Origin of the sequence: Microbacterium ginsengisoli (assembly GCF_000956535.1) — a bacterium.
GTDB classification, from domain to species: Bacteria; Actinomycetota; Actinomycetes; order Actinomycetales; family Microbacteriaceae; genus Microbacterium; species Microbacterium ginsengisoli.
Genome location: NZ_JYIY01000075.1, coordinates 1 through 111,880 on the forward strand (window position 1 = coordinate 1; position 111,880 = coordinate 111,880).

The 111,880-nt window shown below is 71.0% G+C and carries 111 protein-coding genes and 3 tRNA genes (1 of these 114 cut by a window edge); 67 read left to right on the plus strand and 47 right to left on the minus strand.

Translation table 11 applies throughout. From position 1 onward, the window contains the following. Positions 1-986, plus strand: a 986-nt coding sequence (locus RR49_RS08835) for an SbcC/MukB-like Walker B domain-containing protein (protein WP_045247722.1), incomplete at its 5' end; no start/stop codon positions are given. Between the two features lie 495 nt (positions 987-1,481). On the opposite strand, the gene RR49_RS08840 is transcribed toward RR49_RS08835, so the two are convergent. Together RR49_RS08840 and RR49_RS08845 are read right to left on the minus strand one after the other, a co-directional pair. After that, positions 1,482-2,039, minus strand: a complete 558-nt coding sequence (locus tag RR49_RS08840; RefSeq protein WP_045247723.1) for a phosphorylase family protein — start codon at positions 2,037-2,039, stop codon at positions 1,482-1,484. A gap of 1 nt (position 2,040) precedes the next feature. Beyond that, the gene (locus RR49_RS08845; protein WP_045247724.1) at positions 2,041-4,113 is read right to left on the minus strand and encodes an NAD(+) synthase; all 2,073 of its coding nucleotides are present in this window, start codon (positions 4,111-4,113) and stop codon (positions 2,041-2,043) included. Between the two features lie 119 nt (positions 4,114-4,232). Here RR49_RS08845 and RR49_RS08850 point away from each other — a divergent pair, with 119 nt between their 5' ends. Both RR49_RS08850 and corA read left to right on the plus strand, forming a co-directional pair. Beyond that, positions 4,233-7,766: a TM0106 family RecB-like putative nuclease gene (locus tag RR49_RS08850; RefSeq protein WP_045247725.1), complete on the plus strand. Its 3,534-nt coding sequence runs from the start codon at positions 4,233-4,235 to the stop codon at positions 7,764-7,766. A 222-nt stretch (positions 7,767-7,988) separates the two neighbouring features. Next, complete coding sequence (corA, locus tag RR49_RS08855; RefSeq protein ID WP_045247726.1) at positions 7,989-8,990, plus strand: magnesium/cobalt transporter CorA; 1,002 nt, start codon at positions 7,989-7,991, stop codon at positions 8,988-8,990. Between the two features lie 88 nt (positions 8,991-9,078). Here the strand turns inward: corA and upp are convergent, their stop codons facing one another. After that, on the minus strand, positions 9,079-9,711 hold the full coding sequence (gene upp, locus RR49_RS08860; RefSeq protein WP_045247839.1) for a uracil phosphoribosyltransferase: 633 nt from the start codon (positions 9,709-9,711) through the stop codon (positions 9,079-9,081). A gap of 61 nt (positions 9,712-9,772) precedes the next feature. On the opposite strand from upp, the gene tadA reads away from it, so the two are divergent. Then, complete coding sequence (gene tadA / locus RR49_RS08865) at positions 9,773-10,216, plus strand: tRNA adenosine(34) deaminase TadA (protein ID WP_045247840.1); 444 nt, start codon at positions 9,773-9,775, stop codon at positions 10,214-10,216. Positions 10,217-10,320: 104 nt separating this feature from the next. On the opposite strand, the gene RR49_RS08870 is transcribed toward tadA, so the two are convergent. The 3 genes from RR49_RS08870 to RR49_RS08880 form a co-directional block, all read right to left on the minus strand. Further along, positions 10,321-11,244 carry an LLM class F420-dependent oxidoreductase gene (locus RR49_RS08870; RefSeq protein ID WP_045247727.1) on the minus strand — a complete coding sequence of 308 codons (924 nt, stop codon included), beginning with the start codon at positions 11,242-11,244 and terminating at the stop codon, positions 10,321-10,323. A gap of 41 nt (positions 11,245-11,285) precedes the next feature. After that, on the minus strand, positions 11,286-12,281 hold the full coding sequence (locus RR49_RS08875; protein ID WP_045247728.1) for a cation diffusion facilitator family transporter: 996 nt from the start codon (positions 12,279-12,281) through the stop codon (positions 11,286-11,288). A gap of 70 nt (positions 12,282-12,351) precedes the next feature. Then, positions 12,352-13,476 carry an alpha/beta hydrolase gene (locus RR49_RS08880; RefSeq protein ID WP_045247729.1) on the minus strand — a complete coding sequence of 375 codons (1,125 nt, stop codon included), beginning with the start codon at positions 13,474-13,476 and terminating at the stop codon, positions 12,352-12,354. Positions 13,477-13,607: 131 nt separating this feature from the next. Between RR49_RS08880 and proC the strand changes: the two genes are divergently transcribed. After that, positions 13,608-14,444 (plus strand): pyrroline-5-carboxylate reductase, encoded by an 837-nt coding sequence (gene proC, locus RR49_RS08885; RefSeq protein ID WP_045247730.1) that lies wholly within the window; start codon positions 13,608-13,610, stop codon positions 14,442-14,444. Positions 14,445-14,467: 23 nt separating this feature from the next. Here proC and RR49_RS08890 read toward each other — a convergent pair whose 3' ends face one another. Together RR49_RS08890 and RR49_RS08895 are read right to left on the minus strand one after the other, a co-directional pair. After that, a complete protein-coding gene (locus tag RR49_RS08890) occupies positions 14,468-15,139 on the minus strand; it encodes a potassium channel family protein (RefSeq protein ID WP_045247731.1) in 672 nt (223 codons plus the stop codon). Beyond that, a complete protein-coding gene (locus tag RR49_RS08895) occupies positions 15,132-16,523 on the minus strand; it encodes a TrkH family potassium uptake protein (RefSeq protein WP_045247841.1) in 1,392 nt (463 codons plus the stop codon). The genes RR49_RS08890 and RR49_RS08895 overlap by 8 nt, the downstream gene beginning before the upstream one ends. Positions 16,524-16,638: 115 nt before the next feature. Between RR49_RS08895 and RR49_RS08900 the strand changes: the two genes are divergently transcribed. Continuing rightward, the gene (locus RR49_RS08900; protein ID WP_045247732.1) at positions 16,639-17,040 is read left to right on the plus strand and encodes an ArsR/SmtB family transcription factor; all 402 of its coding nucleotides are present in this window, start codon (positions 16,639-16,641) and stop codon (positions 17,038-17,040) included. 10 nt (positions 17,041-17,050) lie between these two features. Here the strand turns inward: RR49_RS08900 and RR49_RS08905 are convergent, their stop codons facing one another. After that, positions 17,051-17,488, minus strand: a complete 438-nt coding sequence (locus tag RR49_RS08905) for a hypothetical protein (RefSeq protein ID WP_045247733.1) — start codon at positions 17,486-17,488, stop codon at positions 17,051-17,053. A 153-nt stretch (positions 17,489-17,641) separates the two neighbouring features. Here RR49_RS08905 and RR49_RS08910 point away from each other — a divergent pair, with 153 nt between their 5' ends. The 5 genes from RR49_RS08910 (at position 17,642) to RR49_RS08925 (ending at position 19,031) form a co-directional block, all read left to right on the plus strand. Then, positions 17,642-17,833 (plus strand): helix-turn-helix domain-containing protein, encoded by a 192-nt coding sequence (locus tag RR49_RS08910; protein ID WP_045247734.1) that lies wholly within the window; start codon positions 17,642-17,644, stop codon positions 17,831-17,833. An 81-nt stretch (positions 17,834-17,914) separates the two neighbouring features. Continuing rightward, positions 17,915-18,013, plus strand: coding sequence for a 30S ribosomal protein bS22 (locus tag RR49_RS15465; RefSeq protein ID WP_003792170.1), 99 nt, complete (start codon positions 17,915-17,917; stop codon positions 18,011-18,013). Between the two features lie 110 nt (positions 18,014-18,123). Further along, complete coding sequence (locus RR49_RS08915) at positions 18,124-18,417, plus strand: rhodanese-like domain-containing protein (RefSeq protein ID WP_045247735.1); 294 nt, start codon at positions 18,124-18,126, stop codon at positions 18,415-18,417. Between the two features lie 36 nt (positions 18,418-18,453). Continuing rightward, positions 18,454-18,732 carry a glutaredoxin family protein gene (locus RR49_RS08920; RefSeq protein WP_045247736.1) on the plus strand — a complete coding sequence of 93 codons (279 nt, stop codon included), beginning with the start codon at positions 18,454-18,456 and terminating at the stop codon, positions 18,730-18,732. Further along, entirely contained in the window at positions 18,729-19,031 is a 303-nt protein-coding gene (locus RR49_RS08925; protein WP_045247737.1) for a Dabb family protein, read from the plus strand. The genes RR49_RS08920 and RR49_RS08925 overlap by 4 nt, the downstream gene beginning before the upstream one ends. A 58-nt stretch (positions 19,032-19,089) precedes the next feature. Here RR49_RS08925 and RR49_RS08930 read toward each other — a convergent pair whose 3' ends face one another. The 5 genes from RR49_RS08930 to aspS form a co-directional block, all read right to left on the minus strand. Then, a complete protein-coding gene (locus RR49_RS08930; RefSeq protein ID WP_045247738.1) occupies positions 19,090-20,196 on the minus strand; it encodes an ABC transporter ATP-binding protein in 1,107 nt (368 codons plus the stop codon). After that, the gene (locus RR49_RS08935; RefSeq protein ID WP_045247739.1) at positions 20,193-20,987 is read right to left on the minus strand and encodes an ABC transporter permease; all 795 of its coding nucleotides are present in this window, start codon (positions 20,985-20,987) and stop codon (positions 20,193-20,195) included. Before RR49_RS08935 ends, RR49_RS08930 begins: the two co-directional genes overlap by 4 nt. Then, entirely contained in the window at positions 20,984-21,895 is a 912-nt protein-coding gene (locus RR49_RS08940; RefSeq protein WP_045247740.1) for an ABC transporter permease, read from the minus strand. Before RR49_RS08940 ends, RR49_RS08935 begins: the two co-directional genes overlap by 4 nt. Further along, positions 21,892-23,031 carry an ABC transporter substrate-binding protein gene (locus tag RR49_RS08945; RefSeq protein WP_045247741.1) on the minus strand — a complete coding sequence of 380 codons (1,140 nt, stop codon included), beginning with the start codon at positions 23,029-23,031 and terminating at the stop codon, positions 21,892-21,894. The genes RR49_RS08940 and RR49_RS08945 overlap by 4 nt, the downstream gene beginning before the upstream one ends. Before the next feature lie 167 nt (positions 23,032-23,198). Continuing rightward, positions 23,199-24,542: an aspartate--tRNA(Asn) ligase gene (aspS, locus tag RR49_RS08950; protein ID WP_045247742.1), complete on the minus strand. Its 1,344-nt coding sequence runs from the start codon at positions 24,540-24,542 to the stop codon at positions 23,199-23,201. A gap of 41 nt (positions 24,543-24,583) precedes the next feature. Between aspS and RR49_RS08955 the strand changes: the two genes are divergently transcribed. The 7 genes from RR49_RS08955 to ccsB all read left to right on the plus strand — a co-directional run bounded on the left by RR49_RS08955 (position 24,584) and on the right by ccsB (position 30,854). Beyond that, on the plus strand, positions 24,584-25,006 hold the full coding sequence (locus RR49_RS08955; protein WP_048808993.1) for a DUF6264 family protein: 423 nt from the start codon (positions 24,584-24,586) through the stop codon (positions 25,004-25,006). 120 nt (positions 25,007-25,126) lie between these two features. Beyond that, positions 25,127-25,846, plus strand: a complete 720-nt coding sequence (locus RR49_RS08960) for a DedA family protein (protein WP_045247743.1) — start codon at positions 25,127-25,129, stop codon at positions 25,844-25,846. Between the two features lie 50 nt (positions 25,847-25,896). Continuing rightward, positions 25,897-26,526, plus strand: a complete 630-nt coding sequence (locus tag RR49_RS08965) for a histidine phosphatase family protein (RefSeq protein WP_045247744.1) — start codon at positions 25,897-25,899, stop codon at positions 26,524-26,526. 2 nt (positions 26,527-26,528) lie between these two features. After that, positions 26,529-27,137, plus strand: a complete 609-nt coding sequence (locus RR49_RS08970) for a TlpA family protein disulfide reductase (protein WP_045247745.1) — start codon at positions 26,529-26,531, stop codon at positions 27,135-27,137. A 28-nt stretch (positions 27,138-27,165) separates the two neighbouring features. Next, positions 27,166-27,906, plus strand: coding sequence for a cytochrome c biogenesis CcdA family protein (locus tag RR49_RS08975; protein WP_045247746.1), 741 nt, complete (start codon positions 27,166-27,168; stop codon positions 27,904-27,906). Continuing rightward, positions 27,887-29,755 (plus strand): cytochrome c biogenesis protein ResB, encoded by a 1,869-nt coding sequence (gene resB / locus RR49_RS08980; RefSeq protein WP_045247747.1) that lies wholly within the window; start codon positions 27,887-27,889, stop codon positions 29,753-29,755. Before RR49_RS08975 ends, resB begins: the two co-directional genes overlap by 20 nt. 10 nt (positions 29,756-29,765) lie before the next feature. Continuing rightward, positions 29,766-30,854: a c-type cytochrome biogenesis protein CcsB gene (ccsB, locus tag RR49_RS08985; protein ID WP_045247748.1), complete on the plus strand. Its 1,089-nt coding sequence runs from the start codon at positions 29,766-29,768 to the stop codon at positions 30,852-30,854. 70 nt (positions 30,855-30,924) lie between these two features. Here ccsB and RR49_RS08990 read toward each other — a convergent pair whose 3' ends face one another. Continuing rightward, positions 30,925-32,841, minus strand: a complete 1,917-nt coding sequence (locus tag RR49_RS08990; protein ID WP_045247749.1) for a YhgE/Pip domain-containing protein — start codon at positions 32,839-32,841, stop codon at positions 30,925-30,927. Continuing rightward, positions 32,838-35,612, minus strand: a complete 2,775-nt coding sequence (locus tag RR49_RS08995; RefSeq protein WP_045247750.1) for an MMPL family transporter — start codon at positions 35,610-35,612, stop codon at positions 32,838-32,840. Before RR49_RS08995 ends, RR49_RS08990 begins: the two co-directional genes overlap by 4 nt. 129 nt (positions 35,613-35,741) lie before the next feature. Here RR49_RS08995 and RR49_RS09000 point away from each other — a divergent pair, with 129 nt between their 5' ends. Continuing rightward, positions 35,742-36,359 carry a TetR family transcriptional regulator gene (locus RR49_RS09000; RefSeq protein ID WP_048808995.1) on the plus strand — a complete coding sequence of 206 codons (618 nt, stop codon included), beginning with the start codon at positions 35,742-35,744 and terminating at the stop codon, positions 36,357-36,359. An 84-nt stretch (positions 36,360-36,443) separates the two neighbouring features. Next, the gene (locus tag RR49_RS09005) at positions 36,444-37,061 is read left to right on the plus strand and encodes a vitamin K epoxide reductase family protein (protein WP_048808996.1); all 618 of its coding nucleotides are present in this window, start codon (positions 36,444-36,446) and stop codon (positions 37,059-37,061) included. A 12-nt stretch (positions 37,062-37,073) separates the two neighbouring features. On the opposite strand, the gene RR49_RS09010 is transcribed toward RR49_RS09005, so the two are convergent. Further along, entirely contained in the window at positions 37,074-38,060 is a 987-nt protein-coding gene (locus RR49_RS09010) for an o-succinylbenzoate synthase (protein ID WP_045247752.1), read from the minus strand. Between the two features lie 54 nt (positions 38,061-38,114). Between RR49_RS09010 and RR49_RS09015 the strand changes: the two genes are divergently transcribed. The 5 genes from RR49_RS09015 (at position 38,115) to RR49_RS09035 (ending at position 42,995) form a co-directional block, all read left to right on the plus strand. After that, positions 38,115-39,035, plus strand: a complete 921-nt coding sequence (locus RR49_RS09015) for an undecaprenyl-diphosphate phosphatase (RefSeq protein WP_045247753.1) — start codon at positions 38,115-38,117, stop codon at positions 39,033-39,035. Positions 39,036-39,107: 72 nt separating this feature from the next. Next, complete coding sequence (locus RR49_RS09020; protein ID WP_045247754.1) at positions 39,108-39,899, plus strand: LLM class F420-dependent oxidoreductase; 792 nt, start codon at positions 39,108-39,110, stop codon at positions 39,897-39,899. Between the two features lie 7 nt (positions 39,900-39,906). Next, positions 39,907-40,806, plus strand: a complete 900-nt coding sequence (locus tag RR49_RS09025) for a 1,4-dihydroxy-2-naphthoyl-CoA synthase (RefSeq protein WP_045247755.1) — start codon at positions 39,907-39,909, stop codon at positions 40,804-40,806. Position 40,807: 1 nt separating this feature from the next. Further along, positions 40,808-41,998 carry an AMP-binding protein gene (locus RR49_RS09030; protein WP_045247756.1) on the plus strand — a complete coding sequence of 397 codons (1,191 nt, stop codon included), beginning with the start codon at positions 40,808-40,810 and terminating at the stop codon, positions 41,996-41,998. A gap of 25 nt (positions 41,999-42,023) precedes the next feature. Beyond that, entirely contained in the window at positions 42,024-42,995 is a 972-nt protein-coding gene (locus tag RR49_RS09035) for a 1,4-dihydroxy-2-naphthoate polyprenyltransferase (RefSeq protein ID WP_045247757.1), read from the plus strand. A 33-nt stretch (positions 42,996-43,028) separates the two neighbouring features. On the opposite strand, the gene RR49_RS09040 is transcribed toward RR49_RS09035, so the two are convergent. Further along, entirely contained in the window at positions 43,029-43,343 is a 315-nt protein-coding gene (locus RR49_RS09040) for a DUF4229 domain-containing protein (RefSeq protein ID WP_045247758.1), read from the minus strand. 105 nt (positions 43,344-43,448) lie between these two features. Here RR49_RS09040 and RR49_RS09045 point away from each other — a divergent pair, with 105 nt between their 5' ends. Both RR49_RS09045 and menD read left to right on the plus strand, forming a co-directional pair. Next, positions 43,449-43,814 carry a PLDc N-terminal domain-containing protein gene (locus RR49_RS09045; protein WP_045247759.1) on the plus strand — a complete coding sequence of 122 codons (366 nt, stop codon included), beginning with the start codon at positions 43,449-43,451 and terminating at the stop codon, positions 43,812-43,814. Continuing rightward, positions 43,705-45,594 (plus strand): 2-succinyl-5-enolpyruvyl-6-hydroxy-3-cyclohexene-1-carboxylic-acid synthase, encoded by a 1,890-nt coding sequence (menD, locus tag RR49_RS09050; RefSeq protein ID WP_084603858.1) that lies wholly within the window; start codon positions 43,705-43,707, stop codon positions 45,592-45,594. The genes RR49_RS09045 and menD overlap by 110 nt, the downstream gene beginning before the upstream one ends. Before the next feature lie 18 nt (positions 45,595-45,612). On the opposite strand, the gene RR49_RS09055 is transcribed toward menD, so the two are convergent. Then, positions 45,613-46,899 carry an isochorismate synthase gene (locus tag RR49_RS09055; protein WP_425411865.1) on the minus strand — a complete coding sequence of 429 codons (1,287 nt, stop codon included), beginning with the start codon at positions 46,897-46,899 and terminating at the stop codon, positions 45,613-45,615. A 48-nt stretch (positions 46,900-46,947) separates the two neighbouring features. Here RR49_RS09055 and RR49_RS09060 point away from each other — a divergent pair, with 48 nt between their 5' ends. From RR49_RS09060 to RR49_RS09075, 4 genes are all read left to right on the plus strand, one after another. Continuing rightward, positions 46,948-47,667 (plus strand): demethylmenaquinone methyltransferase, encoded by a 720-nt coding sequence (locus tag RR49_RS09060; protein WP_048809000.1) that lies wholly within the window; start codon positions 46,948-46,950, stop codon positions 47,665-47,667. An 87-nt stretch (positions 47,668-47,754) separates the two neighbouring features. Further along, complete coding sequence (locus RR49_RS09065) at positions 47,755-48,816, plus strand: polyprenyl synthetase family protein (protein WP_045247761.1); 1,062 nt, start codon at positions 47,755-47,757, stop codon at positions 48,814-48,816. Between the two features lie 62 nt (positions 48,817-48,878). Then, positions 48,879-50,252, plus strand: coding sequence for an FAD-dependent oxidoreductase (locus RR49_RS09070; protein ID WP_045247762.1), 1,374 nt, complete (start codon positions 48,879-48,881; stop codon positions 50,250-50,252). Beyond that, positions 50,249-51,448 carry a multidrug effflux MFS transporter gene (locus tag RR49_RS09075; RefSeq protein ID WP_045247763.1) on the plus strand — a complete coding sequence of 400 codons (1,200 nt, stop codon included), beginning with the start codon at positions 50,249-50,251 and terminating at the stop codon, positions 51,446-51,448. The genes RR49_RS09070 and RR49_RS09075 overlap by 4 nt, the downstream gene beginning before the upstream one ends. Here RR49_RS09075 and RR49_RS09080 read toward each other — a convergent pair. Beyond that, the gene (locus tag RR49_RS09080; RefSeq protein WP_045247764.1) at positions 51,445-52,719 is read right to left on the minus strand and encodes a low temperature requirement protein A; all 1,275 of its coding nucleotides are present in this window, start codon (positions 52,717-52,719) and stop codon (positions 51,445-51,447) included. The two genes, RR49_RS09075 and RR49_RS09080, sit on opposite strands and share 4 nt — an antisense overlap. A gap of 48 nt (positions 52,720-52,767) precedes the next feature. Between RR49_RS09080 and RR49_RS09085 the strand changes: the two genes are divergently transcribed. Further along, positions 52,768-53,772 (plus strand): alpha/beta hydrolase, encoded by a 1,005-nt coding sequence (locus RR49_RS09085; RefSeq protein WP_045247765.1) that lies wholly within the window; start codon positions 52,768-52,770, stop codon positions 53,770-53,772. Positions 53,773-53,811: 39 nt separating this feature from the next. Here RR49_RS09085 and RR49_RS09090 read toward each other — a convergent pair whose 3' ends face one another. Further along, positions 53,812-54,720, minus strand: a complete 909-nt coding sequence (locus RR49_RS09090; protein WP_045247766.1) for an FAD:protein FMN transferase — start codon at positions 54,718-54,720, stop codon at positions 53,812-53,814. On the opposite strand from RR49_RS09090, the gene RR49_RS09095 reads away from it, so the two are divergent. Then, a complete protein-coding gene (locus RR49_RS09095) occupies positions 54,706-55,197 on the plus strand; it encodes a hypothetical protein (protein ID WP_045247767.1) in 492 nt (163 codons plus the stop codon). The genes RR49_RS09090 and RR49_RS09095 overlap by 15 nt on opposite strands. Here the strand turns inward: RR49_RS09095 and RR49_RS09100 are convergent. After that, positions 55,188-55,676, minus strand: coding sequence for a YajQ family cyclic di-GMP-binding protein (locus RR49_RS09100; protein ID WP_045247768.1), 489 nt, complete (start codon positions 55,674-55,676; stop codon positions 55,188-55,190). The two genes, RR49_RS09095 and RR49_RS09100, sit on opposite strands and share 10 nt — an antisense overlap. Before the next feature lie 72 nt (positions 55,677-55,748). Between RR49_RS09100 and RR49_RS09105 the strand changes: the two genes are divergently transcribed. The 5 genes from RR49_RS09105 to RR49_RS09125 all read left to right on the plus strand — a co-directional run bounded on the left by RR49_RS09105 (position 55,749) and on the right by RR49_RS09125 (position 59,155). Continuing rightward, a complete protein-coding gene (locus RR49_RS09105) occupies positions 55,749-56,228 on the plus strand; it encodes an FBP domain-containing protein (protein WP_045247769.1) in 480 nt (159 codons plus the stop codon). Positions 56,229-56,297: 69 nt separating this feature from the next. Further along, entirely contained in the window at positions 56,298-57,218 is a 921-nt protein-coding gene (locus RR49_RS09110) for a PfkB family carbohydrate kinase (protein ID WP_045247770.1), read from the plus strand. Between the two features lie 95 nt (positions 57,219-57,313). Further along, positions 57,314-57,395 (plus strand) — tRNA-Tyr (locus tag RR49_RS09115). Positions 57,396-57,502: 107 nt separating this feature from the next. Further along, a complete protein-coding gene (locus RR49_RS09120) occupies positions 57,503-58,084 on the plus strand; it encodes a YdeI/OmpD-associated family protein (protein WP_045247771.1) in 582 nt (193 codons plus the stop codon). A 120-nt stretch (positions 58,085-58,204) separates the two neighbouring features. Continuing rightward, entirely contained in the window at positions 58,205-59,155 is a 951-nt protein-coding gene (locus tag RR49_RS09125; RefSeq protein ID WP_045247772.1) for a hypothetical protein, read from the plus strand. Positions 59,156-59,262: 107 nt separating this feature from the next. Here the strand turns inward: RR49_RS09125 and RR49_RS09130 are convergent, their stop codons facing one another. Continuing rightward, positions 59,263-60,828, minus strand: a complete 1,566-nt coding sequence (locus tag RR49_RS09130; RefSeq protein WP_045247773.1) for a phytoene desaturase family protein — start codon at positions 60,826-60,828, stop codon at positions 59,263-59,265. 75 nt (positions 60,829-60,903) lie between these two features. Between RR49_RS09130 and RR49_RS09135 the strand changes: the two genes are divergently transcribed. The 4 genes from RR49_RS09135 to RR49_RS09150 all read left to right on the plus strand — a co-directional run bounded on the left by RR49_RS09135 (position 60,904) and on the right by RR49_RS09150 (position 63,525). Then, positions 60,904-61,704 (plus strand): inositol monophosphatase family protein, encoded by an 801-nt coding sequence (locus RR49_RS09135; protein WP_045247774.1) that lies wholly within the window; start codon positions 60,904-60,906, stop codon positions 61,702-61,704. A gap of 232 nt (positions 61,705-61,936) precedes the next feature. Then, positions 61,937-63,274 carry a M23 family metallopeptidase gene (locus RR49_RS09140; protein ID WP_157013185.1) on the plus strand — a complete coding sequence of 446 codons (1,338 nt, stop codon included), beginning with the start codon at positions 61,937-61,939 and terminating at the stop codon, positions 63,272-63,274. Between the two features lie 81 nt (positions 63,275-63,355). Next, positions 63,356-63,427: transfer RNA gene (locus RR49_RS09145), tRNA-Thr, on the plus strand. A gap of 24 nt (positions 63,428-63,451) precedes the next feature. Next, positions 63,452-63,525, plus strand: a tRNA-Met gene (locus tag RR49_RS09150). A 62-nt stretch (positions 63,526-63,587) separates the two neighbouring features. Here RR49_RS09150 and RR49_RS09155 read toward each other — a convergent pair. Next, positions 63,588-63,872: a hypothetical protein gene (locus RR49_RS09155; RefSeq protein ID WP_157013186.1), complete on the minus strand. Its 285-nt coding sequence runs from the start codon at positions 63,870-63,872 to the stop codon at positions 63,588-63,590. A 65-nt stretch (positions 63,873-63,937) separates the two neighbouring features. Between RR49_RS09155 and RR49_RS09160 the strand changes: the two genes are divergently transcribed. Beyond that, entirely contained in the window at positions 63,938-64,543 is a 606-nt protein-coding gene (locus tag RR49_RS09160) for a dihydrofolate reductase family protein (RefSeq protein ID WP_045247777.1), read from the plus strand. 15 nt (positions 64,544-64,558) lie between these two features. Here RR49_RS09160 and RR49_RS09165 read toward each other — a convergent pair whose 3' ends face one another. The 3 genes from RR49_RS09165 to RR49_RS09175 all read right to left on the minus strand — a co-directional run bounded on the left by RR49_RS09165 (position 64,559) and on the right by RR49_RS09175 (position 67,680). Continuing rightward, positions 64,559-65,809 (minus strand): calcium:cation antiporter family protein, encoded by a 1,251-nt coding sequence (locus tag RR49_RS09165; protein WP_045247778.1) that lies wholly within the window; start codon positions 65,807-65,809, stop codon positions 64,559-64,561. A 324-nt stretch (positions 65,810-66,133) separates the two neighbouring features. Continuing rightward, positions 66,134-66,790, minus strand: a complete 657-nt coding sequence (locus tag RR49_RS09170) for a pentapeptide repeat-containing protein (protein WP_045247779.1) — start codon at positions 66,788-66,790, stop codon at positions 66,134-66,136. A gap of 62 nt (positions 66,791-66,852) precedes the next feature. Further along, positions 66,853-67,680, minus strand: a complete 828-nt coding sequence (locus RR49_RS09175) for a helix-turn-helix transcriptional regulator (RefSeq protein ID WP_045247780.1) — start codon at positions 67,678-67,680, stop codon at positions 66,853-66,855. A gap of 101 nt (positions 67,681-67,781) precedes the next feature. Between RR49_RS09175 and RR49_RS09180 the strand changes: the two genes are divergently transcribed. Next, a complete protein-coding gene (locus RR49_RS09180; RefSeq protein ID WP_045247846.1) occupies positions 67,782-68,819 on the plus strand; it encodes an NAD-dependent epimerase/dehydratase family protein in 1,038 nt (345 codons plus the stop codon). Here the strand turns inward: RR49_RS09180 and RR49_RS09185 are convergent. From RR49_RS09185 to RR49_RS09200, 4 genes are all read right to left on the minus strand, one after another. Beyond that, positions 68,813-70,138 (minus strand): alpha/beta hydrolase, encoded by a 1,326-nt coding sequence (locus RR49_RS09185; RefSeq protein WP_052672034.1) that lies wholly within the window; start codon positions 70,136-70,138, stop codon positions 68,813-68,815. The two genes, RR49_RS09180 and RR49_RS09185, sit on opposite strands and share 7 nt — an antisense overlap. Positions 70,139-70,273: 135 nt before the next feature. Beyond that, a complete protein-coding gene (locus RR49_RS09190) occupies positions 70,274-71,545 on the minus strand; it encodes a sugar ABC transporter permease (protein WP_045247781.1) in 1,272 nt (423 codons plus the stop codon). Next, complete coding sequence (locus tag RR49_RS09195; protein ID WP_045247782.1) at positions 71,542-72,327, minus strand: ATP-binding cassette domain-containing protein; 786 nt, start codon at positions 72,325-72,327, stop codon at positions 71,542-71,544. Before RR49_RS09195 ends, RR49_RS09190 begins: the two co-directional genes overlap by 4 nt. Before the next feature lie 77 nt (positions 72,328-72,404). Further along, positions 72,405-73,349 (minus strand): sugar ABC transporter substrate-binding protein, encoded by a 945-nt coding sequence (locus RR49_RS09200; RefSeq protein ID WP_235559331.1) that lies wholly within the window; start codon positions 73,347-73,349, stop codon positions 72,405-72,407. Positions 73,350-73,359: 10 nt separating this feature from the next. Here RR49_RS09200 and RR49_RS16120 point away from each other — a divergent pair, with 10 nt between their 5' ends. Next, a complete protein-coding gene (locus tag RR49_RS16120) occupies positions 73,360-73,572 on the plus strand; it encodes a hypothetical protein (RefSeq protein ID WP_235559329.1) in 213 nt (70 codons plus the stop codon). 177 nt (positions 73,573-73,749) lie between these two features. On the opposite strand, the gene RR49_RS09205 is transcribed toward RR49_RS16120, so the two are convergent. The 5 genes from RR49_RS09205 to RR49_RS09225 all read right to left on the minus strand — a co-directional run bounded on the left by RR49_RS09205 (position 73,750) and on the right by RR49_RS09225 (position 79,139). Beyond that, positions 73,750-74,979: a sugar ABC transporter permease gene (locus RR49_RS09205; RefSeq protein ID WP_048809004.1), complete on the minus strand. Its 1,230-nt coding sequence runs from the start codon at positions 74,977-74,979 to the stop codon at positions 73,750-73,752. Next, positions 74,976-75,836, minus strand: a complete 861-nt coding sequence (locus tag RR49_RS09210; protein ID WP_082483095.1) for an ATP-binding cassette domain-containing protein — start codon at positions 75,834-75,836, stop codon at positions 74,976-74,978. The genes RR49_RS09205 and RR49_RS09210 overlap by 4 nt, the downstream gene beginning before the upstream one ends. 17 nt (positions 75,837-75,853) lie before the next feature. Beyond that, the gene (locus RR49_RS09215) at positions 75,854-76,918 is read right to left on the minus strand and encodes a sugar ABC transporter substrate-binding protein (RefSeq protein WP_048809006.1); all 1,065 of its coding nucleotides are present in this window, start codon (positions 76,916-76,918) and stop codon (positions 75,854-75,856) included. A gap of 37 nt (positions 76,919-76,955) precedes the next feature. Continuing rightward, positions 76,956-78,143 carry an ROK family transcriptional regulator gene (locus RR49_RS09220; RefSeq protein WP_235557439.1) on the minus strand — a complete coding sequence of 396 codons (1,188 nt, stop codon included), beginning with the start codon at positions 78,141-78,143 and terminating at the stop codon, positions 76,956-76,958. Positions 78,144-78,245: 102 nt separating this feature from the next. Then, positions 78,246-79,139, minus strand: coding sequence for an aldo/keto reductase (locus RR49_RS09225; protein ID WP_045247783.1), 894 nt, complete (start codon positions 79,137-79,139; stop codon positions 78,246-78,248). A 140-nt stretch (positions 79,140-79,279) separates the two neighbouring features. Here RR49_RS09225 and RR49_RS09230 point away from each other — a divergent pair, with 140 nt between their 5' ends. Genes RR49_RS09230 through RR49_RS09245 form a run of 4 tightly spaced genes read left to right on the plus strand, consistent with a single transcriptional unit; the run spans position 79,280 to position 82,569 of the window. Next, on the plus strand, positions 79,280-80,329 hold the full coding sequence (locus RR49_RS09230) for a zinc-binding dehydrogenase (RefSeq protein WP_048809009.1): 1,050 nt from the start codon (positions 79,280-79,282) through the stop codon (positions 80,327-80,329). Further along, complete coding sequence (locus RR49_RS09235; protein WP_045247784.1) at positions 80,329-81,771, plus strand: MFS transporter; 1,443 nt, start codon at positions 80,329-80,331, stop codon at positions 81,769-81,771. The genes RR49_RS09230 and RR49_RS09235 overlap by 1 nt, the downstream gene beginning before the upstream one ends. Beyond that, complete coding sequence (locus tag RR49_RS09240) at positions 81,768-82,172, plus strand: (R)-mandelonitrile lyase (RefSeq protein WP_045247785.1); 405 nt, start codon at positions 81,768-81,770, stop codon at positions 82,170-82,172. The genes RR49_RS09235 and RR49_RS09240 overlap by 4 nt, the downstream gene beginning before the upstream one ends. A 22-nt stretch (positions 82,173-82,194) precedes the next feature. After that, positions 82,195-82,569, plus strand: a complete 375-nt coding sequence (locus RR49_RS09245; protein ID WP_045247786.1) for a DUF2255 family protein — start codon at positions 82,195-82,197, stop codon at positions 82,567-82,569. 27 nt (positions 82,570-82,596) lie between these two features. Here the strand turns inward: RR49_RS09245 and RR49_RS09250 are convergent, their stop codons facing one another. Together RR49_RS09250 and RR49_RS09255 are read right to left on the minus strand one after the other, a co-directional pair. Further along, on the minus strand, positions 82,597-83,478 hold the full coding sequence (locus RR49_RS09250; protein ID WP_045247787.1) for a helix-turn-helix transcriptional regulator: 882 nt from the start codon (positions 83,476-83,478) through the stop codon (positions 82,597-82,599). A gap of 54 nt (positions 83,479-83,532) precedes the next feature. Continuing rightward, positions 83,533-84,294: a GntR family transcriptional regulator gene (locus RR49_RS09255; protein WP_045247788.1), complete on the minus strand. Its 762-nt coding sequence runs from the start codon at positions 84,292-84,294 to the stop codon at positions 83,533-83,535. A 202-nt stretch (positions 84,295-84,496) separates the two neighbouring features. Between RR49_RS09255 and iolC the strand changes: the two genes are divergently transcribed. The 9 genes from iolC (at position 84,497) to RR49_RS09300 (ending at position 94,649) form a co-directional block, all read left to right on the plus strand. Continuing rightward, the gene (gene iolC / locus RR49_RS09260) at positions 84,497-85,450 is read left to right on the plus strand and encodes a 5-dehydro-2-deoxygluconokinase (RefSeq protein WP_045247789.1); all 954 of its coding nucleotides are present in this window, start codon (positions 84,497-84,499) and stop codon (positions 85,448-85,450) included. A gap of 1 nt (position 85,451) precedes the next feature. Next, a complete protein-coding gene (locus RR49_RS09265) occupies positions 85,452-86,351 on the plus strand; it encodes a Cgl0159 family (beta/alpha)8-fold protein (protein WP_045247790.1) in 900 nt (299 codons plus the stop codon). Positions 86,352-86,374: 23 nt separating this feature from the next. Then, on the plus strand, positions 86,375-87,928 hold the full coding sequence (locus RR49_RS09270) for a CoA-acylating methylmalonate-semialdehyde dehydrogenase (RefSeq protein ID WP_045247791.1): 1,554 nt from the start codon (positions 86,375-86,377) through the stop codon (positions 87,926-87,928). 78 nt (positions 87,929-88,006) lie between these two features. Then, complete coding sequence (gene iolB, locus RR49_RS09275; RefSeq protein WP_045247792.1) at positions 88,007-88,918, plus strand: 5-deoxy-glucuronate isomerase; 912 nt, start codon at positions 88,007-88,009, stop codon at positions 88,916-88,918. Further along, positions 88,915-90,843: a 3D-(3,5/4)-trihydroxycyclohexane-1,2-dione acylhydrolase (decyclizing) gene (gene iolD, locus RR49_RS09280; protein WP_045247793.1), complete on the plus strand. Its 1,929-nt coding sequence runs from the start codon at positions 88,915-88,917 to the stop codon at positions 90,841-90,843. The genes iolB and iolD overlap by 4 nt, the downstream gene beginning before the upstream one ends. Continuing rightward, positions 90,840-91,757, plus strand: a complete 918-nt coding sequence (locus RR49_RS09285; RefSeq protein ID WP_045247794.1) for a sugar phosphate isomerase/epimerase family protein — start codon at positions 90,840-90,842, stop codon at positions 91,755-91,757. The genes iolD and RR49_RS09285 overlap by 4 nt, the downstream gene beginning before the upstream one ends. 19 nt (positions 91,758-91,776) lie before the next feature. Beyond that, positions 91,777-92,784, plus strand: a complete 1,008-nt coding sequence (gene iolG / locus RR49_RS09290; RefSeq protein WP_045247795.1) for an inositol 2-dehydrogenase — start codon at positions 91,777-91,779, stop codon at positions 92,782-92,784. A gap of 16 nt (positions 92,785-92,800) precedes the next feature. Then, positions 92,801-93,874, plus strand: a complete 1,074-nt coding sequence (locus tag RR49_RS09295) for a transaldolase family protein (protein WP_045247796.1) — start codon at positions 92,801-92,803, stop codon at positions 93,872-93,874. 31 nt (positions 93,875-93,905) lie between these two features. Beyond that, positions 93,906-94,649 (plus strand): TIM barrel protein, encoded by a 744-nt coding sequence (locus RR49_RS09300; RefSeq protein WP_211255157.1) that lies wholly within the window; start codon positions 93,906-93,908, stop codon positions 94,647-94,649. A gap of 56 nt (positions 94,650-94,705) precedes the next feature. Here the strand turns inward: RR49_RS09300 and RR49_RS09305 are convergent, their stop codons facing one another. Continuing rightward, the gene (locus tag RR49_RS09305) at positions 94,706-95,887 is read right to left on the minus strand and encodes a Gfo/Idh/MocA family protein (protein WP_045247798.1); all 1,182 of its coding nucleotides are present in this window, start codon (positions 95,885-95,887) and stop codon (positions 94,706-94,708) included. Between the two features lie 203 nt (positions 95,888-96,090). Here RR49_RS09305 and RR49_RS09310 point away from each other — a divergent pair, with 203 nt between their 5' ends. The 3 genes from RR49_RS09310 (at position 96,091) to RR49_RS09320 (ending at position 99,086) form a co-directional block, all read left to right on the plus strand. Then, positions 96,091-97,071: a substrate-binding domain-containing protein gene (locus tag RR49_RS09310; RefSeq protein WP_048809011.1), complete on the plus strand. Its 981-nt coding sequence runs from the start codon at positions 96,091-96,093 to the stop codon at positions 97,069-97,071. Between the two features lie 66 nt (positions 97,072-97,137). After that, complete coding sequence (locus RR49_RS09315) at positions 97,138-98,199, plus strand: ABC transporter permease (protein ID WP_045247799.1); 1,062 nt, start codon at positions 97,138-97,140, stop codon at positions 98,197-98,199. Further along, entirely contained in the window at positions 98,196-99,086 is an 891-nt protein-coding gene (locus RR49_RS09320) for an ATP-binding cassette domain-containing protein (RefSeq protein ID WP_048809012.1), read from the plus strand. Before RR49_RS09315 ends, RR49_RS09320 begins: the two co-directional genes overlap by 4 nt. A gap of 69 nt (positions 99,087-99,155) precedes the next feature. Here the strand turns inward: RR49_RS09320 and RR49_RS09325 are convergent, their stop codons facing one another. Both RR49_RS09325 and RR49_RS09330 read right to left on the minus strand, forming a co-directional pair. Beyond that, positions 99,156-100,319: a Gfo/Idh/MocA family protein gene (locus tag RR49_RS09325; protein WP_045247800.1), complete on the minus strand. Its 1,164-nt coding sequence runs from the start codon at positions 100,317-100,319 to the stop codon at positions 99,156-99,158. Between the two features lie 37 nt (positions 100,320-100,356). Next, positions 100,357-101,286 carry a sugar phosphate isomerase/epimerase family protein gene (locus RR49_RS09330; RefSeq protein ID WP_045247801.1) on the minus strand — a complete coding sequence of 310 codons (930 nt, stop codon included), beginning with the start codon at positions 101,284-101,286 and terminating at the stop codon, positions 100,357-100,359. A 107-nt stretch (positions 101,287-101,393) separates the two neighbouring features. Here RR49_RS09330 and RR49_RS09335 point away from each other — a divergent pair, with 107 nt between their 5' ends. Further along, a complete protein-coding gene (locus tag RR49_RS09335) occupies positions 101,394-102,515 on the plus strand; it encodes a Gfo/Idh/MocA family protein (RefSeq protein ID WP_048809013.1) in 1,122 nt (373 codons plus the stop codon). A 22-nt stretch (positions 102,516-102,537) separates the two neighbouring features. Continuing rightward, complete coding sequence (locus tag RR49_RS09340; RefSeq protein WP_045247857.1) at positions 102,538-103,527, plus strand: LacI family DNA-binding transcriptional regulator; 990 nt, start codon at positions 102,538-102,540, stop codon at positions 103,525-103,527. Positions 103,528-103,546: 19 nt separating this feature from the next. Here RR49_RS09340 and RR49_RS09345 read toward each other — a convergent pair whose 3' ends face one another. From RR49_RS09345 to RR49_RS09365, 5 genes are read right to left on the minus strand one after another with little or no spacing between them, the layout of a single operon-like run. Beyond that, positions 103,547-104,335: an SDR family NAD(P)-dependent oxidoreductase gene (locus RR49_RS09345; protein WP_045247802.1), complete on the minus strand. Its 789-nt coding sequence runs from the start codon at positions 104,333-104,335 to the stop codon at positions 103,547-103,549. 32 nt (positions 104,336-104,367) lie between these two features. After that, on the minus strand, positions 104,368-105,312 hold the full coding sequence (locus tag RR49_RS09350; RefSeq protein WP_045247803.1) for a sugar kinase: 945 nt from the start codon (positions 105,310-105,312) through the stop codon (positions 104,368-104,370). Next, a complete protein-coding gene (locus RR49_RS09355) occupies positions 105,309-105,938 on the minus strand; it encodes a bifunctional 4-hydroxy-2-oxoglutarate aldolase/2-dehydro-3-deoxy-phosphogluconate aldolase (protein WP_048809015.1) in 630 nt (209 codons plus the stop codon). Before RR49_RS09355 ends, RR49_RS09350 begins: the two co-directional genes overlap by 4 nt. Next, the gene (locus RR49_RS09360) at positions 105,935-106,693 is read right to left on the minus strand and encodes an SDR family oxidoreductase (protein ID WP_045247805.1); all 759 of its coding nucleotides are present in this window, start codon (positions 106,691-106,693) and stop codon (positions 105,935-105,937) included. The genes RR49_RS09355 and RR49_RS09360 overlap by 4 nt, the downstream gene beginning before the upstream one ends. Beyond that, entirely contained in the window at positions 106,690-107,712 is a 1,023-nt protein-coding gene (locus tag RR49_RS09365; protein ID WP_045247806.1) for a (R,R)-butanediol dehydrogenase, read from the minus strand. Before RR49_RS09365 ends, RR49_RS09360 begins: the two co-directional genes overlap by 4 nt. Positions 107,713-107,869: 157 nt before the next feature. Here RR49_RS09365 and RR49_RS09370 point away from each other — a divergent pair, with 157 nt between their 5' ends. From RR49_RS09370 to RR49_RS09385, 4 genes are read left to right on the plus strand one after another with little or no spacing between them, the layout of a single operon-like run. Then, positions 107,870-109,243 carry an ABC transporter substrate-binding protein gene (locus RR49_RS09370; protein WP_045247807.1) on the plus strand — a complete coding sequence of 458 codons (1,374 nt, stop codon included), beginning with the start codon at positions 107,870-107,872 and terminating at the stop codon, positions 109,241-109,243. 46 nt (positions 109,244-109,289) lie between these two features. Then, positions 109,290-110,216 (plus strand): carbohydrate ABC transporter permease, encoded by a 927-nt coding sequence (locus RR49_RS09375; RefSeq protein WP_045247808.1) that lies wholly within the window; start codon positions 109,290-109,292, stop codon positions 110,214-110,216. Further along, the gene (locus tag RR49_RS09380; RefSeq protein WP_048809017.1) at positions 110,209-111,144 is read left to right on the plus strand and encodes a carbohydrate ABC transporter permease; all 936 of its coding nucleotides are present in this window, start codon (positions 110,209-110,211) and stop codon (positions 111,142-111,144) included. The genes RR49_RS09375 and RR49_RS09380 overlap by 8 nt, the downstream gene beginning before the upstream one ends. Before the next feature lie 2 nt (positions 111,145-111,146). Further along, on the plus strand, positions 111,147-111,470 hold the full coding sequence (locus RR49_RS09385; RefSeq protein WP_048809018.1) for an L-rhamnose mutarotase: 324 nt from the start codon (positions 111,147-111,149) through the stop codon (positions 111,468-111,470). Positions 111,471-111,476: 6 nt separating this feature from the next. On the opposite strand, the gene RR49_RS09390 is transcribed toward RR49_RS09385, so the two are convergent. Next, positions 111,477-111,880: the 3' portion of a FadR/GntR family transcriptional regulator gene (locus tag RR49_RS09390; RefSeq protein WP_048809019.1), read on the minus strand. The gene runs 367 nt beyond the window's last position; only the last 404 of its 771 coding nucleotides appear in the window; its start codon lies beyond the right edge, outside the window; it ends in the stop codon at positions 111,477-111,479.

Consider the following 111,880-nt stretch of genomic DNA (forward strand, 5'->3'; position numbering starts at 1 on the left):
CCGCAGATGAGGCCGAGCTCGCCGTCGCCGCGGCGGTCGTCGCCGCGGTGGCCGCGCAGACGGCGTCCGACGTGGCCGCGCGGGAGGCGTCCGAGCGCTGCGCCGACGCGCTCGGCGGTTCCCCGTTCGCCGACGCCGACGCCGTGCGTGCGGCGGTCCGCGACGCGGTCCAGCGCGACCGCCTCGATGCGCGGGTGCGGGGGCACGAGGCATCCGTCGCCACCGTCACCGCGCGTCGGGCGGAACTCGAGGCGCTCGGGCTCCCCGAGGAGCCGGTCGACGTCGCGGCCGCGCAGGAGGCACTGCGGGTCGCGCGCGATGCCGTGCGGTCCGCGACCGACGCCCTCTCCCGGCACGATCAGGCCGCTGCCGCCCTCAGTGACCTGCGCGACCGGGCCGCCGCCGTCGACGAGGGCCGCGCCGAGCTCGAGCGGACGCATCAGATTGTCGCCCGCCTCGCCGACACCCTCGCGGGTCGTGCCCCGAACGACTACCGCATGCCGCTCGAGACCTACGTACTCGCCGCCGAGCTCGAGGAGATCGTGACTGCCGCCAACGTGCGGCTCGACGAGATGTCGAGCGGGCGGTACCGCCTGCAGCACACCGATGCGCGTGCCTCACGCGGGGCGCAGAGCGGTCTCGGGCTCGAGATCGTCGACGCGTTCACCGCGGTCGCGCGCCCCGCGCACTCGCTGTCCGGCGGGGAGACCTTTCTGGCCTCGCTCGCCCTCGCGCTCGGGCTCGCCGAGGTCGTGACGGCGCGGGCCGGCGGCATCCGTCTCGACACGCTCTTCATCGACGAAGGATTCGGCTCGCTCGATGCCGAGACCCTCGACCTCGCGATGCGCACCCTCGACGAGCTGCGCAGCGGCGGACGCACGGTCGGCGTCATCAGCCACGTCGAGGCGATGAAGGAGCAGATCCCCGCCCAGCTCGTCGTCGAGGCGACCGGCCGGGGGCCCAGCATCATCCGGCAGTCGGACTGATCAGCCGGCGGGGCCGGGTGAGTGCCGGCTCCGCAGGGCACCGCTCAGCCCGACGCGGGCGCGCGGCGCCCCGGCCATGCGGCTGTGCCGACCCACGGCGCTCGCGCAGCCCGATGCCGCCCATGCGGCTGTGCAGGCCTGCCGCCGATCGCGCGGAAACAGGCGAACGCGCGAGAACAGGCGACATCCTCGCGATTGGTCCTGCGTCCGCGTGTGTTCCTGTTTTCCGTACCTGCCCGGCACGGCCCGGTGCCGGTGCCCGCCGTGCGCTCCCGCCCGCGCGGAAACAGGCGAACGCGCGAGGACAGGCGACATCCTCGCGATTCGTCCTGCGTCCGCCAGGTCTCCTGCGCTCGGCACCTGCTTGGCACGACCCCGCGGCGGTGCCCGGCGCGACCCCGCACCGGAGCCCCGACCCCGCAGCCCGCTTCGCGCGACCCCGTGGCGGTACGCGGCCCGCGCAAGCCTCGGCACACGGCCCGGCGGGGCCCGCCCTCAGGCCCCGTAGAGCCCGGCGAGGTGGGTGTAGAGCTGGGCGCTGCAGTGGGCGACGGTCTCGTCCCACAGCTGGGTGGCGCCGTCCTGCGCGCTGTCGGAGATCGCCTTGAACACGCGGATCGGCACCGCGTACTCGTGCGCGACCCAGATGTAGGCGAACGTCTCCATGTCGACCAGCTGCGCGCCGAGCTCGCGGATCGCGACCACGGCGTCGGCGTCGTCGATGAACCGGTCGCCGGTGGCGATGACGACACCCGGATGCCCCGTCTCGACGGTCGACGGAAGCGAGACGTGCTGCCCCACGATGCCGTCGAGGTCGGTCACGTCGTGCTGCAGCGCGGCGGAGATCTCGTGCACACCGGCGGCGAGGCCGGCGTCGAGCTGCCCCGCGGTGCCGACGACGACGATCTCGTCGACCTCGCCGCGCTCGAGGGCCCGGGTCAACTCGACCGCGGCCTTGAGCTTGCCGGGTCCGGTGACCAGGCGCGAGAAGCCGGGCAGCTCCAGCGGGAACCCGACGAGCTCGGAGTTCAGGGCGGCGACCAGCAGGCGCATGTCAGTTGTCTCCCGGGGCGGTGGTGTCGAGGGCGGCATCGAGTTCGGCGATCCAGGCGCGGGCGTTGCCGTCGCTCGGCGCCCGCCAGTCGCCGCGCGGCGACAGTGATCCGGCGGGCGACACCTTCGGGCCGTTGGGGATGGCCGTGCGCTTGAACTGCGCGAACCCGAAGTAGCGCGACAGGAACACGCGCAGCCACCGGACGATCTCGGCCCGGTCGTAGCTCGGCCGCTCGCCCTCGGGGAACCCGGCGGGCCAGGAGCCGGCTGCGGCATCCGCCCAGGCGCGCTCGGCGAGGAACGCGATCTTCGAGGGCCGCAGCCCGTGGCGCAGCACGTGGAACAGGGCGAAGTCGTGCAGGGCGTACGGCCCGATGGTGTCCTCGGTGGACTGCACGTTGCCGTCGGCATCGGCCGGCACGAGCTCGGGGCTGATCTCGGTGTCGAGCACCGACTGCAGCACAGCGGCGGTCGCGGCATCCACCCCTTCGCCCTCGGCGATGACCCAGCGGATGAGGTGCTGGATGAGCGTCTTCGGCACGCCGGCGTTGACGGCGTAGTGGCTCATCTGGTCGCCGACGCCGTACGTCGCCCAGCCGAGGCCGAGCTCGGACAGGTCGGAGGTGCCGATGACGATGCCGCCGTGACGGTTCGCGAGGCGGAAGAGCACGTCGGTGCGGGCGCCCGCCTGCACGTTCTCGAACGTCACGTCGTAGACGGGCTCGCCGCTCGCGTAGGGGTGCCCGATCGCGCCGAGGAGGTCGTGGGCGACCGGGGTGATGTCGATCGTCTCGACCGTCGCACCGATCGCCTTGGCGAGCGCGACGGCGTTCGAGCGGGTGTGGTCGCTGGTCGCGAACCCCGGCAGCGTGTAGGCGAGGATGTCGCTGCGCGGCCGCCCGGCGCGGTCCATGGCCCGTGCGACGACGAGCAGTGCATGCGTCGAGTCGAGGCCGCCGGAGACACCGATCACCGGCTTCGGGTGGCCGATGGCGGCGAGGCGCTGCTCGAGACCGGCGACCTGGATGTGGAAGGCCTCGTAGCAGTCCTGCGCGAGACGGGCCGGATCCGCGGGCACGAACGGGAACCGCGCGACATCCCGTCGCAGGCCCACATCGCTCAGGGGCGGGTCGAGCCGCCACGGCACGACCACCGGGGCGCCGGGCACGAGTGCGGCGCGGTTGTCGTCGAACGTTCCCTGTCGCTGGCGGTCCTGGCGGATGCGGTCGAGGTCGACGTCGACGATGCTCGCGCGCGCCCCCTCGGGGAAGCGCTCGGTGCGCGCCAGCACGGTGCCGAGCTCGGCGATGAGGGTCTGCCCGTCCCACGCGACGTCGTTGGTCGATTCGCCCATGCCGGCGGCGGCATATGCGTACGCCGCCAGGCCGCGGAGCGACTGCGAGCGCACGAGCAGCTCGCGGTCGTCGGCGCGCGCGATGGTGATGGGGCTGCCCGACAGGTTCAGCAGCACGGTCGCGCCCTGCAGGGCGGCCGTCGACGACGGGGGCACGGGCACCCACAGGTCCTCGCAGATCTCGGCGTGCACGACGAGGCCGGGCACATCGGATGCCGCGAAGTGCAGCTGCGTGCCGAACGGCACCGTTCCGAGCGGCCCGAGGTCGGCGACATCCGTGTCGGCGTCGGCTCCGGAGGCGTACCAGCGCCGCTCGTAGAACTCCCGGTAGGTCGGCAGCGAGGTCTTCGGCACGACGCCGAGCACACGCCCGCGGTGGATGGCGACCGCGCAGTTGTAGAGGCGGCTGCCGATCCGCAGCGGCGCGCCGACGAACAGCAGCGGCAGCAGATCGGCGGATGCCGCGGCCACCGCGTCGATCGCATCGATCACGGCGTCGAGCAGCGGGTCCTGCAGCACGAGGTCGTCGATCGCGTATCCGCTGAGACCGAGCTCGGGGAAGACGGCGACGGCGACGGCGTCGTCGTGCAGCCGACGGGCCTCCGCGATCGTCGCCGCGGCGTTGCGCGCGGGGTCGGCGATCGCGAGCGGAAGGGTCACCGCGGCGACACGGGCGAACCCGTGGCGATAGGCGCTCGCGAACGGCAGGGCGGTGGTCACGCGTCCAGTCTGGCACTGCGGGCCGTCGGCCCGCGCGCCGGCGACGGGGCACGGCGGCCACGGCGGCGCAGCGGCGGTGTCGGCGGCGGCCGTTAGGGTCGAGCGGGAGAGGACGTCCCATGCGCTACATCGAGGCCGCAGGCCCACAGCCCGCCCGCATCGTGTGGAGCGCGAGCGACCTCAAGGCCGCCGCCGAGTGCGAATTCGCCTGGCTGCGCGCCATCGACGCGAAGCTCGGCCGCGTGCCCGCGGTCGACGAGCCCGACGACCCCACCCTCGAGCGCGCCGGCCGCCTCGGCACGCAGCACGAGCTGCGCGTGCTCGAGCGCTACCGCGAGACGCATCCGGGAACCGTCGTCGAGATCCCCGAGACGCGCTCGGCCGATGCGACGGCGATGGATGCCGCGGTCACCGCGACCGTGCGGGCGCTCGGCGACCCGGCGGCATCCGTCGTCTACCAGGCCGCGTTCGCGACCGGCGAGTTCGTCGGGTTCGCCGACTTCCTGCTGCGCGGCGACGACGGGCGCTGGATCGTGCAGGACACCAAGCTCGCCCGCCACGCCCGTGTCACCGCGCTCATGCAGCTCGCCGCCTACGTCGACCAGCTCGACCGGCTGGGCATCGCCCGCGCCGACGAGGTCGAGCTGCTGCTCGGCGACGGCACGACGAGTGTGCACCGGGTCGCCGACCTGATGCCCGTGTTCACGCTGCGGCGGGAGCGCCTGCGCGCCCTGATCGCCGACCGTGACCTCGCCGCCGGGGCGTCCGGCACGCCGATCGCCTGGGGAGACGACCGCGGCGCCCTGCACGTCGTGGCGTGCGGCCGGTGCGCGACGTGCGACCTCGAGGTGGTCGGCCAACGCGACCTGCTGCTCGTCGCCGGCATGCGCCCGGTGCAGCGCGAGCGGATGCGCGCCGGGGGTGTCGACACGATCGACGCGCTGGCCGCGGCATCCGCCCCGCCCGAGGGGCTCGGCGCCGAGGTGTGGGAATCGCTGCGCACGCAGGCGCGGCTGCAGCTGGCGAGCGAGCAGCAGCAGACGGATGGCGCGTCCCGCCCGCCCGCGCCCGCCTACGAGGTGGTGTCGGCGGCCGCGCTCGGTGCGCTGCCGCGGCCCGATCACGGCGACCTGTTCTTCGACTTCGAGGGCGACCCGCTCTACACCGAGCACGCCGGCGGTGCGAACGTGTGGGGCATCGACTACCTGTTCGGGTGGGTCGACACCCGCGAGCAGTACAGCGCCCTGTGGGCGCACACCTTCGCCGACGAGAAGCGCGCGCTCGAGCAGTTCGTCGATCTGATCGAGCTGCGCCGGCGCACCCATTCGGGCCTGCACATCTACCACTACGCGCCGTACGAGCCGACGCATCTGCTGCAGATGGCCGCGCGGCACGGCACCCGCGAGGCCGAGGTTGATCGGCTGCTGCGCGAGGGTGTGTTCGTCGATCTCTACCCGATCGTGCGGCGGGCGCTGCGGGTGGGGTCCCGCTCCTACTCGATCAAGAAGCTCGAGCCGCTCTACATGGGCGACGACCTGCGCACGAGCGACGTGCAGCGCGGCGACGACTCGATCGTGCGCTACGTCGAGGCGCGGGCGGCCGCAGACGACGGCGACGACGCGGCCGCGGCGGCGATCCTCGACGACCTGGCCGAGTACAACCGCGACGACTGCGTCTCCACTCTGCGGCTGCGCGACTGGCTGGTCGCCCGCGCGCGCGACGCCGGGCTCTATCCCGCCCGCGATGTCACCCCCGAGGAGACGCCCTACGAGCCGTCGCCGACATCGGTCGCCCTCAGCCGACGGGCGACGGATGCCGCGGCCCTCACGTCGCCCGACGACCCCGACGTGCGTGCGCTGGCGCTCGCCGCGGCCGCCATCGACTACTACCCGCGCGAGGCGAAGACGTTCTGGGCGGGTCACTTCCTGCGGCTGCGCGAGCCGGTGTCGCTCTGGGAGCAGACCCGTGACGTGGTGGTCGTCGACGCGGCCCGCAGTCGGGTCGTGACCGACTGGCACCGCGGCGACGGGCAGCGGGTCGACCGCCGCATCATCGAGCTGCACGGCGACGTCGCGCCCGGCACCCGGCTGAGCGAGGGCTCCGATCCGTTCGCGCTCTACCCCATGCCTGCGCCCTACCCGATCGCCCAGCCGTCGCCGCGGTGGATCCACGCCGGCCGCACCGTTCAGGTGCTCGAGGTGCTCGACGACGGCGCGGTGATCGCCGAGTTCGCCGTCGACGGCGAGACGTGGGACACGCTGCCGATCGCGCTGACTCCGCCGCGGCCCCCGCAGGCCGCCGGGCAGCAGACCGCGATCGACGCATGGGCCGAGGGGCTGCTCGACGCCGCCCCCGGGTTCCCCGACGACCCCGCGACCGATCTGCTGCGCCGCCGTCCGCCGCGTCTGCGCGGGCGTCAGCTCACCTCGAGCCCGCACGGGCGCGCGGCGGGCGAGCTGGCGGCGACGATCGCGGCATCCGTCGCCGACCTCGACCGCAGCTACCTGGCCGTGCAGGGTCCTCCGGGCACCGGCAAGACCTACATCGGTGCCCGGGTGATCGCGAGCCTCGTGCGCGACCGCGGGTTCCGGGTCGGTGTGGTCGCGCAGTCCCATGCCGTCGTCGAGCACATGCTCGAAGGGGTCATCGCCGCCGGGGTGCCCGCCGTGCAGGTGGCGAAGGCGCCGAAGGATCCGGCATCGACCGGTCACGCGTTCACGGCGATCCGCAAGAACGGGATGGCCGGGTTCATCGCCGACCAGTCGGGCGGGTTCGTCGTCGGCGGCACCGCCTGGGACTTCGCGAACACCAACCGCGTTGCGCGCGGCGGGCTCGACCTGCTCGTGATCGACGAGGCGGGGCAGTTCTCCCTCGCCTCGACCATCGCCGTCTCGCTCGCCGCCCCGCGTCTGCTGCTGCTCGGCGACCCGCAGCAGCTGCCGCAGGTCAGTCAGGGAACGCATCCCGAGCCGGTCGACACGTCCGCGCTCGGGTGGGTGATGGCGGATGCCGCGGTGCTCCCGCCGACCCACGGCTACTTCCTCTCGCGCACCTGGCGCATGCATCCGCGTGTCGCCGCCCCGGTCTCGACCCTGTCCTACGACGGTGCGCTCGCCTCCGCCCCCGACGCCGGGCTCCGCTCGCTCGCCGGCATCGAGCCGGGCCTGCATCCGCTGCCCCTCGCCCACGAGGGTAACGCCGTGCAGTCGCCCGAAGAGGCCGCCGAGGTCGTGCGACTCGCCCGCGACCTGGTGGGTCGCACGTACACCGACCCGGGCGATCCCGACGCCGCGGGCGGACGGGCGCTCGCGGCATCCGATCTGATCGTGGTCACCCCGTACAACGCGCAGCAGGTGCTCGTCGAGGAGGCGCTCGCCGGCGCCGGTCTCGCCGACGTGCGGGTGGGCACGGTGGACCGCTTTCAGGGGCAGGAGGCGGCGGTCGCGATCGTGAGCCTCGCCGCGTCGTCCGGGCGGGCGGCGCCGCGCGGACTCGAGTTCCTGCTGCTGCAGAACCGGCTCAACGTCGCGGTCTCGCGGGCGAAGGTCGCAGCCTACGTGATCTATTCGCCCGCTCTGCTCGACGACCTGCCGTACACCCCGGCCGGCGTCGCGCGCCTGAGCGCGTTCGCTCGGCTCGTCGGCGTCGCCTGACCCCAGGCCCGCGGCGCGCTCGACGACGCCGGCCGCGTCGCGGCACCCCTCGCGCACGCCCACGGGCAGGTGCCGCGACGCCGAGCGACGTGCCGCCGTGAGGATCTCGTCAGGATGCCCCGAACAGGTCATGTCGGTCGGCTACCATCGAGCGGCTTCGCCGCGCTCCACCCGCTGTCCCGAGTCGGAGCGGCGCGACCGCCCCGAGAGAGGAGCCCGCCCATGCCCTTGGTCGACAACGCCATCTACGTCGACGGTCGCCGCGCCGAGACACCCGGCACGCTCGATGAGACCTACCGGCTGCACGACGATCGCGGAGGGCTCGCCTGGATCGGGCTCTACCGTCCGAGCGCCGAAGAGGTCGCCTCGGTCGCCGCCGAGTTCGACCTGCACCCGCTCGCCGTTGAGGACGCACTCACCGGGCACCAGCGCTCGAAGATCGAACGCTACGGCGACGTCCTGTTCGTCGTGCTGCGACCCGCCCGTTACGACGACGAGCGCGAGGAGGTCGAGCTCGGCGAAGTGCACGTGTTCGTCGGCCCCGACTTCGTCATCACGATCCGTCACGCGGAATCCCCGAACCTCGCGGCGGTGCGCTCGCGACTCGAGCACCAGCCCGACCTGCTCGCGCTGGGTCCGGAGGCGATCCTCTACGCGATCCTCGACCGGGTGGTCGACGAGTACGAGCCCGTCGTCGCCGGAATCGAGAACGATCTCGACGAGATCGAGGATCAGCTCTTCGGTGACAGCGACGACGACGCCCTGTCGCGACGTATCTACGAGCTGTACGGCGAGGTGCTCAGCATCGGTCGGGCCGTGCACCCCCTCGCGGCCATGATCGACAAGCTCCAGCGCGGTTTCGAGAAGTACGACGTCGACCTCGAGCTGCGCCGCAGCCTGCGCGACGTGCTCGACCACGTCGAGAAGATCGACGCCCAGGTCGACGGCTACCGTACGCTGCTCGACAAGGCGCTCACGGTGCACTCCGCGCTCGTCGCGCGGCGACAGACCGAGGCGAACCTGGCTCAGAACGACGAGATCAAGAAGATCTCATCCTGGGCGGCGATCATCTTCGCGCCGACACTCATCGGAACGATCTACGGCATGAACTTCGAGGACATGCCCGAGCTGCACTGGCAGTACGGCTACCCGCTGGCGATCGGCGTGATGCTCGCGTTCCCCACGACGCTCTACTTCATCTTCAAGCGCAAGCACTGGCTGTGAGCGCGGTCCGTCGACGCATCGCGGGGCGACGGAGGCCGCGCGTGCCGGGCCCACACATGGGGGTCGCCGCCGGCCCGAGCGACCGCGGTCAGACGGTGCCGTAGAGGCGGTCGCCCGCGTCTCCGAGCCCGGGCACGATGTAGCCGTGCTCGTTGAGCCGCTCATCGAGCGCGCCCAGCACCAGGGTCACGTCGCGTCCCGCGACCTGCTTCTCGATCGCCGCGACGCCTTCCGGGGCGCCGAGCAGGCAGATCGCCGTGACATCCTGCGCGCCCCGCGTGAAGAGGAACTCGATCGCGGCACCCAGTGACCCGCCGGTGGCGAGCATCGGGTCGAGCACGAAGCACTGACGGTCGCTCAGATCGTCGGGGAGGCGCTCGGCGTACGTCGACGGCTCCAGCGTCTCCTCGTTGCGCACCATTCCGAGGAATCCCACCTCGGCGGTCGGCAGCAGCGTCACCATGCCCTCGAGCATGCCGAGACCGGCGCGCAGGATCGGCACCACGAGCGGGCGCGGGTCGCTGATCGCGACGCCGGTCGTGGTGGTCACGGGCGTGGAGATCTCGATGTCCTTCACCCGCACGTTGCGGGTCGCCTCGTAGGCGAGCAGCGTCACGAGCTCGGAGGTGAGCTGGCGGAAGATCGGCGACGGCGTGCGCTGGTCGCGCAGAACCGTGAGCTTGTGGGTGACGAGCGGGTGGTCGGCGACGTGCAAGCGCATGATCACAGGCTAGAGCACCGCCTACGCTGTCACCGTGACGACCCCCGCCGACCTCGCCGCCATGCGCCGGGCGCTTGCGCTCGCCGAGGTGGCGGGCACGGAGGGCGATGTTCCCGTGGGTGCGGTCGTGGTGGATGCCGCGGGCACCCCGATCGGCGAAGGGCGCAATCTGCGCGAGGCGACGGGGGATCCCACGGCGCACGCCGAGGTCGTCGCCCTGCGGCAGGCCGCGGCATCCATCGGGTCGTGGAATCTCGAGGGGTGCACGCTCGTCGTCACCCTGGAGCCCTGCCTGATGTGCGCGGGGGCGCTGCTGCAAGCGCGTGTGTCGCGGGTCGTGTTCGGCGCGTGGGACGACAAGGCGGGTGCAGCGGGGTCGATGTACGACGTGGTGCGCGACCGCCGTCTGCCCTACCGCGCAGAGGTCGTGGGCGGGGTGCTCGCCGCCGAGGCGCAGGCGCAGCTTCGGAACTTCTTCGAGGCGCGCCGACCCGACGCCCTCTGACACGGCGTGTCGGGAAAGGGTTCCGACGTTGCGCGGCGGGCGGGCCGGCGGCGGGCGCGCCGCCCGGACGCCGGGCCGCAGCGCCCGCCGCCGCGACGAGAGCCTCAGCGGGGCAGGCGGGGGAGCACCGTCGAGCCGAGGTACTCGACCTGCTCGATGTCGCGCAGGTCCATGAGCTGGAAATACACGCGCGTGGCGCCGAGGGCCTGCAGGCGCTCGACCTTCGCCACGATCTCATCCGGCCCACCGACGATGTTGGTGTCGCCGCGCACGCTGTCGAGGTCGCGGCCGATGGCCGCCGCACGGCGCTCGAGCTGCGCCTCGGTGGGGGCGGCGAGTGTCGGGAGTGCCACCGACAGCTTGAGCGTGCTCGGGTCGCGGCCGATCTCGGCGCACGCGGCGCGCACGCCCGCGAACTTCTCGGCGATGACCTGTTCGGGCTGGAACCCGATGTTGAACTCGGTCGCGAACCGCGCCGCGATCGCGGGGGTACGCTGAGGTCCGCCGCCGCCGACGATCACCGGCACTCGGCCTTGCACGGGCTTCGGCAGGGCGGGTGCGTTCTCGAGGCGGTAGTGGGCGCCGTCGAACGAGAACGATTCGGATGCCTCCCACAGCCCAGTGATCACGGCGAGCTGCTCCTCGAGCAGGTCGAAGCGGCGGGGCGGGAACGGGATGCCGTAGGCGGTGTGCTCGGCCTCGAACCAGCCCGTGCCGAGCCCGAGCTCGACCCGGCCGCCGCTCATCGCGTCGACCTGCGCGACCTGCATGGCGAGGATCGCGGGAACCCGGTAGGTCACCGAGGAGACCAGGGTGCCGAGCCGGATGCGCGAGGTCTCGCGGGCGAGGCCGGCGAGGGTCGTCCACGCGTCGGTCGGACCGGGCAGCGGGTCGCCCTCGCCCATGCGCAGGTAGTGGTCCGAGCGGAAGAACCCGTCGAACCCGAGCCGCTCACCGGCCTGGGCGAATTCGAGCTGGTCGGCGTACGACGCCCCCTGCTGGGGCTCGGTGAACAGGCAGTACTCCATGTCCCCAGTCTGCCGCTCCGGCCCGCGGTGGGCGAGAGCGGTCAGTCGGACGAGGCGACGATGACCTCGGCGGTCGGCGGTGGCGGGGTGATCTGCCGTCGAGCGGATGCCTCGGGCTCGCCGTGCGCCCGGTAGAGGTCGGGCTCGAGGTAGATGACCCGCGCGATCGGCACGGCGGCGCGGATGCGCGCCTCGATCGCGTCGATGTCGCTGGCGACGCGGGCGAGCGGCAGGTCAGCGGCGAAGCCGAGTTTCGCCGCAACCAGCAGCTCGTCGGGTCCGAGATAGAGGGTCTTGATGTGGATGAGGTGCGAGATCTCGCCGCCGCCGGTGATCGCCGCTTCGATCGCCCGCTGGTCGGCGGGGCGCGCGCCCTCGCCGACGAGCAGGCTCTTCGTCTCGATGCCGAGCACGATCGCGACCGCGATCAGCAGCAGGCCGATCAACAGGGTGCCGAGGGCGTCGAACACCGGGTTGCCGGTGAGTCCCGACAGCCCGACGCCGAACAGGGCGAACACGAGACCGGTGAGGGCCGCGACATCCTCGAGCAGCACGACGGGCAGCTCGGGCGCCTTCGCGTGCCGGATGAACCCGAACCACGATTCCCCGGCGGCGCGGTGGTGGTTCGACTCGCGGATGGCGGTGCGCAGCGAGAAGGACTCCAGACCGATGGCGAGCAGCAGCACGACGAGCGGCAGCCACAGGTTCTCGAGCTCGTGCGGATGCTGCAACTTGTCGATGCCCTCGATGACCGAGAACACCCCGCCGATCGAGAACAGGATGATCGCGACGACGAACGCGTAGACGTACCGTTCACGGCCGTAGCCGAACGGATGCTCAGCGTCGGCGCGGCGCCGGGCCTGGCGGCCGCCGAAGAGCAGCAGCAGCTGATTTCCCGAGTCGGCGAGCGAGTGGATCGCCTCGGCGAGCATCGACGCCGACCCCGAGAAGGCCCACGCGAGGAACTTGGTGAGGGCGATGCCGAGGTTCGCGAGAAGTGCCGCGATGACCGCCCTGTTGCCGCCGGATGCGCTCATGGCGTCAGTCTAGGGATGCCCCGTCCCGGGCCGGAGGCATCCCTCGCCGTTCCGGGCGCCCCGGGCCCGGTCAGTCGGCCGAGCGCAGCACGATCGTCTCGGTGGGCGGCGCAGGGTCGACGGGTCGGCCCACGTAGCCGATGTGACTGAGGAGTGCGCGCCGCACCTCGGCGGGGCGCTCGAGGTGCGGCGAGTGGCCGACGCCGGGCAGCAGCAGCTCGGTGACCTCGCCGCCGCCGGCGGCGTAGGCCTCGAGCACGTCACGGGTCTGGGAGACCATCTCCTGGGCGGGCGCGGCGTCCGCCCCGGGCCAGCCGGGGATGATGCCGAGCGCCCCGAGGTGGTTGAGGTCGAAGAACGACGCGTCGGACACGATGGCGTCGGCGTCGCCGTGCACCCACAGCACCGGGGGCTTGACGGCGAGACCGACGATGCCGGACGTGTTGAAGTAGCCCGGCGCCATGGTGTTCAGCACGCCGATGCGGCCGGCCCCGAATCCGGGCCAGTTCTCGCTCGCCACGGCATCGCCGGGGTAGTTGCCCGTGGCGGTGGAGGTCGTGAGCATCGAGGCGACCCAGGCGTCCTCGTGCTCGCTCTCGAAGCCCGGGGCGACGTATCCGGATCGGAAGACGCTGCGCGGCGACGTCTGGGCGTCGGCGCTGGTGTCGTGGTCGGTGAGGCGCTGCACGAAGTCCGGGTTCGCTCCGCCGCCGCCGGTGCCGGCGTCGTCGTCGGTCAGGCGGCTGCCGTCGCGGCGGGTGCCGCCGAAGCCGTAGGGAGAGACCGGTGCCTGCAGAGTGAGGGATGCCACGGGGTGGTCGATCGCGTACTGCATCACGACGCCGCCTCCCATCGACCAGCCGACGAGGTGGGGCGCGGCGACCCCGAGGGCCTCGAGCGTCGCATGCACGTCGTCGCTGAAGTCGCGCACCCCGCGGGTCGCGTCGATGGGCAGGCTCTCGCTCCCGCCGAACCCGCGCAGGTCGACGGCGATCACCCGCACGTCCCCGGGGAGGTCCTGCATGATCTCCTGCCAGAACAGCGCGGACGACACGTTGCCGTGCACCAGCACGACGGTGCGATCGGCGGGAGTGGTCGGGTCGTCGTCCTCGCGCAGGAGCACGTTGACCGCGAGGCGGTCGGTCGCGACGGTGCGGGCGACGATTCCGTCGAACAGATCGGGCTGGGTGGTCATCGGGCGTCCCTCCGCGGCTCAGCCGAGGCGGCACCGCCCCGACACTGCCGATGATAGTCGCGCCGTGCCGCCATGTGAATGAACTTTCAGGTCGATCATCGGTCCTGCCGCGTGAACTTTAGGATGGCGACATGGTCGACGCGCAGCTTCCCCCCATCGCCATCCTCGGAGCAGGCTCGATGGGGGGTGCGATCGCCCGCGGAGTCGCGGCATCCGGATCCTCCCGTGGCATCGTCGTCACGAACCGCTCGGCGGCGAAGGCCGCGACGCTCGACGGCATCGCGGGGCTCGCATCGATCGCCCTCGAGGCGCATCCCGACGCCAACCTCACCGCGGCCGCCGGCGCCGACATCGTGCTGATCGGCGTGAAGCCCGCGATGGTGCCAGACCTGCTCGAGGCCGTCGCCCCCGTGCTGCGCCCCGGCACGATCGTCGTGAGCCTCGCGGCGGGCGTGACTGTGGCCACGTTCGAGCGCATCCTCGGTGACGGCGTCGTGGTGCTGCGCTCGATGCCGAACACCCCGGCGACCGTCGGGCGGGCGGTGACCGGACTCGCCGCGGGCACGACGGCGGATGCCGCGCACGTCGCGCTCGTGCGACGGCTCTTCGAGACCGTGGGGGCCGTCGTCGAGGTGCCCGAGGACAAGATCGACGCACTGTCGACGATCTCGGGCTCCGGGCCCGCCTACCTCTTCCTCTTCGTCGAGGAGCTCACCAAGGCCGCGCTCGCCAAGGGATTCTCGCCCGCGGATGCGCGGCTCATGGCCGAGCAGACGGTGATCGGTGCTGCGGCGCTGCTCGCGGCGACCGGCGAGGATCCGGCCGAGCTGCGCCGCCAGGTGACGAGCCCGAAGGGCACGACCGAGCGGGCGATCGCGGTGCTGCAGGACGCCCATCTCGACGAGCTGCTCGGTCGCGCGACCGATGCGGCCCTCGCCCGTGCTCGGGAGCTCGCCGCCGGCGCCTGAGAGAGCGGATGCCGCGGCATCCGTCAACGCTCGAGCGCCGCGAACCTCTCGACGTCGCCGTTCGTGCCCGACACGATCACCAGGTCGTGCGCGGTGACGACGGTGTCGGCCTCGGCGTAGCGGAACGGCTTGCCGGGCGACTTCACGCCCACGACGGTGACGTTGAACTTCGTGCGCACGCCCGAGGCGCTCAGGGCGACTCCCCGCAGGAACTTCGGCGGGTAGAGCTTGGCGAGCACGAAGTCGTCGTCGAAGCGGATGAAGTCGAGCATGCGGCCGCTGACGAGGTGCGCGACGCGCTCGCCGGCCTCTCGCTCGGGGTAGATGACGTGGTTCGCCCCGACGCGGGCGAGGATCTTGCCGTGGGACTGGCTCACCGCCTTCGCCCAGATCTGCGGCACCTTCAGATCGACCAGGTTCGCGGTGATGAGCACGGACGCCTCGATGAGAGAACCGACGGCGACGACGGCCACCTGGAAGTCCTGCGCCCCGATCTGCCGCAGGGCGTCGATGTTGCGGGCGTCGGCCTGCACGGTGTGGGTGACCCGGTCCGACCACTTCTGCACGAGTTCCGCGCTGTCGTCGATCGCGAGCACCTCGCGGTCGAGACGGTCGAGCTCACCCGCGCATGCGGCCCCGAACCGGCCCAGCCCGATGACGAGCACCGGGGCATCGCTGCGCACCTTTTCAACCAACGATCGGCCTCTCGGTGGGGAACGTGTAGAGCTGCGAGCGCGACGACGCCGCCACGGCCGCGGCCAGTGTGACTGTACCAATGCGGCCCATGAAGATCGTGACCGCCATCACGTAGGCGGCCGGGTCGGGGAGCTCGGCAGTGAGCCCCGTCGAGAGCCCCACGGTGCCGAATGCGGAGATCACGTCGAAGAGCACATCGGCGATCGGGGCCTGCGTGATCTGCGCGATCGTGATCGTCGAGGCGGCGACGATCGTCGCGCCCCAGGCGACGACCGAGAGCGCGACCCGCTGCACGTCGCTCGGGATACGGCGGCCGAACGCGTTCACTGACGGGCGTCCGCGTGCCTCCGACCACACCGCGAGGGCGAGCACGGCGAGCGTCGTGACCTTGATGCCGCCGGCGGTCGAGGCCGAGCCGCCGCCCACGAACATCAGCATCGACCCGACCACGAGCGACGACCCGTTGAGATCCCCGATGTTCACCACGGAGAAGCCGCCGGAGCGGGTCATGGCGGAGAGGAAGAACGACTGGAAGGTGGTGTCGAAGGCGTCCATGCTGCCGAACGTCTTCGGGTTGGCGTACTCGAGCGTGAGGAAGACCACCGCGCCGGCGAGGAAGAGCACCACGGTCGTGATGAGGGTGAGCTTCGCGTGGAGCGACCATCGGCGCACGTGCCAGCGGTGCCGGGCCAGCGTGTAGATCACGGGGAAGCCGATGCTGCCGAGGAACACGCTCACCATGAGGGTCGTGAGGAAGACGTAGTCGTGTGCGAACGGGGCGAGTCCGCCCGGGTTCGGGGTGAAGCCGGTGTTCGTGAACGACATGGCCGCGTAGTAGGGCGCCTGCCACAACGCGGTGAGCGGGTCGATGCCCGCGAGCAGGATCGACGGGTAGAGCAGCACCGAGATGACCGCCTCGATCACCAGCGTCGACAGTGCGACGGTGCGCAGCAGCTGGCCCACCTCGCCCAGCCGCACGGTCTGGCCCTCGTTGACGGGGCCGGCGTGGGCTCGGAGCGGATTGGTGTCGCTCGCGGCGATGAGCTTGGCTCGCAGACCCAGGCGCTTCGAGATCACGAGCCCCATGATCGAGGCGAGAGTCAGCACACCCATCCCGCCGACGTTGACGCCGACGTAGATGATGACGTGGCCGAACGCCGACCAGTGCGCGGCCATGTCGACGGTGGCGAGCCCCGTGACGCACACTGTCGAGACGGCGGTGAACAGCGCGTCGACGAACGGGGTCGCGCGTCCGTCGGCCGCTGCGGCCGGGAGCGACAGCAGACCCGTGAACACGAGGATCAGGGCGGTGAACACCAGCACCGCGAAACGGGCGGGAGAGGCGGTCGACAGATCGCGGATGTCGCGGGCGAACCGGGCGATCCAGGTGCCGAGGGCGCGTGCGGGGCCGGGTGTGGACACCTCGCCTGCCACCGCTGCCCCTCTCGTCGCCGCGCCTGTCATGGTAGCGGCCACGAGCCCCGGCTAACCTAGGCACATGGCGGACATCTTCGGCGTGATCGCGGACGCGACCCGGCGCGACATCCTCTCGTTCCTTCTCGAGCGGTCGCGCACCGCCGAGACCGGAACGAGTGTCTCGCTGATCGTGCAGGAGCTCGGGGTGAGCCAGCCGACGGTGTCCAAGCACCTGAAGGTGTTGCGCGAGGCCGAGCTCGTCTCGGTGCGTGAAGACGGCCAGCACCGCTACTACAGCCTGTCGGCGTCACCCCTCGACGAGGTCGACGACTGGCTGCTGCCGTTCTTCGATCTGCCCGAGGGTGAGGCGTTGAGCGCCGTGCTGCCCGAGCCCGCCGCGCACGCGGCGGAGGTCGTGGGGCGCGCCGCGGCATCCGTCGGTCACGTCGTGACCACGGCGCTGAAGAAGCTCCCCGGCCGCTGAGCCGCTCGGCTCAGCCGTTGCTCGAGCCGTTGCCGTTGCTTGAGTTGGACCCGTTGCCGCGCTGGTGGCCGAACGGGCCGTAGCCGCCCTGGCCGCCGCTCCCGTTGCCGTAGCCGGGCATCATCCCGCCTTGACCGCCGCGCGTGTGCATCGAGTTCGACACGGCGACCTGGATGTGTGCTCCGACCCATCCGACCGCGACGCCGCCGCCGAAGGTCAGGGCGAGCAGGATCAGGCCGCCCGCGATCGAGCCTCCGATGATCCACCCGCGGCGGCTGCGGGCGGGTGGCGGCGTGGCCGCCGAACCCGTCGCCGCGGGCGGTGCGGGCGGTGCGGATGCCGCGGCATCCGCTGCATACGAGGGGGTGAGCTCGCCGGCGGCACCGCCGGCGTGGTGGTTCGCGGGCAGCGGCACGGTGGGCTGATCGGGGGTCGTCGAGTCGGACATGGCGGCATGATGCGCGCCGGAGGTGGATGCCGCTCATCATGCGTCGATGAAGTCGCTGGGGATCCGCCGTCTCCCGTGTTTACACGGAAGTCGCGCGACCCCTACGATGTGCGTTACGCGTGTGACGCGTGTTGCTGGGGGGAAGGGAAAACCATGACGGGGCTGCCCGACGTGCAGTTCTTGACGGTCGCCGAGGTCGCCGACGTGATGCGGGTCTCGAAGATGACGGTCTATCGCCTCGTGCACTCCGGGGAGCTTCCCGCGGTGCGCTTCGGGCGCAGCTTCCGCGTGCCCGCGAGCGCCGTCGACGAGGTCGTGACGCGTCCCGCGGCCGACGTCGGCTAGACTGATCCGAGGCATTTTTTCGATTGCCCGTTCCCGGGTGCGCATCGGGCGCACCCAAACCGCCGACCAGTGAGGTTTTCCGTGGGTTCTGTCATCAAGAAGCGCCGCAAGCGCATGGCGAAGAAGAAGCACCGCAAGCTGCTTCGCAAGACTCGCCACCAGCGCCGCAACAAGAAGTGAGCGGCCGCCGCACCAGCGGTACTGACACAAGCGCCTGTCCGTGAGGATGGGCGCTTCGTGTTTGCTCCGGGCGGCCTTCCCGGGCGCACACGCCCAGTACGCTTCAGAGCATGAAGTCCATCACCGTGCAGCAGCTCCACGAGCAGTCCGACGTGCCCCTCGTCGACGTGCGTGAGGTCGACGAGTTCACCGCCGGCCACGTGCCCGGCGCCGTGAACATCCCCCTGTCCACGCTCGGCGACAACCTCGACGCGCTGCCCGACGGTGCGTTCAACGTCATCTGCCAGCTCGGCGGCCGATCCGCCCGCGCGGTGCAGGCGCTCGAGGCACGCGGCTACGATGCCACCAACGTCGAGGGCGGCACGGGCGAGTGGGTCTCGGCCGGCTTCGCCGTGGAGCAGTGACCGGGCACTGTCCGCCCCTCTTCCTAGGATGACCCCGTGACCGAGATCACCCTCATCGGCAAAGACGGATGCCACCTCTGCGACGTCGCTCGCGGCGTCATCGAGCAGGTCGTCGCCGACTTGCCCGACGCCGACGCCGACCGTGTCGTGGTGGCCGAGGCATCCATTCTCGAGAATCCCGAGCTGTTCGACCTCTGGTGGGAGAAGATCCCGGTCGTGCTGATCGACGGCCGCGTGCACGCCCATTGGCGGGTCGCGCCGGAGCGGCTGCGCGACGCGGTGACCGAGTCGCTCCACGCGGTGAGCGCCTCGTGACGCTGCGGCATGTCGTCGCCTGGACGCTCGCGGCGACAGATCCCGCCGAGCGTGCGGAGCAGGCCGCCGAGGTCGCGCGTCGCCTGCTCGCCCTCGACGGGGTGGTTCCCTCGATCCGGGCGATCTCTGCCGGACCGAACGTGGCCTACGCCGATGTGAACGCCGATGTCGCCGTCGTCATCGACGTCGACGATCTCGCCGGACTCGAGGCGTATCAGACGCACCCCGCCCACCAGGAGGCCGCGGGCTACATCCGCAGCGTCGTGGCCTCCCGGCTCTCGGTCGACTTCGAGGTCTGACCCGCGCGTACCGCGCCCGCCGCCGCGCCGTGCACCCGACGCGGCGACGGACGGCGTCTCACGCGTCGGGGGCCGCCGGACGCACCGACACCGGGACGGCGTCGATCGTCAGATGCACCGCTTCGTCGAACTCCACGCGGTCGCCGGCGGAATGCTGCAGGCGCACGAGGGAGCCGTCGGCCGTGCGCACGAGGGTGCGGCGGAAGCTCCCGAGGAACGTGCTCTCCTGCACGATCGCCGGCACCGCATGGTCGCCGGGGGCGACGAGCCGCACGTTCTCGGGGCGCACGAACACGTCGACCTCGCCGACGACGGGCTCGCCCTGTACCGGAAGCTGTATGCCCCACACATCGACGCTCGTGCCGGTCGCGCGGCCCGGAACGGCGCTCGACAGGCCGACGAAGCCGGCGACATACGCGCTCGCCGGGCGCAGATAGAGCTCCTCAGGCGTGCCCACCTGCTCGATGCGACCCGCGTTCATCACGGCGATGCGATCGGAGACGGCGAGCGCCTCCTCCTGATCGTGCGTCACGAACAGCGTCGTGATGCCCAGGCGCAACTGGATGCGGCGGATCTCGTCGCGCAGCTGCACGCGCACCTTCGCATCGAGCGCCGACAGCGGCTCGTCGAGCAGGAGCACGCGCGGCTCGGTGACCAGCGCGCGGGCGAGCGCGACGCGCTGCTGCTGACCGCCCGACAGCTGGTGCGGGAAGCGATCGGCGAGGTGGTCGAGCCCGACGAGCGCGAGCGCGTCGGTCGCGCGTCGCGTCGCCTCGGCCTTGCCCACGCCGCGGCGGCGCAGGCCGAAGGCCGTGTTCTCGACGACCCGCAGGTGCGGGAAGAGACTGTAGGCCTGGAACACCATGCCGATGTCGCGCTTGTTGGTCGGCACCGACGAGACATCCTTCTCGCCCAGCAGAACCGCCCCCGAGGTCTCACGCTCGAGGCCGGCGAGCACCCGCAGGGCCGTCGTCTTGCCGCATCCCGAGGGACCCAGCAGGGAGACGAACTCGCCCGGCGCGATGTCGAGGTCGACCCCGTGCAGTACGCGCGTCGTGCCGTAGTCCTTCGTGACGCCGCGGAACTCGACGCGGGTGCCATCGCCCTGAGCGGCGAGGAGCAGATTGTCGCCGGTGCGCGGCAGTGCTCGCAGATCGGAGGTCATGAGCGGGTCCTTTCGGAACGGTCGCGTCCGACGCGGCCGATGACGAGCAGCAGCACGAACACGGCTGCGAGCGAGAGCAGGGTGAAGATCGCCGGCAGATAGGCGTCGGTCTTTCCGACCACGAGGAGCGCGGTCTGGAGCACCTGGCGGTTCAGGATCGACGCGATCGTGAACTCGCCCAGCACGACGGCGACGGTGAGAAGGGATGCCGCGAGCAGCCCCGGACGCAGGTTCGGCGCGAGCACGCGAAGGAGCACGGTGAGCCACCCCGACCCGAGCGTGCGCGCGGCCTCGGTCAGGGTGCGCAGGTCGATCGCGTCGACCGACGCCTGGATCGAGCGGAACGCGAACGGCAGCGCCGTGATGCCGTAGGCGAACGCGAGCGTCCACGGGGCCGTGCCGATGGTGCGTCCGATCTGCAGGTAGACCGGCACGAGCCCCACCACGAGCACGATCGCGGGGATCGAGATCGGCAGCAGCGCGACGAACTCGAACACTCGGCGCAGGCGGGGGAACTTCAGGTTCACGAGCACGATCGTGGGTGCGAGCAACACGAGCACGATCACCACCGTGACGACCGCGATGATGAGCGAGTTGCCGATCGCGAGCCACAACGGGCGCAGCAGGTATGCGCTCGCGGGATCGAAGAGGGTCGCCCAGTGCACGAGTGAATAGCCGTCGCCGTCGCGCAGCGTGTAGAGCAGAGTCGCGACCATGGGGATGGCGAAGAACAGCCCCACGAGGATGCCGATGACCCAGCGGGTGACGGGGTGCGGAGCGAGGCCCTTCATCGCTGCCACCTCGCTGCCCGCCGCTGCACCGCGTTGTAGACGGCCATCGCGACGCCCACGACGACGATCATGCCGAGCGCGAGCGCACCCGCGAGGTTCTCGCGGCCGAGCACGGTCTCGCTCGTGAGCGCCGCGCGGATCTGCAGCGGCACGATCTGCGAGCCCTGGCTGGCGAGGGCCGCGGCCGTCGCATACGACGAGAACGCGTTCGCGAACAGGAGCAGGAGGCTGGCGAGGAAGCTCGGGGCCAGCACCGGGAAGCCCACGTGCAGCCAGAAACCGGCACGGGTGCCCCCGAGGGTGAGGTTCGCCTCGACCCACTGCGGCCGCAGTGCCGACAGGGCGGGCATGAACGTGATGACCATGAGCGGGATCTGGAAGTAGAGGTAGGCGGGGATGAGGCCGGGCAGGCCGTAGATCCAGGCGCCGCCGGCGTAGAGATCGATGCCGAAGGTCGTCGCGAGGAACTTCGTGACGACTCCCTGCAGACCGATCGTCGCGATCATCGCGAACGCGAGCGTGACGCCGCCGAACTGTGCGAACGTGCCCGACACCGCGTTCACGGAGGTGCGGACCACACCCGACTCCGACAGGCCGAGCATCGCGTAGCAGGCGAGTGCGCCGACGATCGCTCCGACCAGCGCGGTGAGCACCGAGACCCACGTGGAGTTCCAGAACGTCGCGAGGATGACCGGGTCGCCGAGTGCGGCGATGTTGTCGAGGGTGAACGCGCCCTTCTTCGTGAAGAAGCCGGAGCCGATGGCGAGCACCGTCGGCAGCGCGAGGAAGATCAGCACATATGCGGCGAACGGGACCAGGCCGATCCAGGCCCAGTCCCGACGGGGCCGCCGGGCCGGCGCGAGTGCGCCGGGCCCGGCGGTCCGTGTCGCCGAAGCGACTGACGTCACTGAACGGCCGCCGCCCACTTGGCGCCGAGCAGGGTGCCCGCAGCCGTGCTCTGGGCCGCGGTCGGCACGACGCTCTGGGTGGGCGCGGTCGGCAGCTCCGCCGCGAGGGTCGCGTCGATCGTGCCGGCCGTGGTCATGGCCGCCATGCGGGCCGGGCGGGCGCCGCCGGCGAGCCAAAGGTTCTGCGCCTCGTCGCTGTAGAGGAACTCCTCCCACAGGCGCGCAGCCGCCGGGTGCGGGGCATCCTTGTTGATCGCCTGGTTGTAGTAGCCGGCGTAGCCGGTGCCGGGAAGGATCGCGACCTTCCAGTTCGCGTTGTCCTTCTTGTGGGCGAGGTTCAGGTAGTCCCAGTCGAAGACGACGGGGGTCTCGCCGCTGGCGACCGTGGAGCTGGTCACGTCGACCTTGAGCAGGTTGCCGGCCTTGTTGAGCTTCTGGAAGAAGTCGATGCCCGCCTGGTAGTCATCCAGCGTGCCGCCCGACTGCACGGTGGCAAGACCCACCGCGGCGAAGGCCGCGCCCGCCTGGGTCGGGTCGCCGTTGAGGGCGACCGCGCCCTTGTACGCCGAGCCGAGCAGGTCGTTCAGCGAGGTCGGGGCGGGGTACTTCGACGAGTCGTAGCCGATGGCCATGTACCCGCCGTAGTCGCCGTAGTAGAGACCCGACGACTCCTTGAGGGTGTCGGGGATGTCTGCCCAGGTCTGCACCTTGTAGGGGGCGAACTTGTCCGTGTTCTGCAGCGTGACAGTGAGGCCGAGGTCGAACACGTCGGGCGCGGTGTCCAGGCCCTGGTTCGAGGTCGCGGCCTGGATCTCCTCGGCGCTCGACGCGTCGGGCGAGGCCTCGTTGACGGTGATCTCGGGGTACTTCTTCTTGAACGCGTCGATGACGGCGCCGTAGTTGGCCCAGTCGTGGGGGAGTGCGATGACGTTGAGCTGGCCCTCGGCCTTGGCTGCGGCCTCGAGGGCGGTGAGCGAACCGAAGTCGGAGATGCTGGTCGCCGTCTTCGCGTCGACGCCGCCCGAAGAGCTCGTCGACGAGCTGCCGCCGGCGCAGCCGGCGAGCACGACGGAAGCGGCTGCGGCGACGGCGATGCCGGCGCCGGCACGGCGCAGGAGTGCGCGCGTGTGGGTCATGTCAGTTCCTCTCGGATGGTGTGGCGGGGGTTCGGGAACCCCGCACCGGGACGAGAGGAACGTACGTGCGGCGAGTGGCGCCGGTGAGAGCGTCAGGTGTCCGTCAGGTGACGGGTCGGTGACACCGGATGCCGCGGCATCCGGTGTCGGCGCTCACCGCGCCGTGATCACGGCGCGAGGCGCGTGGGACCGCGGAAGAGGTAGGTGACCTCGCGGATCGACGCCTCGCCCAGCAGCAGCATGAGCACGCGGGCGAGGCCCATGCCGAAGCCGCCGTGCGGCGGGGCGCCGTAGCGGAAGAAGTCGAGGTAGAAGTCGAGGTGGGCGGGGTCGAGCCCCTTCTCCTTCGCCTGCTCGATGAGCACGTCGACGCGGTGCTCGCGCTGCGCGCCGGTCGTGATCTCGACGCCCTTGAACAGCAGGTCGTACGACTTGGTGAGTCCCGTCTCGGCGTCGCGCATGTGGTAGAACGCACGGATCTCGGGGTGGTAGTCGGTGATGAAGACGAACTGGTGGCCGTAGGTCTCCTGCACGTAGGCGGAGATCTGGCGCTCGCCCTCTGGGTCGAGGTCGCCGTCGGTGCGGGGGATCTCGTAGCCCCGGTCGGCGACGATCTGCCGGGCCTCGGCGAGGGGGATGCGCGGGAACGGCACCGCGGGCACCTGCACCTCGATGCCGAACAGCTCTTCGATCTCGGCGCCGTGCGTGTCCTTGACCGCCTGGAACGCGGTCTGCAGCAGCTCCTCCTGCATGTGGGCGACGTCCTCGTGGGAGTCGATCCAGCTGATCTCCGCGTCGACCGAGGTGAACTCGGTGGCGTGGCGGCTGGTGAAGCTGGGGTCGGCGCGGAAGGCCGGCGCGATCTCGAAGATCTTGCCGAAGCCGGCCGACTGCGCCATCTGCTTGAAGAACTGCGGGCTCTGGGCGAGGTAGGCGGTCTTGTCCTCGAAGTAGTCGAGGGAGAACAGCTCCGCGTTCGACTCCGACGGGCTAGCCATGAGCTTGGGGGAGTGGATCTCGATGTAGTCGCGCTCCACCCAGTAGGTGCGCAGCGCGTGCTCGAAGGTCGTCTGCACGCGGAAGATGAGGTTGTTGCGGGCCTGGCGCAGGTCGAGGAAGCGCCAGTCCATGCGCTTGTCGAGACCGCTGTCGGCGGCGATCGGGGTCTCGGGGTTGGCCGCCGCCGCGACCTCGAGCGTCGCGATCTTGATCTCGACGCCGCCGAGCTTCACCCGCTCGTCGTGCTTCAGCTCTCCCGTGACCGTGAGGAACGTGCCGCTCGCGAGCGCCGAGATCTCCTCGGTGAGGGCGAGGGCGACGGATGCCGCGGCATCCGCATCGTCGGTCGCCTCGCGGGTTGCGGGGTTCACCAGCTGCACGGCGCCGGTCTCATCGCGCAGGATGACGAACTGCACCTTCTTCTGATCGCGCACCGTCTCGACCCAGCCGGACACCCGGACCGGTCCTTCGGGGAGGGACTTCAGCTGCTTGACGAGGACGCGTTCGCTCACAAACCTTCAGTCTACGTGCGGCCCGCCTCTAGCATGACGGCATGAGCCAGCCGCCGGTGCCGCCCGCGGGGCCTCCGCAACCGCCCGTCGGGTCGCCGCTGCCGCCCGCGCCGGTCGCGGTGACCGCGCCGGGGGTGCGCCGCACCTGGGACCTGGTGCTGACGATCGTGCTGCTGGTCTTGCTGATCGTGCCGGCGCTCATCGCCTCGTACATGGCGGTGTTCCTCGTGTTCGCGTTCGACGCGTGCTCGAGCGACACCTGCAATGACGGCCTCGGCACCGCCGGTTTCTTCGTCGCGATGATCGCACCGTGGGCCGTGCTGGTCGTGGCGGCCGTGGTCGCGATCGTGCTGCTCGTGCGGCGGCGGCTGGCGTTCTGGGTTCCGCTCGTCGCGCTCGTGCTGATGGCGCTCGCGTGGTGTGGCGGCGCGGCGATCGTGTTCGGGTCGGCGAACCTGCGCTGACCGCGCCGCAGGGGCTCCCAGCCCTTTGGGATGTCGGCTTCATAGGGTCGGACGAGTGCGCCTCGCGGCGCGCCGATCACCGTTCCGCATGGCCGACACTGCCGACCCCGAGGATGTCCGATGACCGACGCCGCCCTGGCCGCTCCCCCCTTCCGTCCCGCCGCGACACTGCGGGCCGCGGCATCCGATGAACCGGATGACTCGTGGCTCGGCGCCCTCGTCGAGTGGGTCGTCTCACTCATGGACGTCATCGGCCCGGTCGGTGCGGGCATCGCGATCGCGCTCGAGAACCTCTTCCCGCCACTGCCGAGCGAGGCGATCCTTCCGCTCGCGGGGTTCGCCGCCAACCGCGGCATGTTCACGCTCGCCGAGGCACTCGTCTGGACGACGCTCGGTTCGGTCGTCGGCGCGCTCATCCTCTACGGCATCGGAGCATGGCTCGGGCTGGATCGGCTCCGCCGCGTCGCGGCGAAGGTGCCACTGCTGCACGTCGAGGACGTCGACCGCACCGTGGAGTGGTTCGGCCGACACGGGGCGAAGGCGGTGTTCTTCGGGCGGATGATCCCGATCTTCCGCAGCCTCATCTCCATCCCGGCCGGTGTCACCCGCATGCCGTTGTGGCGGTTCACGCTGCTCACGACCGCGGGCAGCGCGATCTGGAACACCGCGTCCGTTCTCGCCGGATTCTTCCTCGGCGAGTCGTGGCCGGTCATCGAGCAGTACGCCGACATCCTGCAATACGTCGTGATCGCCGCCGTCGTGATCGGGGTCGCCTGGTTCGGGTGGGTGCGGGTGCGCCAGCTGCTGCGCACCCGACGCGGGTCGGTCGACGAGGCCTGAGCGCCCGCCGCTCAGGCCAGACACAGAAGCAGCGCCCGTAAACTGTGCGGGTGTCCGCCGACCGACTGCATCTCGTGCGTCACGGTGAGGTCCATAACCCCGATCACGTCCTGTACGGACGTCTGCCGAACTTCCGGCTGAGCGCCGACGGTCGGGTCATGGCCCGCCGCGCCGCCGAATACGTGCACGGGCTGGGGCGCCCGGTCGGGGCGCTCGTGTGCTCGCCGCTGCAGCGCACCCGGGAGTCGGCCGAGCCGTTTACCGAGCTGTTCGGCATCGAGCCGCGCGTCGATGAGCGCGTGATCGAGCCGACGAACGTGTTCGAGGGCCGGCGGATGTCGCGCGCCCTGCGCAACCCGCTGAACTGGCGCCATCTCGTGCGACCCTCGGTGCCGAGCTGGGGCGAGCCCTACGCCCAGGTCGCCGCGCGCATGGATGACGCGATGACCGAGGCGTGGAACCTGACCGCCGCCGGCGACGTGGTCGTCGTCTCGCACCAGCTTCCGATCTGGGTGACGCACCTCGCCGTCGCGGGCCTCCCGTTCCGGCACGACCCCCGGTCGCGCCGCTGCGGGCTCTCCAGCGTGACCAGCTTCGAGCGACGGGGCGAGCGCTGGGTCGAGATCGATTACGTCGAGCCGGCGTCGCTGTCGGGCGCCGTGGATGTGGGAGCAGTGTGACGATGACCAGACCCAACCGCCGCGGCATCCGCGTCATCGCCGCCGCCGTCGTCGCGGCCGCAGCCCTCGTGCTGGCCGGCTGCAGCAACGATTCGCTCGCCGCGCAGTACCGCGCCGGCGACAACAAGGGCTTCATCTCGGGCGACTTCCAGGTGCAGGAGATCCCCGCCGACCAGCGCGGCGACGCGGTGACCTTCTCGGGAACGACCGATCAGGGCACCGACGTCACGAGCAGCCAGTACCTCGGCAAGGTCGTCGTCGTGAACTTCTGGTACGCCGCGTGCGGCCCGTGCCGCGCCGAGGCGCCCGTGCTCGAGAAGGCGTTCACCGACGTGAAGGGGCAGGACGTCGAGTTCCTCGGCGTCAACATCTACGACCAGGCCGAGACGTCGCGCTCGTTCGCGCAGACCTACGGGGTGAGCTACCCGAGCGTGATCGCGATCAACAACGGCGACATCAAGATGTCGTTCGCGAAGTACGTGCCGCTGAGCGCCGTGCCGGTCACCGTCGTTCTCGACAAGCAGGGTCGCGTGTCCTCGCGCATCGTGAGTCAGCTCTCGGACGCATCGATCCTCACCTCGTTGATCACCACGGCGGGGCAGACGTCGTGACCCGCGCCCGCCGGACCCGGGGGCACGCATGAGCGACATCGTCGCCGGCGGCGCCCTCTGGCTCGCGATCCCGATCGCGATGCTGGCAGGGCTCGTCTCCTTCCTCTCGCCGTGCGTGCTGCCGCTGGTGCCGGGCTATCTCGGATTCATCGGCGGCGCCGTCGCTCCGCGCCGCGGTGGCGGGCAGGCCACGCGCGGACGCCTCGTGCTGGGTGTCGTGCTCTTCATCGCCGGGTTCACCGTGATCTTCATGGCGATGAACATCCTCGGCGGCACGTTCGGCGCGTTCCTCATCTCGTACAACGCGATCATCACGCGGGTGCTGGGAGTCGCGATCATCCTGCTCGGCCTCGTGTTCATCGGGCTGTTCGGGTTCGCGCAGCGCACGTTGAAGCCGGTGGTGCGCGGCAACCTCGGCCTCATCGGGGCGCCGCTGCTGGGGCTGGCCCTCGGCATCGGCTGGGCGCCCTGCATCGGCCCGACCCTCGCGATCATCCTCGGCATGTCGTTCACGCAGGCCTCCGCGGGGCGGGGGGCCGTGCTCGGCCTCGCCTACTCGCTCGGGCTCGGCATCCCGTTCCTGCTCATCGCCCTCGGCTTCGGCTGGGCGGCCGGCGCCGTCGCGTTCATCCGCCGCCACATCCGTGTCGTCAACATCATCGGAGGCGTGCTCCTCATCCTCGTCGGCCTCGCCATGGTCACGGGTCTGTGGACCGACCTCATGTCCCACCTCCAGGGGGTGTTCTCGAGTGTCCCGCTCCCGCTCTGAGTCCGGTCGCGACGCCGACCCGTTGCGCCCGTCCGACCACATCGACGGCGCCGACGAGGCCGACGCCGTCGGCTCCGTCGACGAGAAGGATGCCGCATCCGCCGTCACTTCGCCGCGACTCGGTCCGCTCGGCTGGGCGCGGTGGGCGTGGCGTCAGCTCACGAGCATGCGCACGGCCCTGATCCTGCTGCTGCTGCTGGCGATCGCCGCGGTGCCCGGATCGATCGTGCCGCAGCGCACGGCGGACCCGAACGGCGTCACGCAGTACCAGACCGACCACCCCGATCTGTTCCCGATCCTCGACAAGCTGCAGCTGTTCGACGTCTACTCGTCGGCGTGGTTCTCGGCGATCTACCTGCTGCTGTTCATCTCGCTGATCGGCTGCGTGATCCCGCGTCTGAAGCACCACTGGAAGGCCATGCGGGCGCTCCCCCCGCGCACGCCGGCTCGGCTCTCCCGCCTCGACGACCACCGCGCCGCCACCCTCACGCTCGCCGACGGCGTCGATGCGACGACCGCCGCGGCGGACGCGATCGACGCCGCAGAGCGGATGCTGCGTGGCGCCCGCTACCGGGTGCACCGCTACGACGGCCGCGGCTCGTACTCCGTGTCGGCCGAGCGCGGCTATCTGCGCGAGACGGGCAACCTCCTCTTCCACATCGCGTTGGTGGGAGTGCTGATCGCGGTCGGCGTCGGCGGGGCGTTCACCTACACCGGGCAGCGGGTCATCGTGCAGGGCACGACCTTCGTCAACCAGCTGCAGGACTACTCGTCGTTCAATCCGGGACGCTTCGTCGACGGCAACGCGCTCGACCCGTTCTCGCTCACCCTCGACAAGTTCGACGTGACCTATACGCCCGCCAGCGACACGGGCGCGGGCCAGGCCGGCGACTTCGTCGCCCACCTGACCACCAAGACGGAGGGCGGGTCCGCCCAGCAGGACGAGGTGCGGGTGAACCATCCGCTCGAGGTCGCCGGGGACCGCGTCTATCTGATGGGCAACGGGTACGCGCCGACGATCATCGTGCGCGACTCCGCCGGCAAGGTGATCTACAACGAGTCGGTGCCGTTCCTGCCGCAGGACAACAACATGACCTCGCTGGGCGTCGTGAAGATCCCCGACGGGCTGCCGCAGCAGCTCGGTCTCGTCGGATTCTTCTACCCGACGATGCAGCCGCTGACCACGGGAGCGTTCAGCTCGGTCTACCCCGACCTGATCTACCCGGTGCTGACCCTCAACGTCTACGCCGGCGACCTCGGCATCAACGACGGAACACCGCGTTCGGTGTACACCCTCGACCCGACCGGCATGACCCAGCTCACCGGCGGCACCACCGGGGTGAACTCGCTCGAGCTCATGCCGGGGCAGACCGCGAAGCTCCCGAACGACTGGGGCACGGTGACCTTCGTGAACGAGGCCGACCCGTCGGCATCCACTCTGGTGACCGGGAGCCTGGACGCCTCGAAGACGATGCAGGCGGTCGGCACCGACTACTCCGCGTCGGTGAAGCGCTTCGTGTCGCTGTCGATCCACCACGACGCCTCGTCGGTGTGGGTGCTGGTGTTCGCCGGGCTCGCCGTGGCCGGGCTTCTGGCCGCGCTGTTCATTCCGCGCCGCCGCATGTGGGTGCGGGTCACTCCGAAGGACGGCGCGCTGCGCCTGGAGTACGCGGGGCTCGCGCGCGGCGAGGACCCGGCGATCGCCGTCGCGGTGACCCAGCTCGCCGAGCGCCATGCGACGTCGGTCGCAAAGGCGGCGAAGACGGCGCCGCAGGCGTCGACGGACGCCTCCGATGCCCCCGCGGGCGACGACGCGACTCCCGGCGAAGCCCACAACGGCCGCGCGTAGAATCACCGCCATGCCCTCCACCGGTTTCTCGCTCGACTCCGCCTCGGTCCTGCTCGTGTGGACGGCGATCGCCATCTACGCGCTCGCGTTCATCGCCTACACGATCGACCTCTCCCGACGCTCGGTGGCCGCCATCGACGCGAAGAATGCCGCCACCGAGGATGTGCGCGAGCTCGTCGGCGTGGGGGCGGCGACGGCCTCGTCGTCGGCCTCTTCCCGCGGCTCGGTCGAGACCATCGATCAGGTGCGTGCGCGACAGGAGCGCGCCGCCGAGGCGCTGACGGCCCGCGGATCGCGTCGCGACCGCCCCGTGTGGGCGCGCATCGGCACGACGCTGACCTGGCTCGGCTTCCTCTTCCACCTCGCGGCCGACGTCACGCGCGGAATCGCCTCGGGCCGGGTGCCCTGGTCGAACATGTACGAGTTCGCCCTCACCGGAACCCTGCTGATCGTCGCGGTGTACCTCGCGGTGCTGTTCCGTTACGACCTTCGCTTCCTCGGCTCCTTCATCACGGGCCTCATCGTGCTGCTCATGGGTGGCTCGGCAGTCGCGTTCTACCGCGAGATCACGCCCCTCGCCGATCCGCTGAAGAGCGTGTGGCTCGTGGTGCACGTGTTCGTCGCCTCTCTCGCGACGGCGCTGTTCGCCCTCGCGTTCGCGCTCTCGGTGCTGCAGCTCATGCAGATCCGCCGCGAGCGCCGCGCGCTCGCCGCCGCCGAGGCGGGCACCGCCGGTGCGAAGACCGGTCCCGGATTCCTGCGGCTGCTGCCGTCGGCCGAGAACCTCGAGTCGCTCGCCTACCGATTCGCGATCATCGGCTTCATCTTCTGGACGTTCACCCTCATCGCAGGCTCCATCTGGGCGAACGACGCCTGGGGACGCTACTGGGGCTTCGACACGAAGGAAGTCTGGACCTTCGTCATCTGGGTCCTGTACGCGGGCTACATCCACGCGCGTGCGACGCGCGGTTGGCGCGGCACGCGGTCGGCGTGGCTGTCGATCGTCGGCTTCGCCGCGGTGATGTTCAACTTCACGATCGTCAACATGTTCTTCAAGGGTCTGCACGCCTACAGCGGGCTCACCACCGGCGGCAGCTGAGCCGACCGGCACATGACGAGGGGGTGGATGCCGCGGCATCCACCCCCTCGTCATGTCGCGCGGACGCGGGTCAGGCCGTCGTGCCGGCGACCACCGCCCGCACCGAGGACGTGCGGTGGCGCCATACCGCGAAGGTGGTGGCGAGCAGACCCAGCACCGTCCACACGACCATGCCGACGACGGCGGATCCGACGCCACCGGCACTCGCGAGCACCCCGAGGGCGGCGTTGTAGGCCGGCGCGGTCGGCATGAGACCGGCGAGCCAGGTCAGCCCCGACGGCGTCGTCGAGACGACCGACGTGGCGATGGCGAGTGTTCCGGCGATCGCGGCGATGAGGCGGCCGGTGCCGCGGAAGAGCGCGACGAGCGCCTGGTTGACCGCGGCGAACGCGATGCCGGCGACGATGCTCAGCCCGGCGTACGCGAGCCACGATCCGGTGTCGTAGTTCGCCGCGATCTGCACGACGATGGCGACGAGCACGCCCTGCAGGGCACCGATGACGGCGGCGGGGGCGAAGGAGCGCAGCGCCAGCACGACCGAGGGCAGACGGCTCGCGAGCGCACGACGCGAGACCGCCTGCAGCACCACGAAGGTCGCCAGCGACCCGAACCAGAGCACGAGGGTCGACAGCAGCGGGATGGCGGAGCCGCCGAACAGGTTCGTGGAGACCCCGCTGGCGGTCACCGGGTTCGCGACGACGTCGGCGAGGGTCGCCGCCTGCGTGTCGCTGTAGGTGGGGATCGATGAGACGGCCGTCTTCAGGCCGTCGGAGAGCGACGAGGCGCCGGTGGCGAGCTGGTCCACGCCGGCGACGAGCTGGGTCGCCCCGGACGACGCCTGGGTGGCGCCCGACGCGAGCGCGGCCGAGCCGGCGGCGATGCCGGATGCTCCGGACTGCAGCTGGTGCGCCGCGGCGGCCGACTGGGTGAGACCGGCCGAGGTCTGCGACGTCAGCTGGGACACGCCGGTCTGGGTGCCGGACGCGTAGCCCGCCGCGTAGCCGGCGGCCGTCGCCGCCCCGATCGCCGTGTCGTTCGCGGGGTCGGTCGGGGAGCCGACGAGTGTGCCGAGCTTCTCGCACAGCGTCGCGATGGCGGCCGTGTTCGTGTTCGGCAGCGCGTGCGGCGGCAGCAGCTGCGCGCACTCCTGGGCGAGGGCGCCGAGGGTCGTCGCGACCGCTGTCGTCTGGCTGGCCGCGCTGGCCGCGTACTGGGACGTGGTGGCGGCGGCCGAGTTCAACGACGGGCTCGCGACCTGCGCGGCAGCGGTCTCCAGTCCGCTCGCGAGCTGGCCGGCGCCCGATGACAGCTGGTTCGCGCCGGAGGTCAGCTGGTTCGCCCCGGAGGCGAGTTGGCCGATGCCGGAGGGGAGGGCGGCCGCACCGCTCGCGGCGGTGGCGGCGCCCGTGGCGAGCTGCTCGGCACCGCTCGAGGCCTGTCCGAGCTGCGTGTTGAGCGTCGTGAAGCCGAGCAGCACGTTCTTGACGTAGTTCTGCGACAGCTGCTGTCCCATGACGGATGTCGCGGTCTGCGCGATCTGCGCGGTGATCGCCGAGTCGACGACCTTCGCGTCGTTGGCCGTCGCGATCGAGATCGTCGCCTTCTCGGGTGTGCCGCCCGGGGCGGTGGAGGTGGCGGCGGCGGAGAAGTTGTCGGGGATGGTGATGACCGCGGCGTACGTGCCGTCGGCGAGACCGGAGGCCGCGTCATCCGTGTTGGAGATCACCCAGTTGAGGTTCGAGGGCAGGTCCTTCGAACCCTCGACGAGGCCGGCGGTCAACTGACGTCCGAGCGGCACCGTCTGGCCGTTGAGGGTGACCGGCTTGTCGTTGTTGACGATGGCCGCGGTCATGTTGCCGAGCCGGTCGGTCGGGTTGTAGAGCGACACGACCAGCACGGCGCCGACGAGCACGGGCAGCAGGATCACGCCGATGACGGCGAGCCATGTCACCGGGCGCAGGGTGCGGGAGCGTTCGAGCAGAGTCATGCGGTCACCTCGGCGACGTCGGACGCGGAGAGCGTCGTGCGGATGCGCAGTGCGGGCGCGATGGAGATGCGAGCGCCCCGCAGCAGGGCGCCGAGATCGTCGACGGAGGTCGGTGGCGCCGACGCGACGAGGGTCACGCGGCCGTCGCCGGCGCCCTCGCGCAGCAGGGCGAGGGCCTGGTCGCGGTCGGCGGGGGTGAGGCGTTCGAGCCGGTCGATGCCGTCGATCACGACGATGCTGGCGCGGCGCAGGCCACGGCGCAGGTCGGTGAGCGGCGCCTCGCTGGTGCCGAGCGAGACGAACGCGCTGTGTCGACGGGCCCAGGCGTTGCGTCCGGGGAGAAGGTGGCCCGCTACGCGCAGGCGCCCGCCGGTCGACTCGAGGCGTCCGGCGATCGTGAGCAGCAGGGCGCGGGTCGCCCGCGGGTCCTCCGCGGTGACCAGCAGGCCGTCGCCGGTCGCGAGCCTCACGTCGACGCCGGTGTAGACGCGACGCCGTTCGTCGTCGAGCTCGAGCGCGTCGGCGGCCACGGCGTAGCGGTCGGCGTCGTCGGGCCAGTCGGCCAGCGCGATCTCGCGCTCGACCGCCTCGCCCTCGATGTCGAAGTGGGGCAGGCGCTTGCCGAGCCAGCGCGGCATCCACCATGCGTGCGCGCCGAGCAGGGCCATCACGGCCGGCACGAGCGTCATGCGCACCAGGAACGCGTCGAACAGGATGCCGCTGGCGAGCCCCAGTGCGATGGGCTTGAGGCTCGAGTCCCCCTCGGGGATGAACGCGGCGAACACGGCGAACATGATGGTCGCCGCCGCCGTGACGACGCGGGCGGAGCCGGTGTAGCCGCTGCGCACGGCGTCGATCGCGACCTCGCGGCGGGTGCGGCCGTCGGCCTTCGCGTGCACGAAGTCCTCGCGCATGCGCGAGACGAGGAAGACCTGGTAGTCCATCGCCAGGCCGAACAGCACGCCCATGAGCACGATCGGCATGAAGCTGATGATGGGGCCGACCTTCGCGACGTGGATGAGGTCGGCGCCCCAGCCCCACACGAACACGGCCGACACGACGCCGAACGCGGCCCCCACCGACAGCAGGTAGCCCAGCGCAGCCTTGATCGGCACCCAGATCGAGCGGAACACGACCATGAGCAGCACGAGCGAGAGCCCGACGACGAAGATGCCGAACGGCAGCAGCGCGCCGCCGAGGCGATCGGAGATGTCGATGCCGACCGCGGTGAAGCCGGTGACCTTCATGTCGACGCCGTAGGTGTCGAGGATGTGGTCGTGCTGCGCGCGCAGCTCCCGCACGAGTGCGGCCGTCTCGGGTGAGTCGGGCGCCGTCGTGGGGATGATCTGCACGATGCCCGTGTCGGCGGTCTCGTTCGGGGTCGCGAGGGCGACGGTCTTGACCCCCGGCAGGGTGGCGACGTCGTCGCCGATCTTCTTCATGAGGTTCAGCGGATCGGTCGAGGTGACGATCGTGCCGGTCATGATGAGCGGGCCGTTGAAGCCGGGTCCGAAGTGCTCGGAGATCAGGTCGTAGGTCTTGCGCGCCTCGTTGTCCTTCGGCAGTACGCCCGCGTTCGGAAGGGCCAGTTGCAGGCTCGCCGCCGGGATGGCCAGCACGCCGAGCGTCACGATGACCGCGATGGTCGTGACGAGCGGATGCTTCGTCACCACGCCCGCCCAGCGGGTGGAGAACGACCGGCGGGGTGCGGCATCCGATTTCTTCGCAGCGGCCTTCGGGCGGCGCGACCAGCCGACGACCCGGCCCTTCGCGAAGCCGAGGAAGGCCGGGGTGAGGGTGATCGCGACGATCACCGCGATCGCGACGGCGAGCGCGGCCGCGATGCCCATCGTCGTCAGGAACGGGATGTTCGCGAAGCCGAGGCCGATGAGCGCGATGAGCACGGTGATGCCGGCGAAGACGACGGCGGAGCCGGCGGTGCCGGTCGCGCGGGCGGCGGACTCTTCCGGAGGGACGCCGGCGCGCACTTGGTCCTGATGTCGCGCGGCGATGAACAGCGCGTAGTCGATGCCGACGGCGAGCCCGAGCATCAGCGCGAGCAGAGGGGTCGTGGAGGACACCGAGGCGAACGCCGTCGCCCCGAGGATGAGCGACATGGAGATCGCGACGCCGATGAGGGCGCTGCCGAGGGGCATGCCGGCCATGAGGAACGACCGGAAGGTGACGAGCAGCACCAGCAGGGCGATCACGAGCCCGACCGCTTCGGTGATGCTGATGCCCGGCACCGAGACGGCGAACAGGTCGCCGCCGAGCTGGGCGGTGGCGCCCTGGGGGAGGGCGTGCTGCAGCGAGGTCGTGATCGACTGCAGGTCGGTCTTCGTGCTCGCCGGAACGTCCGTGACCTGGCCGTTGAACTGCATGCTGATGATGGCGGCGCTCTTGTCGTCGGAGACGAGGCCGTTGACGGTCTTCCCGAACGGATCGGTCGCTCCCAGCACGCCGTCGAGCGCTCCGATCTCGGTGACGGTGTTCGCGATCTCGCTCGTGTAGGCGCTCTCGTCGACCGTCTGCCCGGGGGCGGCGACCACGATGATCTGCGCGCTCGTGCCGGCCGCCTGCGGGAAGGTGCGGCTGAGCTGCTCGAGGCCGGCCTGGGACTCCGTGCCCGGGATCGAGAACGCGTTGTCGGTGCCCTTGCCGAACACCGCGGCGGCGCCGCCGGCGATGACCAGCAGCAGCACCCAGGTCAGCAGCACCCGCCACGGGTGGCGGAACGACCAACGGCCGAGCGAGTAGAGCAGTGTGGACACGACGCCTCCGCGAAATCGAGGTTCGGGGTTCGATACATGACTGTATCCGATACAGGTGTGTATCGTAGAGTCCGCCATCCCCCGCAACCTGAACGGCGGATGAGCGCACGGAGAGGTGGTGCGTCGCTGATGCCGACGACGCGCAGTCGCGAGAACACCCGAGCCCGCCTGGTCGAGGCGGCCTCCGAGGTGTTCGCAGAAGTCGGCTTCGACGGGGCATCCGTCGAGGCGATCTGCGAGCGCGCCGGTTTCACCCGCGGAGCCTTCTACTCCAACTTCGAGTCGAAGGAGGATCTCTTCTTCGAACTCGCCCGTCAGGTCTCCGACACCAAGCTCGCCCGCGTCGCGGACCGCGTGTCCGAGATGGCCGCCGTCGAGGTGCCCCGCAGCACCGCGGAGATCGTGCGCTTCGTGCTCGACATCGCCACCGACGACCGTCTCGGCGTGCTGCTCATGAGTGAGATCCGCACGAACGCGATGCGCGACGAGCGCCTGGCCCGTGCCTATCTCGCCTGGGACGGCGCGATGGCCGCCCGGGTCGCGCAGATCATCGCCGAGATCCGGCGCACGTCGCGTCTCGCGCTGCGCGTCCCCGACGACGAGGCCGCCCGGATGCTCGTGAACACGTGGGAGGATGCCGCGGTGCACGCGGCGATCGCGCGCCTGTCGCCGAAGCGGGCCGAGCAGCAGTGCGCCGAGCGCATCGCGGCTCTGGCGTCGTTGCTGGTCGAGTCGCCCGCAGGCTGAGCCGCCGCCGTGTCGAGCCGTCGGAACCCTGTGGATCCGCGCCGGTGCGACCCCGTCGTGCGCCGGTCGCGATAGCCTCGCGAGGTGACCTCGCCGACGCCGACCGCCGCCGCCGCCCCCGCATCCCGCATCCCGCTCGCCCTCCCGATCCTGTTGATCGTCGGGGGCCTGGCGGGTCTCATCGCGGCGTTCAACCTGACGCTCGACGATCTGGCGCTGCTGAAGAACCCCGACGCGGCGCTCTCGTGCTCGGTCAACGCGTTCATCCAGTGCGGCAAGAACATCCAGTCGCCGCAGGGCAACGTGTTCGGGTTCCCGAACCCGATCCTCGGTCTCATGATGTTCCCCGCACCGATCGCGGTCGGGGTGGGGCTTCTGGCCCGGGCGCGCTTCGCCGCCTGGTTCTGGTGGCTGTTCCTGGCCGGCATGACCTTCGCGATGGGCTTCGTGCTCTGGCTCGCGTCCGAGAGCATCTTCTCGCTGCACACGCTGTGCCCGTGGTGCGCCCTGGTCTACCTCGCGGTGACCCCCATGTGGTTCGCCACCGTGCTGCATGTGTTCCGCGAGGGCTATGCGGGCACGGCGCTCGCGAAGGTCGGCCGCGTGCTGACCCCGTGGATCCCGCTTCTCACGATCCTCGTGTACCTCGCCATCTTCGGCACCGCCCAGCTGCAGCTCGGTCTGCTGCAGTCGCTGCTCTGAGCCGCGCCTCGCTCAGCCGGCGATCAGCGCATGGCAGCGGGCGAGGCGTGACATCCACCAGTCGCGTCGGTCGTCGGATGCCTCGTGCCGCGCCAGCAGCGCCGCGTCGGGCTGCACGCGGCGCACGGCGATGACACCGCCTTCGGGGCGCAGCGGCTGCGCTGTGACGTCGGCGAGGAACAGCGACGAGGTGCCGAGCCCGCAGTCGTAGTCGAGCTCGGGGAGCGCGGCAGCGAGGGCGAGTCCCATGCCGAGCCCGACCGAGGTGTCGAGCGCGCTCGAGACCACCGCCGGCAGCCCCGCCGCGGCCACGACCTCCAGTGCCCGGGAGAGACCGCCGAGCGGCGCCGCCTTGACGACGAGGATGTCGGCCGCCCCCGCCCGGGCCACGGCGAGAGGATCCTCGGCCTTGCGCACGCTCTCGTCGGCGGCGATCGGCACGTCGAGGTCGTGCATGCGGGCGCGGATGTCGGCGAGCTCGTCGACCCGCGCGCACGGCTGCTCGACGTATTCGAGGTCGTACGGCTCCAGCGCGCGGATGGCGTGCTCGGCCTCGTCGACGTTCCATCCGCCGTTCGCGTCGAGGCGCACGCGTCCCTCCGGGCCGAGCGCCCGTCGCACCGCCGCGACGCGGGTGACGTCGTCGGCGAGAGACTGCCCGCGCTCGGCGACCTTCACCTTCGCGGTGCGGCAGCCGTCGAAGCGGGCCAGCACGACGGGCACCTCGTCCGCCGCGACCGCCGGCACGGTCGCGTTCACCGGGATCTCGTCGCGGCGGGCGGCGGGCTGCGGCATCCAGGCGAAATCGATCGCCGCACGCAGCCAGACGGATGCCTCGTCGTCGTCGTACTCGGCGAAGGGGGAGAACTCCGACCAGCCCTGCGGCCCCTCGAACAGCAGCGCCTCGCGCACGGTCACGCCCCGGAAGCGGGTCGCCATCGGCAATGAGACGACCCGCGCCGTGGCGGCGATGTCGGCGAGCGACGGGGTGTCTGGCATCGGTCGTTCCGTTTCCTTAGCGTCATCCATGAGCGGGTGTGCGATTATGCCCGCGTGGATCTGACCTACTTGCAGGCCGTCGTCATCGGACTCCTCCAGGGAGTGACCGAACTCTTCCCGATCTCCAGCCTCGGGCATTCCATTCTCGTCCCCGCGTGGATCGGCGGCGAGTGGCAGTCCCTCGTCACCCAGGGCGACTCGTCGGGGCACACCCCGTTCCTCGCGTTCGTCGTGGCGTTGCACGTTGCGACGGCGCTCGCGCTCATCGTCTTCTACTGGCGGGACTGGGTCGCGGTGATCCGCGGGTTCTTCTGGTCGCTGAGCCACCGCAGTCTCGGCCGCAGCGAGGCGCGTCTGGCGTGGCTGCTCATCATCGGAACGATCCCGGTGGGCGTCATCGGCCTGCTGCTCGAGAAGCCGCTGCGTGTGCTCTTCTCGACCCCGCTCGTGGCCGCCGTCTTCCTGACCCTGAACGGCCTCGTGCTGCTGACGGCCGAGCTGCTGCGTCGCCGTCAGACGATCCTCGCCGGGCGGGCCGCCCGTGCCGCCGGGTCTCGTGCGGAGGCCCGCGGCGTCGCCGCCCGCCGCATCGACGACCTGTCCCTCGGCGAGGGAGCCCTGATCGGCACCACCCAGGCGCTCGCCCTGCTGCCCGGCATCTCCCGCTCGGGTGTGACGATCTCGGCCGGACTCCTGCGCCGCCTCGACCACGAGAGCGCCGCACGGTTCGCGTTCATGCTCGCCACGCCCGTCATCCTCGCCGCCGGGGTTCTGAAGGTCCCCGACCTGCTGCAGCCCGACGCCCGCGGCATCATGGGCCAGGTCATCGTCGGCTCGATCTGCGCATTCGTCGCGGCCTTCGCCGCGGTGGCGTTCCTGTCGCGCTACTTCCACACGCGCACGCTGTACCCGTTCGTGATCTACTGCGTCGTGGTCGGGGTCGCCAGCATCATCCGCTTCGGCTTCTTCGGCTGAGCACCGCCCGCCGCCGCCCAGGCCGGCCGCGAGGGCGGCGGCGTCGGGCGGGGCAGGAATAGGCTGGATGCCATGCTCCTCGACACCCCGGTCCGTCTCGGCATCCAGATCCGTCCCCAGCACGTCTCGTACGAAGACATCCGTCGTGCGGTCCTCACCCTTGAAGACCTCGGCGTCGACATCCTCTTCAACTGGGACCACTTCTACCCGCTCTCGGGCGACCCCGAGGGCCGCCACTTCGAGTCGTGGACGATGCTCGCGGCGTGGGCCGAGCAGACCGAGAAGGTCGAGTTCGGCGCCCTCGTGAACTGCAACAGCTACCGCAACGCCGACCTGCAGGCCGACATGGCCCGCACGGTCGACCACATCTCGGCCAAGGGCGGCGAGGGGCGCTTCATCTTCGGCACGGGCTCGGGCTGGTTCGAGCGCGACTACGACGAGTACGGCTACGAGTTCGGCACCCCCGGCACCCGCCTTACCGCGCTCGCCGAGGCGCTGCCGCGCATCGAGGCGCGCTGGGAGAAGCTGGTGCCGGTGCCGACCCGAAAGATCCCGGTGCTCATCGGCGGCAAGGGTGAGCAGAAGACACTGCGCATCGTCGCCCGTCACGCCGACATCTGGCACAGCTTCGTCACCCCCGAGGAGCTCGCGCACAAGGTCTCGGTCATCGACGAGTGGGCGGCGAAGGACGGCACGGACGTGTCGAACCTGGTCGTCTCGAACGAGCTGCAGCGCCGCACGACCGAAGACGCCGACGCGCTCTATGACGCCGGCGTGCGCCTGTTCACGCTCGGCTTCGACGGACCCGACTGGGACTTCGACGTCGTGCGCCGCTGGCTGCAGTGGCGCGACGGCAAGAACTGAGCCGCGCATGATCTCGCCGCTGTTCGATGAGTCCGAGTGGGCGGATGCCCCGGGGGCGGCGTCGTACACCGACATCACCGCCCACGTCAGCCGTGACGGGCGCATCGCCCGCATCGCGTTCGACCGACCCGAGGTGCGCAACGCGTTCCGTCCGCACACGGTCGACGAGCTCTACCGGGCGCTGGACATCGCGCGTCAGGACCCGCGCATCGGCGTGGTGCTGCTGACCGGCAACGGGCCGAGCCCGAAGGACGGCGGGTGGGCGTTCTGCTCGGGCGGCGACCAGCGCATCCGCGGTCGCGACGGCTACAAATACAGCGAGGACGCGACCGCGGTGCACGACCCGGCCCGCGCCGGGCGGCTGCACATCCTCGAGGTGCAGCGGCTCATCCGCTTCATGCCGAAGCCCGTGATCGCGGTCGTCCCCGGATGGGCGGCCGGCGGCGGGCACTCGCTCTACGTCGTGTGCGATCTGGCGATCGCCTCGCGGGAGCACGCCCGGTTCAAGCAGACCGACGCCGACGTGGGCTCGTTCGACGCGGGGTACGGCTCGGCGTACTTCGCGCGCCAGGTGGGTCAGAAGGTGGCGCGGGAGATCTTCTTCCTGGCGGAGGAATACTCCGCAGAGCGGGCGTACGAGATCGGGGCGATCAACCGTGTCGTCGCGCACGAGGACCTCGAGCGCGAGGCGGTGGCGATGGCACGCACGATCCTCGGCAAGTCGCCCACGGCGATCCGCATGCTGAAGTACGCGTTCAACGCGGTCGACGACGGGCTCGTCGGCCAGCAGCTGTTCGCGGGCGAGGCGACGCGTCTCGCCTACGGCACCGACGAGGCCGTCGAGGGCCGCGACGCATTCCTCGAGAAGCGCGACCCCGACTGGTCGCCGTATCCCTGGCACTTCTGAGATGACGGATGTCGCGGCCCTGACCCGTGCGCTGCGCGCCGCGCTCGACGGGTCGGGGCCCGCACTGCGTCTCGGCGGCGAGCCGGTGGCTGCGGCGGCCGCGCGCCCGCAGGAGAACGCGCGAGAACAGGACGTTGCCCGCGAAGGCTCCCTGTCCTCGCGCGACGACCTGTTGCCGGGCGCGGCGGCGGTCATCACGACGTCGGGGTCGACGGGGCATCCGAAGTCGGTCGTGCTGTCGGCCGATGCCCTGCTCGCGTCGGCGCGCGCAACCGTGGGGCTGCTCGGCGCCGGGCGCTGGCTGCTCGCGCTGACCCCCACCTACGTCGCCGGCTTGCAGGTGCTGGTGCGCTCGGTCGTCAGCGGCACCGAGCCGGTCGTGCTGCCATCGATTGCGCACGGCGGACGGTTCGCGGCATCCGATGTCATCGAGGCCACCGACGCCCTCGGCCCGGGGCCCCGGTACACGGCCCTGGTGCCGACCCAGTTGAGCGACCTGCTCGACGCGGATGCCGCCGCCGCCCGAGCGCTCGCGAGCTTCGACGCCGTGCTGATCGGCGGTCAAGCGCTCGCCCCCGCGCTCGCCGAACGGGCCGCGGCGGCGGGGGTACGCATCGTGCGCACCTACGGGTCGAGCGAGACCGCCGGCGGATGCGTCTACGACGGAGCGCCGCTCGACGGCGTGCGGCTGCGCGTCGAAGCGGGCGAGGTGCAGGTGGCGGGGCCGACGCTCGCCGACGGCTACCTGGGTGATCCGGCACTCACCGCGGCGGTGTTCCCGGTCGACGCCTACGGGGTGCGCTGGTATCGCACGGGCGACGCCGGCAGCGTCGACGACGGGATGCTGCGCATCACCGGCCGTATCGACAACGTGATCGTCTCGGGCGGGGTGAACGTCTCGCTCGACCGGGTCGAGCGGGCGGTGCGCACGGTGCCCGCGCTCGTGGCCGCGGTCGTCGTCGGGGTGCCGGACGCGCGGTGGGGGGAGGCATCCGCCATCGTCGTCGCGGGGGACGTCGACCGGGCCGCCGCGCTCGCCGCGGCCCGCGCGCGCGTCGAGGCCGAGGTCGGCGGCGTAGCCCGCCCGGCGCATCTGGTGACCGTCGACGAGATGCCCCTGCTGGCCTCGGGGAAGCCCGACCGGCGTGCGCTCGCCGCGCACGCACGCGCCGCCCTCTCGGCGGGCACATGAGCGCGCGCCCCTAGGATTGCTCCCCGTGGCAGGCAACACCAAGAAGCGGCGCTCGGCGCCCGCGCGCAAGACGCACCCCCGAGGCAATCCGCAGCGCTCCGGCTCGCCCGTGACCGCGCCGCGTCGCGCGGGTGTGCGCGACTGGATCGCCGCGGCGCGTCTGCGCACCCTGCCGCTCGCGATCGCCCCCGTGCTCATCGGCACCGGCGCCGCGCACGTGATCGACCCGAACCTTCACTGGGTGCTGGCACTCGGATGCCTCGCGGTCGCGGTCTTCCTGCAGATCGGCGTGAACTACGCGAACGACTACAGCGACGGCATCCGCGGCACCGACGACTACCGGGTGGGCCCGGGCCGGCTCACCGGCTCCCGCAAGGCCGCCCCGAAGGCGGTCCTCGCTGTCGCCCTGGCGTTCTTCGCGCTCGCGGGCATCGTCGGAGTCGTGCTCACGGTGCGCACCCAGCACTGGTGGCTGCTGATCGTCGGCGCGGTGTGCGTCGCGGCGGCGTGGTTCTACACCGGCGGCAAGCGTCCCTACGGCTACAACGCCCTCGGCGAGGTGTTCGTCTTCGTCTTCTTCGGGCTGGTCGCCACGGCCGGAACGACCTTCATCCAGGTCGGCGTCGTGCCGCAGGAAGCCTGGTTCGGCGGGGTCGCAGCGGGTCTGCTCGCCTGTGCCGTGCTGCTCGCGAACAACCTGCGCGACATCCCCCAGGATCGTGAGGCCGGCAAGCGCACCCTGAGCGTGCTGATCGGTGCGCGCGGCACACAGGTGCTGTACACGGTGTTCGTCGTCGTGGCGCTGCTGATCGCCTGCTTCCTCGGGTTCTTCTACCCGATCGCGTGGCTCGCGCTGATGTCGCTGCTGCTGCTCGGTCCGGCGCTGCTCATCGTGTGGATGTACGGCAAGCCGCAGGAGCTCGTGATCGCCCTCAGCCTCACGTCGCTCGGAGCCCTCGCATACGGCGCACTGCTGTTCTGGGCGTTCTCGGCCTGAACCGCGGCATCCGCTCCGGCCGGTGGGTGACGCTCAGCGCGCGTCGTCGTCGCCGAAGTAGGCGTCTGCCGCCTCGTCCTCGTCGAACTCGTTGCGGCGCACGCGGTCGCCGCTGCGCGCGGCGCGCCGACGCTCGCGGTTGTCGGCGAGGGTCGTGGTGACCTCGTCGAGGGGGCGTCGCAGGAAGATCACCGAGATGCTCAGTCCGATCAGTGCGGCGAAGATCGCGGCGAGCCAGACGAACTGCTGGAAGATCGGCAGCAGCATCATGAGGCCGAACGGCACGGCGAATGCGAGCAGACGCAGCACCGAGTAGAGCACGGCCGAGCGCACGGGATGGGCGGACATCCCTCCATCGTAGGTCGGCCGGTGAGGTGTCGCCTGAACGAGCCGATGCGTCATCCCGCCGTCCTCCCCAGGCCTCTCCCCGGCGGGCGCGCCTAGGATGAGGGCATGCGGCTCGTGCTGATCGTTGCAGTGCTCGCGGTCGTGTTCTGGATCTACAGCGTCATCGACGGCGCTGTGCAACCGGCCGACCGGCACCGCGGCGTGTCCAAGCCCGTGTGGATCCTCATCCTGCTGCTCCTGCCGGTCATCGGCGGGGTGCTCTGGTTCACCATCGGCCGCTCGCGGCTTCGTTCCGCCGGACGGCCCGCCCCCGACGACGACCCCGCGTTCCTCGGGTCGCTCGCGGATCTCTCCGACCAGGATGAGCGCATCCGCCGGCTGGAGGAGGAGTTGGCACGCCTCGACGCGGAGGACGCCGACCCCGACCTCCCTCCCCGTACGACCGACGACGACGAGAAGCGCAAGGGCTGACCGCGTGACCGATCGATCTCCGGCGACGGATGCCGCCGCGGCCCTGCTGGGCGCGCTCGTCGCGCAGGGGGTGCGGCATCTCGTCGTCAGCCCCGGCTCGCGCTCCCAGGCCCTCGCCCTCGCCGCCGCGGAGCTCGACCGCCGCGGACTCGCCCAGCTGCACGTGCGCATCGATGAGCGCGTCGCGGGCTTCACGGCGCTCGGCATCGGCCGCGAGTCCGGTATGCCCGCCGCCGTCATCTGCACCTCGGGCACCGCGGTCGCGAACCTGCTGCCTGCCGCCCTCGAAGCGCACCACGCCGGCGTGCCGCTGCTGCTGCTCACCGCAGATCGCCCGCCCGAGCTGCGCGGCGTGGGCGCGAACCAGACCACCCGCCAGCCGGGACTCTTCGCGCTCGCCGCGCGCCACGAGACCGATCTTCCGGTGCCCGAGGAGACCGACCCCGACGGCACCGCCGAGCAGACCGCGATGCTGCGCGCCGTGGCCGCCCAGGCCGTCGAGGAGGCCATCGGTGCCGGCACCCGCGCCGCCGGCCCGGTGCACCTGAACCTGCCGTACCGCGAGCCGCTCGCCGGGCCCCTCCCGGCCTGGTTCGCGGCCGAGGCTGCGGCCGTTCCCGTTCCCGCCGCCCCCGCCGAGGAGGGCGAAGAGGAGTCGTTCGGCGCGCTCTACCAGGGCGGCGGCGGCATCGGCGAGGCGGATGTCGCGACCGACCCCGAGCCCCTGCCGCACCTGCTCGTGCGGGGTCCGCGCACCGTGGTGATCGCCGGATCCGACGCCGGGCCCGACGCCGAGCAGCTCGCCCACCTGGGCGGCTGGCCGCTCGTCGCCGAGGTCGTCTCCGGCGCCCGGTTCGGCCGGCAGCTCGTGCACGGCTATCGCGAACTGCTCCGCGATCCCGCGCTCGGCGGAGCCGTCGAGCGGGCGGTGGTGCTGGGGCATCCGACTCTCAGCCGCGAGGTCACCGCCCTGCTCTCGCGTGCCGACGTCGAGGTGGTCGCGCTGCGCGGCCCCGGCGAGCCGCTCAACCTCAACGGTGAGAGCCTCGCCGTCGATGCGCTCGCCGTCGAACCCGGCGACACCGACCGCGAGTGGCTCGGTGCATGGCTGCGGGCGTCGCGCGAGGCATCCGTCGATCTCACCCCGCCCGCGCCCGACGCCGATGCGCTCGCGTCCGCCGAGCCACAGCGCCGCCTCGGTGCGATCGACGCCGAGCTCGCGGTCGCGCGGGAGCGGGTCGACCGCACGCTGCTCGTCGACGCCGTCTGGCGCGCGACCTGGCCGCACGACCGACTCGTGTTCGGATCATCGCGGCTCGTTCGGGTCGCCGACCAGGTGCTCGGCGGCAAGAAGGTGCGGGTGCACGCCAACCGTGGGCTCGCGGGTATCGACGGCACGATCGCCACCGCCCTCGGCGTCGCCGCCGCCTCGCAGGCGGACGGGCGACCGGGCGTCACCCGGGTGCTCCTCGGCGACCTCGCGCTGCTGCACGACGTCGGCGCGCTGCTGGCCGCGCCCGGCGAGCCGGAACCGCGCATCCAGGTGATCGTCGGCAACGACGGCGGCGGCACGATCTTCGACGGGCTCGAGGTGGCCCAGATCGCGGGCCCCGAGGCGATGGATCGCGTGCAGTACACGCCGCAGACCGTGCGCCTCGAACAGCTCGCCCTCGCCTACGGCTGGGAGTACCACCGCGTCACGACACGGTCCGCGCTCGATCAGGTGCTTACGTCGCCGTCGGGCGGACGTCAGCTCATCGAGGTGCCTCTCGAGCGCTGAGCGCGCCGCGGCATCCGCTCAGGCGAGCGCGTCGACGATCGGGCGGAACTTCACCCGGGTCTCGAGCAGCTCCGCCTCGGGGTCGCTCGAGGCGACGATGCCGGCGCCCGCGAACGCCGTCACCGGGATGTCGTCGCGATCCTCGGCCGTGGGAGACGACGACTCTGCGCCGAACTGCGCGCAGCGCAGCGCGATCGCCCACTCGCCGTCGCCGTCGCCGTCGATCCAGCCGACCGGACCGGCGTAGCGTCCGCGGTCGAACGGCTCGAGCTCGCGGATCGTCGCGAGGGCCGACGCCGTCGGGGTACCGGCGACCGCGGCGGTGGGGTGCAGCACCGCGACGAGATCCAGAGCGGATGCCTCGTGCCCCAGGTCGCCCTCGACGTCGGTCGCGAGATGCCACACGTTGGGCAGCTTCAGGGTGAAGGGCGTCTCGGCGGCGGTCACTGCGCGGGTGTGGCCCGCGAGGGCGCCGAGCACGCTCTGCACGGCGAAGCGGTGCTCGTCGAGATCCTTCTGGCTGGTCGCGAGAGCGACGGCGGCCGCGGCATCCCGATCGGCATCGGCGCCGCGCGCGGCGGTGCCGGCGAGCACCCGGGCGGTGAGGGTGCCGTCGTGCACGGTGACGAGGGTCTCGGGGCTCGCGCCGATGAGGCCGCCGACGGCGAAGGTCCACGTGTCGGGGTAGCCGCTCTGCAGGGCGCGCACGAGCCGGCGCAGGTCGGCGCCCGCCGGCACCGACCCCACGAGGTCGCGGGCCAGCACCACCTTCTCGAGCTCGCCGTCGCCGATGCGGGCCACCGCCTCGGCGACGGCGCGGGTGTAGTCGTCGGGGCTCTGCGCGCCGGGTCCGAGCGTGGCCGACCAGTACGGGCCGTACGGGATCGGGGCGACATCCTCGCCCTGATCGGATGCCTCCTCCCTCGTGATGCGCGTGATCCAGGTCTTCCCGCCGGTGCGGCCGACGACGACGGGCGGAACCACCAGTCGCGACGTCGCACCCGAACGGGAGCGCGCCTCGGCGTGCTCGTCGAACGCGAGAGAGCCGAAGGCGAGGAGGCCCGTGCCGGGGGCGTGCACCTCGTCGTCGACGGACGCGGCATCCGCGATCGCGCGCCACGTCGACGCGAGCCGGGTCGCGGCGTCCGCGGATGCCTCGAGGGCGATCAGCGGGCGACCGATCCCGACGAATCCGTCGCCGCGCCGCGACCACACCAGCGGCGTGTGCGGGTCCGCCAGAGCCAGCAGATCCTCGTGCGCGATGGTCTCCCGGGTGACCGCCACCAGTCGGGGGGGAGCGGGCAGGGTCACCCGTCCAGCCTAGGCCTCGCCCGGCCCGCCTAGACTCGACGGGTGACCGCCGCCGACGAGCCCAACCGCGCCGACCTGGGCAAGGATCCCGCCCGCGTGAGCGGCATGTTCGATCAGGTGGCCGCGGCCTACGACCGCACCAACACGCTGCTGAGCCTCGGCAACGATCGCCTCTGGCGCATCGCGATGACCCGCGCCGTCGCGCCGCAGCCGGGGGAGCGGGTGCTCGACCTCGCGGCGGGCACAGGAGCATCGAGCGTCGCACTCGCCCGCAGCGGCGCCGAGGTCGTCGCCGCGGACTTCTCGCCCGGCATGATCGCCGAGGGCGCGCGGCGGCACGGCGGCATCCCGAATCTCTCCTTCGTCGAAGCCGACGCCATGGCGCTGCCGTTCGATGACTCATCGTTCGACGCCGTCACCATCTCGTTCGGGCTGCGCAACGTCGCCGAGCCCAAGGTCGCCCTCGCCGAGCTGCTGCGGGTCACCAAGCCCGGCGGCCGCCTCGTGATCTGCGAGTTCTCCCAGCCGCAGAATCCGGTTTTCGCGGCGCTCTACCGTTTCTACAACGACCGCGTGCTGCCCACCGTCGCCGGCTGGGTGAGTTCGAACGCCGATGCGTACGACTACCTCAACGAGTCGATCAAGGCCTGGCCCGCCCAGCGCGCGCTCGCCGCATGGGTGCGCGAGGCCGGCTGGACCGATGTCGCCTACCGCGACCTCACCTTCGGCATCGTCGCGCTGCACCGTGCGGTGAAGGCCTGATCGGCGCACCTGGGCATCGGCTACGAGGCGTTCTCGACCGACGGGATCGGCGGCCACCGGTGGAGTGAGCGCCGGTAGGCTGTCTGCGTGACTCCGACCTCGTCCGCGCCCGGTCTGCCCCTGGCAGGTCACCTCAGCGTGACGGAGCGGGTGTTCGCGGGGCCGGCCTCCCGTCGCCTGTGGAAGACGGTCGAAGCGAGTCTCGCTCAGGTCGAGGCCCAGCTGGCGACCGAGATCGCGTTCACCGATCGGCTCGCCGACGTCACCAGTCGCTACCTCTACCAGGCCGGCGGCAAGCGAGTGCGGCCGATGCTGACGCTGCTCACCGCGCAGCTCGGCGACGGCGCGACACAGCCGGTCATCGAGGGTGCCGCCGCCCTCGAGCTCACCCACCTCGGCTCCCTCTACCACGACGACGTCATGGACGGTGCGGACGTGCGCCGCGGCGTTCCGGCCGCCCATGCCGTGTGGGGCAACAGCATCGCCATCCTCACCGGCGACCTGCTCTTCTCCCGCGCCAGCCAGATCATGGCCCGCCACGGCGATGCCGCCATCCAGCTGCAGGCCGACACGTTCGAACGACTCGTGCTCGGCCAGTTGCACGAGACCGTGGGTGCGTCCGACGACGACGACCCGGTGGAGTTCTACCTGCAGGTGCTCGCCGACAAGACCGGCTCGCTCATCGCGGCATCCGCGAAGGCCGGAATCACGTTCGGCAACGGCCCCGAGGAGTACGCCGAGCCGCTGCAGGTCTTCGGCGACAAGGCGGGCGTCGCGTTCCAGTTGCTCGATGACGTCATCGACCTCTCGGCCGACGCCGACGAGACCGGCAAGGTGCCCGGCACCGACCTGCGCGCGGGCGTTCCGACCATGCCCTACCTGCTGCTCGGCGCCGACACCGACGCCGCCTCGGTCGACCTGCGCGCCCGCATCGACGAGGGCGTCGCCCGCATCGCCGACGGCGCCGACCCGGCGATCCTCGACGAGCCGCTCACCCGGCTGCGCGAGCACCCCGCGACCCGCCGCACGCTCGAGCTCGCCCGTCAGTGGGCGTCTGACGCGGTCGCCGCCCTGGCGCCGCTCCCCGCCGGGCCCGTGCGCGAGGGCCTCACGCGGTTCGCCGACGCGGTCGTCGACCGCAGCAGCTGACCCACGACGCCCGGCCGCGCCGCGGCATCCGACTGCGTCGCGCCCCACGAAAGGACACCCCCATGACCAAGCTCCGGCTGGCCATCGTCGGTGCCGGTCCCGCAGGGATCTACGCCGCCGACATCCTCTTGAAGGAACAGCGGCCCTTCGACGTCTCGATCGATCTGTTCGAGCACCTGCCGGCTCCCTACGGACTCGTGCGTTACGGCGTGGCCCCCGACCACCCGCGCATCAAGGGCGTCATCACGGCGTTGCGCGAGGTGCTCGACCGTGGTGACATCCGCATCTTCGGCAACGTGCGCTACGGCGTCGACATCACCCTCGACGACCTGAAGAAGCACTACAACGCGGTCATCTTCGCGACCGGAGCGATCCGTGACGCCGACCTCGACATCCCCGGGATCGACGCTCAGGGCTCGTACGGCGCGGCCGATTTCGTGAGCTGGTTCGACGGGCACCCCGACGTGCCGCGCACCTGGCCGCTCGAGGCGGCATCCGTCGCTGTCGTCGGCGTCGGCAACGTCGCACTCGACGTGTCGCGCATTCTCGCGAAGCACGCGATCGACCTGCTGCCGACCGAGGTGCCGGGCAACGTCTACGAGATCCTCGAGGCGAGCCCCGTCACCGACGTGCACGTGTTCGGCCGCCGCGGCCCGGCGCAGGTGAAGTTCACCCCGCTCGAGCTGCGCGAGCTCGGTGAGCTGCGCGACGTCGACATGGTCGTCTACGACGAGGACTTCGACTACGACGAGGCGTCCCTCGCGGCGATCGCGAGCAACAAGCAGGTCAAGGTCATCGACCGCGTGCTGCAGGAGTGGCGCACGCGTCCAGCGGCGAACGGTGCTGCCGGGCCCGCCTCGCGCCGCCTGCACCTGCACTTCTGGGCGAAGCCTGTCGAGGTCACGACGGATGCCGCGGGCCGGGTCGCGTCCCTCGTCTACGAGCGCACCCGTCCCGACGGGCAGGGCGGGGTCGTCGGGACCGGCGAGCTGCGCGAGGTGCCGATCGGGCAGCTCTACCGCGCTGTCGGCTACTTCGGCTCGCCGCTGCCGGGGGTGCCGTTCGACGACCGGCACGGGGTCATCCCGAACCACGAGGGTCAGGTGCTCGAGCCCGACTCGAACGAGATCGTTCCGGGCGTCTACGCGACCGGGTGGATCAAGCGCGGGCCGGTGGGGCTCATCGGCCACACCAAGTCCGACGCGATGGAGACCGTGCGCCACCTCGTGGGCGACCAGGCGTCGTGGTGGCAGCCCGAGGACCCGTCCGACGAGGCGATCCCCGCGCTCCTCGCCGAGCGCGGTGTGCGCTGGACCGACCTCGAGGGCTGGCACCGCCTCGACGAGCACGAGATCGCCCTCGGGGCTCCGCACGAGCGCGCACGCATCAAGGTCGTTCCGCGCGACGAGATGATCAGCATATCCCGCGGCGAATGACCGCGGGACGGCGACTCACCCCCGGGCTGCTCGCGGCACTCGGGTTCATCACGGCGGTCGGCCCGTTCGCGGTCGACATGTACCTTCCGTCGTTCACGCAGATCGGCACCGATCTCGCCGCTCCCGCCTCGAGCGTGCAGCTGACCCTCACCGCGTTCCTCATCGGCATCGGGGTGGGCCAGCTGATCCTCGGGCCCCTGTCCGACCGGTTCGGCAGGCGCCCCGTGCTGGTCATCGCGCTGGCCGTGTTCGCGGCATCCGGTGTCGCGATGGCGTTCACGCCGACCGTCGAGGTGTTCATCGCGTTGCGCCTGGTGCAGGGTCTGACGGGAGCCGCGGGCATGATGCTCGCCCGCGCGATCGCCGTGGACCTCAGCGAGGGCGAGACGGCGGTGCGGGCGCTGAGCCTCATCGCGATGCTCGTCGGGCTCGGGCCGCTCATCGCACCCCCCATCGGCGGCGCGGTCGCGGCGATCGCCGGCTGGCGCGGGGTGCTCGGGGTGCTCGCCGCGATCTCGGTCGCGATGTTCGTGCTCGCCGTGGCGGTGGTGCCGGAGTCGCTGCCGCCCGAGAAGCGACACGCAGGAGGGGTGGCGGGCGCGTTCGCGCGGTATGGCACGCTGCTGCGTGACGGCGGCGTGCGCGGCTATGTGACGGTGTTCGCGTTCGGCTTCGCCGCGATGATGGCCTACATCTCCGCCTCGCCGTTCGTCGGCCAGACCGTGCTGCGCATGCCGCCCCTCGTGTATGCGTTCGGGTTCGCGGCGGGAGCGGCGGGCATCGTGCTCTCGAACCTCGTCAACGCGCGGGTCGCGCCGAGAGTCGGCGTGAGACGGATGCTGCTGGTCGGCGTCGCGCTCTCCGTCGTCGCCTCGGTCGCGCTGGCGGTGCTCGCGCTCACGGGGGCGCTGCAGCCTGCGACGTTCATCCTGTGCGCGTTCGTGCTGACCTCGGCGACGGGTCTCATCATGTCGAACGCGAGTGCGCTCGCTCTCGCCCGCGCGGCTGCGGCGCGGGGCGCGGGAGCGGCCCTGCTCGGGTCGAGCCAGTTCCTCGTCGGGGCGATCGCCTCCCCGCTCGTCGGCCTGTGGGGCGAGGACACGGCGGTGCCGATGGCGCTCGTCGCGCTCGTCGCATCGGCGGTGGCGGCGGTCGTCGTGCTGCTCACCCGTCCGCGGCCGCTGCCGGCCGCCTAGTCGCCCGCGGCGGCGGTCCCGCGCTCGGAGTGCCCGGATGCCGCGGCCGATCGCCCTGCGGTGAGCTCCTCGCCGACCACCACGACCCAGGGTGCCGCGGCGACGAGCAGGATCGAGAGCGCGAACGATGTGCCGATCTCGGCCAGGACGACGGCGGCGGCGAGCACGACGAGACCGAGCGTCAGAGCGACCGCGTGTGCGCGCCGCACGCGGCGTGTGAGCGTTGCGGCGACCGCGAGATAGGTCGTGAGGAACACGGCGACCGCGATCGCGACGATCTGCACGGCGACCGCGAAGTCGACGTGCGCCTGCCCCTCGACCACGTAGGCGCCGACATGGAGTCCCGCCCCCGCCGCGGCGACCGCAGCGAAGACGAGCATGTGCAGGTAGCCGAACACGAAGCCGCCGCCGGGGCGATGCTCGAGCAGGTGGCCGAACGGCACCGCGAAGTAGGCCCACCACATGCCGAAGGTGAGGATCACGCCGGCCGCGACGAGAACGATCGCGTCGCCCGACCAGCCGCTCGCGGCGATGATCGGCTGCACCGCGGTCACCGTGCCGAGCACGCCTTCGCCGAGGGCGATGAGCACGAGCAGGCCGTAGCGCTCCGCGATGTGGTGCGGATGCCAGGGGGTCGGATGCCGCCGCTCGGCGAGCAGCGGACCCCCGAGCTCGATGAGGTAGAGCACGGCCGCGAACGCCAGGGTGGGGCCGAGTTCGAGATGCAGCACGGCGGTGGCTACCCACCCGATCTGTGCGATCGCGATGAACGTCGCGTAGATCAGCGCCGTTCGGCGGTGCGCGGGCGACTGGGCTGCGAGGCGCAGCCATTGGGCGAGCATGGCGACGCGCATGATCACGTAGCCGGCGACGACCACCGTGTTGTCGATGCCGTGGCCGTCCTCCAGCGAGTGGAACACGTCGGAGAGGCCGAGGGCGAGCACCAGCACGCCCGCCATCTGCACCATCGTCGTGAGGCGGTACACCCAGTCGTCGGTGTCGAACGCCGAGGCGAACCACGAGAAGTTGATCCAGGCCCAGATGATCGCGAACATCCCGAAGGCGAATCCGCCGAGTCCGACGGCGAGACGTCCTTCCGCGATCTCGTGCGCCATCTGGGATCCGGCGATGCCGAACGCGACGACGAACGTCAGGTCGAAGAGGAGTTCGAGTGGGGTCGCTGCGCGGCCGTGCTCGCGGGGGTTCCGGCCGAGCATGCGGCGCATGCGTGCGGTCACGGATCCTGCGGCGACGTGCGGGGGAGTGTTCATCGTCACGGGGATCATCTTGCCGGTCCGGGGCGGTCGTAGGCTGGCGGCATGACGGTCGGGTGGGGCGCCGACATCCTCGGCGACGGATTCATGCAGCTCAGCCTGCCCCTCGGGGAGGACTCCGAGGGTGCGGTGGTCGCCACCCTGGTGCGTGCGGTGCCTGAGCGGGGGCCGGCGTCGTGGTTCGCCGCAAGGCCGCTCGGAGACGTCGATGTGCTCTACGTGCACGGGTGGTCGGACTACTTCTTCCAGACGAGGCTCGCCCGATTCTGGACCTCCCGCGGTGCCCGCTTCTTCGCCCTGGATCTTCGCAAGTACGGACGCAGCCTCCGGCCCGGGCAGACCCCCGGGTACGTGACCGACCTCACGACCTACGACGAGGACATCGCCGCAGCCCTCGGCGCCATGGGTCGCGACGGCGAGGGGCGGCATCCGCATCGCCGGCTCGTGCTGCTCGGGCACTCGACCGGAGGCCTGACCCTGAGCCTGTGGGCCGACCGGCATCCGCGGGCGGCGGCAGCCGTGATCCTGAACAGTCCGTGGCTCGAGTTCCAGCTGCCGGGGCGTCGGCGCAGTGCGCTCGCCCCGGTCGTCGGCATCGGGGCCCGGATGCGTCCATACGAGACCGTGCCGCAGGTGGATCTCGGCTTCTACACACGGGCGCAGCGCGAGGTGGCCGACCCGACCGATCCGGTGTCGATCGATCTCGACTGGCGTCCTGAGCAGACGATGGCGGTGCACACCGGGTGGCTGAACGCGATTCTCGCGGGGCACGCGCGCGTCGAGGCGGGGCTGCGCATCGACGCGCCAGTGTGTGTGCTGCTGTCGGCGCGCAGCGCCGTGCCCACCCGGTGGAGCGAGGAGCTCACCCGTGCCGACAGCGTGCTCGTGGTCGACGACATCGCCCGTGCGGCGGTGCAGCTCGGCTCGTCGGTGACGGTCGAGCGCATCGAGGGTGCGTTGCACGACGTCTTCCTGTCGCGCCACGATGCCCGCGAGGAGGCGTACGCGCGTCTCGCGCGCTGGGTCGGCGGAGTGCTCGCGCGGGCGTAGCCGGCGTCGCGCACGGGCGGTCGGCCGCGCGCGCTCGACTTACGCGGCGAGGCGGGTCGGCGCCGGCCAGCCGCCGGTCGTGACCACGTCGCCGACGGCCGACACGAGGCGGGCGGGGGCGACGTCGGCGAGCCACGCGGGCGCCTCGGTGCCGCGGATGATCGCGGCCGTCGACAGGGCGTTCGCCTCCACGCAGCTGCGCGCCGCGACCGTCACGGTGCGCCACACCTCGGGCGCCGGCTCTCCGGTGCGCGGGTCGACGATGTGATGGATGTCGCGTCCCGCCCGCTGCCACCGGCGATGAAGAAGACTGGATGTCGCGATGCCCGCGCCCGCGCGCAGGGTGACCTGGTCGATCGGCTCGCCCGCGGCATCCTGCACCGTCACCTGCCAGCCGCCGACCGGCTCGGGGCCGGCGCAGGCGATGTCGCCGCCGAGGGAGAGCAGCACGCCGCAGTCGTACGCGACGGCGACGGCGGCTGCCACGCGATCGGCGGCGAGCGCCTTCGCGGTCGCGCCGAGGTCGAGGGAGAGGTGCGCGGGCACGGTCAGCAGGTCGCCGTCGAGCGTGATGCGGCGCCACCCGGGGGTGTGACGCACGACGACGCGGATGGGCCGGTCGTCGTCGAGGATCAGGCGGATGTCGCGGTCGTAGCCGAGGGCGTCCATCGCGGTGCGCACGGTGGGGTCGACGAGTCCGCCGGTCAGCTCGGCGGCCTTGAGGGCGGCGCGCACGAAGTCGGCGAGCGTGGCGCTCACACGCACTCCGTCCGGCAGCCGGTCGGAGATGCGGTTGAGTTCGGATGTCGCGTCGAACCGGTCGACCGCGGCGGCGATGATCGCGAGCTCGCGCTGCGCGACCTCGATCGCCATCGGGAGGGCGTCGTCGCGGGTGACCACGAGGCGGGCGTCGGTCGACCACAGCGCCCACTCGTGCGCGGCGGTCATCGTGAGCCCGACGTCGTGCCGTGCGAGGTGGTGCCGGATCCGCTCGAGACCGAGCCGGAGTTCGAGCTGGTCGATCCGCTGCTCGAGCTCGAGCTCGAACCGGACGACGTCGTGCCCGAGTTAGTGGTGCCCGACGACGACGTGCTCGATCCGGATGTGCCCGTGCTCGACGTCCCCGTGCTCGAGGTCCCCGTGCTCGAGGACGACGTCGAGGTCGTGCTCGTTCCGCTCCACTCGGTCGCGACCGCGGGGGCGGCGGCGATCAGCACGCCCGCTCCGGCTGAGATCACCGCGGCGGTCGCGAGGGTCGCCCGCAGCTTCGCCTTCTCACTTCTGCGCATCGGATGCTCCTTCCGTTGTGAAAGAAGCGTGCGCGTCGCACTGATGCGCTCCCGAGGTCTGAGCCGGGCGGGCGGGGAGAGAACGCTATGCGATTGCTGTGACGGGATGCCGCGGCATCCGGTCGATCACCGATAGTTGACGAACTGCAGGTCGACGTCGAGGTCGGCGGCCTTGAGGAGGCGCTGCACTTCCTGTAGGTCGTCGCGCGACTTCGAGGTCACGCGCAGCTCGTCGCCCTGGATCTGGCTCTTCACGGTCTTGGGGCCCTCGTCGCGGATGATCTTGCCGATCTTCTTCGCGTTCTCCTGCGAGATGCCTTCCTTGAGGCTCGAGGTGATGCGGTACTCCTTGCCGCTGGCGACGGGGTCCCCGGAGTCGAGCGACTTCAGCGAGATGCCGCGCTTGATGAGCTTCGACTGGAACACGTCGAGCACGGCCTTCGCGCGCTCCTCGCTGTTCGCCTTGATGAGGATCTGCTCGCCGCTCCACGCGATCGACGCGTCGGTGCCCTTGAAGTCGTAGCGCTGCTCGACCTCTTTGTGCGCCTGGTTGAGGGCGTTGTCGGCCTCCTGACGATCGATTTTGCTGACGATATCGAAGGAGCTGTCTGCCATGCCCGCGAGTCTATCCGCGGCATGTGGCGGCGTCCCGAGCCGGGGCGCTGCCCGGTTCGTAGACTGGTCGGCATGCACGCGCTCACCGAGAACGATTTGCGCGCCGCGTTCGTGAACGCCTCGACCGACGACCTGCGTCTGCTGGCCCTGCCGCACGACTTCCCGATCCTCGACTGGGACCACCTCGACTTCCTCGCCTGGCGCGACCCCGAGAACCGGGACCGCGGCTACCTCGTCGCCGAACGCGACGGCTCTCCGCACGGGGTCGTGCTGCGCGCGGCATCCTCGTCGTCACGCGGACATGTGGGCCTGTGCAACCTCTGCCACACGATGCAGCCGGGCAACCAGGTGACGCTCTTCTCGGCGCGACTTCCGGATGCCTCGGGGTCGAGCGTCGGCACCTACATCTGCGCCGATCTCAGCTGCCACGAGAACGTGCGGCTGGCGGCGCCGCTGGCGCCGGGCGAGATCCGGGCGAGCGTCGACGTGCGCATCGACGGCACGAAGGAGCGGGCGGAGTCGTTCGTCGCCCGCGTCGCCGAGCGCGTCTGACACGCCCCGCGTGCGGTGGCGCCCTGCGCTCCGCGCTGACAGAGTGGGCACGACTGCGAAGGAGCATCCATGGCCGCTGAATCCCGGGTCGTCGTGATCGGCGACGCGCTCATCGACGAACTGCGCGACGACAGCGGGGTGCGCGAGTTCGTCGGCGGTGCGGCCCTGAACGTCGCGGTCGGACTGTCGCGTCTCGGCGTGCCGACGAGCCTCATCGCGATGATCGGCGACGACGAGCCGGGGGAGCGCATCCGCGGGTTTCTCGCCGACTACGGGGTCGAGCTGATCGCCTCCGCGTCGCCGCACGGCACCTCGCGCGCGGTCAGCACGCGCAGCGCCGGCGGCGAGCCGACCTACGTCTTCAACACGGCCGCCCAACAGCGGCGAGTCGTCTACGGCGCCGCCGAGCGTGCGGCCATCGCCGCCGCGCCGCTCGTCGCGATCAGCTGCGTGCCGTTCGACGACCGCGCCCAGACCGACGAGTTGATCGACGCGGTGGCCGCGGCATCCGTCGTCGCCATCGATCCGAATCCTCGCGCCGGCATGCTGCACGACCGCGACGAGTTCGTGCGCGGGTTCGAGCGCGCGGCTGCGGGGGCGACCCTCGTCAAGGTGGGCGACGACGACGCCGAGCTGCTCTACGGCATCTCCCTCGATGCGCTCACCGACCGACTCGTCGGCCTCGGCGTCGGGGCGGTGCTCGCGACCCGCGGTTCTGCGGGCGCGCGCATCGTCGCCGGGGGCGCCGATGTGTCGCTGCCCGTCTCGGCCCTGCCGGGACGCATCGTCGACACGATGGGAGCCGGCGATGCGGTGCTCGCGTCGGTCGCGGCATCCGTCATCGAGGGGCGTCCGGAGAGCGGCGACGCGTGGCGCGCGGTGCTGCAGCGGGCGATGGATGTCGCGGCCGCGACCTGCCGCGTCGAGGGCGCCCTGCTGCGGCTCCCCGAGTCGCTGGGCGGCATCGACCTCGACCGCATCGGCACCTGAGCGCACACCCGGGCCGATTTCGACACGGACCGCATCGCGGGTAAGATCGGAGATCGCGCCTCCGGTCGACTGAAAAAGCCGGGCGGGTGCGCCATGGCAGGTTACCCAAGCGGCCAAAGGGATCTGATTGTAACTCAGCCGGCTCAGCCTTCGGGGGTTCGAATCCCTCACCTGCCACCCCAGAACGGGCCTCGCATGTCGAGGCCCGTTCCTCGTTTTTCCGGGCGGATGTCCCGCCCCGCCCGTATGCTCGGGCGCGTGACCGCGGCATCCGGATTCGACCAATGACCGACATCGAGGTGTTCGTCGTCGTCGACGTCGCCGCGTGGCGGGAATGGCTGGTCGCTCACGATGACGAGTCCGACGGGGTGTGGTTGGCGCTCGCCAAGAAGGGCGTGACCGAGCCGACCTCCCTCGTCTACCAGGAGGCGCTCGAAGAGGCGCTGTGCAGCGGCTGGATCGACGGGCAGAAGCGCTCGAACGACGAGGCCACCTTCCTGCAGCGCTTCACCCCGCGCCGCAAGCGATCGATGTGGTCGGCCCGCAACGTCGAGATCGTCGAACGACTCATCGCCGATGCGCGCATGCGCGCGCGTGGCCAGATCGAGATCGATGCGGCACAGTCCGACGGTCGCTGGAATCGCGCATACGCCGGGGCGGCGACCGCGGAGGTGCCCGACGACCTCGTCGCCGCGCTCGCCGCGGCCGGCCCGACCGCCGTCGAGACCTTCGCCACGGCGAACGCGAACAACCGCTACGCAGTGCTGCACCGCCTCATGACCGCCACCACGGCCGAGACTCGCGCCGCGCGACTCGACCGGCTGGTCGCGCAGTTCGCGCGCGGTGAGCGTCCGCACCCCCAGTAGCCCTCCCCGTACGCTTCCCGCTGGCGATCATCCACAGCGGGACGTCATCGTCCTGGGCCGCGGGGACGCCGCATGCCACGATGGGGGCAGCGCGACCGACCCGCAGAACGGATCCCTCTCATGACGCAGCCGACGCCCGCCACCCCGCCCGCCGCCAACGGGTCGACCTCGTCCCCACTGGTGCGTGCATCGATCTGGGTCGCCATCGGCGCACTCATCGCCGCAGCAATCGTGAGCGTCGTCTGGGTGCTCGTGGGCAACCAGAACGGCCTCATCGGGCGGGCGTTCCTCACGATCTTCCTGCTCGCCGCATTCGCCGGGGTCTCGATCCTCGAGGCGCGGCTGTCATCGCGGCGTCCGGTGTGGTTCGTGCTGGTCAGCATGACGGTGTGGGTCGTGACGCTGCTCATCGGCGCGATCTTCATCTGGATGCCGGCAGGCTCCGCGCAAAGCGGCTACGACGATCCATACGGCAGCGGCTCCAACCCGCTCGTCCCTTCGTATGACGGTGTCGACCCGCTTCTCGGCGCGCAGCGCACCTTCTCGTTCTTTCTCGTGGTGCTGATCCTCCAGCTCGCCGTGCTGCACGTGCGCCTCTACGTGAAGGCATGGCTGCGGTTCCGCACGTCGTTCACCACGGTCACGTCTCTCGCGACCATCGCCTTGGTCGGCATCCTCGCCGTGCTGCTGGTGCTCCCGCTCGTGCTGCAGGAGTTCCTGCGCTTCCACGACATCTACTGGCGCCTCACGGTCGCCGTCGCCATCCTCGCCGCCGTCGGCACCGCCCTCGTGCCGCTCGTGACCGTGCTGTTCGCGCCGCGGACTCCCAAGCCCCTGGTGGCGGGGCCCCCGCCCGGATGGCCGACCTACGCCGACCGGGTCACGCCGCTGCCTCCCCTGCCGAACGGCACGCCGGACTGGAACGCGTACTACACGGGCCGGCCCAGCTATCCCGCTCCGGGCTCCGCCCCCGCTGCGGCACCGGCGCCCACGGCTCCCGTCGCTGCGCCGACCGGTGACCCGACGCTTCCGCCGCGCCCTCCGCTGCCGCCGCAGACGCCCACGGAGTGACCGCCGGGTCGCACACCCACGGTCAGATCGCGCCCTCCCCGCGTGACCCGACTCGGCGACGGGCCGCGCGACCCGATGGAACCGCGGCCCGCGACTGAACCTGGGGTTCAGGCCTCGAGCAGCTCCCGCGCCGCCATCGCCGCGTTGTGACCGCCGATGCCGCTGACCGCGCCACCTCGCACCGCGCTCGATCCGCACAGCAGCACCCCCTCGACGCCTGACGCGACGCCCCAGCGGGCGGGTGCGGCATCCGGGGCGTCATCGAGCCACGGCCACGACAACGGGCCGTGGAAGATGTCGCCGCCGACCATGCCGAGTGAGCGTTCGAGATCGTCGGTCGTGCGCGCCTCGATGCACGGCGACCCGTCGGGCGCGATCCACAGGCAGTCCTCGATCGGTTCGTCTAGCACCGCGTTCAGCGACCGGATCGCCGCGGACTGCACCTCGTCGCGCGCGCCCGCGGCGTCGCGTCCGGTCACCAGCGCGTGCGGCACCTGCAGCCCGAACAGCGTCAGGGTCTGGGCGCCGGCGCTGCGCAGCTCGGGTCCGAGGATCGACGGGTCCGTCAGCGAATGACAGTAGATCTCCGCCGGCAGCGGATCGGGCACGCGACCGGCGCGCGCCGTGGCGTACGCGGCATCCAGATCGCTCATCCGCTCGTTCACGTGGAAGGTTCCCGCGAACGCCGCCTCGGGGGCCACGGATGTGTCGCGCAGCCGCGGCAGTCGACGCAGCAGCATGTTGACCTTCACCTGCGCGCCGGCCGGACGAGAGACAGCGGATGCCTCGCCCCCACCGGCCGTCACCAGATCGGCGAGAACGGCGGCCCCCACGCCCGACAGCACGAGCCTCCCGCGCACCACCCGCCCATCGGCGCAGCGCACCTCGCCGTCGGGTGACACGCTCGTCACCTCCGCGCGCGTGCGCACCTCGGCACCCGCCTCGCGGGCTGCCCGCTCCATCTCGGCGCTGACCCGGCCCATGCCGCCGACGGGCACGTCCCAGTCGCCGGTGCCGCCACCGATCACGTGATAGAGGAAGCACCGGTTCTGGGCGAGAGAGGGGTCGTCCGACCATGACGACGTGCCGATGAGCCCGTCGGTGAGAGCGACCCCGCGCATCAGATCGGTCAGGAGACTCGCGCGCACGAGCTCGCCGAGAGGTCGCTCGGTCACCTGCTCCCACAGTTCGTCGTCGCCGAGCCGCGCGCGCACCGTCGCCGCCGTCGGCAGCGGCTCGGTCATCGTCGGGAACACCGCCGTCGCGAGCGGCGCGAGCCTGGTGAGCAGGTCGCGATAGCGGGAGGCCTCCTCCGGGTCGCCCGTCGTGGCGGTCATCGAGCGGGCGGTGGCCGCGGCATCCTGCGTGTCGACCAGCACGCCCCGTGACGGGTCAGCCGGGTCTGGTGTGTAGGACGAGTAGCGCCGGCGTCGCAGCTCGACGCGCAGGCCCAGGTCGTCGACGATGCGGCGGGGGAGCAGGCTCACCAGGTACGAGTAGCGCGAGAGTGAGGCATCCACGCCCGCCCACGGGCGCTCTGAGACGGCGGCGCCGCCGAGATGCGCGAGCCGCTCGAGGATGACGACCGAGCGTCCAGCCCGGCCGAGGTAGGCGGCCGCGACGAGGGCATTGTGGCCGCCGCCGATGATCACGACATCGTGCGTGGGGGTCATGGCCTCACGCTAGCGGTCCGCCCTGCGGCGTCACCGACGGGCCGGATGCCGCGGCCCGGGCGATAGCGTGGCGGTATGACCCTCCCGCTCGAACTGCAGTCGCTCGCCGTCGAGATCGCCCGGGAGGCGGGAGAGCTCGCCGCCCGCCGACGGGCCGAGGGTGTGACGATCGCGGCGACGAAGTCCGCGCTCGCCGACATCGTGACCGAGGCCGACCGCGAGGTCGAGGCGCTGATCCGCGATCGCCTCGCCGCCGCCCGCCCCGATGACGGCTTCCTCGGAGAGGAGTCCGGCGGCGACGATTCCCGCACCGGCATCGTCTGGGTGGTCGACCCCATCGACGGCACGGTCAACTACGCGTACGGCCTCCCGATCTACGCCGTCAGCATCGGCATCGTGACCGGCAGCAGCGACCCGGCCGCCTGGGAATCGCTCGCGGGCGTCGTCTACGCCCCGGCGCTCGGAGAGCTCTACCGAGCCGCGCGCGGCGAAGGCGCCTGGATCGGCGATCACCGCCTGCACGTATCTCCCGAGATCGGCCCGGCCGGCGCCCTGCTGGGAACCGGCTTCGGCTACGACCCCGCCACCCACGCCGGCGACCTCGCCGCCGTGGGCGCGGTGCTGCCCCTCGCGCGCGACCTGCGGCGCATGGGCGCGGCATCCCTCGATCTCGCCGCTGTCGCGGCCGGCCGGCTCGACGGCTACTACGAGCGCGGACTCAAGCCGTGGGACATCGCCGCCGGCGCCTTGCTGGTCGAAGAAGCGGGTGGCGTGTTCTGGCGCGAGGGCGGTCCGGATGCCGCGGCTCGACCGCTCTCGATCGCGGCCCCGGCTCCCCTGTTCGAGAAGCTCGCCGAGGCCCTGCGTAACGGCTAGGTTTCGTGCCGCGACATGCCCTGGCAATCCTCAGGCGATCGGGTTACTGTTTATGAGTTCGTTATCTTCCGGTACCCGCCGAGTCACGAACACCACCCGAACGCAAGACCGTCGCTGGCGCGACAAGACGTGAGACTTTTGTGCTTTGACTTCTGAGACACCCGCATCCGACAGCCTGCCGACCCGTCGTTCCCGCCGCGATTCCGCGAGCACTGCGACGCCGGTGCCGTCGGTGACCGAGATTCAGGAGCCCGTCACTTCGTCGACCGTCGAGCCCGCGGCATCCATCGTCGATGCGGTCGCCATCGCTGACGCTCTTGTCGTCGCTCCGCTCACCCGCCGCTCCGTTCGTGCGGCGGCGCCGGTGGTCGCTCCCCTCACCCGCCGCGCTGCGCGCGGCCGTGAGCTCGAACTGCCGGCGCTGAGCGAGGTCGTCGGCGCCGAGGTGGTCGAACTCCTCGCCGTCGAGCCCGAGGCCGCCGAGCAGGCTCCCGCCGCTGCGACGGTCGTCGAGATCGTCGCGAGCCCGCCGCGCGAGCTTCCGTTGGCGTTGCCGACGTCACCGGTCGCTCACGCGCACACCGCCGCAGAGTCCGCACCCCGCGCCGATGCCCCCGCAGCAGATGCGGACGCATCGGCGCCGTCGCGTGAGGCCGACGATGTCGACGCCTTCGCTGAGGCTCTGCGCCGATTCGCTCAGAGCGGCCCCACCCCCATCATCTCTGTGGCCGAGTCGGCTCCCGAGCAGGTCATCGCCGACGAGGCTCCGACCGGCCGCTCGCACCGAGGCCGCGGCGCGAAGAGCGCACCGGCATCTGCTCCGTCGTCGGCCCTGCCGCGCAAGAGCGTGTTCCGCCGGGTCGCCACCACCTCGTTCTCGATCGGCGCGATGGGCATCGTCGGCCTCGTCGCGGTCGGCATGACGCTTCCGTCGCAGGCGGTGGCCGCGGCATCCGGCACCGCATCTGTCACCAACGCGGTCTCGCTCGCCGCATCGAACAGCACCGGTGGCGGTGAGAGTGCGATTCAGGCATTCGCCGTACCCAGCGAGGTGCAGACATCCTCGCTCGACCGCAGCGACTACACCACGGGCTCGAAGGCCGACATGGCGGCCTCGCTCGGCATCTCCCACTTCTCGAACTTCTTCACCAACAACCCGAACTCGCCCATCCAGTGGCCGTTCGCTGTCGGCGTCTCGATCAGCTATGGCTTCGGCTGGCGCACGGGTGAGTTCCACGAGGGTCTCGACTTCACCCCGGGCGCCGGAGCGAAGATCCAGGCCGTCGCCGACGGCGTCGTGCGCGTCGCCACCGAGAGCGGCGGCGGATACGGCGTGATGATCATCATCGATCACGTGATCGACGGGCAGCCCGTCGCGACGCGCTACGCGCACATGGCGTACGGCTCGCTGCGGGTCAAGGCCGGTGACCACGTGAAGGTCGGCGAGATCATCGGCCAGGTCGGCGACACCGGGTACTCGTTCGGTGCGCACCTCCACTTCGAGGTGCTGCAGAACGGCACGACTCCCATCGATCCGCTGCCCTGGTTGCGTTCGCACGCGGGCGGATGACCCGTCGTCCGCGGGGAGGATCCGGTTCGGTGACCGGCCGCGGCTCTGATATCCTCGTGTGGTTGCCCGAAAGGGCGGCACGCCCCGATAGCTCAGTGGCAGAGCACTTCCATGGTAAGGAAGGGGTCGTCAGTTCAATCCTGACTCGGGGCTCGCAGCATGTCTGACATGCGTTGCGGCAGGGTAGCTCAGTTGGTGAGAGCGCACGACTCATAATCGTGAGGTCGCGGGTTCGAGCCCCGCTCCTGCTACAGAAGAAAACCCCCGGTTCGCCGGGGGTTTCGTCGTTCACGGGCGGGACCTCGCCGAACGCTCAAGGGGACGTCGACGACCGAGGGTGGAGCAGCAGAACGTCATCCGGATCGATGTGATACGACGTGCCGCCGCTTCCGGGAGTGGAAGCGGCCGTCGTCGGTGCCGACCGCCGCGGGTCTGACTGCGCGTCGGACGGTGTGACGGCGTGCGGAGATTGCCCGGGCGCGGCCGCGCCACCCGACGTCTGCGCGGCCGCGTCCATCACGGCCGACACCATGGGAATCGTCAGCGATGCCAGCCCGATCACCACCACGCCGCACGTCACCCAGACCATGACCTGCATCCACCGACGCCGCCGACGAGGTAGCGTGTCGGCAGCACGTCCCGCCCCCCGAGAGGACCCCGCCGATGTCCGACACCACGTGTCACGTCTCGATCTCGCTTGACGGGTTCATCGCCGGTCCGAACCAGTCGATCGATGCGGGACTGGGGGAGCGGGGCATCGAGCTGCACCGGTGGCACATCGGCGACCCCCGGGCGAACGAGGCCGACGCGGTCGCCGCGGGCTGGCTCATGCGCCCGAGGGGTGCCTACGTGATGGGTCGCAACATGTACGCCCCGTCGCGCGGTGCCTGGGCCGACGAGTGGAGCGGATGGTGGGGCCCCGAACCGCCCTACCACGCACCCGTCTTCGTGCTCACCCACCACCCGCACGAGTCGATCGTGATGGACGGCGGCACCGTCTTCCACTTCGTCACCGACGGGTTCGATGCCGCCTATGCCCGGGCGGTCGAGACGGCGGGTGACCTCGGCGTCGACATCGCCGGCGGGGCATCCACTGTTCGTCAGGCTCTCGAGGCGGATGTCATCGACGAGCTCACCCTCGACATCGCACCCGTGCTGCTGGGGTCAGGGGAGCGCATCTTCGAGGGTCGCGAGACCTTCGGGTTCGAACCCGTCGAGGTGCTGCACTCGCCGCTCGCGACCCACATCCGCTACCGCCGCGTCGGCTGAGCGCCCGACACGACGTCAGCGCGCGGCGACCAGCTCGTCGCGCTCGTGGGCGGCGAAGTGCGTCGACCGTCGGAACGGGGCGGCCAGCGTCGCGCCGATGTCGCGACGGTGCGCGATGAGGAGTCCGACCGCGATGAGCACCTGCACGGCGCTGAGCGCGTATCGCCCGGTCGTGTCGGTGACGAAGAACTGCACCGCGAAGATCGCCGCCAACGCGATCGCCGACCAGCGGTGGAACCGCAGGCCGATGATGATCGCCACCCCCATCACCGTCTGCGTGCCGGTGAGCACGAACTCCTCGACCTGGCGAGCGTCGAGGCCGAGCTCACTGCCGCCGCCACCGAGGTAGTGCGCGATCGGGAGGGACCCGACCAGCAGGCTCCACTGGTTGATCTTCGAGGCGATGAGCGTCGCGATGGCGGCGGCACCCATGCCGCGCAGCGCGAACATCACGGCGACGATGAACTCGGGTGCCTCCGACGCCAGCGGCGCCAGCCACTGCACGAGGAAGTAGCTGTCGAATCCTAGCGAGACACCCGTGTCGACGAGGCTCGTCGCGAACGGCTCCGCGCACGCCAGGATGATCGCCGCGGCGACCACGAACAGTGAGATCACGACGGCTCGACGCCGGCCGGTCGGGAGGTCCGCGATCAGCGCTGCGGTGCCCACGAACTCCTCCTCGCCCTCCGAGTGGATGCGTCCCGATCGCCACAGGTAGACGGCGAACACCGCGATGAGCACGACGCCGAACCAGATGGGGATGGCACCCAGCACCGGGATGGCGAACGCGATCACCGCGAGGATGGCGAGGAAGCCGACATCGAAACGCGCCGCACGCGGAAGCGGAAGGAACGCGCGTCGGGCCGGGTCGCGCCGGGGGAGTGAACGGTTCGCGACCGCGATCGCGACGATCACGACAAGAGGCCAGCCGAACCCGAGCAGCAAGCGGTTGGAGCCCGTCATGTTCGCCGCGGCGTACTGCTCGTACGCCGGGTCGAAGCCCGAGCGGTAGGCGTAATAGAGATCGACGGCATACTCGGGCAGCACGGCGATCAGGGCGAGGATCGCGATCGCGAGCCCGCCGGAGATGTCCTTCTGCGCGGACTCCGCGGCCCACGCCAGCAGGAACGACGACGCGACGACCGCGGCGCCGAAGACCACCATGTCGAGCAGCGGGCTGGGCGCGAATCCGGTCGCGCGGAACACGATCGCGGGGGCGGCGATCGCCAGGCACAGGGCGATCTTTCGGATGAGGGCGGGGGGCATCGAAGACTCCTCGATCGGGCAGGCCGAGAGGACGCGGTGACGCAGACACTCCGGCCAGGGACATGGCCGAAGGTCTCGTTCGCTCCGCGGACGGAGTGGCCCGCCGGATCGGATCACCGTGAACCGATCAGTATGTCGACGCAGCCGCGAGGAACTACTCCCCTTCGCTCCCTCCACCCTGACGGGCGCCGCCCCGCGCGAGCAAGCTGAGAGCGGAAGTCTCACGCTTTCGGGTTTCCGAACACGTTTCGGCCGCCCGAAGCGACGAGCGGATGCCGCGGCATCCGCGATCGCGTGTCCGTCGGCGTGACGCCGGGCGTCGCGTCAGTCGGCGATGTGCACGCCGTGCGCCGCGGCGAATGCGGCGGCGTGCTGCTCGACCTGACGGGTCGAGAGGGTCGACCCGCGCAGGGCCCGCGGGTCGGTGAACGCGAGCGCATCGAGTCCGCGCAGGTCGAGGTCGGTGCCCGTCAGGCCGCGGGTGTCGACCTCGTCGACGCGGCAGGAGTCGAAGGTCACGCGGGTGAGGGTCGCGTCGGGGAGGTCGAGCGTGCCGATCTCGCAGTCGACGAATCGCACGTCGGCGAGTTCGGCGGACGGCAGCGAGAGGTAGCCCACGCGGATGCCGCGCAGCGTCACGCCGTCCCAGGCGGCGCGCAGGCCGTCGAGGGTGCCGATGCGTCCGCCCGTGAGGGCGACGTTGCGCCACCGGGCGTCGCGCAGCCGCAGCTCGACGGCGCGCAGGTCGTCGACGACGACATCGGTGAACGTCGTGCCGGTCGCGTCGAAGAGCGCCACGGATGCCGCCTCCACCCGCGACTCGACGAGTCGGGCGTGCGTGGCGAGCACATCGTCGGCGAGCCCGGTGATCCGGGCCGCGAGGAGGTCATCGCGTGGGGAGAGTCCGTCGGCCTCGTCGAGGTCGTCGGGAACGTCCGGCGCGCTGTCGCGTGGGGGAGCGGGGGTGTCGCGCCGGGCCATGGGGGTCAGCCTAGACGCGCCCCCTGCGGGCATCGCACCCGCTCGCCGCAACCGCCCGACGTTCACCGCGCCGGGGCGGCGCTCGCCGCGAGGAGGGCGAGCTTGTCGGCATCCGCCGTGCCGGGCTCGGCGTGGTAGATCACCAGCATCATGCCGTCCGTGCCGGGGATCGCAAGCTTCTCGCGGTCGACCGTGAGCGCGCCCACGCTCGGGTGCGCGAACGTCACCGTCGCCCCTTGGCGCATCCGCACGTCGTGGCGCGCCCAGAGCCGCCCGAAGACAGGACTCGCAAGCGACAGCTCCCCGACGAGTGCGATCACGCGCGGGTCGTCGGTGTCGGCGCCGATCGACTGCCGGAACCCCGCAACGAGGCCCGCCGCGGCCTCGTCCCAGTGCGGGAACAGGTCGCGCTCGGCGTCGTCGAGGAAGAAGTCCCGCAGCCGGTTGCCGCCCACCGTGAGACGTGGCGAGAGTGCGGCGGCGAGCGGATTCGCGGCCAGCACGTCGAGGCAGCGCCCCTCGACGAACGCCGGGAACGGCACCTGGCCGACGAAGCGCAGCGTGTGGGCCGGCACCACCTCCGCGCGTCGACGGGTGCGCACGGCGCGGGGCCGCGGCATCCCGATCTCGTTCAGGTGGCGGGCAGCGTCGGCATCGAGCCGCAACACGCGTGCGAGCGCGTCGAGCACCTGCGGCGACGGATGCCGGTCGCGGCCCTGCTCGAGCCGCAGGTAGTAGTCGGCGCTGATGCCCGCGAGCATCGCGACCTCCTCGCGCCGCAGCCCTGCGACTCGCCGCACCCCGACCACCGGGATGCCCGCTTCATCGGGGGTGATGAGCTCGCGCCGGGCGCGCAGGAATGCGCCGAGTCGGTTCTCGTCATCGCCCATGCTGCGAGAGTACGACGGATGCCGCGGCCGATCCTGGTCCCGTCATCCCCAGGATCGTCCGGGCACTGGTGATGGCCGCCGTGCGCGCGCACGATGGAGCCATGACCGCCCCCTCTCCTCTCGTCGTCGTCACCGGCGGTGCCGGGTTCATCGCGTCGCAGTGCATCGTGCAGCTTCTCGCCGCCGGCTACCGCGTGCGCACCACCTCCCGCTCCCTCGACCGCGACTCCGCCCTGCGTGCGCAGCTCGCGCGGCTGGGCGCGGCATCCACCAACGGCCTCGAAATGGTCGCCGCCGACCTCACCGCCGACGACGGCTGGGACGCCGCGCTCGCCGGGGCGGCATTCGTGCTGCACGTCGCGTCGCCCGTCCCTCACGGTGCGCCGCTCGATGACGACGCCATGATCGCCGCCGCCGTCGACGGCACCACCCGCGTGCTGCGCGCGGCGCTCCGTGCCGGGGTCTCCCGTGTGGTGCTGACCTCGGCCTTCCACGCGATCGGCTTCGGCCGCGGGCGTACCGACCACCTGTTCACCGAGGCGGACTGGTCGCCGCTCGACGGCCCCGGCATGGACGCCTACGGGCGCAGCAAGGTGCTCGCCGAACGCGCCGCGTGGGAGATCGTCGGCGAGACCGGCCTCGAGCTCGCCGTCATCAACCCTGTCGCGGTGCTCGGGCCCGTGGCATCCGATTCGCTCTCGGGCGGAAACGCGATGGTGCGGCGTCTGCTCTCCGGAGGGATGCCGTCGGCCATCAACCTGTGGCTGCCGATCGTCGACGTGCGCGACGTCGCCGACGCGCACCTGCGGGCCATGACGACCCCGGATGCCGCGGGCCACCGCTTCCTCCTCGCGAGCGGCGAGGGCCTCACGTTGCCGCAGGTCGCGCGCGTGCTGCGCGAGGAGCTCGGAACGGATGCCGCACGCGTGCCGACGCGCACGACGCCGAACTGGCTCGTGCGGCTCGCCGCGCGACGCAAGCCGGAGCTGCGCGGCGTCGCCGCCGACCTCGGTCACGTCAAGCGCATCGACGCATCCGCCGCCGGCCGAGTGCTCGGCTGGAGCGCACGCCCGGCGCGGGAGACCGTCGCCGACGCGGCCCGCAGCATGATCGCGGCGGGACTCGTCGCACCTCAGTGAGCGGGGATGAGCCCCAGGTGCCCGAAGAAGCCGGCGAGGCCGTGGCGCAGTCCCCAGCGCACGGTGTTCCAATCGTGGCCGGTGCCGGGCGAGATGAGCACGTCCGCCGCAATCGCGACGGCCCGCGCCCCGGCCGCGAGTTGTCGCGCCGCTGTGACGAAGAGCGGATCCTGCTCGCCCGCGACGAACGTGACGCGAGAATCCCGGAACGGACCGTGCGCGTGCATGAGCGCAAGCGGATGATGCCGGGCGTACTCGGTCGCTGAGCCCCGGAATGCGATCTTGACCGTATCGGCTCCGATCGTCGGCACGAGCTCGCTCGAGATCGCGAGCGCCGAGGCGAAGACATCTGGATGCGTGACGGCGAACTGGGTGGAACAGGTCGCACCTTCGGAGAAGCCGAGCACTCCCCAGGCGAGCGGGCTGCTGCTGACGCGGAAGTGCGACTTCGCCCATGCCACCACGTCGGTCGCGACATACGTGTCAACATTCCCGAGCGTCGAGTCCACGCACATCGGATTCGACGACGGGGCACCCAGCTGGTCCGGAGAGATGACGATCGGCGCGAACCCGTGGTGCGCGGCGGCGAAGGTGTCCAGCACAGTGGCGAGGCCGCCGAAGGTGAAGAGATCCGACGGGCTCCCGGGCTGGCCGGAGAAGGCGAGCACCACCGGGAGCACCGGCGGGTGCGCCGTCAGGGCCGCGGGTGGCAGGTAGATCGTCGCGGGCCGCGCGGCGAAGTGGGAGACCGTCGCCGGGATCGTGGCCGACACGACCGCGCCGGCCGCGGGCACCGGGGCCCCTCCCGCGGCGGTCGACACGTAGTCGGTGCCCACGGCCTCGACCGAACCGTGCTCTCCGGAGGCGACATCCGCCAGTGCGGGTGGTGCCGGACGCCCCCACAGATCGGCGACGGTGGGGTAGACGCCGAAGACTGCGTTCACGCCGAGGGCTGCGGCCGTGATCGCGGAGACCGCCGCCGCGGCGCCTGCGAGTCTGTGCCACCATCGTGCGCCCGCGATCGCGGCCACGCCGACCGCGAGACCCGCGACCGCGACGACGACCCAGGCTCTCCCGGCGAAGGGGACGGCGACACCGACCCCCGGCCCAAGGTCGAGGAGGGCTGTCAGGGCGAGCGCGGCGGCGAGGACTGAGCCGGCGATGGTACCCGCGGCGACCAGTGCGGCGCGACGCGAGCGGCGGCGAGCGAGAGCCACCACACCGAGCAGGACGGAAAGCATCAGGACCGTCCCCGAGACCGCCGAGTCCACCAACGACATGCTCGCCAACCACGACGGGAGCGTGAGATGCGCGGGCACGACGCGAGCGTACGTCGGCGCGGCTATCAGCCCGACGTGATCCCGCTGGGAACTCACCCGGCACACCGACCCTCAGACGACCGCGGCGCCCGACCCTCGTGAGAGGACCGGGCGCCGCGGCATCCGCTCTGTGTGTCAGGAGCGCGAGGTGCCGCCCGACCGCAGACGCGAGACGGCGTCGACGGTGGCGGCCAGGATCAGCACGCCACCCGTGACGAGCAGGTTGATGCCCGCCGGCAGGCCCAGCAGGCCGAGGCCGTTGGTGATCATCGCGATCACCAGGGCGCCCAGCGCCGCGTGGATCAGTCGACCGCGTCCGCCGAAGAGGCTGACGCCGCCGACGACCGCCGCGGCCACACCGCTCAGCACGATGTCGCGGCCCGCGGTCGCGTCGACCGAGCCGATGCGCGCGACGTCGAACAGCTGCGACAGCACGGCGAGACCCGAGCAGACCACGAACGCCGACCACTTCACCCAGCGCACCTTGATGCCCGAGCGGCGGGCGGCCTCGGCGTTGCCGCCGATCGCGTAGATGTAGCGGCCGAACTTCGTGCGGTCGAGCACGAAAGTGCCGATCCACAGGATCGCGAGCACGACCGGAACGATCACGGGCACGCCCGTCACCGCACGCACCGACTGCGAGCGGTCGAGGCTGAGGAAGTACACCGCGACGCCACCGAGCACGAGGATGACGGCGAGCTTGATCCACACGAGCGAGATCGCGCGGTTCGGAACGCCGGCGCGGGTGCGACGTGCACGATCCCAGAACGCCGTGACCGCCGTGATGACCAGCACCACGACCAGCAGCGCCCAGCCGGCCCAGATCGGCATGTTGCTGTTCTGGATGTCGCTGAGGAACTGCACGTTCATCTGGTACAGGCCGCCCGACCCGATGATGATGAGGGCGAGACCCTGGTAGCCGAGGAACAGACCCAGGGTCACGACGAACGACGGGATGCCGACCCTCGCGACGAAGAATCCGATCAGGGCACCGGTCGCGATGCCCGCGGCGAAGCCGATGAGCAGCGCCGGGATCCACGGCACGCCCACCCGGTCGTTCAGCACGACGAACAGGGCCATCGAGACGCCACCGGTCACACCGGCCGACAGGTCGATCTCACCCAGCAGCAGCACGAACACGAGGGCCATGCCGAGCATGACGAGGCTCGCCGCTTGGTTGAGGAGGTTGGCGAGGTTGCCGGTCGTGAAGAAGTAGGGGCTCAGGAACGAGAACAGGATGGCGAGCACGATGAGCCCGCCGAGCGCCGGGAGTGCGCCCATCTCGCCACCGCGCACCCGCTGCCACCAGGCAGCGACCTGGTCGCCGAGGCCGCCTTCGACCCCGCTGCCGATGAGGTCGCCGGCGACCGGGTCGGGTGCGGCGTTCGTCCGCGTCGTGCTGCTCATGCGTTGCCGCCTTCCACAGAGATGGTCGAGGTGCCCACGAGCGGAACGTCGCTCTTGGAACCGGTGATGTAGGCGACGACTTCGTCGCGGGTGGTCTGCGACGTCTCGAGCTGCGCGACGAGCTGGCCGAGGTAGAGCACGGCGATGTCGTCGGCGACCTCGAACACGTCGGCGAGGTTGTGGGAGATGAGCACGACGGCGACGCCCTGCTCGGAGAGGCGCTTGACGAGGTTCAGCACCTGCTCGGTCTGCGCGACACCGAGCGCCGCGGTCGGCTCGTCGAGGATGACCACGCGGGCCTTCTTGAGGACGGCGCGGGCGATCGCGACCGTCTGGCGCTGACCGCCCGAGAGGCTCGACACCTTCTGGCGCACCGACTTGACCGTACGCACGGACAGGGAGCGCAGCGTGTCTGAGGCCTCCTTCTCCATGCGACCCTCGTCGAACGTGCCGGCGCTGGTCTCCTCGCGGCCGAGGAACATGTTCTGCACGATGTCGAGGTTGTCGGCGAGCGCGAGGTCCTGGTAGACGACCTCGATGCCGAGGGCGGCGGCCTCGCGCGGGCTGTGCAGGTCGCGGTGCTGGCCGTCGATGCGCACGTCGCCGTCGTCGTAGGGCTGCACGCCCGCGAGGCCCTTGATGAGCGTGGACTTGCCGGCGCCGTTGTCGCCGACGAGGGCGGTCACCTTGCCCGGGTGCACCTTGAGGTTGACACCCTTGAGGACGTTGACGGGGCCGAACGACTTCTTCACGCCCACGAGTTCGATGATCGGATCTGGCATGGTGCCTTCTTTCGAGAGTGTCGGACAGCGCGCGGAAGGCGCCGCGTCAGGTGACGCGACGCCTCCCGCAGGCGTGATTACTTGACGCCGTACTTCGTGCAGGCGGCCTGGAGCTCGGCCGTGTTGCAGATGTCCGACGCGGAGGCGTCACCGGCGCTCACGACGGTCTCGACCGTGGTGGCGTCGACCGACTTCGGCGTGACCGAGATGTAGGGCGTGCCATCGGCGAGCTTCTGGTCGGCGGTGACGGTCTGGCCGTTCAGGAGGGCGACGGCGACCTTGACGGCGGCGTCGGCCTCATCCTTGACGGGCTTGTAGACCGTGCCCGACTGCCATCCGAGGAGGATGTTCTGCAGACCCACGACGCTCGCGTCCTGGCCCGACACCGGGATCTGACCGGCCTGGAACGAGTTCTTGAGCACCGAGATCACACCGGCGGCGTTGGTGTCGTTGGCGACCCACACCGCGTCGACCTTGCCACCGAGCGAGGTCAGCGCCTGCTGGAAGTTGGTGGCCGACTTGGACTGGTCCCAGACACCGGCGGGCTCAGCGGCGGGCTTGATGCCGGCAGCCGACATGGCGTCGTTCGCACCCGTGCGGAACATGGCCGCGTTGTTGTCGGTCGGGTCGCCGCCCATGTAGACGACCGTCGAGGAGGCCGGGTCCTTGCCCAGCTTCTTGAGGCCGTCGACGATCATCTGACCCTCGAGCTTGCCGACCTGCACGTTGTCGAAGGACACGTAGTAGTCGGAGCCGGTGAACGAGCGGTCGTAGGCGATGACCGGGATGCCCTGGGCCTTGGCCTTCTTGGCGACGCCCACGGCTGCGCCCTGGTAGTCGGTGAGGATCATCACGCCGCAGCCCTGGGTGAGCTGCTGGTCGGCGATGGTGGCGTACTTGCTGGTGTCACCCTGGGCGTTCTGCACGTCGGCGGTGAAGCCGGCCGCCTGCAGACCGTCGGTGAGGTACTTGCGGTCGAAGTTCTCCCAGCGCGGCGACGACGCCGAGTCGGGGAGGATCACACAAGCGCGCTTGCCGCTTGCCGCAGCCGAGCCGCTGCTCGAGCTGCTGCTCGTGCCGGAACAGCCGGCGAGGAGCATCGCTCCAGCGCCCACGACTGCCGCCGCGAGCAGGATCGAAGACTTCTTCATCATGTGCCTTTCGTCGTTGAAACAGCAGAACCAGCGTTCGGGTGCTGATCGCTTCTCGATCTTTATGACTTCAAGCCTTGAAGTCAATCCGTGAAGATAACGCTTCGGCAACGGCGGGGGAAATGCGGTCAACCGGTGGCTTCAGGGCGATTCCGCCCCGATTCTGCGCGTTGTGCGAACCGATTCGATGATTCCGCTGACGATCCGACGGTCGAATGTTTCCGGCATGCAACGCCGAGTTCGAGGCGTGAACGGATGGTGCCTGACGATGTCAGGCGCGACCGGCGGCCGCGCGCGAACGGCGGGCCGCGGCATCCACGATCACCGCGAGCACGAGCACGGCACCCGTGATCATGTACCGCACCGAGGAATCGAGGTTGAGCAGGGTGAGCCCCGACGAGAGCGACTGCACCACCACGATGCCCAGCAGCGCCGAGAACGCCGACCCTCGGCCGCCGAACAGGCTCGTCCCGCCGATGACCGCCGCGGCGATGGCGTTGAGGTTCGTGTCACCGCCACCCGAGCTCTGATTGGCCGCCGCGAGACGGGATGCCGCGAGGATGCCGCCGATCGCCGCGAGCGTCGAGCACACCACGAACGCCGACATGTACATGCGGCTGACGTGGATTCCGGCACGGCGTGCGGCCTCCGCGGACCCGCCGATCGCGTACACCGCACGCCCCCAGCGAGTGCGCGTGAGCGCGACGTTCATGAGAACCACCGCGACCACGAACAGCAAGAACATGACCCCGGTGCCGCGCGAGAGGTTGAGGTACCACGAGGCGACGAGCAGGACCACCAGCAGTGCGCCCGAGCGCACGACGATGCGGGTGACGCTGTCCGAGCCGAGATCAGCGGCCTCGCGGCGACGCGCGCGTCGCACGAGGGAGAGCGCGTAGGCGCCCGCGGCCAGAACGGAGATCACGTACCCCGCCCACCACGGGAGGAACATCTGCTGCGCGAACGTGACGAGCGCCGAATCGAACGGCAGGTTGATCGATCCGGTGTCGCCGAGCACGCGCAGCTGCAGGCCGAGGAAGGCCAGGAGCCCGGCGAGCGTGATGATGAAGCTCGGTACGCCGAACCGGGTGAGCAGCACGCCGTACACGAGCCCTACGACCACGCCCGACAGGGCGGCGATGAGCAGCGCGAGCGGCCACGGCCAGTCCCACTGCACGAGAGCGACCGCGAGCAGCGCCGACGACAGCCCCGAGACCGAGCCGACCGACAGGTCGATCTGCCCGATCAGCAGCACGACGACCACACCGAGGGTGATCATGCCGATCGAGGCGCACTGCATCGTGAGGTTCACGAGGTTGGTGCTCGAGAGGAACACCGGGTTCAACGACTGGAACACCGTCCAGATGATCACCAGCCCGATGATCACCGGCGCCGCGCCCAGATCGCCCCCGCGCACCCGCGCGATCGCCACCGCGACGAGCCTCCGGGCGCCGCGCTCCTCGTCGGGATCGAGCAGCTCGCCGGTGCCCGGGCGCGTCACGAACGGCCGCCCGGCAACGGATGGCTCTTCGTGCGCAGGGAGATGACGTTCGTGTCGACGGGGACGGTTCGCGGTTCGCGGGAGCGCTGCGGCACCCCCGACGTCGACGCACCCGTGATCGCGGCGATCAGGGTCTCGCTCGTGAGGTCGGCTGCGTCGTATTCGCCGTTGTTGCGTCCGAGCCTCAGCACCACGACCCGGTCGGCGACGGCGAGCACCTCCGTCATGTTGTGGCTGATGAGCACGACACCGTGTCCGCGCTCGCGCAGCCGCTCGATGAGGTTCAGCACCTCGGCGGACTGAGCGACGCCGAGCGCGGCGGTCGGCTCGTCGAGGATGATCACGCGCGGCTCCCCGATGAGCGACCGGGCGATCGCGACGGTCTGGCGCTGCCCGCCCGAGAGGGCGGCGACCGGTGTCCGCACCGACGGGATCTTCGCCGAGAGCTCCCGCAGGAGCAGCATCGTGCGCTCCTCCATCTCGATCTCGTCGAGCAGACGGTCGTGCACGAGCTCGCGGCCGAGCCAGATGTTGGCGACGATGTCGAGGTTCTCGCACAGGGCGAGATCCTGGAAGACGGTGGCGATGCCGAGCTGCTGGGCGTGCGAGGGGCTCGACACCTCGATCGGCGTGCCGTCGAGCTCGACGGTTCCGGCGTCGGCGCGGTACACCCCCGCGAGGATCTTCACGAGGGTCGACTTGCCGGCCCCGTTGTCCCCGACGAGAGCGACGACCTCGCCCTCGCTCACACTGAAGTCGACTCCGCTCAGCGCCTTGATCGCGCCGAAGTGCTTGCCGATCCCGCGCATGGTGAGCACGCCCTTGTGGGGGCGTGCCGTCTTCGTCTGATTCACCATCGCTGCCATCGTGCGTCTCACCGTATGCCCGCCGCGGCGCAGGCGGCGGCGTAGGCGGGCGAGCAGATATCCTTCACGGTCCAGAAGCCGTCCGCAACCACGGTCGCCATGATGTCGTGCACGGTGACGGCGACGGGCTGGTACTGCGTGCTCGGCACCCCGTCGATGAGGGTCGGCGACGCGGGAGGCGTGCCGCGGATGAGATCGACGGCAACCTGCGCCGCACGGTCGGCTTCGCGTCCGATGGCCTTGTAGACGGTCATGTACTGGTCGCCCGACACGATGCGCTGGATGGCCGACAGCTCGGCATCCTGTCCGGTCACCACCGGCATCGGCGACACGTTCGCGGCCTTCAGTGCGGCGATCGCGCCGCTCGCGACACCGTCGTTGGCGGCGTAGACACCGACGATGCGATCGCCGTACTGGGTGATCTGTCCGGCGACCCACTCCTGGGCCTTGTCGGGGCTCCAGTCGGGCGTCGAGTACGACGCGAGGATCTGCACGCCGCTGGTCGAGAAGACGGATGCCGCGCCCGCCGCGAACTGTGCGGCGTTGCTGTCGGTGGGCGAGCCGTTCACGACGAGGATGCCGCCCTGCGACAGTGTGCCGCGGTCGGTGAGCCCTTGTACGAGCGCGGTCGCCTGCAGCTCGCCGACCTTCTGGCCGTCGAAGCCGACGAAGTAGGACACCCCACCGCCGGTGATGAACCGGTCATAGGCGATGACCGGCACTCCCGCGGCGCGCGCTGCGGCGACGACGCTCGCGGCCGCATTCGAGTCCACCGGATCGAGCACCAGGACCTTGGCGCCGGCGGCCAGCGCCGACTCGGCCTGCGACTGCTGCTCCGCGGCATCCTGGTCGGCGTTCGAGTAGATCACGTCGTACGGGCCGAGAGCGGCGACGGACTTCTCGAACAACGGGCGGTCGAAGGACTCGTAGCGGGCGGTCTTGGCGTCGGGGAGCAGCAGCGCGATCTTGGCGCGCTGATCACCCGCGGGGGCGCATCCGACCAGTGACGCCGCGAGCGCGACGGTGACGGCGACCCCCAGCGCTGCACGTGCCAGCGTCCTCGCCAGGTTCACGCCTCTTATTCAAACCCATCCGCGGCGCTCTCGCGCGTCAGGCGGGCAAAGAGATGGCGGATGTCGCGGCTCCGCCCACGCTCAGTGCGCTGATGATGGCACCTCGGGTCTCGGCCCACTCGCCGAGGGACGCGCCGACGAGGGTCGGCACCCCCGAGGTCGACTGCAGGGCGCTGCGCTCGAGGGAGTGGCGCATGGGGGCGAGCAGGATCTCTCCGGCCTGGGCGAGCTCGCCGCCGATGACGACCACCTCGGGGTCGACGAGGTTGCACAGGCTCGCGAGCGCGACGCCGATGTGGCGCCCCGCGTCGGCGATCACCCGGTGCGAGCGGCCGTCGCCGCCCTCGGCCGACTGGATGAGGTCGCCGAGGCGCTGCATCCCCTCCGAACGCGGGAAGAGCGAGAGGAGCGCGGGTCCGGCGGCGTACGTCTCGAGGCACCCGCGGTTGTTGCAACGGCAGACCGGGCCGTTCTCGTCGATGGTCACATGGCCGATCTGGCCCGCCTTGCCGTGCGCGCCCGGCAGCACGTCGCCGCCGACGACGATGCCCGCACTGATGGTGTGACCCACCCGCACGAACACGGAGCTGCCGATGCCGATCGCGGCGCCCTCGCGCGCCTCGGCGATTGCTCCCGCGTTCGCCTCGCTGTCGGCGATGACGGCGCAGTCGATGCGCGCCTCGAGGCTCGAGGCGATGTCGATGCCCTCCCAGCCGCGCAACAGGCCCGGTGTCGACACCATGCCGGTGCGCGGGTCGAGCGAGGCGGGCAGGGCCACACCGACCGCGAGCAGGTCGCGGGTGGTCATGCCGAGCGAGTCGAGCATGTCGCCGAGCAGCAGCGCGAGCCGGTCGAGCTCCGCGTCATGACGGTGGTCGGGGGCGAGGGGGAGGGAGGTCTCGCTGACGATCGTGCGGGTCGCGTCGGCGAGGGCGATGCGCAGGTGCCGGGCGCTGTAGTGCACGCCGGCGACGAGGCCGGTCTGACGGGCGAGCGAGACGAGGATCGCGCGGCGTCCGCTGCGCGACGTGGTCGACGTGTCGAGCACACCGGACGCGGTGAGCTCCTTCACGATGTTCGACACCGTGGCGGGGGAGAGACCCGTGCTCTCAGCCAATTCGACCTGGGTGAGCCTGCCGTGTCGCTTCAGCGACTCGACGAGGCGCACCCGGTTCGCCTCGCGCAGAGACGACTGTGAGCCGGGTGGAATGTTCCGGCGGACCACGAGCACACTCTAGCGAGTCGCAGCCCGGGCGTGTCTATGTGTCGCCGTGCGGCCATCTCCCGTGTCGGTGGGGCGGATGCCGCGGCATCCGCCCCGTTCGGGTCACGCCTCGGGGATCACCCGGTTGAAGAACTCCTCGCGCGGGGCGTCGGGGTCGGGGCCGTTGCGCACGCCGCGGTCGAGGGCGTCGATCGCGGCGAGGGCCGCGGCATCCAGCTCGACCTCGCCCGCCGCGAAGTTCTCGGCGATGCGGGCGGGGTTCACCGACTTGGGGATCGCCGACCGACCCTGCTGCAGGTGCCACGCGAGCATGACCTGCGCCGGGGTCGCGCCCACGCGCTCGGCGATCGCGGCGATCTCCGGGTCCTGCATGACGCTGCGCCGCTCGTCGCCCCAGGGGCCCGGGTAGAAGGTGATGCCGCCGATCGGCGACCACGCCTGGTTGAGGATGCCCTGCGCCTCGTCGACCGCGAGCAGCTCTCGCTGCGCGAAGTACGGGTGGATCTCGAGCTGGTTGAGGGCCGGCACCACCTCGGTCTCGGCGCGCAGGCGCTCGAGGTGGTGGGGGAGGAAGTTGCTCACGCCGATCGCGCGCACCCGGCCGTCGGCCAGCAGCGACTCCAGTGCCCGATAGGCGGCGATGGTCTTCTCGAACCGGGTCGGCGCGGGCTGGTGGAGGATCAGGATGTCGAGGCTGTCGACCCCGAGCTTCGCGGTGGCCTTCTCGAACGCGTGCAGCGTCTCGTCGTAGCCGTAGTCCGACACCCACACCTTCGTCTCGATGACGATGTCGTCGCGGGCGACGTCGCTCTGCGCGATGGCGCGCCCGACCTCGCGCTCGTTGCCGTAGGCGGCGGCCGTGTCGATGTGCCGGTAGCCGACGCGCAGCGCCTCGGCGACCGATGCGATGGTCTCATCGGGCGGGGTCTGGAAGACGCCGTAGCCGAGGGCGGGCAGGGTGACGCCGTTGTTCAGCGTCAGGGTGGGGATGCTCATTCCCGTGACGGTACGCCGCGAGCGGATGCCCCGGGAGGTACTGGCGTTACCCGGCACGAGCGGTCCTCCCGCGCCCGCGCGCGAGGTCGTGAAATGGGATCACACCCCATCCGGGTGCTCGAACGACAGTGAAGGACTCCATGAAGGCCACATTCATGTACGGCGCGGGCGATGTGCGCGTCGAGACCGTTGCCGACCCGGTCATCCGCCAGCCGACCGACGCCATCGTGCGCGCGGTGCGCGCGTGTGTCTGCGGCTCCGACCTGCACCCCTACCACTCCCTGCACGCGAGCGACACCGGGCGTCCCATGGGCCACGAGCTCATCGGCGTCGTCGAGGAGATCGGTGCGGACGTACGCACGGTGAAGCCCGGCGACTTCGTCGTCGTGCCGTTCGCGTTCCAGGACAACACCTGCGTGTTCTGCCGGGAGGGCTTCCAGACCTCTTGCGTGCACGGCGGCTGGTACGGCTCGCCGGAGGTCGGCGGGCTGCAGGCCGAGCTGGCCCGCGTGCCCCAGGCCGACGGCAGCCTCGTGGTCGTGCCCGGGCTCACCCCCGACACCGCCTCCGAGGAGCTTCTCGCGTCGCTCCTCACGCTCTCGGACGTCTACCTCACCGGCTACCACGCGGCCTACATGGGCGAGGTGCAGCCCGGGAAGACCGTCACGGTGATCGGCGACGGCGCGGTCGGGCTCTCGGCGGTGCTCGCTGCCCGCCAGCTCGGCGCCGAGCGCATCATCCTCATGGGACGTCACGCGTCGCGCACCGACCTCGGGGTCGCCTTCGGCGCGACCGATGTCGTGGCCGAGCGAGGCGCCGACGGCGTCGCGCGCGTGCTCGAGCTCACGAACGGCGAGGGCTCGCACATCGTGCTCGAAGCGGTCGGCCACATGCCCGCCTACGAGCAGGCCTACGGCATCGTGCGTCCCGGCGGCATCATCTCCCGCGTGGGCGTGCCGCAGTACGAGGAGGCCCCGATCGGCTTCGGATCGCTCTTCGGCAAGAACGCCCGCCTCGCGGGCGGGCCGGCGCCGGTGCGCGCCTACCTCGAGCCGGCCATCCAGCAGGTGCTCGACGGTGTCATCGACCCGGGCCGCGTCTTCGACCGCACCGTCGGCATCGACGACGTTCCCGCCGGCTACGCCGCCATGGACGCGCGCGAGGCGCTGAAGGTCATGGTCTCCTTCTGATGACCGCACAGCCGCTGACCGCCGGAGGGCGCACGGTGGCGGCGAGGCATCCGATCGCGATCCTCGTCGTCATCCTGCTCAGCTACTTCATGGTGCTGCTCGACAACTCCGTGATCTTCACGGCGCTGCCGAGCCTGGAGGCCGACCTCGGCCTCGGACCGGGAGAGCTGTCGTGGGTGCAGGACGCCTACACCCTCGTCTTCGGCGGTCTGCTGCTGCTCGGTGCGCGGGCCGGAGACCTGCTCGGCCGCCGCGGCGTCTTCGTCGCCGGGCTCGCGATCTTCGCCGCCGCATCGCTCGCGATCGGGCTCGCACCGTCGGGCGGGTGGCTGATCGGCGCGCGGGCGGTGCAGGGGGTCGGCGCCGCGATCGTCGCGCCGACGTCGCTGGCCCTCCTGACGGCGACCTTCCCGGCGGGGCGCGAACGCGCCCGAGCCGTCGCGCTCTACGGCGCCACGGCCGGCATCGGCGCGAGCCTCGGCATGGTCGTCGGCGGCGCCTGCGCCGAACTGCTCAGCTGGCGCGCCGGCTTCTTCCTCAACGTGCCCATCGGCGTCGCCATGATCGTGCTCGCCCCGCGTTACCTGCCCGAGACCGCCCGGGCGACGGGCCGGTTCGATCTCGTCGGCGCGCTGACCGCGACCCTCGGCGTCGGCTCGCTCGTCTTCGCGATCATCACCGCCGCCGAGCAGGGATGGGCGGCGACCCCGACGCTCGTCGCGGGGGCCGTCGGCATCCTTCTGCTGGTCGGATTCGTCGTGAACGAGTCGGTGGCGCCCCAGCCCATCCTGCCGCTGCGCCTGCTGCGCAGCCGGGTGCGGGTCGGGGCGTACCTCGCGCGGCTGCTCTACATGGGCGCGATGATCGGGTTCTTCTTCTTCACGACCCAGTTCCTGCAGGACGTGCTCGGCTTCACGCCGCTGCAGGCCGGGCTGGGCTTCCTGCCGATGACGGTCGTGAACTTCGCCGTCGCGCTCGCGGTCACCCGCGTCGTGCGGGCGATCGGTGCCGGTCCCACCCTCGTCGCCGGCATCGTGCTGACACTCGTGGGCATCGCGTGGCTCAGCCGGGTCGTGCCCGAGAGCGACTACCTCACGGCCGTCGCCGCCCCCATGCTCGTGATCGGCGCCGGTCAGGGTCTCGCCTTCGCGCCGCTCACCGCGGCGGGCATCGCCGGGGTCGCCGCCGCCGATGCCGGCGCGGCATCCGGTCTCGTGAACACCTTCCACCAGGTCGGCATGTCGCTCGGCCTCGGTGTGCTGGTGGTCGTCGCGGCGGGCGCGCACGGCACGGATGCCGCCGCCTCCGTGGCGGCAGAGGTCGCGGCCGCCCTCACCGCCGCCGCCGTCCTCCTGACCCTGTGCGCGATCGTCGCCGCGGTGCTCGTGCTGCCTCCCCTCGTGCGCGAACGACGCGCCCACCCTCGAAAGGACACCCCATGAGCACGACCAAGTTCCCCGTGGCGCCGACCTTCCGCGGCCCTGCTGAGTGGTTCGACGGCGACGTGTACGTCAACGCCCACTACACGGGCGTCGCCCCCTCGCGCGCGCGCCTCAACCTCGTCCGCTTCATGCCCGGCGCCCACACCGCCTGGCATCGTCACGCCGTCGGCCAGGTGCTGCATGTCACCGACGGGCTCGGCTGGGTGCAGTCGCGCGGCGGCGAGCTGATCGAGCTGCGCCCCGGCGACACCGTCTTCACGCCTGCGGGGGAGTGGCACTGGCACGGCGCCTCGGCGCAGAATGCGATGTGCCATCTCGCGCTCTGGGAGGCACCCCTCGAGGAGGGCGTTCCCGAGACGGAGTGGGGCGCGAAGCTCACCGACGACGAATACCCCGCCTGAACGGCGACGAAGGAGACATCCGATGTCCGACTGGAACCCCACCGAGCTCGCCCGCATCGGCGACGCGACCGAACTGCGCATCGCCTCGACCCGCGCCGACGGCACCCTGCGTCCCTGGGTGACGATCTGGCACGGCGTCGTCGACGGCGTGCTCTACGTGCGCTCGGCGCACGGCCCGGAGAACGGCTGGTACCGCCGCGCCCGCGCCGCGGGCACCGGCCGTGTCGCCGCGGACGGCGTCGAGCAGGACGTCACCTTCACCCCCGCCGATGCGACGGTGAGGGGCGCACTGGATGCCGCGCTGCACGCGAAGTACGACCGGTTCGGTCCCGCCTACGTCGGGGCGATCACCGGCGACGACGTGCTCGAGACGACGCTGCGGGTCGACCCCCGCTGACGGTTCGGGCGGGGGAGCCCGTCCGGATCACTCCGCGCCGATGAGCGCCGCGTCGGCGGTGAAGTCGGCGCTCGCCGCCCACGAGGCGAGCAGGGTCAGCGCATCGGCGCTCGGCGAGCCCGCCGGCGCCGTGTAGACGTTCATGACGAGGCCCGGCTCGCTGGGCAGCTCCATCGACTCGAAGTCGAGATCGAGATCGCCGACCACCGGGTGGTGCAGACGCTTGCGCCCGCTGCGGTGGTATTTCACGTCGCGCGAGGCCCACCGCTGCCGGAACAGCTCGCTCTGCGTCGACAGCTCGCCGATGAGCGTGATGAGGTCGGTGTCGTGCGGCGTGCGGCCCGCTTCGAGGCGCAGCATCGCGGCGGCGTCGTTCGCGATCTGGTCGTAGTCGCGCCAGAAGGTGCGGGCCGCAGCATCCAAGTACGTGAACCGGGTCGTGTTGACCGGGCGGCGGGGGCTGTCGAACACCGGCGCGTAGAGGGCGCGGCCGAGACGGTTCGCCGCCAGGATGTCGTGTCGGCCGTTGCGGACCCACGCGGGGGCGTCGGCCATCGCGTCGAGCACCTGCCGCACCGCGGGGCGCACCGTCTCGGCAGGCTTCGCGGGCACGCGGATGCCGGGGCTCGCCGCCCGCGCGAGGTCGAACAGGTAGTCGCGCTCGGCCGCGTCGAGCCGCAGCGTGCGCGCGAGCGCGTCGAGCACGCTCTCGGAGGCGCCCGCGAGGTTCCCGCGCTCGAGACGGATGTAGTAGTCGACCGAGACGCCGGTGAGCATCGCGACCTCCTCGCGGCGCAGCCCCGCCACGCGACGGTTGCCGCCGTAGGCGGGCAGGCCCGCCTCCTGAGGGGTGATGCGCGCGCGACGCGAGCTCAGGAACTCGCGCACCTCGGCGCGGATGTCGTGCATGCGTCCACGCTACGTCTCGCCGGTGCGACGCGGGAGGTACTGGTGGTACCCCCGCTACTTCGCGACGACGGTCGTCTCGAAGCTGTACATGTCGGGCCGGTAGCAGTGGTGGCCGTACTCGAGAGCACGGCCGGAGTTGTCGAACGCGATGCGCTCCATCGTGAGCAGTGGGCCGCCGCGCTCGACATCGAGCAACTCGGCCTCGTCGCCCTGCGCGCGCCGGGCGCCGATCTTCTGCTTGGCGATCTGGATGGTGACGCCGCGCGCGCGGAGGATCTGGTAGAGTCCGCGATCCTGCAGCTGCTCGGTCGTGATGTCGGAGAACTCGATCGGGAGGTAGTTCTCGAGCACGGCCACGGGCACGCCGTCGGTGCTGCGCTGGCGTCGGATGAAGACGACGTCGGTGCCGACGGCCACCCCGAGACCCTCCGCGACCGGATCGGTCGCGGGCACGATCTCGTGGGCGAGCACGCGCGTGCCGGGCTCGTGGTGGCTGTTGCGGAGGTCCTCGTAGAGGCTGGTGAGCTCGACGGGGCGGGTGACCTGCCCCTGCACGACCTGGGTGCCGATCCCGCGGCGGCGCACGAGCAGGCCCTTGTCGACGAGCTCCTGGATGGCGCGCCGGATGGTCGGCCGGGAGAGACCGAGCCGTGCGGCGATGGCGATCTCGTTCTCGAGGCGGGCGCCGGCGGGGATCACGCCGTCGTGGATGGCGGCCTCGAGCCGGCTCGACACCTGGAAGTAGAGGGGCACCGGTCCCGTGCGGTCGAGGTCGGTGAACAGCTCTTCCGGCCAGTAGATCTCGTTGCTCGCCATCGCGCTCGCCGCCTCCTCTTCCGGGCTCACTCCCATGTCTCGACAATCTTACGTATGTCGACACATGTTCGGTGATATCGACGCGGAGTGGGGCGTTGCGGCATCCGAAGTGCCCCTTGCCGACAGGTCAACATGTGCTATTGTTAGGACATGCCGTCGACCAGGGCGGCGCAGGTTTCCGAAGAGAGTTGTACAGCGGAGTATGACGCAGAACACGACACCCGAGATCCTCGCGATCGGTCGCCTCGGCGTGGACATCTATCCCCTTCAGGACGGTGTCGGGCTCGAGGATGTCGCGACGTTCGGCAAATACCTCGGCGGCAGCGCCGCCAACGTCGCGGTGGCCGCCGCACGCCACGGTCGGCGCTCGGGCCTCGTGAGCCGCGTCGGCCACGACCCGTTCGGTCGCTATCTGCTGCGTGAGCTCGACCGCCTCGGCGTCGACCCGCGGCTCGTCGCCGTGGATCCGGCGCTGAAGACCCCCGTCACCTTCTGCGAGATCTTCCCGCCCGACGACTTCCCGCTGTACTTCTACCGCGAGCCGAAGGCGCCCGACCTCAACATCGACGACGCGCAGCTCGACCTCGCCGCCGTGCGCGGCGCCGAAGTGCTCTGGCTCACCGCGACCGGACTCACCCAGGAGCCCAGTCGCTCGGCGCACCACACCGCTCTCGCCGCCCGCGACCGTGCCCGCCACACCGTGCTCGATCTCGACTACCGGCCCATGTTCTGGTCGGGTCCTGCCGCTGCGAGCGAGCAGATCGAGCCCGTCCTCGGCCAGGTCACGGTGGCCGTCGGCAACCGTGAGGAGTGCGAGGTCGCCGTCGGCGAGACCGATCCGCACCGCGCCGCCGACGCACTGCTCGAGCGGGGTGTCGAGATCGCGATCGTCAAGCAGGGACCGCGCGGCGTGCTCGCCAAGACCGCGGACGAGAGCGTCGAGGTCGCTCCCTACTTCGTGGATGTCGTCAACGGCCTCGGCGCGGGCGACGCCTTCGGCGGGGCGCTCTGCCATGGACTGCTGTCGGGGTGGAGCCTCGAGCGCATCGTGCGCTTCGCGAACGTCGCGGGTGCCATCGTCGCCTCGCGGCGCGAGTGCTCGACGGCGATGCCGACGACCGATGAGGTCGAGGCCGTACTCGAGAGGATCCGCTGAGATGGCCGCGCACACTCTGGGGGACGCGGACTTCGCCCGCGTGCGGGACATCCGCGCCCACCGGCCCGAATCGATTCGGACCGCCCTGGCCGACCGTGTCCGCCGGCCGCTGCTGCGCGGTGACGGGCGCCTGTTCATCGTCGCCGCCGACCACCCGGCGCGCGGCGCCCTCTCGGTCGGTGCCGACGCGCAGGCCATGGCCGACCGCTACGACCTGCTCGACCGCCTCGCGACCGCCCTGCAGCGGCCCGGCGTCGATGGCGTGCTCGGCACCCCTGATGTGATCGACGACCTCGCCGCCCTCGGCCTGCTCGACGACAAGATCGTCGTCGGCTCGATGAACCGCGGCGGGCTGCGCGGCGCCGCGTTCGAGATGGATGACCGCTTCACCGGCCACGACGTCGCGGGCATGGTGTCCGACGGCATCGACGTCGCCAAGACGCTGCTGCGTGTCAACTTCGCGGATGCCGCGACCGCCCCGACGCTCGAGACCACGGCGCACGCCGTGACCGAGGCCGCCGCCGCCCGACTGCCGATCATGCTCGAGCCGTTCATCAGCCGGTGGGTGGACGGACGGATCGTCAACGACCTGTCGACGGACGCAGTCATCCTCTCGATCGCCATCGCCCAGGGTCTCGGATCGACGAGTGCCTACACCTGGCTGAAGCTGCCGGTCGTCGACGATATGGAGCGGGTGATGGCGGCGACGACGCTGCCGACCCTGCTGCTCGGCGGAGACTCGGGGGCCGATCCCGACGAGACCTTCGCGTCCTGGGAGGTCGCGCTCGGACTTCCCGGGGTGCGGGGCCTTACCGTGGGCCGTACCCTGCTCTATCCGCCCGACGGTGACGTCGCCGCGGCCGTGGACATCGCGGCCGGCCTCGTGCACCCCGACCTGTGACCCCAACCGAGGAGAGTTCCGACATGAGCACCACTGTCTCCGCCCCCGCCGGCGCCGCCGACGCGACCGATGTGCGCGTGATCTCGCACTGGATCGACGGCGCCGAACGCGTCTCGACGAGCGGCCGCACCGCCCCCGTCTACAACCCGGCCACCGGTGCCGTGAGCGCCCGCGTCGCGCTCGCCGACCAGGCCGAGATCGACGAGGCGATCGCGTCCGCGCAGCGCGGTTTCGAGGTCTGGAAGGACTACTCGATCGCGAAGCGCCAGACGGTGCTGTTCGCGTTCCGCGAGCTGCTCAACGCCCGCAAGGGCGAGCTCGCCCGCATCATCACCGCCGAGCACGGCAAGGTCGTCTCCGACGCGATCGGTGAGATCCTGCGCGGCCAGGAGGTCGTCGAGCTCGCGACCGGGTTCCCGCACCTCATCAAGGGTGCGTACTCCGAGAACGTCTCCACCGGCATCGACGTCTATTCGCTGCGTCAGCCCCTCGGCGTCGTCGGCATCATCTCGCCGTTCAACTTCCCGGCGATGGTGCCGATGTGGTTCTTCCCCATCGCGATCGCCGCCGGCAACGCCGTCGTCGTCAAGCCCAGCGAGAAGGACCCCTCCGCCTCGCTCTGGATCGCTCAGCTGTGGAAGGAGGCCGGACTTCCCGACGGCGTCTTCACGGTGCTCCAGGGAGACAAGCTCGCCGTCGACGGGCTGCTCACGAATCCTGTCGTGCAGTCGGTCTCCTTCGTCGGCTCGACTCCCATCGCGCAGTACATCTACGAGACCGCCTCGCGCAACGGCAAGCGCGTGCAGGCCCTCGGCGGCGCGAAGAACCACATGCTGGTGCTGCCCGACGCCGACCTCGACCTCGTCGCCGACCAGGCTGTCAACGCGGGCTACGGCGCCGCGGGCGAGCGCTGCATGGCGATCTCGGTCGTGCTGGCCGTCGAGCCGGTCGCCGACGAGCTGATCGCGAAGATCGTCGAGCGCATCGGCAAGCTCAAAATCGGCAACGGTGCGGGCGTCGACGGCGTCGAGCCCGACATGGGGCCGCTCATCACGGGTGTGCACCGCGACAAGGTGTCGTCGTACGTCGACATCGCCGAGCAGGACGGCGCCACCATCGTCGTCGACGGTCGCGGCTTCACCGTCGACGGTCACGAGGACGGCTTCTTCTTCGGTCCGACCCTGATCGACGAGATCCCGACGACTTCCCGCGCCTACCAGGAGGAGATCTTCGGCCCCGTGCTCGAGGTCGTGCGGATCCAGACGTTCCAGGAGGGTCTCGACCTCATCAACTCGGGACAGTTCGGCAACGGCACCGCGATCTTCACCAACGACGGCGGCGCCGCACGGCGGTTCCAGAACGAGGTGCAGGTCGGCATGATCGGCATCAACGTGCCGATCCCCGTGCCGGTCGCCTACCACTCGTTCGGCGGCTGGAAGGCGTCGCTGTTCGGCGACGCGAAGGCCTACGGCGTGCACGGGTTCGACTTCTTCACCCGCGAGAAGGCCATCACGAGCCGCTGGCTCGACCCCGCCACCCACGGCGGCATCAACCTCGGGTTCCCGCAGAACACCTGATCCAGACCCGGATGCCGCGGCCCCGCCGATCTGGCCGCGGCATCCGCTCCTCTCCTCCCTCACGAAAGCAGCACTGCCATGCCCGCTCCCGACCAGCGCTGGTTCCACCGGCGCGGCGCCCTCGCCCGCGACGGGTGGGAGAGCGTCGTCGACGCCTCGACTCCCGGCTGGGTCCACACGGGCATCCGGGTGGCTGAGCTCGCCGCCGGCGACGTGCTCGCCCTCGATGAGCGCGACGTGGAGCGCATCGTGGTGCCGCTCGCGGGGAGCTTCCGGATTGAGACGGCGGACGCCGCCTACGACCTCGCCGGGCGGGCGAACGTGTTCGACGGCCCGACCGACGTGCTCTACCTCGGCGCGGGCGCGACCGCGACCCTGACGGGGAGCGGGCGCGTCGCCGTCGCCACCTCGCCGACGACCGAGCAGCGCCCGACGCGCCATATCGCCCGCAGTGATGTGCCCGTCGAGTTGCGGGGGGCGGGGGCATCCAGCCGCCAGGTGCACAACTTCGGCACCCCGCAGGCCCTCGACGCCGTGCGGCTGATCGTGTGCGAGGTGATCACCCCGGCCGAGAACTGGTCGTCGTACCCGCCGCACAAGCACGACGAGCACGACCCCGGTCACGAGACCCGGCTCGAGGAGATCTACTACTTCGAGTCCGCGCCGGCGCGCGGCGCCGCCGGGGGAGCCGCGGCATCCGCCTTCGGCATGTTCTCGACCTACTCGTCTCCCGCGGGCGACATCGAGATCGACGCGATGGTGCACTCGGGCGACATCGCCCTGGTGCCCTACGGCTACCACGGCCCCGCGGTCGCGGCGCCCGGCTACGACCTCTACTACCTCAACGTGATGGCCGGCCCCGACCCCGATCGGGCCTGGCTCATCAGCGACGACCCCGCCCACGCCTGGGTGCGCAGCACCTGGGAGGGCCTCGAGATCGACCCGCGCCTGCCGTTCACCGCGGCCGGCGAGGAAGGCAGCACCCGATGAGCGCGACGAAGCGCATGACCGTCAGCCAGGCGCTGATCGAGTTCCTCGCCCACCAGTGGACGGTGGACGGCGACATCCGCGAACGCACCATCCCGGGCGTCTTCGGCATCTTCGGCCACGGCAACGTCGCGGGTGTCGGTCAGGCGCTCAAGCAGCTGAACGTCGAGCAGCCCGACCTGATGCCCTACTACCAGGCGCGCAACGAGCAGGCGATGGTGCATCAGTCGGTCGGCTACGCGCGCATCCACCGGCGCCGCGCCACGTTCGCCTCGGCCGCGTCGGTCGGGCCCGGCGCGACGAACATGCTCACCGGCGCCGCGCTTGCGACCACCAACCGTCTGCCCGCCCTTCTGCTGCCCTCCGACACGTTCGCGACCCGCGTCGCCGACCCGGTGCTGCAGCAGCTCGAGCAACCCTGGGACATCGGGCTCACGGTCAACGACGCGTTCCGTCCGCTCTCGCGCTTCTTCGACCGTGTGCAGCGCCCCGAGCAGCTCTACTCGATCGCGCTCGCCGCCCTGCGCGTGCTGACAGACCCGGCCGAGACCGGCGCCGTCACGATCGCGCTGCCCGAGGACGTGCAGGCGGAGACCATCGACGTGCCCGTCGCGTTCCTCGCCGACCGCGAGTGGCACATCCGCCGGCCGCTCCCCGAGCGTGCCGCCCTCGCGCGCGCCGTCGCGGCGATCCGCTCCGCGGAGCGTCCTTTCCTCGTCGTCGGCGGCGGTGTGATCTACTCCGGGGCTGAGGAGCACCTGCGCGCGCTCGTCGAGGCCACCGGCATCCCGGTCGGAACCACGCAGGCGGGCGGCGGCGCGCTCGCCTTCGACCACCCGCAGTACCTGGGCGGGGTCGGGGCGACCGGAACGACCGCGGCGAACCGGCTCGCGGCAGAGGCCGATGTCATCATCGGCATCGGCACGCGGTACAGCGACTTCACGACCGCCTCGCGCACGGCCTTCCAGAACCCGGACGTGCGCTTCGTCAACATCAACATCGCCTCCTTCGACGCCTACAAGCACGGCACGCAGATCGCCGTCGTCGCCGACGCGCGCGAGACCCTCGCGGAGCTCGCGATCGAGCTCGAGGGCTTCGAGGTGTCGGCCGAGTACGCTGCGCGCACCGCGCAGGAGAAGGGCGTCTGGGATGCCGCGGTCGACCGTGCGCTCGCTGCGACCGGCGCGCCGCGTCCCGGCCAGCCCGAGATCATCGGCGCCGTGCAGTCGGCGTCGGCCCCGGCGGATGTCATCGTGCAGGCCGCCGGTTCGCTGCCGGGAGATCTCCACAAGCTGTGGCGGGTGCGCGATCCGCTCGGGTACCACGTCGAATACGCGTTCTCGACGATGGGATACGAGATCGCGGGCGGCCTCGGCGTCAAGCGCGGGCTCGACGCCCTCGACGACGACCGCGACGTCATCGTCATGGTCGGCGACGGGTCGTACCTCATGCTCAACTCCGAACTGGTCACGGCGGTCGCCGAGGGCATCAAGATCATCGTCGTGCTCGTGCAGAACCACGGCTACGCGTCGATCGGCCACCTGTCCGAGACCGTCGGGTCCGACCGCTTCGGCACGAAGTACCGCACCTACGACGCCGACGCACGCAACTTCCAGGGCGACCAGGTGCTGCCGGTCGACCTGGCGGCGAACGCCCGCAGCTACGGGCTCGACGTCGTCGAGATCGCCCCCGGCGCCACCGCGACCGCCGATCTTCACGCCGCCGTCGTCGCGGCCAAGGCGAGCACCCGGTCGACGCTGATCCACATCGAGAGCGATCCTCTCGTCTACGCCCCGGACGGCGAGGGCTGGTGGGACGTGCCGATCCCGGCTGTCTCCACCCTGCCGTCCACCCAGCGCGCACGCGCCGCATACGAGGAGCAGCGTCGGGCCCAGCGCCCGCTGCTCGGAGAGGAAGGTGGGCGATGAAGGCCACCGTCGCCGGAGCACCCGTCAGTTTCGGAGTGTTCGAGCTCACCCCCGAGGGTGCCGAGACCCTCAGTCCCGACGCGATGCTGCGCATCCTCGCCGACTCCGACTACCGGGGCGTCGACCTGGGTCCCCTCGGCTTCCTCGGCGAGGGAGACGTGCTGCGTCGCCGTCTCGCCGAGTACGACCTGTCGCTCGCCGGCGGGTGGGTGCAGCTGCCGTTCTCCGACGACGATGCGTTCGCCGCCAGCATCCCGTCGCTGCACGCGGCCCTCCGGGTGTTCTCGGATGCCGCGGCCGCCGGGCCCGCGCGACTGCCGCTGCCCACCCTCGCCGACGACGGGTCGGTCGCCCGCCGCGGCGCCCCGGGGCGCGGCGAGGAGGTCGACCCCCTCGCGGAGGCGGCCTGGGAGCGTCTGATCGCGAACGCGGAGCGCGCCGCCGACATCGTGCGGGCTGCGGGCTTCGAGCCGACCTTCCACCACCACGCCGGCACGTTCGTGGAGTCGCCCGCGGAGATCGACCGGTTCCTCGCGAACGTGAACGTCGACCTCACCCTCGACACCGGGCACCTGTTCATCGCGGGCGGCGACCCGGCCGACGCGGTGCGCCGCTGGGGGTCCCGCATCAACCACCTCCACCTGAAGGATGTCGATCTCGCCGAGCTGCGCCGTGTGCTCGCGGCCGGCGGCGGCATGCCCGAGGTGTGGTCGTCGGGGTCGTTCGTGGCGTTCGGGCGCGGCGACGTCGACCTTGCCGCGGTGATGGACGCCATCGCCGCGCAGGATTACGACGGATGGATCGTTGTCGAGCAGGACGTGCTCAACGGCCCGGATGTCTCCCTCTCGGCGTTCCAGCGCGACCGTGCCGCCGACCAGCAGATCAACCGCGACGCCCTGCGCATCTGGGCCTGAGACCTTCGAGGACACCACCATGACGACCCCTCTCCGCTTCGGTCTGATCGGCACCGGCCGGATCGGCCAGGTGCACGCCGCGAGCATCGCCGCCGATGCCGACGCCGTGCTGGCGCGCGTCGCCGACCCCTTCATCGACGGCGCCCGCGCCGTCGCCGAGACGTACGGCGCGATCGCGACCGCTGACGCCGAGGAGCTGTTCACCGCCGGCGACCTAGACGCGGTGCTCATCGCGTCCCCGACGCCGACGCACGTCGACCTGATCGCCCGTGCGATCGACGCGGGCATCGCCGCGCTGTGCGAGAAGCCGATCGATCTCGACATCGCCCGCGTCGACGCGCTGCGCCCCCGCGTCGCTGCATCCGGCGTGCCGGTCGCGCTCGGCTTCAACCGTCGCTTCGACCCGGCGTTCGCCGAGGTGCGGGCACGGGTCGACGCGGGCGAGATCGGTGCGCTCGAGCAGCTGTCGATCATCAGCCGCGACCCGTCGGCACCGCCCGCCGCCTACGTCGCCATCTCGGGCGGCATCTTCCGCGACATGACGATCCACGACTTCGACATGGCGCGCTTCTTCCTGCCCGACATCGTCGAGGTGAGCGCGACGGGCACCACCACCTTCGACCCGGGCGCCCGCGAGCACGGCGACTTCGACACGGCCGTCATCACGCTGCGGTCCGCCTCGGGGGCGATCGTCTCGATCACGAACTCCCGCCACAGCGCGGTCGGATACGACCAGCGCATCGAGGCGTTCGGTGAGCTCGGCTCGCTGTCGGTCGCCAACATGCCCACGAGCCTCGTGAGCGTCTCGGGCGCCGCCGCCGTCGAAGCCCGTCCGCCGTATCAGAGCTTCTTCCTCGAGCGTTACGCCGACGCCTATGCGGCGGAGCTGCACGAGTTCATCAAGCTCGCCCGCGGCGAGGCGTCCACCAGCCCCACCTTCGAGGACGGCCGTGCGGCGCTCGTTCTCGCCGACGCGGCGCAGCGCTCGGCGACCGAGCGCGTCATCGTGCCTGTCGACCTTTCCTGACCCCCGAGGATCCACCATGACCATCGACACCGACGCCCCGCTCGCCCGCGCGGCCGCGACCACTCCCACCTCGCTCTGGAACGACTCGGCCGACCCCGACGAGCTCGCGCAGTCCATCGCCTTCGGCGCGGTCGGAGCCACCTGCAATCCGGTCATCGCGCTGACCGCGATCACCAAGCGACCGGATGTCTGGGGTCCCCGCCTGCGCGAGCTCGCCGACGAGCATCCGACGTGGGGCGAGTCGGAGCTCGGGTGGGCGGCGGTGCGCGAGCTGTCGGTGGCCGCGGCGCGGCTGCTCGAACCGGCCTTCGCCGCCAGCGGCGGACGCAACGGGCGACTGTCGATCCAGACCGACCCGCGGCTCCACCGCGATCGCGATGCCCTCGTCGCCCAGGCGGTCGAGTTCTCGACGCTCGCGCCGAACATCATCGTGAAGATCCCCGCGACCGCGACGGGCGTGGCCGCGATGGAGGAGGCCGCGTACCGCGGCGTCAGCATCAACGCGACGCTGAGCTTCACGGTGCCGCAGGCGCTCGCCGTCGGAGCAGCGCTCGAGCGAGCACTCGACCGGCGTGCGGCCGACGGGCTCGAGGAGCGCGAGTTCGGTCACGTCGTCACGATCATGGGCGGTCGTCTCGATGACTGGCTGAAGAAGTGGGCGAACGCGCAGCGGATCCTCACCACCCCGGGGGTGCTCGACTGGGCGGGAGTGGCAGCCCTCAAGCGGGCGCATCACCTCTTCCGGGAGCGGGGATACCGCAGCCGCATCCTGTCGGCCGCCTTCCGCAATTCGCTGCAGTGGTCGGAGCTCGTCGGGGGAGACCTCGTCGTCTCACCCCCGTTCGACTGGCAGGCCCGCATCAACGAGAACCGCATCGCGGTGGCCGACCGCATCGATGTGCCTGTCGCCACCGAGATCCTCGCTGAGCTCGAGACGCTGAGCGAGTTCCGGCGGGCGTACGAGCCCGACGGGCTCGCGCCGGATGAGTTCGCCACGTTCGGGGCCTCCCGCAACACCCTGCGCCAGTTCCTCGAGGCCGACGCCCAGCTCGATGCCCTCGTGCGCGACATCCTGGTTCCGGCGGCGTGAGGTGCCCGTCCGTCTCGCGGCCTCCGCGGAGATGCTCTTCCGCGACCTCCCGTTCGTCGATCGGGTGCGCCGCATCCACGAACTCGGCTTCGAGGTCGAGATCTGGGACTGGAGCACGAAGGACCTCTCGGAGCTGGCCGCCACGGGTGCCATCTTCTCGTCGATGACGGGATATCTGCGCGGCGACCTCACGACGCCGCACGGCATCGCCGAACTGCTCGCGACCGCCGAAGAGTCCCTCCGGGCTGCTGAGCTCATCGACTCGCCGCGGTTGAACCTCCACGGCACGGGACTCGACCCGAACGGGTTTCCCGTCGTGCCGCACGACGTCGTCACCGGCGCCGAGTGGCTGATCGCGGCCGACACGCTCAGCCGTCTCGCCGAGCTCGGGGAGCGCGCCGGGCGGGTGTTCACACTCGAGAACCTCAACACCGCCGTCGACCACCCGGGCACACCTTTCGCCCGCGCCGAGGACACCCTCGCGCTCGTCTCCGCGGTCGACAGCCCCGGGCTGCGACTCAACCTCGACCTCTACCACGCGCAGATCGGCGAGGGGAACCTCATCGAGCTCGTGCGTCGCGCGCAGCCCTGGATCGGCGAGATCCAGGTGGCGGACGTCCCGGGTCGGCAGGAGCCGGGGACGGGTGAGATCAACTACCGTGCGATCGGCGATGCGCTCGCCGCGATCGCGTATGACGGCGTGGTGGGGCTGGAGAGTTGGGCGAGCGGATCGAGCGACGACGCTCTCGACGCCTTCCGACGCGCCTTCGCCTGAGCTGATGACGAGAGGGGCCGGTGAGCGTGTCGCTCACCGGCCCCTCTCGTCATGCCTCAGCCGAACGTGGTCTCGCCGTCGACCTCGGGCACCTCGACCCAGCCGCCGGTCTCCGCGGAGCGCAGCGCCGCGGAGACGATCTCGGCGGCGGCCCAGGCGTCGGCGGCGGAGGGGGCGAGCTGCGTGCCTGTTGCCACCGAGCGCAGGAACAGCGATGCCTCGATCGCCTTGAGGTCGTCGAATCCCATGCTCGTGCCGACGCCGGGCTGGAATCGTGAGAAGTCACCGAACTCGGGACCTGCCATGACCGTGCGATAGCCCGACGGATCGTCGGCGATCTGCAGTTCATTCAGGCGCTGGAAGTCCCACCGCAGGGAGCCCTTGGTGCCGTACACCTCGAGCACGTACTCGGCACGCGGACCGATCGCGACGCGGCTGGACTCGAGCACACCGACGGCGCCTCCCTCGAATCGCGCGAGAAGTGCGGCGTAGTCCTCGTTCTCGACGGCGCCGCGGGGGCCGTCCTCGGAACCCTTCGAGAAGTGGCTGGCGGCACCCGCTGCCGGGAGGGGGCGCTCGGGGATGAAGGTCGCCGTCAGTCCGTTCACCGAGGTGATGCGCCCCACGACGTACTGGGCGAGGTCGGCACCGTGGGAGAGCAGATCGCCCAGGACTCCGGAGCCGGCGCGGGCGGTGAGGAACCGCCAGGTCAGGGCTCCGGCGGGGTCGGCCGAGTAATCGGCGAGGAACGAGACCCGCACGTTCGTGATCGTGCCGATGGCCCCCGAGCGCACCAGCTCGCGCGCGCGGGCGACGGCGGGCACGTGCCGGTAGTTGAATCCCACCGACGTGACCAGTCCAGCGGATTCCGCACGCTCGGCGATCTCGCGGGACTCGACAGCACCGCGTCCCATGGGCTTCTCGATCCAGAACGGCTTTCCCGCCTCGATGGCGGCGAGGGCGATCTCGTGGTGGAGGAAGTTCGGCGAGCAGATCGACACCACGTCGACCTCCGGGTCGGCCAGCACCTCGCTGTAGTCGGCGACGGTGCGGTCGAATCCGAGAACGTCGGTCGCGTACTCGCGTCCGCCGGCATCAGGGTCGGCGGCCACGACGAGGCGCGGCGCATAGGTCAGGTCGGGGTAGTGCTGGCCGGCGGCGAGGTAGGAGCGGGCATGCAGCCGTCCCATCCACCCGACGGAGATCAGGCCTACGCCGAGCGGCGTGCGCGTGGTCATCTCGGTCCTCCTTTGGATCGACATCGGCGCGCGGGCGGGGTTCCCGCGCGAGTCTGTGGCCAGCCTACGCGCTAGTTGACAGAATGTAAGAACAAATTGTCGAGAAATGCTGGACATCGTTCATTTGATCGGACATACTCTCATTCACGGGTCGGTCCCAGAGCCCGTCCGCACTCACTCAACGAAGAGAAGGAGCACCAGAGTTGGTCAAGAAGAAGCTCGCCATCATGGCGGCAGGCGTGGCGGTCCTCGCTCTCGCCCTCGCAGGTTGTTCGGGGAAGGCCTCGAGCAGCTCAACCGCAGACGCGGCGAACGCGTCGATCAAGATCTGCATCTACACGCACGGTGACGGCGGGACCTTCTGGTCCGTCGTGCAGAAGGGAGCGGAGGACGCCGCCAAGCAGCTCGGCGTCACGCTGGACTACCAGGGCTCGTCGAACGACTCCGCCAAGCAGGCCTCGACGATCTCCGCCGGAGTCAAGGGCGGCTGCTCGGCGATCGGCGCATCGGCTCCGGACCCGGGCGCCATCAAGGACGCGATGCTCGCGGCGAAGGCGGCGAACCTGCCGACCCTCACCCTGAACTCGGGTTCGGATGTCTACAAGGATCTCGGCGCCTTCACCCACGTCGGTCAGGACGAGACCGTGGCGGGTGAGCAGGCGGGTCTGAAGTTCAACGACCTCGGCCTCAAGAAGATCCTCTGCCCGATCCAGGAGGCCGCGAACTCCGGGCTCACCGATCGATGCAACGGCGCCGCGAAGACCTTCAAGGGCACCGTGCAGCAGTTCAACGTCGACGGCGCGCTCGCCGACCTGACCGGTGCAGAGGCGAAGATCCAGGCGGCCCTCCAGGCCGACCCGACGATCGACGGCGTGTTCGCCCTCAACGCCGACGTCGCCACGGGAGCCGTGCTCCCCGCCGTGCAGGCCGTCAACCCGAAGATCGTCGTCGGCACGGTCGACCTGTCGAACGACGCCCTCAAGGCGATCAGCGCGGGCACGCTCGCCTTCGCGATCGACCAGCAGCAGTACGCGCAGGGCTTCCTCGCCGTGCAGCTCCTGTACTTGGCCGTGAAGGACGCGATCGAGGTCGGTGGCGGCAACCCCGTCTACACCGGTCCGGCGTTCGTCACCAAGGACAACGTCCAGGCGGTCCAGGCTTCGGTCCAGGCCGGCACCCGCTAGTCCCTCCGGGCGGCGCGTTCGTCACCATGACGGGCGCGCCGCCCTTCTTCAGAGAGCAGCCACAACATGTCTTTCCTCACGAACACGAGCAACATCGCGGTCGATGAACGCGTGAGCCGCACCCCCTGGTACCTCAAGACGCTCCGCCGCCCCGAGCTCGGCGCACTGATCGGCGCGGTCGCGATCTTCCTCCTCTTCACCTTCGTCGACACGACCGGCAAGTTCGCGACCCTCGAGGGCGCGGCCGGCTGGACCGACTTCGCGGCCCCCGTCGGCATCGTCGCGGTCTTCGTCGCACTCCTCATGATCGGCGGCGAGTTCGACCTCTCCTCGGGCGTCATGGTCGGAACGTCGGGCCTGTTCGCGGGTCTGCTGATCACTCAGCTCGGCTGGAACGTCTGGGCCGCCATCGCGGCCACCGTCGTCATGGCCGCCGTGATCGGCTTCATCAACGGCATCCTGGTGATCCGCACCGCGCTCCCGTCCTTCATCGTCACCCTCGGCACCTTCTTCGTGCTCAAGGGCGCGAACCTCGCCATCACGAAGGGTCTCACCGGCACGGTCCGCGTCTCGGGCGTCGACCAGGGGGATGGGTTCGACTCCGCCAGGTCGCTGTTCTCCTCGACCTTCGACGTCGCCGGCACCCAGTTCCAGATCTCCCTGGTGTGGTGGCTCGTGATCACGATCTTCGCGACGCTTCTGCTCACCCGCACGGTCTTCGGCAACTGGATCTTCGCCTCGGGCGGCGACGCGAACGCCGCGCGCAACGCCGGCGTCCCGGTGAACCGCACCAAGATCACCCTGTTCGTGATGACCTCGGTGTCCGCATCGCTCGTCGGCATCATGTTCCTGCTGCGTCTTCGCGGCATGCAGGCCGGCCAGGGTGTCGGCCAGGAGTTCTACTACATCATCGCCGCGGCGGTGGGCGGCACGCTCCTCACCGGTGGCGCCGGCTCCGCGATCGGAGCCTCGATCGGTGCGCTGATCATGGGCTTCGCGGCCATCGGCATCCCCTACGCGCTCTGGGACCAGGACTGGGTGTCGACGTTCCTCGGCGTCATCCTCTTCTCCGCCGTGCTGATCAACATCACCATCTCGCGTCGCGCCCAGGGAGGTCGCAAGAAATGAGCACCGTCAACGAGCCTCAGGACGAGACGAACGCGGTCGCCGACCAGGAGATCGTCGCGGCCGTCGAAGAAGCCGCGGCCGAGAACGCGCACGAGCTTCCCACCGGAGTTCAGGCCGCCCTCGAGTTGAAGAAGGTCGGCAAGACCTTCGGCAGCGTGATCGCTCTGCGCGACATCAGCCTCCGTGTCGACCCGGGCACCGTCACGTGCGTCCTCGGCGACAACGGCGCCGGCAAGTCCACGCTCATCAAGATCCTCTCGGGCGTCCACAAGCCGAGCTCGGGCTCCGTCACGCTCGACGGCGAGCCGGTCGAGTTCTCGTCGCCGCGCGATGCGCTCGGGCGCGGAATCGCGACGGTGTTCCAGGACCTCGCCACGGTTCCCCTGATGTCGATCTGGCGCAACTTCTTCCTCGGCAACGAGCCCGTCAGCGGCCCGAAGGCTCTCGGACTCCTCTCGGTGAAGAACGCCAAGGACGTCACGAAGTCCGCCCTCAAGCAGATGGGCATCGACCTGCGCGACACCGACCAGCCGATCGGCACGCTCTCGGGCGGTGAGCGCCAGGCCGTCGCGATCGCCCGGGCCGTGCACTTCGGTGCCAAGGTGCTCATCCTCGACGAGCCGACGAGCGCTCTCGGTGTGCGTCAGTCGGGCATCGTGCTGAAGTACATCCTCGCGGCACGCGACCGCGGCGTCGCCGTCGTGTTCATCACGCACAACCCGCACCACGCCTTCATGGTCGGCGACCGGTTCTACCTGCTCAACCGCGGCCGGCTGCTCGCGGAGTTCGAGCGGGGCAAGGTGCAGCTCGAGGAGCTCATCCAGGCGATGGCCGGCGGTGCCGAGCTCGAGTCCCTCGCCCACGAGATCTCGTCGATCCGCGCCTGATCGCGCTGCCGTTCCCAGAAGCACGAACCCCCTCCCCGAATCGGGGAGGGGGTTCGTTGTTCCCGGAGGTCAGGCGACCGGGACGGGGCCTCGCGTGCGTGCCGACTCGAACGCCGCACCGACGACGTTCATCATCGCTGTGGCGGTGGCGAAGTCCGTGTCGATCGGCGTGCCGTTCGTGATGGCCCGGAGGAATTCCTGGATCTCCGCGACGAACGCCTCGGCGTAGCCGGTGCCCACGCCGGCGCCCGGCATGGCGGCGACATCCGAGAAGTACGGGTGTGCAGGCCCGGTGAAGATGCGGCGCGGACCGTTGTAGGCGGCCGGCGACGTCGCGTTCTCGAAGAGGTGGAACTCGCCCGCCGAGATCGAGTCGAACACGGCGCTGCCCGCGGAGCCGAACACCTCGACGCCGAGCGAATTCGGAACCCCCGCGGCGATGCGGCTGAGCGCGATCTGCCCGATGGCGCCCGAGTCGAGCGTCACCCCGAGCAGAGCGACGTCGTCATTGGTGACCGCTCCCTTCTCGGACGATCCGGAAGCCCCGTGGCCGATCGCGCCCGCGGTCGCCAGGGGGCGCTCGGTGATCACGGTGCGCAGCGACGCGCTCGAGACCTCCGCGATGCGTCCGGCGACGAACTGCACGGCGTCGATCGCGTGGGCGCCGATGTCGAGCAGCGCGCCGCCGCCCGACTGCTCCTGCGAGAAGCGCCACGAGAGCGCGCCGGCCGGGTCGGCCGCGTAGTCGGCGTTGTACCAGCCGCGCACGGTGTGGATGTCTCCGACGAGCCCGTCGGCGACCGCACGGGCGAGTGCGGCGAGGCCGGGCAGTCGGCGGAACGAGAAGCCGACACCGGTCACGGCGGGCGAGGCCTCGGCCAGCGCCTGCAGGTGCGACGACTCCGCCGGGGTGCGACCGATGGGCTTCTCGGCGAAGACGTGCTTGCCGGAGGCGAGCACCTTGGGCAGCACCTCGGCGTGCAGGAAGTTCGGAAGCGCGATGCTAATGGCGTCGACGTCGCTCGCGATGAACGCGTCGACGTCGGCGGTGGCGCTCGCGAACCCGTAGCGGTCCGCGACCGACTGGGCGAGGGCGAGGTTGGGGTCGGCGATGGCGACGAGCTCGACTGAGAGCGGCGAGCTGGTCGCCATCATCGCGTTGCGGTAGCCGAAGGCGTGCGCCTGGCCGGCCATTCCGGCGCCGATGACGCCGACACGAATGGGGGTGGACATGGGTGGTTCTCCTTGGGTGATGGGTGTCGAGGCGGGGTCAGCGGAAGCGTGCGGGGCCGCCGCATCCGGTGATGTACTCGCGCGTGCGTCGCGCGATCTGGAGGGGTGCGGCGAAGTCGCCGACGGGGTACATGTCCTGCTCGATGATCGCGAACACGCCCGGGTGGGCGAGGGCGGCCTCGTGCAGCACGGGTCCGTAATCGGGCACGCCGTGGGGCGGCTCGACCATGACGCCGCGGGTGACGGCCTCGACGAACGAGATCTCGTTCTTGAGCACGTGCGCCAGCAAGTCGGGCTCGACCTGCTTGAGGTGCAGGTAGCCGATGCGGTCGGGGAAGGCCCGGATGAGACGCACGCTGTCGCCCCAGTAGTACGCGAGGTGCCCGGTGTCCAGGCACAGGTTCGTGTACCGCGGGTCGGTGTTCTCGACCAGGCGCACCACCTCGAGGTACGAGCCGATGGGGCTCTCGGCGTGGGAGTGGAACTGCTGGCGGAGGCCGAACTCCTCCCAGAGGCGCTTGCCGATCTCGTCGTGTCCGGCTGTGAAGGTGCCCCATTCGTCGGCCGTGAAGGTGCGGGCGCCCACGACGTCGTCGTTCGCGTCGCGCTCCCACAGGCCGGGGATGGTGATCACGTGCTCACCGCCGAGTGCGGTGACCAGTCGCGCCACCTCGGTGACGTCGCGCCACGCGTTCTCGACCTCCTCCGGCGACCGGTGCAGGTGGGTGAACACGGTTCCCGCCGAGAGGGCGAGGTCGTGGGCCGCGAAGTCGTCGGCGAGGGCGGATGCCTCGGTGCCGAGGTAGCCGTAGGGGCCGAGCTCGGTCCAGTGGTAGCCGGCCTCCTGTACTTCGCGCAGGTACTGCTCGGGAGGGGGCTGGCGGTCGTCGACGGCGTTCCAGACGCCCCAGGAGTCGGGGGCGATGCCGACGCGTGGAGCGGCGACGTCGTTGTCAGGGGTGCTCACCGGCACTCCTTTCGGGTTGTTATTGTACGGACAAAGGGTAATCTAGAGCGCTCTAGGTCTGTGTGCAAGAGCGACGGCGGGCGATGCTCGTCGTGAGAGGAGTGGACATGACCGCACGCACGCGTCTCGGCGTCGGAGTGATCGGTACGGGCTGGATGGCCCGCGCCCATGTCAGCGCGTTGCGGCGCCTCGATGTGCTGACGGGACGCGCCCACGGCGTCGACCTCGTCGTCGTGGCGGGGAGGGATGCGGCACGCACCTCGGCTGCGGCCGCCACCTGGGGCTTCCGCGAGTCGACCGATGACTGGGAGCGGGTCGTCGCCCATCCGGACGTCGACGTCGTCGTGAACCTCGCCTCGAACGCCGTGCACGCGCCCGCCAGCATCGCCGCGCTGGCCGCGGGCCGGCACGTCGTGTGCGAGAAGCCGCTCGCGACCCGCGCCGAAGACGTCGCCGCGATGGTGGATGCCGCGGCCGCCGTGCCGACCCTCGCAGTGGCCTCGTACAACTATCGCTTCGTGCCGGCGCTGCAGTTCGCCCGCCGGCTGCTCCGGTCCGGCGAGCTGGGAGCGCTGCGATCGGTCTCGCTCGGCTACGAGCAGGACTGGGCGTCACGCCCGGTCGACCGAACCGGGTGGCGCTTCGACGACCCCATCGACGGAAGCGTGGTCTTCGACCTGTCGCATGTGCTCGATCTGCTGCGCTGGCTCGTCGGTGAGCCGCGGAGCGCGGTCGCGAACGTGCAGACGCTCAGCGGCGGCGGTGTCGTCCCGGCGCGCGTGGGGACCGACCCGGAGGACTCCTACGCGGCGCTGTTCACGATGGAGGGCGGCGTCACCGCCGACGTGCGGGTGTCCCGCATCGCCACCGGCCGAAAGGGCGAGCAATTCGTCCACCTCACGGGGTCCCTCGGCGCGCTCCGGTGGAGCATGGAGGATCTCAACAGCCTGGAGCTCTTCCTCGACTCGGGCGACGATCAGCGCGACGGGTTCCGCCGTGTGCTGGTGACCGAGCCGGGGCATCCGCTCATGGCGAACTGGTACGCGCCGGGCCACGTGCTCGGCTGGGACGACACGGTGCTGCACGAATGGGTCTCGATCTCGGGCGCCATCGCGGGCGGCGGCGACCACAGCGGAGACCTCGCGACGTTCGCCGACGGCGCGCAGGCGTTCGCGATCGCCGAGGCGGTGCGCCGGTCGTCGCGCACTCTACGGTGGGAGTCAGTGTGACGAGCACGGGAAGGTGCGTGACGTGAAGCGGGTCACGATGGAGGACGTCGCGCGCGAGGCGGGGGTCTCCCGCGCGCTCGTCTCGATCGCCTACCGCGACGCCGCCGGCGTCAGCGCCGCGACCCGCGCCCGCATCCTCGCGATCGGCGAGCGGCTCGGCTATGCACCCGACCAGGTCGCGGCCCGGCTCGCCGGCGTGGGCGGGCGCACGGTCGGCGTGTTCATCCAGGACCTCCACAACGACGTGTTCGCCGACGTGTTCGACGGAGTGCGCGCCGTCGTGGAGCCGGCCCGGAAGAGCCTGGTCATGGCCGTCGGCACACTCGACGGCCGCGGCGATGCGGCGGCCCTCGACACGCTGCGGCGCAGCCGCGTCGACGTGATCGTCGGGGTGGGCCTCCAGCTGCCGGATGTCGCGGTGCAGGCCGTCTCGCGCCATGTGCCGGTCGTCGCGGTGGCACGCGACATCCCGTCGGTGGATGCGGTGATCACCGACAACGAGGCGGGCGCGCGTGCCGCGGTGGAGCATCTCGCCGGGCTCGGCCACCGGCGCATCGCGTTCCTCGCGAACCCGCCCGGCGACGGCTACGGCGGGCGAGGAAGCGGCTACGCGGCGGCGATGCGCGCAGCCGGCCTCGCACCCCGGGTGGCGTCGAGCTCGTACCTGCGCGCGCAGGCCGCGATCGACGCGGCGGCGCTGCTCGACGGGCCGGAGCCGCCCACCGCGATCTTCGCGCACAACGACCAGGCGGCGTTCGGGGTGCTCGATGCCGCCCACGACCGGGGGCTGGTGCCGGGCGTCGACGTGTCGGTCGTCGGCTACGACAACAGCTCGATGAGCCGGGCTCCCGGCACCGCGCTCACGACGGTCGACCTGCACGGCGCGGAGCTCGGACGCGCGGCCGCCGAGCTCGCCGCGGAGCGGGTCTCGCGTCCCGATGCGGAACGGCTGACGCGGACCTCGGCCCCGACCCTGATCGTGCGCGGCACGACCGGGCCCGCGCCGTCCTGAGCCTGCGCCCGCTCCGCGCTCAGCGCTCGAGCAGCCCCGCTGTCAGCGCGACGCGCGCCCGTCGGGGCACGAGGCCGACGATCACCGCACCGGTCTTGTTCTGCACGCCCGAGACGATGCTGTACGGCGGCTTCCGGCGGGCGAGGGCGCGGAACGCGGCATCCACCACCTGGGTCGGGGTCTGCATGGCGCCGACCGCGGCGCGCGCATCGCCGACCACGTCGAAGAACTCGGTCGCGGTGGCTCCGGGGCACACCGCCAGCACCGTCACGCCCTGCGGGCGCACCTCGTGCGCGAGCGCCTCGGTGAAGCTCAGCACGTAGGCCTTCGACGCTCCGTAGATCGCCATCGACGCCAGCGGCTGGAACGCGGCCGTGCTCGCGATGTTGATGACCGTGCCGCTGCCGCGGGCCACGAGCGCCGGCAGGAACGCCCGCGTGAGCGATGTGAGCACCGCCACGTTCAGCTGCACGAGCGCGTCGATGCGCTCCGCATCGGCCTCGGCGAACGCGCCCTTCATGCCGAAGCCGGCGTTGTTCACGACGTGGTCGACGCGGATGCCGCGTCCCTCGAGCTCGTCCGCGAGGGTCGCGACGGCGCCCGGCTCGGTGAGATCGAGCGGAACGACGTGGGCGCTGACGCCGTGGCGGGAGCGCACCTCGGCCGCGATCTCCTCGAGACGGTCGGCCCGGCGAGCGACCAGCACGACGTCGGCGCCGCGACGGGCGAACTGGTCGGCGAACTCGGTGCCGAGCCCTGCGCTCGCGCCGGTGATGAGCGCGGTGGTGCCGCGGAAGGTGATCGTCATGCGCACACTCTAGGCGCGCCGGATGTCCCGGGTCAGCGCTGCACGGGATCGAGCGGCCCCTCGTGGGCGAGGTCGCGGGCGTGGGGATATGACTCCCAGTCGCCCGGTCCCGTGCACGCGGCGGCGCCGACCCGCGCTGCGAGGGCGAGCCGCTCTGCGACCGGGGCGCCGGCGAGGGTCGCTGCGAGATAGGCGCCCACGAACCCGTCACCGGCGCCGACCGTGTCGACGACCGCCACGGGGACCGCGGGAACCCACAGCTCCGCGCCGTCGACCACGGCGACGGCCCCCTCGGCGCCGAGCTTCACGATCGTGGCCGCGGGGCCGAGCTCGCCGAGGCGCCGCGCCACCTGCGCGGGTGTGCCGCCGCCGACCAGGAGCCGTGCCTCGTCGAGCCCGGCGAAGACGATCCCCGCCCGCGCCGTCACGGCGCGGTAGAGCGTCGACGGGTCACGGTCCCGCCAGAGCCGGGAACGATGGTTCACGTCGAACGACACGATCGCGTGTGCGGCATCCGCTCGGTCGAGGGCGTCCCACATCGCCGCCTCCGCCGACGCCGACAGTGCCGGGGTGATGCCGGTCACGTGCACGATCCGCGCCGTCGTGAACACGTCGGCCGGAAGATCGTCGGGAGCGAGGCGACTGCCCGCGCTCATGTGTCGGCCGTAGGTCACCTCGGTCGTCGTCGCCGACGGATGTGACTTCAGCATCATCCCGGTGCCGGCACCGTCATCGACGTGGGCGTGCACGTCGACCCCCTCGGCCCGCAGCTCCCGCGTGATGCGCCGTCCCGCGCCGTCGTCGCCGACCCGTCCGATCCATGCGACCGATGCGCCCAGTCGCCGCGCAGCGATCGCGACGTTCGATTCCGCACCCCCCACCGAGAGCCGCATCCCGGTGACGTGCTCGAGGGAGCCGACCTCCGTCGCGCGCACGAGCGCCATGGTCTCGCCCAGCGTGACGAGGTCGGCGCTCATTCGTCGCCCCGCAGGCGCCGGACGGTCTCCGTCGCCGCGGCTGCGCGTCGGGTGACCTCCGCGAGGGCGTCGGCGTCGAGGGGTCCCCGGGGAACGAGCCAGCTGCCCGAGACGGCGCCGACCGCGGGTCGTGCGAGATAGTCGGCGAGGTTCGCGGCGTCGACGCCGCCGCTCGGCACGAACGACAGCCCGGGGAAGGGTGCCGAGAAGGCGTCGACGGCGGCGGCGCCGCCGAGGAGGTGTGCGGGGAAGAGCTTCACGACCTCGAGCCCCATGCCGACCGCGCGCATCAGCTCGGTTCCCGTCGCGACGCCCGCGATCAACGGCACCGCGAGACTGCGCGCGGCGGCGGCGACGCTCTCGCTGAGCCCCGGACTCACGAGGAAGGCCGCGCCCGCCTGGCAGGCGGCGCGCGCGAAGCGGCCGTCGGTCACGGTGCCGGCTCCCACGGTGATCTCGGGCACCTCCGCGGCGACCGCGCGGATCGCGGCCGCTGCCTCGGGTGTGCGCAGAGTGATCTCGATCGCCCGTACTCCGCCCGCGGCGAGGGCGCGAGCGAGTTCCACGGCATCCTCCTCCGCCGAGACGGTGACCACGGGAAGGATGGTGCCGGGGATGCCCGTCATCGTCCGAGCCATCCGCCGTCGACGGGGAGCACGACGCCCGACACGTAGTCCGACGCCGCCGAGGCGAGGAACACCGTGGCGCCGCCGAGATCCTCGGCCGTGCCCCAGCGTCCCGCGGGGATGCGGGCGAGGATGCTCTCCGACCGTTCCTCGTCGGCGCGCAGCGCGGCGGTGTTGTCGGTGACGATGTAGCCGGGGGCGATCGCGTTCACGTTGACGCCCCGAGGCGCCCATTCGTTCGCGAGCGCCCGCGTCAGCCCCGCAATCCCCGACTTCGCCGCGGCGTAGCCGGGTACGTTGATGCCGCCCTGGAAGCTCAGCAGCGACGCCGTGAAGATGATCTTCCCGGTGCCGCGCTCGATCATGGCCCGGCCGGCCGCCTGGGCGAGCACGAACTGGCTGCGCAGGTCGACGTCGAGCACCTCGTCCCACCACTCGATCGGATGCTCCGCCGCCGGCGCCCGGAGGATGGTGCCGGCGTTGTTGACCAGCACGTCGACACGCTCGTCGTCGAGTGCGCCGACCAGGCGGTCGACGGCGTCACGATTGGACAGGTCGCACGCCAGGGCGCGGAACCGGCGCCCGAGGCCGCGCACGACCGATTCGACGGCACTGCCCGATTCCTCGATCTGCGAGCTCACCGCGATGATGTCCGCGCCGGCGGTCGCCAAGGCGCGGGCCATCGCGAAGCCGATCCCGCGCCGCGCCCCCGTGACGACCGCGGTACGTCCGGTGAGATCGAACAGCGAGGTCACGAGGCATCCGCCACGTCGACGAGCACCTTCATCGCAAGCCCCTGCTCGAGGTCGGCGATGGCGGCGGCGGTCTCGCTCAGCGGCACGATGCGCGTGATGAGCGCATCGGCGGGGATGTGGCCCTCGGCGAGGAGCTCGACCGCCGTCTCGAAGTCGGCGCGTTCGTACACGCGGGCGCCGACGATGGTCAGCTCCCGCCAGAACACCCGCTGCAGATCGATCTCACGCGGCACGCCGTGGATCGCGACGACGACGAGAGTTCCCCGCACCTTCGCGAGCGCCGTCGCCCCGCGCACGGCAGCCGCCGAACCTGAGACCTCGAAGACGACATCGGCGCCGGCGCCGCCCGTCCATTCCTCGATCCACGCGACCTGGTCCACGCTCGTCGGATCGAGGGTCGTGAATCCGAGCGAGGCGGCCTGCGCGCGACGACGCTCATCGAGCTCGACCAGCACGACCTCACCACCGAACCGGCGCGCCACCGTCGCGATGAGCGTTCCGATCGGCCCGCCGCCGATCACGACGGCCTTGTCGCCGTGCCGCAGACCCGACCGTCGCACGTCATGCACAGCGACGGCGGTCGGCTCGACGAGTGCGGCGTGGGTGAGCGGGAGTCCGTCGGGGAGGGCGACGAGGGTCTCCGCCGGAACGTTCCAGAACTCCTGCAGCGAGCCGGGGGAGTCGATGCCGATGAAGTCGAGGTTCTGGCAGATGTGGGAGTGACCCGCACGGCAGGCGGGGCAGGTGCCGTCCCACGAGAGCGGCATGACGGTCACGGGTGCGCCGATCCGCCATCCCGACACGCCCTCGCCGATGCGGGCTACCGTGCCGCTCATCTCGTGCCCGAAACTGAGAGGGGTCGTCACGCGGGAGTCCATGCTTCCGTGCACGACATGGAGGTCGGTGCCGCACAGCCCGGTGTACGCGACGGCGATCTGCACGTAGCCGCGCGGCGGCGGGGTGGGTTCGACATGGGCGACGGCGACGGTCGCGTCGCCGAGGTACTGCACTGTACGCATGGCACTCCAAAGGTATGACGTAAGACGAATGTAACAGTCGATCCGGGCCGAGAACAGGGGTTCATTGCTAATAGGTCACATGTATGATCTAATCAACTCACCCGCCGGCCAGTCCGGCCGCGAGTCGTCAACGACGTCGACCAGAAAAGGACGAGCAATGGCTCCACAGCAAAGACGCTTCACCCGCCTCTCCCGATCCGCCGCCCTCATCGCCACCGCCGCCACCGCACTGCTGGTGCTCTCCGCCTGCAGCGGATCCAGCACCGGCACGGCCACCGACAGCGGTCTCGGCTTCACGCCCGCCGACCAGGTCGCCGACAGTGCGATCACGGTGTGGGTGGATGCCGCGCGCGAGCCGGCGGTCGCCGCGTTCGAGAAGAAGTACCCGAACATCAAGGTCAACAAGGAGACCTACGACGGCAACGCCGGTGGGTCCGGGTCCTTCCAGACCAAGATCTCCCTCTTCGACCAGTCGGGGGAGGGCTGGCCCGACGTCGTCTGGTCGACCCAGACGAACGACGCCTCATGGGCATCGAAGGAGAACAACGGCCAGCAGGCCTTCGCGGCGCCCCTGAACAAGGGATGGTTCGACCAGAGCTTCCTCGACGGCTTCTCGAAGGGCGCGCTCGACCCGGTGACCGTCGACGGCACGGTGTACGGACTGCGCAACGACCTCGCACAGGTCGTCTTCTGGTACGACCAGTCGCTGTTCACCCAGTTCGGCTACCAGATCCCGCAGACGTGGGAGGACTACGCGGCCCTCAGCGACAAGCTCGCCGCCGAGCACCCGGGCTACATCCTCGGATCGGTCGGCGACTCGTTCGTCGGCACCTACGTGTACTACTACGGAGCCCAGGCGCCGATCTTCCAGTCGACCGCGTCGACCTTCTCGAGCAACTTCGACGACCCGAAGTCGCAGAAGATGACCGACCTGATCGACCACATGCTCAAGAACGGCACTCTCGTTCAGGACAGCGTCTTCAGCGCCGACTTCGTGAAGAAGTACCAGGGCAAGGTGCTCGGCATGCCCGGCCCGGTCTGGTACACCGGAGCGATCTTCCAGAGCAAGGACAGCCTGAACGTCCCCGCCGGCCAGATCGGCGCCGGAGTGCCGCTCCACTGGAACGGCGACTCGATCGGCACCGGCAACGTGGGCGGCGGCGTCTGGTACGCCTCCAGCCACACGAAGAACCTCGAGGCCGTCAAGACGTTCCTGCAGTTCGTGACGAGCGCCGACGAGTACCAGGTCGACCTCGCGCCGGGCTACCCCGCATACGCCTCGGCCGCGCAGAAGTGGATCGCCAAGCAGGCCAGCGGCGGCTACTTCGTCGGCGACTTCGAGAAGAACGTGACGGATGCCGCGGGCGAGATCTGGTCGGGCTGGGGCTACCCCAGCTTCAGCCCCGAGACCGCGTATGCGAAGGTTGTCGTCCCGGGCCTCGCCGCGGGCAAGACCCTCGCCTCCCTCACCTCCGACTGGAAGACCGAGATGGTCAACGAGGCGAAGGTCCAGGGATACACGATCCAGTGACAGCCCCGCACCGCAGCGGAAGGAACACATCATCACTGTCGACACGATGACGGCGCCCGCCGTCGGCTCCTCACGGGGTCGGCGGCGGGACGCCGCCGCGCGGAGGAACCCCACCCGCGCCCAAGCCGTCATGGGGTACGCGTTCTCGAGCGGATACAGCGTGCTGCTGCTTCTGTTCGGGGTCATCCCGGCCCTCTACGCCGTCTACCTGGCTTTCACCAAGAACGGCGCCTTCGTCGGCGTCGCCAACTTCGCGAAGGTGTTCGACGACTACCGTTTCTGGCCCGCCGTGCAGCACGTCGCGGTGTACCTCGTGATCTGGCTCGTGTTGCAGACCGTGTTCGTCGTCCTTCTCGCGCTGATCGTGCACGCGATCGGGGCGCGCTGGCTCTCCTCGACGGTGCGGTTCATCTACTACATCCCCGGCGCGCTCGCCGGGGCCTCGAGCGTGATGCTGTGGCTGTTCCTGCTCGACCCGACGGTGAGCCCGGTCTCGGGCGTGCTCAACATGCTGGGCCTGCAGTCCTTCGTGCAGACGGTGTCGCTGGAGAACCTGCCCGTCGTCTTCACCGTCATCGCGTTCTGGACCGGCGCCGGCGGATGGATCGTCATCATGTACGGCGCGCTCAACAACATCCCGGTGGAGGTCATGGAGGCCGCCCGCATCGACGGCGCCGGTGCCGTCAAGACCGCCTGGTACATCCAGCTGCCCCTCATGAAGAAGTGGATCTCCTACATGGGGATCATGTCCCTCGCCGCCGGAACGCAGCTGTTCGTCGAACCCCGCGTGCTCTCGCAGGCGTCGAAGGGTGTCGTCCCGCCGGACTATTCGCTCAACCAGCTCGCCTATCTCTTCGCCTTCAAGCAGAACGACTTCAACGGCTCCGCCGCGATCTCGCTCATGCTGCTCGTCGTGGCGCTCGGACTCGCCACCTTCTTCGTCTTCCGGGGTGGTCTCTTTGAGCGTGATTGACATCGACGTGCGTGAACCGCTCACGACGACCGAGCCGCACGCCGTGCGCGGCACCGGCTTCGCGCCGGGACGCTGGGTCGGGCGGGTGCTCGCCCTCGTCGTGGCCGCGTTCTTCGTCGTGTTCTTCGCCCTGCCGCTCGTCTGGCTGCTGCTGGCCCCGACGAAGGACGCCCGGCAGCTGCTGGTCGACAACCCGTTCAGCATCGGGTCCCTCGACGCGCTCGCAACCAACTGGCACAACCTGATGACCTTCCAGAACGGCATCGTCTGGACGTGGCTCGGCAACTCGGTGCTCTACAGCGGTGTCGCCCTCGTGATCACCCTCGCCGTGAGCATCCCCGCCGGCTACGCCCTCGCGCTGACGGAGTTCCGGCTGCGCCGGGCGCTGCTCGCCGTGACCCTCGTGGTCATGCTCATCCCCAGCACCGCGCTCGTCCTCCCGGTGTTCCTCGAGCTCAGCGCGGTGAAGCTGGTCGGAACCCCCTTGGCGGTCATCCTGCCCTTCTCCTTCTTCCCGTTCGGGGTCTATCTGACGTACATCTACTTCTCGACGAGCGTCTCGCGCGACCTCCTCAACGCGGCGCGCATCGACGGTGCGGGCGAGTTCCGGGTGTTCTGGTCGGTGGCGATGCCGCTCGCGACACCGGTGATCGCGCTCGTCGGCTTCTTCAACCTCGTCGGCAACTGGAACAACTACTTCCTGCCGTTCGTCATGGCGCCCGGCCGCAAGTCGCCCATCCAGGTGGGCCTGGCCGAACTGCTCTCGAACGTGCCGCTGTTCAACCCGACCTCGGCGGGGTCGGTGACGATCGACATGCCGACGCTCGCCCTCGCGACGCTGCTGTCCGTCGCCCCTGTGCTCATCATCTTCCTGTTCTCCCAGCGGTTCCTGGTCACGGGAATGACCGCGGGCGGCACCAAGGAGTGAGCGTGCGCCGTTTCGGCATGGTGGCCCGCACCGCCCCGGAGAGGCGTGAGGAGTACCTCGCGCTGCACCGGGCGGTGTGGCCCGGGGTGGAGGCCACCATCACGGCCTGCGGCATCCGCAACTTCACGATCTTCGTGACCGGCGACGTGCTGTTCGGCTACTACGAGTACATCGGCGACGACTACGCCGCCGACCAGCGGCGGATGGCCGCCGATCCCGTCACCCAGGAATGGTGGGCGCGCACCGGGCCGTGCCAGCGTCCGTTCGACGAGTCGTCGGGCGCCGCCAACTGGGTCGAGCTCGACGAGGCGTGGCACCTCGACTGACGCCCGTCACGACGGATCGCGCCGCGTCGGGAGGCGACGACGCTGCCAGGCGTCGACGATGTGGGAGCGCATCGCGGAGGCCGCGGCATCCGCATCGCCTGCGACGATCGCGTCGTAGATGCGGCGGTGCTCGTCGAGCGTGAGACGGAACGCCTCGTCGGTCTGGTTCTGCACGAACCGCGAGCTGGAGCGAGCCCGCTGGAACAGGATCTGCGTGATGTTGCTGGCGAGCTGGTTGCCCGAGAGCTCCATGAGCAGGAAGTGGAAGTCGGCGTCGGCCTGCGCGTAGGCGTCGACGTCGTGGATCGACTCCTCCATGTGCGCCAGCGCCGCCTCGACACGGGCGAGCTCGTCATCGGTGCGCCGCTCGGCGGTCGCAGCGGACATCGCGCCCTCGAGGGCCGAGCGCA

Bases quoted from the DNA above. Each gene is read 5' to 3' on its own strand.
- RR49_RS08840 (WP_045247723.1), bottom strand. From the start codon at position 2,039: ATGCGCCTGCTGGTCGCCGCCCTGAACTCCGAGCTCGTCGGGTTCCCG.
- RR49_RS08850 (WP_045247725.1), top strand. From the start codon at position 4,233: ATGCGCTACATCGAGGCCGCAGGCCCACAGCCCGCCCGCATCGTGTGG.
- corA (WP_045247726.1), top strand. From the start codon at position 7,989: ATGCCCTTGGTCGACAACGCCATCTACGTCGACGGTCGCCGCGCCGAG.
- upp (WP_045247839.1), bottom strand. From the start codon at position 9,711: ATGCGCTTGCACGTCGCCGACCACCCGCTCGTCACCCACAAGCTCACG.
- tadA (WP_045247840.1), top strand. From the start codon at position 9,773: ATGCGCCGGGCGCTTGCGCTCGCCGAGGTGGCGGGCACGGAGGGCGAT.
- RR49_RS08870 (WP_045247727.1), bottom strand. From the start codon at position 11,244: ATGGAGTACTGCCTGTTCACCGAGCCCCAGCAGGGGGCGTCGTACGCC.
- RR49_RS08875 (WP_045247728.1), bottom strand. From the start codon at position 12,281: ATGAGCGCATCCGGCGGCAACAGGGCGGTCATCGCGGCACTTCTCGCG.
- RR49_RS08880 (WP_045247729.1), bottom strand. From the start codon at position 13,476: ATGACCACCCAGCCCGATCTGTTCGACGGAATCGTCGCCCGCACCGTC.
- proC (WP_045247730.1), top strand. From the start codon at position 13,608: ATGGTCGACGCGCAGCTTCCCCCCATCGCCATCCTCGGAGCAGGCTCG.
- RR49_RS08900 (WP_045247732.1), top strand. From the start codon at position 16,639: ATGGCGGACATCTTCGGCGTGATCGCGGACGCGACCCGGCGCGACATC.
- RR49_RS08905 (WP_045247733.1), bottom strand. From the start codon at position 17,488: ATGTCCGACTCGACGACCCCCGATCAGCCCACCGTGCCGCTGCCCGCG.
- RR49_RS08910 (WP_045247734.1), top strand. From the start codon at position 17,642: ATGACGGGGCTGCCCGACGTGCAGTTCTTGACGGTCGCCGAGGTCGCC.
- RR49_RS08915 (WP_045247735.1), top strand. From the start codon at position 18,124: ATGAAGTCCATCACCGTGCAGCAGCTCCACGAGCAGTCCGACGTGCCC.
- RR49_RS08930 (WP_045247738.1), bottom strand. From the start codon at position 20,196: ATGACCTCCGATCTGCGAGCACTGCCGCGCACCGGCGACAATCTGCTC.
- RR49_RS08935 (WP_045247739.1), bottom strand. From the start codon at position 20,987: ATGAAGGGCCTCGCTCCGCACCCCGTCACCCGCTGGGTCATCGGCATC.
- RR49_RS08945 (WP_045247741.1), bottom strand. From the start codon at position 23,031: ATGACCCACACGCGCGCACTCCTGCGCCGTGCCGGCGCCGGCATCGCC.
- RR49_RS08955 (WP_048808993.1), top strand. From the start codon at position 24,584: ATGAGCCAGCCGCCGGTGCCGCCCGCGGGGCCTCCGCAACCGCCCGTC.
- RR49_RS08960 (WP_045247743.1), top strand. From the start codon at position 25,127: ATGACCGACGCCGCCCTGGCCGCTCCCCCCTTCCGTCCCGCCGCGACA.
- RR49_RS08970 (WP_045247745.1), top strand. From the start codon at position 26,529: ATGACCAGACCCAACCGCCGCGGCATCCGCGTCATCGCCGCCGCCGTC.
- RR49_RS08975 (WP_045247746.1), top strand. From the start codon at position 27,166: ATGAGCGACATCGTCGCCGGCGGCGCCCTCTGGCTCGCGATCCCGATC.
- ccsB (WP_045247748.1), top strand. From the start codon at position 29,766: ATGCCCTCCACCGGTTTCTCGCTCGACTCCGCCTCGGTCCTGCTCGTG.
- RR49_RS08990 (WP_045247749.1), bottom strand. From the start codon at position 32,841: ATGACTCTGCTCGAACGCTCCCGCACCCTGCGCCCGGTGACATGGCTC.
- RR49_RS09000 (WP_048808995.1), top strand. From the start codon at position 35,742: ATGCCGACGACGCGCAGTCGCGAGAACACCCGAGCCCGCCTGGTCGAG.
- RR49_RS09010 (WP_045247752.1), bottom strand. From the start codon at position 38,060: ATGCCAGACACCCCGTCGCTCGCCGACATCGCCGCCACGGCGCGGGTC.
- RR49_RS09020 (WP_045247754.1), top strand. From the start codon at position 39,108: ATGCTCCTCGACACCCCGGTCCGTCTCGGCATCCAGATCCGTCCCCAG.
- RR49_RS09025 (WP_045247755.1), top strand. From the start codon at position 39,907: ATGATCTCGCCGCTGTTCGATGAGTCCGAGTGGGCGGATGCCCCGGGG.
- RR49_RS09030 (WP_045247756.1), top strand. From the start codon at position 40,808: ATGACGGATGTCGCGGCCCTGACCCGTGCGCTGCGCGCCGCGCTCGAC.
- RR49_RS09040 (WP_045247758.1), bottom strand. From the start codon at position 43,343: ATGTCCGCCCATCCCGTGCGCTCGGCCGTGCTCTACTCGGTGCTGCGT.
- RR49_RS09045 (WP_045247759.1), top strand. From the start codon at position 43,449: ATGCGGCTCGTGCTGATCGTTGCAGTGCTCGCGGTCGTGTTCTGGATC.
- menD (WP_084603858.1), top strand. From the start codon at position 43,705: ATGAGCGCATCCGCCGGCTGGAGGAGGAGTTGGCACGCCTCGACGCGG.
- RR49_RS09070 (WP_045247762.1), top strand. From the start codon at position 48,879: ATGACCAAGCTCCGGCTGGCCATCGTCGGTGCCGGTCCCGCAGGGATC.
- RR49_RS09075 (WP_045247763.1), top strand. From the start codon at position 50,249: ATGACCGCGGGACGGCGACTCACCCCCGGGCTGCTCGCGGCACTCGGG.
- RR49_RS09080 (WP_045247764.1), bottom strand. From the start codon at position 52,719: ATGAACACTCCCCCGCACGTCGCCGCAGGATCCGTGACCGCACGCATG.
- RR49_RS09085 (WP_045247765.1), top strand. From the start codon at position 52,768: ATGACGGTCGGGTGGGGCGCCGACATCCTCGGCGACGGATTCATGCAG.
- RR49_RS09090 (WP_045247766.1), bottom strand. From the start codon at position 54,720: ATGACCGCCGCGCACGAGTGGGCGCTGTGGTCGACCGACGCCCGCCTC.
- RR49_RS09100 (WP_045247768.1), bottom strand. From the start codon at position 55,676: ATGGCAGACAGCTCCTTCGATATCGTCAGCAAAATCGATCGTCAGGAG.
- RR49_RS09105 (WP_045247769.1), top strand. From the start codon at position 55,749: ATGCACGCGCTCACCGAGAACGATTTGCGCGCCGCGTTCGTGAACGCC.
- RR49_RS09110 (WP_045247770.1), top strand. From the start codon at position 56,298: ATGGCCGCTGAATCCCGGGTCGTCGTGATCGGCGACGCGCTCATCGAC.
- RR49_RS09120 (WP_045247771.1), top strand. From the start codon at position 57,503: ATGACCGACATCGAGGTGTTCGTCGTCGTCGACGTCGCCGCGTGGCGG.
- RR49_RS09125 (WP_045247772.1), top strand. From the start codon at position 58,205: ATGACGCAGCCGACGCCCGCCACCCCGCCCGCCGCCAACGGGTCGACC.
- RR49_RS09130 (WP_045247773.1), bottom strand. From the start codon at position 60,828: ATGACCCCCACGCACGATGTCGTGATCATCGGCGGCGGCCACAATGCC.
- RR49_RS09135 (WP_045247774.1), top strand. From the start codon at position 60,904: ATGACCCTCCCGCTCGAACTGCAGTCGCTCGCCGTCGAGATCGCCCGG.
- RR49_RS09155 (WP_157013186.1), bottom strand. From the start codon at position 63,872: ATGCAGGTCATGGTCTGGGTGACGTGCGGCGTGGTGGTGATCGGGCTG.
- RR49_RS09160 (WP_045247777.1), top strand. From the start codon at position 63,938: ATGTCCGACACCACGTGTCACGTCTCGATCTCGCTTGACGGGTTCATC.
- RR49_RS09165 (WP_045247778.1), bottom strand. From the start codon at position 65,809: ATGCCCCCCGCCCTCATCCGAAAGATCGCCCTGTGCCTGGCGATCGCC.
- RR49_RS09170 (WP_045247779.1), bottom strand. From the start codon at position 66,790: ATGGCCCGGCGCGACACCCCCGCTCCCCCACGCGACAGCGCGCCGGAC.
- RR49_RS09175 (WP_045247780.1), bottom strand. From the start codon at position 67,680: ATGGGCGATGACGAGAACCGACTCGGCGCATTCCTGCGCGCCCGGCGC.
- RR49_RS09180 (WP_045247846.1), top strand. From the start codon at position 67,782: ATGACCGCCCCCTCTCCTCTCGTCGTCGTCACCGGCGGTGCCGGGTTC.
- RR49_RS09190 (WP_045247781.1), bottom strand. From the start codon at position 71,545: ATGAGCAGCACGACGCGGACGAACGCCGCACCCGACCCGGTCGCCGGC.
- RR49_RS09195 (WP_045247782.1), bottom strand. From the start codon at position 72,327: ATGCCAGATCCGATCATCGAACTCGTGGGCGTGAAGAAGTCGTTCGGC.
- RR49_RS09210 (WP_082483095.1), bottom strand. From the start codon at position 75,836: ATGGTGAATCAGACGAAGACGGCACGCCCCCACAAGGGCGTGCTCACC.
- RR49_RS09225 (WP_045247783.1), bottom strand. From the start codon at position 79,139: ATGAGCATCCCCACCCTGACGCTGAACAACGGCGTCACCCTGCCCGCC.
- RR49_RS09230 (WP_048809009.1), top strand. From the start codon at position 79,280: ATGAAGGCCACATTCATGTACGGCGCGGGCGATGTGCGCGTCGAGACC.
- RR49_RS09235 (WP_045247784.1), top strand. From the start codon at position 80,329: ATGACCGCACAGCCGCTGACCGCCGGAGGGCGCACGGTGGCGGCGAGG.
- RR49_RS09240 (WP_045247785.1), top strand. From the start codon at position 81,768: ATGAGCACGACCAAGTTCCCCGTGGCGCCGACCTTCCGCGGCCCTGCT.
- RR49_RS09245 (WP_045247786.1), top strand. From the start codon at position 82,195: ATGTCCGACTGGAACCCCACCGAGCTCGCCCGCATCGGCGACGCGACC.
- RR49_RS09250 (WP_045247787.1), bottom strand. From the start codon at position 83,478: ATGCACGACATCCGCGCCGAGGTGCGCGAGTTCCTGAGCTCGCGTCGC.
- RR49_RS09255 (WP_045247788.1), bottom strand. From the start codon at position 84,294: ATGGCGAGCAACGAGATCTACTGGCCGGAAGAGCTGTTCACCGACCTC.
- iolC (WP_045247789.1), top strand. From the start codon at position 84,497: ATGACGCAGAACACGACACCCGAGATCCTCGCGATCGGTCGCCTCGGC.
- RR49_RS09265 (WP_045247790.1), top strand. From the start codon at position 85,452: ATGGCCGCGCACACTCTGGGGGACGCGGACTTCGCCCGCGTGCGGGAC.
- RR49_RS09270 (WP_045247791.1), top strand. From the start codon at position 86,375: ATGAGCACCACTGTCTCCGCCCCCGCCGGCGCCGCCGACGCGACCGAT.
- iolB (WP_045247792.1), top strand. From the start codon at position 88,007: ATGCCCGCTCCCGACCAGCGCTGGTTCCACCGGCGCGGCGCCCTCGCC.
- iolD (WP_045247793.1), top strand. From the start codon at position 88,915: ATGAGCGCGACGAAGCGCATGACCGTCAGCCAGGCGCTGATCGAGTTC.
- RR49_RS09285 (WP_045247794.1), top strand. From the start codon at position 90,840: ATGAAGGCCACCGTCGCCGGAGCACCCGTCAGTTTCGGAGTGTTCGAG.
- iolG (WP_045247795.1), top strand. From the start codon at position 91,777: ATGACGACCCCTCTCCGCTTCGGTCTGATCGGCACCGGCCGGATCGGC.
- RR49_RS09295 (WP_045247796.1), top strand. From the start codon at position 92,801: ATGACCATCGACACCGACGCCCCGCTCGCCCGCGCGGCCGCGACCACT.
- RR49_RS09300 (WP_211255157.1), top strand. From the start codon at position 93,906: ATGCTCTTCCGCGACCTCCCGTTCGTCGATCGGGTGCGCCGCATCCAC.
- RR49_RS09305 (WP_045247798.1), bottom strand. From the start codon at position 95,887: ATGACCACGCGCACGCCGCTCGGCGTAGGCCTGATCTCCGTCGGGTGG.
- RR49_RS09315 (WP_045247799.1), top strand. From the start codon at position 97,138: ATGTCTTTCCTCACGAACACGAGCAACATCGCGGTCGATGAACGCGTG.
- RR49_RS09320 (WP_048809012.1), top strand. From the start codon at position 98,196: ATGAGCACCGTCAACGAGCCTCAGGACGAGACGAACGCGGTCGCCGAC.
- RR49_RS09325 (WP_045247800.1), bottom strand. From the start codon at position 100,319: ATGTCCACCCCCATTCGTGTCGGCGTCATCGGCGCCGGAATGGCCGGC.
- RR49_RS09335 (WP_048809013.1), top strand. From the start codon at position 101,394: ATGACCGCACGCACGCGTCTCGGCGTCGGAGTGATCGGTACGGGCTGG.
- RR49_RS09345 (WP_045247802.1), bottom strand. From the start codon at position 104,335: ATGACGATCACCTTCCGCGGCACCACCGCGCTCATCACCGGCGCGAGC.
- RR49_RS09350 (WP_045247803.1), bottom strand. From the start codon at position 105,312: ATGAGCGCCGACCTCGTCACGCTGGGCGAGACCATGGCGCTCGTGCGC.
- RR49_RS09355 (WP_048809015.1), bottom strand. From the start codon at position 105,938: ATGACGGGCATCCCCGGCACCATCCTTCCCGTGGTCACCGTCTCGGCG.
- RR49_RS09365 (WP_045247806.1), bottom strand. From the start codon at position 107,712: ATGCGTACAGTGCAGTACCTCGGCGACGCGACCGTCGCCGTCGCCCAT.
- RR49_RS09370 (WP_045247807.1), top strand. From the start codon at position 107,870: ATGGCTCCACAGCAAAGACGCTTCACCCGCCTCTCCCGATCCGCCGCC.
- RR49_RS09375 (WP_045247808.1), top strand. From the start codon at position 109,290: ATGACGGCGCCCGCCGTCGGCTCCTCACGGGGTCGGCGGCGGGACGCC.